This window comes from Streptomyces sp. NPDC001933 (assembly GCF_042890955.1).
GTDB lineage: Bacteria > Actinomycetota > Actinomycetes > Streptomycetales > Streptomycetaceae > Streptomyces.
In genome coordinates this window covers 107,501-220,482 of the sequence record NZ_JBIASS010000006.1, presented here as the reverse complement: position 1 = coordinate 220,482, position 112,982 = coordinate 107,501, and the positions used below count along the sequence as shown (strand labels likewise).

The 112,982-nt window shown below is 70.0% G+C and carries 104 protein-coding genes and 3 tRNA genes (2 of these 107 running past the window's edge); 58 read left to right on the top strand and 49 right to left on the bottom strand.

Features of this window, described 5'->3' with window-relative positions:
• The 4 genes from gyrA to ACFYY7_RS17425 form a co-directional block, all read left to right on the top strand.
• On the top strand, positions 1-1,789 hold the 3' portion of the coding sequence (gene gyrA, locus ACFYY7_RS17440) for a DNA gyrase subunit A (protein ID WP_388662361.1). 842 nt of this gene lie to the left of the window's left edge; only the last 1,789 of its 2,631 coding nucleotides appear in the window; its start codon lies off the left edge, out of view; it ends in the stop codon at positions 1,787-1,789.
• 93 nt (positions 1,790-1,882) lie between these two features.
• Positions 1,883-2,485 (top strand): DUF3566 domain-containing protein, encoded by a 603-nt coding sequence (locus ACFYY7_RS17435; protein WP_388662359.1) that lies wholly within the window; start codon positions 1,883-1,885, stop codon positions 2,483-2,485.
• Between the two features lie 71 nt (positions 2,486-2,556).
• A tRNA-Ile gene (locus ACFYY7_RS17430) sits at positions 2,557-2,630 on the top strand.
• Between the two features lie 120 nt (positions 2,631-2,750).
• Positions 2,751-3,020, top strand: coding sequence for a hypothetical protein (locus tag ACFYY7_RS17425; protein ID WP_388662357.1), 270 nt, complete (start codon positions 2,751-2,753; stop codon positions 3,018-3,020).
• A 37-nt stretch (positions 3,021-3,057) separates the two neighbouring features.
• On the opposite strand, the gene ACFYY7_RS17420 is transcribed toward ACFYY7_RS17425, so the two are convergent.
• The gene (locus ACFYY7_RS17420; RefSeq protein WP_388662355.1) at positions 3,058-3,429 is read right to left on the bottom strand and encodes a DUF6344 domain-containing protein; all 372 of its coding nucleotides are present in this window, start codon (positions 3,427-3,429) and stop codon (positions 3,058-3,060) included.
• A 345-nt stretch (positions 3,430-3,774) separates the two neighbouring features.
• Between ACFYY7_RS17420 and ACFYY7_RS17415 the strand changes: the two genes are divergently transcribed.
• The 3 genes from ACFYY7_RS17415 (at position 3,775) to ACFYY7_RS17405 (ending at position 7,346) form a co-directional block, all read left to right on the top strand.
• Positions 3,775-3,909 (top strand): DLW-39 family protein, encoded by a 135-nt coding sequence (locus tag ACFYY7_RS17415; protein ID WP_003958712.1) that lies wholly within the window; start codon positions 3,775-3,777, stop codon positions 3,907-3,909.
• Positions 3,910-4,101: 192 nt separating this feature from the next.
• Entirely contained in the window at positions 4,102-6,000 is a 1,899-nt protein-coding gene (locus ACFYY7_RS17410) for a VWA domain-containing protein (protein ID WP_388662674.1), read from the top strand.
• Positions 6,000-7,346: a hypothetical protein gene (locus tag ACFYY7_RS17405; RefSeq protein ID WP_388662353.1), complete on the top strand. Its 1,347-nt coding sequence runs from the start codon at positions 6,000-6,002 to the stop codon at positions 7,344-7,346. The genes ACFYY7_RS17410 and ACFYY7_RS17405 overlap by 1 nt, the downstream gene beginning before the upstream one ends.
• Positions 7,347-7,410: 64 nt before the next feature.
• Here ACFYY7_RS17405 and ACFYY7_RS17400 read toward each other — a convergent pair whose 3' ends face one another.
• Positions 7,411-8,754, bottom strand: coding sequence for a serine/threonine-protein kinase (locus ACFYY7_RS17400; RefSeq protein WP_388662351.1), 1,344 nt, complete (start codon positions 8,752-8,754; stop codon positions 7,411-7,413).
• A gap of 101 nt (positions 8,755-8,855) precedes the next feature.
• Complete coding sequence (locus ACFYY7_RS17395) at positions 8,856-9,404, bottom strand: helix-turn-helix domain-containing protein (RefSeq protein ID WP_388662349.1); 549 nt, start codon at positions 9,402-9,404, stop codon at positions 8,856-8,858.
• A gap of 170 nt (positions 9,405-9,574) precedes the next feature.
• Between ACFYY7_RS17395 and ACFYY7_RS17390 the strand changes: the two genes are divergently transcribed.
• Positions 9,575-9,647: transfer RNA gene (locus ACFYY7_RS17390), tRNA-Ala, on the top strand.
• 276 nt (positions 9,648-9,923) lie between these two features.
• Here the strand turns inward: ACFYY7_RS17390 and ACFYY7_RS17385 are convergent.
• Complete coding sequence (locus ACFYY7_RS17385) at positions 9,924-10,658, bottom strand: DUF5324 family protein (protein ID WP_388662347.1); 735 nt, start codon at positions 10,656-10,658, stop codon at positions 9,924-9,926.
• 55 nt (positions 10,659-10,713) lie between these two features.
• Positions 10,714-10,929, bottom strand: coding sequence for a hypothetical protein (locus ACFYY7_RS17380; protein ID WP_388662345.1), 216 nt, complete (start codon positions 10,927-10,929; stop codon positions 10,714-10,716).
• Positions 10,930-11,052: 123 nt separating this feature from the next.
• Between ACFYY7_RS17380 and ACFYY7_RS17375 the strand changes: the two genes are divergently transcribed.
• The gene (locus ACFYY7_RS17375; protein ID WP_376318083.1) at positions 11,053-11,580 is read left to right on the top strand and encodes a peptidylprolyl isomerase; all 528 of its coding nucleotides are present in this window, start codon (positions 11,053-11,055) and stop codon (positions 11,578-11,580) included.
• 156 nt (positions 11,581-11,736) lie between these two features.
• Positions 11,737-12,639, top strand: a complete 903-nt coding sequence (locus ACFYY7_RS17370; protein ID WP_388662672.1) for a rhomboid family intramembrane serine protease — start codon at positions 11,737-11,739, stop codon at positions 12,637-12,639.
• 313 nt (positions 12,640-12,952) lie between these two features.
• Here the strand turns inward: ACFYY7_RS17370 and crgA are convergent, their stop codons facing one another.
• Positions 12,953-13,207: a cell division protein CrgA gene (crgA, locus tag ACFYY7_RS17365; RefSeq protein WP_093548084.1), complete on the bottom strand. Its 255-nt coding sequence runs from the start codon at positions 13,205-13,207 to the stop codon at positions 12,953-12,955.
• 140 nt (positions 13,208-13,347) lie between these two features.
• On the opposite strand from crgA, the gene ACFYY7_RS17360 reads away from it, so the two are divergent.
• The 6 genes from ACFYY7_RS17360 to ACFYY7_RS17335 are packed head-to-tail and all read left to right on the top strand — an operon-like array spanning position 13,348 to position 17,973.
• Positions 13,348-14,115 (top strand): DUF881 domain-containing protein, encoded by a 768-nt coding sequence (locus ACFYY7_RS17360; RefSeq protein WP_266731364.1) that lies wholly within the window; start codon positions 13,348-13,350, stop codon positions 14,113-14,115.
• A 26-nt stretch (positions 14,116-14,141) separates the two neighbouring features.
• Positions 14,142-14,858, top strand: a complete 717-nt coding sequence (locus ACFYY7_RS17355) for a class E sortase (protein WP_388662342.1) — start codon at positions 14,142-14,144, stop codon at positions 14,856-14,858.
• A 56-nt stretch (positions 14,859-14,914) separates the two neighbouring features.
• Positions 14,915-15,097, top strand: coding sequence for a hypothetical protein (locus ACFYY7_RS17350; protein WP_266914546.1), 183 nt, complete (start codon positions 14,915-14,917; stop codon positions 15,095-15,097).
• Positions 15,094-15,732: an aminodeoxychorismate/anthranilate synthase component II gene (locus tag ACFYY7_RS17345; protein ID WP_358946848.1), complete on the top strand. Its 639-nt coding sequence runs from the start codon at positions 15,094-15,096 to the stop codon at positions 15,730-15,732. Before ACFYY7_RS17350 ends, ACFYY7_RS17345 begins: the two co-directional genes overlap by 4 nt.
• Positions 15,729-17,216, top strand: a complete 1,488-nt coding sequence (locus ACFYY7_RS17340) for a class E sortase (protein ID WP_388662339.1) — start codon at positions 15,729-15,731, stop codon at positions 17,214-17,216. Before ACFYY7_RS17345 ends, ACFYY7_RS17340 begins: the two co-directional genes overlap by 4 nt.
• Positions 17,217-17,244: 28 nt before the next feature.
• Positions 17,245-17,973 carry a class E sortase gene (locus ACFYY7_RS17335; protein ID WP_388662337.1) on the top strand — a complete coding sequence of 243 codons (729 nt, stop codon included), beginning with the start codon at positions 17,245-17,247 and terminating at the stop codon, positions 17,971-17,973.
• A gap of 8 nt (positions 17,974-17,981) precedes the next feature.
• Here ACFYY7_RS17335 and ACFYY7_RS17330 read toward each other — a convergent pair whose 3' ends face one another.
• The 8 genes from ACFYY7_RS17330 to ACFYY7_RS17295 form a co-directional block, all read right to left on the bottom strand.
• The gene (locus ACFYY7_RS17330; protein WP_388662335.1) at positions 17,982-18,266 is read right to left on the bottom strand and encodes a transposase; all 285 of its coding nucleotides are present in this window, start codon (positions 18,264-18,266) and stop codon (positions 17,982-17,984) included.
• Positions 18,267-18,417: 151 nt separating this feature from the next.
• Positions 18,418-18,738, bottom strand: a complete 321-nt coding sequence (locus ACFYY7_RS17325) for a transposase (RefSeq protein ID WP_388662333.1) — start codon at positions 18,736-18,738, stop codon at positions 18,418-18,420.
• 2,590 nt (positions 18,739-21,328) lie between these two features.
• Complete coding sequence (gene pknB / locus ACFYY7_RS17320; RefSeq protein WP_388662331.1) at positions 21,329-23,302, bottom strand: Stk1 family PASTA domain-containing Ser/Thr kinase; 1,974 nt, start codon at positions 23,300-23,302, stop codon at positions 21,329-21,331.
• 167 nt (positions 23,303-23,469) lie between these two features.
• Positions 23,470-24,927, bottom strand: a complete 1,458-nt coding sequence (locus ACFYY7_RS17315) for a penicillin-binding transpeptidase domain-containing protein (RefSeq protein WP_388662329.1) — start codon at positions 24,925-24,927, stop codon at positions 23,470-23,472.
• A complete protein-coding gene (locus tag ACFYY7_RS17310; protein WP_388662327.1) occupies positions 24,924-26,333 on the bottom strand; it encodes an FtsW/RodA/SpoVE family cell cycle protein in 1,410 nt (469 codons plus the stop codon). Before ACFYY7_RS17310 ends, ACFYY7_RS17315 begins: the two co-directional genes overlap by 4 nt.
• A gap of 22 nt (positions 26,334-26,355) precedes the next feature.
• Entirely contained in the window at positions 26,356-27,867 is a 1,512-nt protein-coding gene (locus tag ACFYY7_RS17305) for a Stp1/IreP family PP2C-type Ser/Thr phosphatase (protein WP_388662326.1), read from the bottom strand.
• A gap of 129 nt (positions 27,868-27,996) precedes the next feature.
• Positions 27,997-28,512 carry an FHA domain-containing protein gene (locus ACFYY7_RS17300; protein ID WP_072487556.1) on the bottom strand — a complete coding sequence of 172 codons (516 nt, stop codon included), beginning with the start codon at positions 28,510-28,512 and terminating at the stop codon, positions 27,997-27,999.
• A gap of 10 nt (positions 28,513-28,522) precedes the next feature.
• A complete protein-coding gene (locus ACFYY7_RS17295) occupies positions 28,523-29,392 on the bottom strand; it encodes an FhaA domain-containing protein (RefSeq protein WP_388662324.1) in 870 nt (289 codons plus the stop codon).
• Positions 29,393-29,707: 315 nt separating this feature from the next.
• On the opposite strand from ACFYY7_RS17295, the gene ACFYY7_RS17290 reads away from it, so the two are divergent.
• A tRNA-Leu gene (locus ACFYY7_RS17290) sits at positions 29,708-29,790 on the top strand.
• 251 nt (positions 29,791-30,041) lie between these two features.
• Here ACFYY7_RS17290 and ACFYY7_RS17285 read toward each other — a convergent pair.
• The gene (locus tag ACFYY7_RS17285; RefSeq protein ID WP_388662322.1) at positions 30,042-30,512 is read right to left on the bottom strand and encodes a MarR family winged helix-turn-helix transcriptional regulator; all 471 of its coding nucleotides are present in this window, start codon (positions 30,510-30,512) and stop codon (positions 30,042-30,044) included.
• A gap of 88 nt (positions 30,513-30,600) precedes the next feature.
• Between ACFYY7_RS17285 and ACFYY7_RS17280 the strand changes: the two genes are divergently transcribed.
• The 4 genes from ACFYY7_RS17280 (at position 30,601) to ACFYY7_RS17265 (ending at position 34,850) form a co-directional block, all read left to right on the top strand.
• Complete coding sequence (locus ACFYY7_RS17280; protein ID WP_388662320.1) at positions 30,601-31,761, top strand: hypothetical protein; 1,161 nt, start codon at positions 30,601-30,603, stop codon at positions 31,759-31,761.
• 156 nt (positions 31,762-31,917) lie between these two features.
• A complete protein-coding gene (locus tag ACFYY7_RS17275; RefSeq protein ID WP_388662318.1) occupies positions 31,918-33,369 on the top strand; it encodes a DUF2252 domain-containing protein in 1,452 nt (483 codons plus the stop codon).
• A gap of 58 nt (positions 33,370-33,427) precedes the next feature.
• Entirely contained in the window at positions 33,428-34,459 is a 1,032-nt protein-coding gene (locus ACFYY7_RS17270; protein ID WP_388662317.1) for a J domain-containing protein, read from the top strand.
• Positions 34,460-34,505: 46 nt separating this feature from the next.
• Positions 34,506-34,850 carry a rhodanese-like domain-containing protein gene (locus ACFYY7_RS17265; protein ID WP_388662315.1) on the top strand — a complete coding sequence of 115 codons (345 nt, stop codon included), beginning with the start codon at positions 34,506-34,508 and terminating at the stop codon, positions 34,848-34,850.
• A gap of 166 nt (positions 34,851-35,016) precedes the next feature.
• Here ACFYY7_RS17265 and ACFYY7_RS17260 read toward each other — a convergent pair whose 3' ends face one another.
• The 6 genes from ACFYY7_RS17260 to paaA form a co-directional block, all read right to left on the bottom strand.
• Positions 35,017-36,153, bottom strand: a complete 1,137-nt coding sequence (locus tag ACFYY7_RS17260; RefSeq protein ID WP_388662313.1) for an acyl-CoA dehydrogenase family protein — start codon at positions 36,151-36,153, stop codon at positions 35,017-35,019.
• A gap of 103 nt (positions 36,154-36,256) precedes the next feature.
• Positions 36,257-37,315 carry a 2Fe-2S iron-sulfur cluster-binding protein gene (locus ACFYY7_RS17255; protein ID WP_388662311.1) on the bottom strand — a complete coding sequence of 353 codons (1,059 nt, stop codon included), beginning with the start codon at positions 37,313-37,315 and terminating at the stop codon, positions 36,257-36,259.
• A complete protein-coding gene (gene paaD / locus ACFYY7_RS17250; protein ID WP_266731389.1) occupies positions 37,316-37,822 on the bottom strand; it encodes a 1,2-phenylacetyl-CoA epoxidase subunit PaaD in 507 nt (168 codons plus the stop codon).
• Complete coding sequence (paaC, locus tag ACFYY7_RS17245; protein WP_388662308.1) at positions 37,816-38,517, bottom strand: 1,2-phenylacetyl-CoA epoxidase subunit PaaC; 702 nt, start codon at positions 38,515-38,517, stop codon at positions 37,816-37,818. The genes paaD and paaC overlap by 7 nt, the downstream gene beginning before the upstream one ends.
• Entirely contained in the window at positions 38,514-38,804 is a 291-nt protein-coding gene (paaB, locus tag ACFYY7_RS17240; protein WP_266731391.1) for a 1,2-phenylacetyl-CoA epoxidase subunit PaaB, read from the bottom strand. The genes paaC and paaB overlap by 4 nt, the downstream gene beginning before the upstream one ends.
• Positions 38,801-39,817 (bottom strand): 1,2-phenylacetyl-CoA epoxidase subunit PaaA, encoded by a 1,017-nt coding sequence (paaA, locus tag ACFYY7_RS17235; RefSeq protein WP_376418513.1) that lies wholly within the window; start codon positions 39,815-39,817, stop codon positions 38,801-38,803. Before paaA ends, paaB begins: the two co-directional genes overlap by 4 nt.
• 115 nt (positions 39,818-39,932) lie before the next feature.
• Here paaA and ACFYY7_RS17230 point away from each other — a divergent pair, with 115 nt between their 5' ends.
• The 3 genes from ACFYY7_RS17230 to ACFYY7_RS17220 all read left to right on the top strand — a co-directional run bounded on the left by ACFYY7_RS17230 (position 39,933) and on the right by ACFYY7_RS17220 (position 42,738).
• Entirely contained in the window at positions 39,933-40,715 is a 783-nt protein-coding gene (locus tag ACFYY7_RS17230) for a DUF5819 family protein (RefSeq protein WP_388662306.1), read from the top strand.
• On the top strand, positions 40,712-41,965 hold the full coding sequence (locus ACFYY7_RS17225) for an HTTM domain-containing protein (protein WP_388662304.1): 1,254 nt from the start codon (positions 40,712-40,714) through the stop codon (positions 41,963-41,965). Before ACFYY7_RS17230 ends, ACFYY7_RS17225 begins: the two co-directional genes overlap by 4 nt.
• 128 nt (positions 41,966-42,093) lie before the next feature.
• Positions 42,094-42,738, top strand: a complete 645-nt coding sequence (locus tag ACFYY7_RS17220; protein WP_358947329.1) for a TrmH family RNA methyltransferase — start codon at positions 42,094-42,096, stop codon at positions 42,736-42,738.
• Between the two features lie 110 nt (positions 42,739-42,848).
• Here ACFYY7_RS17220 and paaN read toward each other — a convergent pair whose 3' ends face one another.
• Positions 42,849-44,549, bottom strand: a complete 1,701-nt coding sequence (gene paaN, locus ACFYY7_RS17215; RefSeq protein WP_388662302.1) for a phenylacetic acid degradation protein PaaN — start codon at positions 44,547-44,549, stop codon at positions 42,849-42,851.
• A 123-nt stretch (positions 44,550-44,672) separates the two neighbouring features.
• Here paaN and ACFYY7_RS17210 point away from each other — a divergent pair, with 123 nt between their 5' ends.
• Positions 44,673-45,266, top strand: coding sequence for a TetR/AcrR family transcriptional regulator (locus ACFYY7_RS17210; protein ID WP_344512695.1), 594 nt, complete (start codon positions 44,673-44,675; stop codon positions 45,264-45,266).
• Between the two features lie 108 nt (positions 45,267-45,374).
• Here ACFYY7_RS17210 and ACFYY7_RS17205 read toward each other — a convergent pair whose 3' ends face one another.
• Positions 45,375-45,881: an Lrp/AsnC family transcriptional regulator gene (locus ACFYY7_RS17205; protein WP_388662669.1), complete on the bottom strand. Its 507-nt coding sequence runs from the start codon at positions 45,879-45,881 to the stop codon at positions 45,375-45,377.
• A gap of 264 nt (positions 45,882-46,145) precedes the next feature.
• On the opposite strand from ACFYY7_RS17205, the gene pdhA (ACFYY7_RS17200) reads away from it, so the two are divergent.
• The 7 genes from pdhA (ACFYY7_RS17200) (at position 46,146) to ACFYY7_RS17170 (ending at position 54,867) form a co-directional block, all read left to right on the top strand.
• On the top strand, positions 46,146-47,300 hold the full coding sequence (pdhA, locus tag ACFYY7_RS17200; RefSeq protein WP_356081752.1) for a pyruvate dehydrogenase (acetyl-transferring) E1 component subunit alpha: 1,155 nt from the start codon (positions 46,146-46,148) through the stop codon (positions 47,298-47,300).
• A complete protein-coding gene (locus ACFYY7_RS17195) occupies positions 47,297-48,328 on the top strand; it encodes an alpha-ketoacid dehydrogenase subunit beta (protein WP_360930189.1) in 1,032 nt (343 codons plus the stop codon). Before pdhA (ACFYY7_RS17200) ends, ACFYY7_RS17195 begins: the two co-directional genes overlap by 4 nt.
• A complete protein-coding gene (locus ACFYY7_RS17190; RefSeq protein WP_388662300.1) occupies positions 48,328-49,770 on the top strand; it encodes a dihydrolipoamide acetyltransferase family protein in 1,443 nt (480 codons plus the stop codon). The genes ACFYY7_RS17195 and ACFYY7_RS17190 overlap by 1 nt, the downstream gene beginning before the upstream one ends.
• 110 nt (positions 49,771-49,880) lie before the next feature.
• Positions 49,881-50,735: an NTP transferase domain-containing protein gene (locus tag ACFYY7_RS17185; RefSeq protein ID WP_388662298.1), complete on the top strand. Its 855-nt coding sequence runs from the start codon at positions 49,881-49,883 to the stop codon at positions 50,733-50,735.
• The gene (locus ACFYY7_RS17180) at positions 50,732-52,552 is read left to right on the top strand and encodes a molybdopterin molybdotransferase MoeA (protein WP_388662296.1); all 1,821 of its coding nucleotides are present in this window, start codon (positions 50,732-50,734) and stop codon (positions 52,550-52,552) included. Before ACFYY7_RS17185 ends, ACFYY7_RS17180 begins: the two co-directional genes overlap by 4 nt.
• Positions 52,510-53,652, top strand: coding sequence for a potassium channel family protein (locus ACFYY7_RS17175; RefSeq protein WP_388662294.1), 1,143 nt, complete (start codon positions 52,510-52,512; stop codon positions 53,650-53,652). Before ACFYY7_RS17180 ends, ACFYY7_RS17175 begins: the two co-directional genes overlap by 43 nt.
• Before the next feature lie 228 nt (positions 53,653-53,880).
• Positions 53,881-54,867, top strand: a complete 987-nt coding sequence (locus ACFYY7_RS17170; protein ID WP_266731409.1) for an NAD(P)H-quinone oxidoreductase — start codon at positions 53,881-53,883, stop codon at positions 54,865-54,867.
• A 106-nt stretch (positions 54,868-54,973) separates the two neighbouring features.
• Here ACFYY7_RS17170 and ACFYY7_RS17165 read toward each other — a convergent pair whose 3' ends face one another.
• The 6 genes from ACFYY7_RS17165 to ACFYY7_RS17140 form a co-directional block, all read right to left on the bottom strand.
• Positions 54,974-55,522: a bacterial proteasome activator family protein gene (locus ACFYY7_RS17165; protein WP_323180131.1), complete on the bottom strand. Its 549-nt coding sequence runs from the start codon at positions 55,520-55,522 to the stop codon at positions 54,974-54,976.
• A gap of 176 nt (positions 55,523-55,698) precedes the next feature.
• The gene (locus tag ACFYY7_RS17160) at positions 55,699-58,545 is read right to left on the bottom strand and encodes an FtsX-like permease family protein (RefSeq protein WP_388662292.1); all 2,847 of its coding nucleotides are present in this window, start codon (positions 58,543-58,545) and stop codon (positions 55,699-55,701) included.
• Positions 58,542-59,321 (bottom strand): ABC transporter ATP-binding protein, encoded by a 780-nt coding sequence (locus tag ACFYY7_RS17155; protein ID WP_388662290.1) that lies wholly within the window; start codon positions 59,319-59,321, stop codon positions 58,542-58,544. The genes ACFYY7_RS17160 and ACFYY7_RS17155 overlap by 4 nt, the downstream gene beginning before the upstream one ends.
• A 137-nt stretch (positions 59,322-59,458) precedes the next feature.
• Positions 59,459-60,073, bottom strand: coding sequence for a PadR family transcriptional regulator (locus ACFYY7_RS17150; RefSeq protein WP_388662288.1), 615 nt, complete (start codon positions 60,071-60,073; stop codon positions 59,459-59,461).
• Positions 60,074-60,143: 70 nt separating this feature from the next.
• Positions 60,144-61,001: a hypothetical protein gene (locus ACFYY7_RS17145; RefSeq protein WP_388662286.1), complete on the bottom strand. Its 858-nt coding sequence runs from the start codon at positions 60,999-61,001 to the stop codon at positions 60,144-60,146.
• 133 nt (positions 61,002-61,134) lie between these two features.
• Positions 61,135-62,787, bottom strand: coding sequence for a protein kinase (locus ACFYY7_RS17140; RefSeq protein ID WP_388662284.1), 1,653 nt, complete (start codon positions 62,785-62,787; stop codon positions 61,135-61,137).
• Positions 62,788-63,078: 291 nt separating this feature from the next.
• Between ACFYY7_RS17140 and ACFYY7_RS17135 the strand changes: the two genes are divergently transcribed.
• Positions 63,079-64,704, top strand: coding sequence for a protein kinase (locus tag ACFYY7_RS17135; protein WP_388662282.1), 1,626 nt, complete (start codon positions 63,079-63,081; stop codon positions 64,702-64,704).
• Between the two features lie 64 nt (positions 64,705-64,768).
• Here ACFYY7_RS17135 and ACFYY7_RS17130 read toward each other — a convergent pair whose 3' ends face one another.
• The 3 genes from ACFYY7_RS17130 to ACFYY7_RS17120 form a co-directional block, all read right to left on the bottom strand.
• Positions 64,769-65,791, bottom strand: coding sequence for a phosphotransferase (locus ACFYY7_RS17130; protein ID WP_388662667.1), 1,023 nt, complete (start codon positions 65,789-65,791; stop codon positions 64,769-64,771).
• Positions 65,792-65,953: 162 nt separating this feature from the next.
• Positions 65,954-66,397, bottom strand: coding sequence for a pyridoxamine 5'-phosphate oxidase family protein (locus ACFYY7_RS17125; protein WP_388662280.1), 444 nt, complete (start codon positions 66,395-66,397; stop codon positions 65,954-65,956).
• A gap of 109 nt (positions 66,398-66,506) precedes the next feature.
• Positions 66,507-67,166: a response regulator transcription factor gene (locus ACFYY7_RS17120; protein WP_266733705.1), complete on the bottom strand. Its 660-nt coding sequence runs from the start codon at positions 67,164-67,166 to the stop codon at positions 66,507-66,509.
• A 340-nt stretch (positions 67,167-67,506) separates the two neighbouring features.
• On the opposite strand from ACFYY7_RS17120, the gene pdhA (ACFYY7_RS17115) reads away from it, so the two are divergent.
• The 3 genes from pdhA (ACFYY7_RS17115) to ACFYY7_RS17105 are packed head-to-tail and all read left to right on the top strand — an operon-like array spanning position 67,507 to position 71,103.
• Positions 67,507-68,688, top strand: a complete 1,182-nt coding sequence (pdhA, locus tag ACFYY7_RS17115) for a pyruvate dehydrogenase (acetyl-transferring) E1 component subunit alpha (RefSeq protein ID WP_266731421.1) — start codon at positions 67,507-67,509, stop codon at positions 68,686-68,688.
• 2 nt (positions 68,689-68,690) lie between these two features.
• Positions 68,691-69,671, top strand: coding sequence for an alpha-ketoacid dehydrogenase subunit beta (locus tag ACFYY7_RS17110; protein ID WP_388662278.1), 981 nt, complete (start codon positions 68,691-68,693; stop codon positions 69,669-69,671).
• A gap of 10 nt (positions 69,672-69,681) precedes the next feature.
• Complete coding sequence (locus ACFYY7_RS17105) at positions 69,682-71,103, top strand: dihydrolipoamide acetyltransferase family protein (protein ID WP_388662276.1); 1,422 nt, start codon at positions 69,682-69,684, stop codon at positions 71,101-71,103.
• Here ACFYY7_RS17105 and ACFYY7_RS17100 read toward each other — a convergent pair.
• Entirely contained in the window at positions 71,090-71,584 is a 495-nt protein-coding gene (locus ACFYY7_RS17100) for an ATP-binding protein (protein WP_388662274.1), read from the bottom strand. The genes ACFYY7_RS17105 and ACFYY7_RS17100 overlap by 14 nt on opposite strands.
• Positions 71,585-71,833: 249 nt before the next feature.
• Between ACFYY7_RS17100 and ACFYY7_RS17095 the strand changes: the two genes are divergently transcribed.
• From ACFYY7_RS17095 to ACFYY7_RS17085, 3 genes are read left to right on the top strand one after another with little or no spacing between them, the layout of a single operon-like run.
• On the top strand, positions 71,834-72,724 hold the full coding sequence (locus ACFYY7_RS17095) for a helix-turn-helix domain-containing protein (RefSeq protein ID WP_388662272.1): 891 nt from the start codon (positions 71,834-71,836) through the stop codon (positions 72,722-72,724).
• Positions 72,721-72,903, top strand: a complete 183-nt coding sequence (locus ACFYY7_RS17090; RefSeq protein ID WP_114245454.1) for a DUF397 domain-containing protein — start codon at positions 72,721-72,723, stop codon at positions 72,901-72,903. Before ACFYY7_RS17095 ends, ACFYY7_RS17090 begins: the two co-directional genes overlap by 4 nt.
• Positions 72,904-72,955: 52 nt before the next feature.
• Positions 72,956-73,324, top strand: a complete 369-nt coding sequence (locus ACFYY7_RS17085) for a DUF397 domain-containing protein (protein WP_388662270.1) — start codon at positions 72,956-72,958, stop codon at positions 73,322-73,324.
• Here the strand turns inward: ACFYY7_RS17085 and ACFYY7_RS17080 are convergent.
• The gene (locus ACFYY7_RS17080) at positions 73,217-73,609 is read right to left on the bottom strand and encodes an SgcJ/EcaC family oxidoreductase (RefSeq protein ID WP_388662269.1); all 393 of its coding nucleotides are present in this window, start codon (positions 73,607-73,609) and stop codon (positions 73,217-73,219) included. The two genes, ACFYY7_RS17085 and ACFYY7_RS17080, sit on opposite strands and share 108 nt — an antisense overlap.
• 170 nt (positions 73,610-73,779) lie before the next feature.
• Here ACFYY7_RS17080 and ACFYY7_RS17075 point away from each other — a divergent pair, with 170 nt between their 5' ends.
• Together ACFYY7_RS17075 and ACFYY7_RS17070 are read left to right on the top strand one after the other, a co-directional pair.
• Positions 73,780-74,376 carry a hypothetical protein gene (locus ACFYY7_RS17075; RefSeq protein WP_388662267.1) on the top strand — a complete coding sequence of 199 codons (597 nt, stop codon included), beginning with the start codon at positions 73,780-73,782 and terminating at the stop codon, positions 74,374-74,376.
• Between the two features lie 128 nt (positions 74,377-74,504).
• Positions 74,505-74,939: a VOC family protein gene (locus tag ACFYY7_RS17070; protein WP_388662265.1), complete on the top strand. Its 435-nt coding sequence runs from the start codon at positions 74,505-74,507 to the stop codon at positions 74,937-74,939.
• 69 nt (positions 74,940-75,008) lie between these two features.
• On the opposite strand, the gene ACFYY7_RS17065 is transcribed toward ACFYY7_RS17070, so the two are convergent.
• Entirely contained in the window at positions 75,009-75,908 is a 900-nt protein-coding gene (locus ACFYY7_RS17065) for a D-alanyl-D-alanine carboxypeptidase family protein (RefSeq protein WP_388662264.1), read from the bottom strand.
• 216 nt (positions 75,909-76,124) lie between these two features.
• Between ACFYY7_RS17065 and ACFYY7_RS17060 the strand changes: the two genes are divergently transcribed.
• Together ACFYY7_RS17060 and ACFYY7_RS17055 are read left to right on the top strand one after the other, a co-directional pair.
• Complete coding sequence (locus ACFYY7_RS17060) at positions 76,125-76,820, top strand: GntR family transcriptional regulator (protein ID WP_388662262.1); 696 nt, start codon at positions 76,125-76,127, stop codon at positions 76,818-76,820.
• Entirely contained in the window at positions 76,817-78,127 is a 1,311-nt protein-coding gene (locus tag ACFYY7_RS17055; RefSeq protein ID WP_388662261.1) for a nitrate/nitrite transporter, read from the top strand. The genes ACFYY7_RS17060 and ACFYY7_RS17055 overlap by 4 nt, the downstream gene beginning before the upstream one ends.
• Positions 78,128-78,201: 74 nt before the next feature.
• Here ACFYY7_RS17055 and ACFYY7_RS17050 read toward each other — a convergent pair whose 3' ends face one another.
• Entirely contained in the window at positions 78,202-79,026 is an 825-nt protein-coding gene (locus ACFYY7_RS17050; RefSeq protein ID WP_388662259.1) for a maleylpyruvate isomerase family mycothiol-dependent enzyme, read from the bottom strand.
• Between the two features lie 192 nt (positions 79,027-79,218).
• On the opposite strand from ACFYY7_RS17050, the gene ACFYY7_RS17045 reads away from it, so the two are divergent.
• On the top strand, positions 79,219-80,010 hold the full coding sequence (locus ACFYY7_RS17045; RefSeq protein ID WP_388662257.1) for a carbon-nitrogen family hydrolase: 792 nt from the start codon (positions 79,219-79,221) through the stop codon (positions 80,008-80,010).
• Between the two features lie 50 nt (positions 80,011-80,060).
• Here the strand turns inward: ACFYY7_RS17045 and ACFYY7_RS17040 are convergent, their stop codons facing one another.
• Positions 80,061-80,552 carry an LURP-one-related/scramblase family protein gene (locus ACFYY7_RS17040; protein WP_266731440.1) on the bottom strand — a complete coding sequence of 164 codons (492 nt, stop codon included), beginning with the start codon at positions 80,550-80,552 and terminating at the stop codon, positions 80,061-80,063.
• A gap of 64 nt (positions 80,553-80,616) precedes the next feature.
• Here ACFYY7_RS17040 and ACFYY7_RS17035 point away from each other — a divergent pair, with 64 nt between their 5' ends.
• Positions 80,617-82,467, top strand: a complete 1,851-nt coding sequence (locus tag ACFYY7_RS17035; protein WP_388662254.1) for an NHL domain-containing thioredoxin family protein — start codon at positions 80,617-80,619, stop codon at positions 82,465-82,467.
• A gap of 43 nt (positions 82,468-82,510) precedes the next feature.
• Here the strand turns inward: ACFYY7_RS17035 and ACFYY7_RS17030 are convergent, their stop codons facing one another.
• The 4 genes from ACFYY7_RS17030 to ACFYY7_RS17015 form a co-directional block, all read right to left on the bottom strand.
• Complete coding sequence (locus tag ACFYY7_RS17030) at positions 82,511-85,474, bottom strand: BTAD domain-containing putative transcriptional regulator (protein ID WP_388662253.1); 2,964 nt, start codon at positions 85,472-85,474, stop codon at positions 82,511-82,513.
• Positions 85,475-85,670: 196 nt separating this feature from the next.
• Positions 85,671-86,969, bottom strand: a complete 1,299-nt coding sequence (locus tag ACFYY7_RS17025) for a M18 family aminopeptidase (protein ID WP_266731444.1) — start codon at positions 86,967-86,969, stop codon at positions 85,671-85,673.
• Positions 86,970-87,029: 60 nt separating this feature from the next.
• Positions 87,030-87,701 (bottom strand): hypothetical protein, encoded by a 672-nt coding sequence (locus ACFYY7_RS17020; RefSeq protein ID WP_388662251.1) that lies wholly within the window; start codon positions 87,699-87,701, stop codon positions 87,030-87,032.
• A gap of 182 nt (positions 87,702-87,883) precedes the next feature.
• Positions 87,884-89,710, bottom strand: a complete 1,827-nt coding sequence (locus ACFYY7_RS17015; RefSeq protein ID WP_388662249.1) for an acyl-CoA dehydrogenase — start codon at positions 89,708-89,710, stop codon at positions 87,884-87,886.
• Between the two features lie 171 nt (positions 89,711-89,881).
• Between ACFYY7_RS17015 and ACFYY7_RS17010 the strand changes: the two genes are divergently transcribed.
• The 3 genes from ACFYY7_RS17010 to ACFYY7_RS17000 all read left to right on the top strand — a co-directional run bounded on the left by ACFYY7_RS17010 (position 89,882) and on the right by ACFYY7_RS17000 (position 92,597).
• Entirely contained in the window at positions 89,882-90,322 is a 441-nt protein-coding gene (locus ACFYY7_RS17010; protein WP_072487501.1) for an SseB family protein, read from the top strand.
• 142 nt (positions 90,323-90,464) lie between these two features.
• Entirely contained in the window at positions 90,465-91,421 is a 957-nt protein-coding gene (locus ACFYY7_RS17005) for a pirin family protein (protein ID WP_266731452.1), read from the top strand.
• A gap of 84 nt (positions 91,422-91,505) precedes the next feature.
• Entirely contained in the window at positions 91,506-92,597 is a 1,092-nt protein-coding gene (locus tag ACFYY7_RS17000) for an AI-2E family transporter (RefSeq protein WP_388662247.1), read from the top strand.
• A 47-nt stretch (positions 92,598-92,644) separates the two neighbouring features.
• Here ACFYY7_RS17000 and ACFYY7_RS16995 read toward each other — a convergent pair whose 3' ends face one another.
• A complete protein-coding gene (locus ACFYY7_RS16995; protein WP_388662245.1) occupies positions 92,645-94,735 on the bottom strand; it encodes a SpoIIE family protein phosphatase in 2,091 nt (696 codons plus the stop codon).
• Positions 94,736-94,908: 173 nt separating this feature from the next.
• On the opposite strand from ACFYY7_RS16995, the gene aspS reads away from it, so the two are divergent.
• A complete protein-coding gene (gene aspS, locus ACFYY7_RS16990) occupies positions 94,909-96,732 on the top strand; it encodes an aspartate--tRNA ligase (protein WP_388662243.1) in 1,824 nt (607 codons plus the stop codon).
• 187 nt (positions 96,733-96,919) lie between these two features.
• On the opposite strand, the gene ACFYY7_RS16985 is transcribed toward aspS, so the two are convergent.
• From ACFYY7_RS16985 to ACFYY7_RS16970, 4 genes are read right to left on the bottom strand one after another with little or no spacing between them, the layout of a single operon-like run.
• Positions 96,920-98,113, bottom strand: a complete 1,194-nt coding sequence (locus ACFYY7_RS16985; protein WP_388662242.1) for an ABC transporter permease — start codon at positions 98,111-98,113, stop codon at positions 96,920-96,922.
• Positions 98,110-98,850, bottom strand: coding sequence for an ABC transporter ATP-binding protein (locus ACFYY7_RS16980; protein WP_356081643.1), 741 nt, complete (start codon positions 98,848-98,850; stop codon positions 98,110-98,112). The genes ACFYY7_RS16985 and ACFYY7_RS16980 overlap by 4 nt, the downstream gene beginning before the upstream one ends.
• Positions 98,847-99,941, bottom strand: a complete 1,095-nt coding sequence (locus ACFYY7_RS16975) for a peptidoglycan-binding protein (protein ID WP_388662239.1) — start codon at positions 99,939-99,941, stop codon at positions 98,847-98,849. Before ACFYY7_RS16975 ends, ACFYY7_RS16980 begins: the two co-directional genes overlap by 4 nt.
• The gene (locus ACFYY7_RS16970; protein WP_388662238.1) at positions 99,938-100,591 is read right to left on the bottom strand and encodes a hypothetical protein; all 654 of its coding nucleotides are present in this window, start codon (positions 100,589-100,591) and stop codon (positions 99,938-99,940) included. Before ACFYY7_RS16970 ends, ACFYY7_RS16975 begins: the two co-directional genes overlap by 4 nt.
• 135 nt (positions 100,592-100,726) lie before the next feature.
• On the opposite strand from ACFYY7_RS16970, the gene ACFYY7_RS16965 reads away from it, so the two are divergent.
• The 5 genes from ACFYY7_RS16965 to ACFYY7_RS16945 all read left to right on the top strand — a co-directional run bounded on the left by ACFYY7_RS16965 (position 100,727) and on the right by ACFYY7_RS16945 (position 105,323).
• Positions 100,727-101,422, top strand: coding sequence for a response regulator (locus ACFYY7_RS16965; protein WP_388662236.1), 696 nt, complete (start codon positions 100,727-100,729; stop codon positions 101,420-101,422).
• A gap of 143 nt (positions 101,423-101,565) precedes the next feature.
• The gene (locus tag ACFYY7_RS16960; RefSeq protein WP_388662664.1) at positions 101,566-103,122 is read left to right on the top strand and encodes an ATP-binding protein; all 1,557 of its coding nucleotides are present in this window, start codon (positions 101,566-101,568) and stop codon (positions 103,120-103,122) included.
• A complete protein-coding gene (locus ACFYY7_RS16955) occupies positions 103,119-103,616 on the top strand; it encodes a hypothetical protein (protein WP_388662234.1) in 498 nt (165 codons plus the stop codon). The genes ACFYY7_RS16960 and ACFYY7_RS16955 overlap by 4 nt, the downstream gene beginning before the upstream one ends.
• 236 nt (positions 103,617-103,852) lie before the next feature.
• The gene (locus tag ACFYY7_RS16950) at positions 103,853-104,674 is read left to right on the top strand and encodes a L,D-transpeptidase family protein (protein WP_388662662.1); all 822 of its coding nucleotides are present in this window, start codon (positions 103,853-103,855) and stop codon (positions 104,672-104,674) included.
• Positions 104,675-104,741: 67 nt separating this feature from the next.
• Positions 104,742-105,323: a Uma2 family endonuclease gene (locus ACFYY7_RS16945; protein WP_388662232.1), complete on the top strand. Its 582-nt coding sequence runs from the start codon at positions 104,742-104,744 to the stop codon at positions 105,321-105,323.
• Positions 105,324-105,404: 81 nt separating this feature from the next.
• Here the strand turns inward: ACFYY7_RS16945 and metG are convergent, their stop codons facing one another.
• Entirely contained in the window at positions 105,405-107,018 is a 1,614-nt protein-coding gene (metG, locus tag ACFYY7_RS16940; protein WP_388662231.1) for a methionine--tRNA ligase, read from the bottom strand.
• Positions 107,019-107,177: 159 nt separating this feature from the next.
• Between metG and ACFYY7_RS16935 the strand changes: the two genes are divergently transcribed.
• Complete coding sequence (locus ACFYY7_RS16935; protein WP_388662660.1) at positions 107,178-107,831, top strand: response regulator transcription factor; 654 nt, start codon at positions 107,178-107,180, stop codon at positions 107,829-107,831.
• A complete protein-coding gene (locus ACFYY7_RS16930; RefSeq protein WP_388662229.1) occupies positions 107,828-109,039 on the top strand; it encodes a sensor histidine kinase in 1,212 nt (403 codons plus the stop codon). The genes ACFYY7_RS16935 and ACFYY7_RS16930 overlap by 4 nt, the downstream gene beginning before the upstream one ends.
• Here the strand turns inward: ACFYY7_RS16930 and ACFYY7_RS16925 are convergent.
• On the bottom strand, positions 108,973-110,391 hold the full coding sequence (locus ACFYY7_RS16925; protein ID WP_388662227.1) for a VWA domain-containing protein: 1,419 nt from the start codon (positions 110,389-110,391) through the stop codon (positions 108,973-108,975). The genes ACFYY7_RS16930 and ACFYY7_RS16925 overlap by 67 nt on opposite strands.
• A 370-nt stretch (positions 110,392-110,761) precedes the next feature.
• Between ACFYY7_RS16925 and ACFYY7_RS16920 the strand changes: the two genes are divergently transcribed.
• Positions 110,762-112,414, top strand: a complete 1,653-nt coding sequence (locus tag ACFYY7_RS16920; RefSeq protein ID WP_388662225.1) for a hypothetical protein — start codon at positions 110,762-110,764, stop codon at positions 112,412-112,414.
• 37 nt (positions 112,415-112,451) lie between these two features.
• The gene (locus ACFYY7_RS16915; protein WP_266731474.1) at positions 112,452-112,853 is read left to right on the top strand and encodes an RNA-binding S4 domain-containing protein; all 402 of its coding nucleotides are present in this window, start codon (positions 112,452-112,454) and stop codon (positions 112,851-112,853) included.
• Positions 112,854-112,945: 92 nt separating this feature from the next.
• On the opposite strand, the gene ACFYY7_RS16910 is transcribed toward ACFYY7_RS16915, so the two are convergent.
• A protein-coding gene (locus ACFYY7_RS16910) for an FUSC family protein (protein WP_388662223.1) crosses the window boundary here: on the bottom strand, positions 112,946-112,982 show its final stretch. 1,940 nt of this gene lie beyond the right edge of the window; the window shows 37 of its 1,977 coding nt (coding positions 1,941-1,977); its start codon lies beyond the right edge, outside the window; the stop codon is at positions 112,946-112,948.

Here is a 112,982-nt window from a genome sequence, read left to right as displayed (position 1 = left end):
GTACCAGACCAACCCCGACAACCTCGCGCAGAAGATCGCCGACCTGGTGAAGGACGGCAAGATCGGCGGGATCGCGGACGTCCGTGACGAGACCTCGTCGCGCACCGGTCAGCGCCTGGTCGTCGTGCTGAAGCGGGACGCGGTCGCCAAGGTCGTGCTGAACAACCTGTACAAGCACACCGACCTCCAGACCAACTTCGGCGCCAACATGCTGGCGCTGGTCGACGGGGTGCCGCGCACCCTCTCGATCGACGCGTTCATCCGGCACTGGGTGACGCACCAGATCGAGGTCATCGTCCGGCGTACGAAGTTCCGGCTGCGCAAGGCCGAGGAGCGGGCGCACATCCTGCGCGGCCTGCTCAAGGCGCTGGACGCGATCGACGAGGTCATCGCGCTCATCCGGCGCAGCCAGACGGTCGAGGTGGCGCGCGAGGGCCTGATGGGCCTGCTGGAGATCGACGAGATCCAGGCGAACGCGATCCTGGAGATGCAGCTGCGCCGGCTGGCCGCGCTGGAGCACCAGAAGATCACGGCCGAGCACGACGAGCTCCAGGCGAAGATCAACGAGTACAACGCGATCCTGGTGTCGCCGGAGCGGCAGCGGAAGATCGTCAGCGAGGAGCTGGCGGCGATCGTCGAGAAGTTCGGAGACGACCGGCGTTCCAAGCTGGTGCCCTTCGACGGTGACATGTCCATCGAGGACCTGATCGCCGAGGAGGACATCGTCGTCACGATCTCGCGCGGCGGCTATGTGAAGCGCACCAAGACGGACGACTACCGCTCGCAGAAGCGCGGCGGCAAGGGCGTGCGCGGCACGAAGCTCAAGGAAGACGACATCGTCGACCACTTCTTCGTGTCGACGACCCACCACTGGCTGCTGTTCTTCACGAACAAGGGCCGGGTGTACCGGGCGAAGGCGTACGAGCTCCCGGACGCCGGCCGCGACGCCCGCGGTCAGCACGTGGCCAACCTGCTGGCCTTCCAGCCGGACGAGCGGATCGCGCAGATCCTGGCGATCCGCGACTACGAGGCCGCGCCCTATCTGATCCTGGCCACGAAGGGCGGTCTGGTGAAGAAGACCGCGCTGAAGGACTACGACTCTCCGCGTTCCGGTGGTGTCATCGCGATCAACCTGCGCGAGATGGCGGATGGCGCCGAAGGCACCGCTGACGAGCTGATCGGTGCGGAGCTGGTCTCGGCCGAGGACGATCTGCTGCTCATCAGCAAGAAGGCCCAGTCGATCAGGTTCACCGCGACGGACGATGCGCTGCGCCCGATGGGCCGTGCGACCTCGGGCGTCAAGGGCATGAGCTTCCGCGAGGGCGACGAACTGCTCTCGATGAATGTTGTCCGGCCGGGTACGTTCGTGTTCACTGCCACCGACGGCGGGTACGCGAAGCGGACCCCCGTCGACGAGTACCGGGTTCAGGGCCGTGGCGGTCTGGGCATCAAGGCTGCCAAGATCGTCGAGGACCGGGGCTCGCTGGTCGGCGCGCTGGTGGTCGAGGAGACGGACGAGATCCTCGCCATCACGCTCGGCGGTGGTGTGATTCGCACGCGAGTCAATGAAGTCAGGGAGACGGGCCGTGACACCATGGGCGTCCAACTGATCAATCTGGGCAAGCGCGATGCCGTCGTCGGTATTGCCCGTAACGCCGAAGCCGGTCGTGAGGCCGAAGAGGTCGAGGGGTCCGAGGACTCCGAGGCCGCGACGGCGGAGGGTGCCGAGAGCACGGTCGAGGGCAATGTCGAAGGCACGTCGCCTTCGGCCGGGGAGCACGAGGAGTAGAGCGTGAGTGGAGCCACGGGCGCCGGTTCGGCCGCTTCCGGAGCAGGAGCGAACGGTGCCCGTGGCCCTGCCACGGACTCCCAAGGGGGCATTGTGACGGATACCCGGGGGCCTCAGCCCCAGTACGAGGGCTACGCGACCGGGCCGTTGCCGGGTGAGCGCGAGCCCGCGCCGGGGCAGGCGAGTGGGCCGTACCACCCGCCGCAGGCGTACCCCTCGCCCGAGGGCGGGACCCAGGGCGGCCGGCCGCACGGCACGCAGGGCGGTGCCCAGGGCGCCGCTCAGGCGGCCCGGCGGCCGCGGACGGGGGCGCGGACGACTCCGCGTACCCGCAAGGCGCGGCTGCGGGTGGCCAAGGCCGATCCGTGGTCGGTGATGAAGGTCAGCTTCCTGCTCTCCATCGCGCTCGGCATCTGCACGGTGGTGGCGTCCGCAGTGCTGTGGATGGTGATGGACGCGATGGGCGTCTTCTCCACCGTCGGCGGCACGATCAGCGAGGCCACCGGTTCGAACGAGGGCAACGGCTTCGATCTCCAGTCGTTCCTGTCGCTGCCGAGGGTTCTCATCTTCACCTCGGTCATCGCGGTGATCGACGTCGTCCTGGCGACCGCCCTGGCGACGCTGGGCTCCTTCATCTACAACTTGTCGGCGGGATTCGTGGGCGGTATCGAGCTCACGCTGGCCGAGGACGAGTAGAGCGCCGGGTATCGATTTTGGGACTGGCCCCGACGTGCGCTAATCTTCAGAAGTCAGCGCAGCAGCGCGGCGGGGCTATAGCTCAGTTGGTTAGAGCGCATCCCTGATAAGGATGAGGCCACAGGTTCAAATCCTGTTAGCCCCACAGTTACGAAGGCCCCTCACCGGAAACGGTGAGGGGCCTTCGGCGTTGCGGCTGAATTGCGGCGGCTGTGCGGCTGTGGTTGTGCGGCGTCTGTGGCTGACGGGCACGGCGGTCGTCGGGATGGGGATCCGTGAGACCGAGCGCAAGGCCGGGCACAAGGCCGAGCAGTCGAGCAGTTGCTGGCGTTGCTTCGAGCGGACCGTGATCGTGCATCTGATCCGCCGCCATGCGCCGCGGCCCGCCCCCGTGTTCGTCACCGGCCACCGGCCACCGGCCACCGGCCACCGGCCACCGGCCACCGGCCACCGGCCACCGGCCACCGGAGCCGGCTCCGGCTCCGGTGGCCGGGAAGGCCGCTGGAAGGCACGGAGAAGCCCCCGTCCGGTGTGAACCGGCCCGGGGGCTCTGTACGTCAGCGGAGCGGCTCTCAGGGCGGCAGCAGGGACGCTTCCTCCGCCGGGGCGCCGTGGGCGGTGCGGGCGACGTTCCTGGTCTCCGTGGCGCCGGTGGCGTCGACGGACATATGACGGGTGGCGGGCGAGGAGCCGTGTGCCTCGGCGCGGATGCGCTGCTTCATCGTCGGTGGCAGCGCCCGGTCACGCGGAAGGGTCCATCGCACCGACGGGGTGGTCGCGGTTGCCGCGGTCGCACCCGTGTGCTCCTGGTTCGTGGTGGTCGGCTCCGGGGCGCTCTGCTCCGTGGCCGTCGCCGGGGTGCTCATGAATCCCAGTGCGGCGAGCAGGGCGAAAAGGGCGGTGACGAAGGCGGTCCAGATGTTCTTGGGCTTGACGGTGCTCATGGCCCCTCGCTTTCGGGTGGTCCGGTTTGCTTACCTTTCTGATGATGTGGATCTGGCTCGCGATTTCATGGACCGACGCCACCGATGCGCCGATCTTCGGATGAACACCACTCGTATGGTTCAACCGGAGTTGACGGGCTTATGCGGGGGCTGCGGATCGGGCTGTGGACCGGGCTGCGGACCCGGTCGTGGAACAGGGTCGGATCCTCCGGACGGAGCGGCCCTCGGATGACCGCTCTTCCCCGGGCGCCAGTTGGGTTGCGGGCAGGTCACCGGTTGATATCGGCCGGTGTGTATAGTCGGGCGGCAGAAGTCCCCTACGTCAAGGAAAGACGAGGTCGCGCGGTGAAGAAGCTTCTCCTGGTCGCACTGGCCGCCATCGGCGGGCTCCTCGTGTACCGCCAGATCCAGGCGGATCGCGCCGAGCAGGATCTGTGGACGGAGGCGACTGACTCCGTGCCCGCAGGTTCGGGTGTGTGAGACAGAACAGTCTGATTGCGGGCCCCGGTCGCTGAGCGGCCGGGGCTTCGTGCTGTTGCGGGACCGTGACACCTGTGCTCTTGAGTTCACTCGAGCAAATCAATACGTTGCGTGAGCAAAACGATCGGGTGGGTCGAGGGGGCACGGGTGAAGGCACGGGGACAACGTCGTACCGCAGTCGCGGGGGCATGGATCGGCGGGGCGCTGCTCGCCCTGGTGGCGGGCGCGACGCCGGCCGTGGCGGCGCCCCCGGGCGGTGCGCCCGCCGGGCCCGAGCCGTCCGGAGCCGGCGGGAACGGCAGCCTGGTCATGGTCCTCGACTCGTCCGGCTCCATGGCCGACGACGACGGTACGGGGCGTTCCCGGATGGAGAGCGCCCGTACGGCCGTCGGGACCGTCGTCGACGGGCTTCCCGACGGGTATCCGACCGGACTGCGGGTGTACGGCGCCGACCGCCCCCGGGGCTGCACGGACACCAGGCTCGTGAAACCGGTGCGCGGGCTCGACCGGGCGGCCCTGAAACAGGCCGTGGCGGCCGTACGGCCCAGGGGTGACACCCCCATCGGTCTGTCGCTGCGGAAGGCCGTCGAGGACCTTCCGCGGCCCTCGGGCGGCGCCATCGGTACGCGCACGATCCTGCTGGTCTCCGACGGCGAGGACAACTGCGGTGCGCCACCGCCCTGCGAGGTCGCCGAGCGGCTCGGCAAGGAGGGCGTCGGGCTGCGGATCGACACCGTGGGCTTCCAGGTGAAGGGCGCGGCCCGCGAACAGCTCGAATGCATCGCAGCGGCGGGCAACGGCCGCTACTACGACGCACCGGACGCCGATTCGCTGGCCAGGCAGCTCCAGCGGGCGTCGCAACTCTCCGTGGACGGCTACCGGTTCCGGGGCGAGCGGGTCACGGGCACGGCGACGGGCGCAGGGGCGCCCGTGCTCGCGCCGGGGCAGTACCTCGACACCATCGGGCCGGGCGAGAAGCGGTACTACGCCGTCGACCTGGACGCCGCCTCGACGGCGGACTTCTCCGCGACGGCGGTGCCGCAGCCCGGGGCGGCCGTCGACACCTTCGACGCGATGCGTACCAGCATCGCGTACGGCACTGACAGTTCCTGCGGTTCGGAGACCGCGCACTTCTCCCAGAAGGAGGGTGCGACCCCGCTGACCTCGGCGATCGCCCGTATCCCCTCGGCGCGGGGCACGAGCCGCTGCGACCGGGCGGGACGGTACTGGCTGGTGGTCGAACGGGAGACCAAGAAGGGCTCCGACGCCGCGCGTTGGCCGCTCGAACTCGTATACGGAGTCGAGGAGCCCCTGGACAAGGACGTCACACCCGCGCAGTCGCAGCCGGAGTACGGCAAGGGCGGGGAGGACGCCGTGCTGCCGTCCGGGGACCCGCGCGACGTACGGGGCGGCACCGGCTTCAACGATGCCGAGGAGATCGGCCGGGGTGTGTGGCGCGACCGCATCCTTCCGGCGCAGACCCTCTGGTACAAGGTCCCGGCCGGCTGGGGCCAGCAGGTGCGCTACGACGTGGAGTTCGCGAACGAGCCCACGGTGGAGCGGAGCGGCTCCACCACCTACTCGTACGGGGCGACGCAGCTGTTCACACCCGCTCGGTTCCCGCTCACCGGAGGCGGCGAGTTCAACCCGACGACCCTGTACAGCGGCCGCCCGGCGGCGATCGGGATGGGCGGTGTGCCGGTCGCCTGGACCAACCGCTACGAGAACGGCGCCCAGGTCCGGCCGGTGCACGCCGGAGGCGACTTCTACATCTCGGTGACGCTGGGGGCGCGGGCCGCGGACATCGCGCGGAACCCGCAGGTCGGTGTGGTGCTGCGGGTGTCGGTCCTCGGCGACGAGCTGGCCGGCCCCCAGCACAACGCTCCCGTCGCAGCGAAGAAGACGGACAAGAAGGCGGACAAGAAGGGCAATCCGATCAGCGCCGGAGACAGCGGCGGTACGGGCGGGGCAGGATGGACCGGCATTGCGGCCGCTGCCGGGGCGGGCGCCGTGGTGGTGGTGATCGCAGGGCTCGTGTTCGTACGCGGGCGTCGCGGGCGGGCCGCACAGACGACGAGGGGAAGCGCGTGATGAGGCAGCGCAACAGGGGCCGGGTGGCGCTGGCCGCGGTCGCGGCGATGTGCGCGGCGGCGGCGCTGCCGGGGCAGGCGTACGCGGCCGGGGAGCCCGCCGCGTACACCTTCGATCCCGGGGCGGAGAAGGTCGACGGTGCGGAGGCCAGCACCGATGCGTCGGCGCTTACGCCGGGATCGGTCTACCGGAGCTCGATCAAGCCCGGTCAGAAGCTCTACTACCGCCTGAACCTCGACGCGAAGACGAACGGGTACGTCTCGGCGGTGGCCGTGCCCAGGGGCGACGGCCGGGTCGCCTACGGGGACGGGATCACGGTCAGCATCCGCGACAGCTCGGACCTGCAGTGCAGCTCGGAGGACGCGCGGTTCGAGTCTGCGGAGTTCCCGCGCCCGATCGCGGCGTACGCCTACCGGACCGTGGAGAAGGACGCCAGCATCTGCCAGGACGCCGGCACGTACAACGTCCTGATCGAGCGGGAGAGCAAGGAGACCTCCGCCCCCGACGAGTGGGACCTGGAGCTGCGCTACGAGTCGGAGCCGCAGCTGAAATCGGCCGGCTCGATGCCGACCGACGCGCCGGAGAACTGGCCGTCCGCCTCGCCCGTGCCGCCCACCACCGCCCCGCAGAAGCGGTCGGGCGGCACCAGCTACTACGACGCGACGGGCCTGGAGACCGGCGAGTGGAAGGAGGAGGGCGGCATCAAGCCGGGACAGACCCTCTTCTACCGGGTGCCGGTGGACTGGGGGCAGCAGGTCTTCGCCACCGCCACCCTGAGCAACGACAACGCCTCGGACGAGTACATCGGCAACGCGCTCGCGCTGTCCCTGGACAACCCGGCGCACGGCCATGTCGCCTCCGCGATGCCGCTCTCGTACTCCGGCAAGACCACGACCGTCTCGCTGGATCCGCTGCCCCCGGTGGCCTACGAGAACCGGTACGACTCCAACAGCAGCGTCAGCGCCATGCGGTTCGCCGGCTGGTACTACCTTTCGGTGACGCTCAGCCCGCAGATCGCGAAGTCGTACGGCAAGAACGGGATTCCGCTGACCCTCAGGGTCAAGGTCGAGGGAGAGGCCGGGAAGTCGCCGTACGCGGGCGATGCCGGGGACTTCTCGGTCACGCAGGACGACAGGGACGACGCGAGGGACGGCAAGAGCGGGCCGCAGGCGGCCGCCAAGAGCGACCGGATGACAATGGTCGCCGTGGCCGGGATCGGCGCGGGTTCGGTGCTGGTGCTCGGGCTCGGGGTGTGGACGCTGCTGGCCCGGCGCCGCGCTGTCACCGCCCCGGCAGCCCCGGCCGACGCCGGTCAGCCGTACGGGGGTCCGCCGCAGACCTGGTAGCCGCGACTGCCTGGCCCGACCCCCGTACGGCGGGGCTCGGGCCGCCGGGCTCGGGCCGCCGGGCTCAGCTCTGGGTCAGCGCCCAGATGCCCACCGCGAAACAGAGCAATGCCACCAGTAGTACCGGGACCGCCACCTTCGGGGACGGTCCCGGACGCCTTTGCGGGGTGTGCGCCGGAGCGGGCGCCGGCGGGTGCGCCTGCGCCACTGCCTGCGGCTGAGGCTGCGCCTGCGGCTGTCCGACGGTGTACGCACGGGTGAGCGCCGGTTCGTGCTGCACGGCGGCCGTGGGCGCCTGTGAGAGCTCCGGGGCGGGAGTGGCGTACAGGGGCGCCGCCTGCGCCGGGAGCGGGGTGTGCGGCGTGACCGGATGCGCCTGCTGCGGCGGCGGTGTGGGCTGCTGCGGAGGCGGCGGGAGGTGGAAGCTGCCCGTCTCCGACATCGGGACCGGCGGCTGGGCGTAGGGCTGCTGGGCGGCCTGCGCGTGCTGGGCCTGTTGGGCCTGCTGTTCCTGTCGGGCGGGAGCCGGGGCCGGTCCGTCGGGTCCGAAACCGGCGGGCAGGGGCCCGAGTTGGTCGAAGACCTCGACCGGTTCGTCCTCGGCCCCGGGTTCCGGCAGCATCTCGACCGCCGCCGTCAGCGCCTTGCGCGCACCCGTGGCCGTACGGAAGCGGGCCTGCGGATCCGGCTGCAACAGCCCCGCGAGGACCTGCCACAACGGCTCGGGAATCCCCTCCGGGGCGGAGGGCGTGCCGTACGAGGCGAAGTGCTCGACGAGCGCCTGCGCGTCGGGCTTCTTGCCCTGGAGCAGATAGAGCGCGACAAGACCGACCGCGAACAGGTCCGCGGGGAAATCGGGTTCCGCGCCCATCATTTGCTCGGGCGCGAAGTAACCCGGCGTACCCACCACATAGTTGGTCTCGGTGAGGCGCGGCTCTCCCTTGCGCATGGAGATGCCGAAGTCGGACAGCCGCAGATGCGGCCGTCCGGTACCGGTCGCCTCCATCAGGATGTTGGCCGGCTTGATGTCCCGGTGCACGACGCCCTCCGCATGCACCGTGGACAGCCCGGACAGCAGCTGGTCGAGGAGCGTGCAGACGAACCGGGGCGGCAGCGGCCCGTAGTCGCCTATGACATGCGCCAGCGAACCGCCGCTCACCAGATCCATGGTGAACAGGACCTTGTCGTCGTCCGCCGCCCAGCTGGCCGGGGCGAGCACATGCGGATGCTCGATCCGCAGCGCCTGCTCGCGGACGAAGCGCAGCAGCGTGTGCGCATCGCTCTGCTGGAGGACCTTGGCCGCCACATAGCGGCGGCGCCGGTGGTCCCAGGCCCGCCAGACGGCGCCGACCCCACCACGTCCGATCGGATCGATCAGTTCGTACCGACCGGCGAAGACCTCACCCATTGCGCTGTGCCCGCTCCCAGTTCCTGTTTCGGCCCATGGCCGGCTTCTCGGGGACAGTGCCCGGCCCTGATCGGCCGGGCAGGCCCTTGGCTCCGGTGCCCCTAGCTCTGGTGTCCCTCGTAGTGCGCCACCGCGTCAGCGGTGCGCCCGGCGCCGTACACCCTGAGGAACTCTGCCAGTTCCGGGTGGGTCGGGGCGAGGGAGTCGGCGGCATCGATGATGTCACCGGCGGCCGCGACCGACCGCATCAGCGACTGGATCTCGCGGACCACGCGCCGGACGGTGGGGGCACCGCCGGTCTGGGAGGTCTGGCCGGTGCTGGTCAGGACGGAGCCGCCCTGGGACTTCTTGATCTCTTCCATGCGGTCGGTGGCCTCGCCCGCGCTGACGCTGCCGTCCGCGACCTGACTGGCCAGCTCCTGGAGCGCCTGGACCCGCTGGACGACCGCGGGGTTGCCGATCTTCGCCCGCTGGCCGCTCATCAGCTGGGAGAGCATGGGGGCGGACAGCCCGAGGACGGCGGCGAGCCTGGCCTGGTTCAGGCCGAGATCATCGATCAGGCGGCGGAAGAGCGCACCGAGAGGCTCTCCGTACCAACTGCGCTGAAGCTCTCTGGCTCTGGCCGTTGCCTCTTGCTGCGCTGCGTCCATGGCGTCTCCCCTTCGCTGCGGCTTCGCTGCTGCGAACCTTGTCGAGCATCCTACGGAGAGTGGTCGCCGACCGGGAGCCCCCATATTTTTGCAGGTTTCCGGGGGGTACCCGGTACTGTTGTCCGCAGCGGTGGCCAAGACGCTGGAGCGTCCGGGGCTGCCCGTTGTTCGGGGCCTTAGCTCAGTTGGTAGAGCGCTGCCTTTGCAAGGCAGATGTCAGGAGTTCGAATCTCCTAGGCTCCACCTGATAAATGCCCTCCGATCTGCGAAAACGCAGCATCGGAGGGCATTTTCGCATCTGTCGGGGGTGTGCCGTGCCCTGCCCCGGCATGCCAGGCCCCGTCTCCCGCCGCTGAGCCGTTCTCGACCTGGCCCGCAGGGGCCTGCACCACGGAACCGGCCCAGCGGCACGGAAAGCCGAACCCGCGCCGGAGACCACGTGATCGGGGTCTTCCGGCGCGGGTTCGTCGTACGGGAGCCGGCCCAGGAACGGGCTCGGGAGCTGGTCCGGGTGCCGGCTCAGCGGCGGTCGTCCGGGTTGGTGCCGTCCGGGCCCTCCGAGCCGTCCGTACCGTCCGCCTCCGCATCGGCCTGCTTGGCCCGGACCTCGGGGTCGGGCGAGCTCGGGCCGCTGCCGTCGACCGAGGTCAGCGGTGCGCGGTCGGAGACCTCCGTGGCGGCGGGCGGTTCGACCAGCCAGTCGGGGTTGGCCTGCTTGTCCCACCATCGCCAGAGGGCATAGGCGCCGCCCGCTACGAGGCCGGCCACGACGAGCCCCTTGAACAGCCGGCCGGCCCGCGCCCGCCGTTCGTGCTTCCGGGCCAGCTGCCGGATCTCCTCGGCCGTGACCTGGCTGCGCAGTGCGGCCAGTGCGGCGGCGCTGCGGGCCGTGGCCTCCTCGGCCACCGGCTGGGCGACGGCCATCGCGTGTTCGACGCGCGGCACCGTGTAGTCCGCCGCGGTCCGGGCCGCCTGGCGGGTGCGGTGTGCGGCGCGCCGGCCGACCTCGTCGACCTTGGGCGGCACATGGGTCAGGGCGAGTTCGATACGTGGTGCCAGATGCGCGTCGTACTGGACGCGGGCCTGCTGGGCCGCCTTGGACACCTTCGGCGCGAGCCGCGTGCGGGCCTCGTGCGCGAGATGTGCGGCCTGGTCCTTGGCCGTGTCGGCGTAGGGCGCCACCACTTCCGCGGCGTGCTGCACGCTGTCCTTCGCCGAGTCGGTTGCGGCGCGCACGCTGTCGATGCGGGTCACGGGATCCTCCTCCTTGGTGGCGGGTAGACACTCCGCCTTTCCACCCATTTCGAGATCATGCCTGCCGGATTCCTGTCTGGCATGCGGGGCGGGCATCCGGGTCATTCAGGTCGTGAGTGACGCCTTGGGCGATGCGGTGCAAGGGGAGCTTGTCGATGAGAATGCCACGGTTCGTCCCGGAACGCTCCGCTTCGTAGCGCACTTGGCCGCATTTGTTGCGGCGTGCTGTGGGCTGCCGCATGCGGAAATGGGGCAGGTAGGTGAGCGTCACGCGCCCGCCGGTCGCGGCCGGGCGCCGGAACGTACGGTCCGTGCGAGGATCGGTGGACGTCACCGAAGACCCAACGTCACCGAAGAAGACTCAACGTCACCGAAGACTTACGGAAGGCAGATCGTGGCTGAGCAGCTTTACGCCACCTTGAAGACCAACCAGGGCGACATCGAAATCCGGCTCCTGCCGAACCACGCGCCCAAGACGGTCAAGAACTTCGTCGAGCTCGCCAAGGGTGAGCGCGAGTGGGTGCACCCCGAGACCGGTCAGAAGTCGACGGACAAGCTGTACGACGGCACCGTCTTCCACCGCGTCATCAGCGGCTTCATGATCCAGGGCGGCGACCCGCTCGGCAACGGCACCGGTGGCCCGGGGTACGAGTTCGCGGACGAGTTCCACCCCGACCTCGCCTTCAACAAGCCGTACCTGCTGGCCATGGCCAACGCCGGTCCGGGCACCAACGGCTCGCAGTTCTTCGTGACCGTTTCGCCGACCGCCTGGCTGACCGGCAAGCACACCATCTTCGGCGAGGTCACCAACGACGCCAGCAAGAAGGTCGTGGACGCCATCGCTGCCACCCCGACCAACGCCCGCACCGACCGCCCGGTGCAGGACGTCGTGATCGAGTCGGTCGTCATCGAGACCCGTTGATCACCTGTGGTCATCGGCTGATCACACGCTGATGGCTCGTTCGGGAACCAACCGCCCTGCCCGTCCGTACTGATACATAGCGGACGAGCAGGGCGGCGTCGTGCGTGCCGTGCCCGTCATGACCAGGACCGAAGGGACCGGGAAGCGATGGGACCGATGGACCAGCAGCCGCCGGGGGGCGGTGACCAGTCCGCCGCCGCGGCCGGCTCGCTCAGCTGCTACCGCCACCCCGGTCGCGAGGCGAACATCCGCTGCACCCGCTGCGAGCGCCCGATCTGCCCCGAGTGCATGATCGACGCCTCGGTCGGTTTCCAGTGCCCGGACTGCGTACGCCAGGGTTCGGGTACGGGGCACGGACCGGCCGCCGGAAGACCGCGTACCGTCGCGGGCGGCGGCATCGCGGCTGATCCCCGCCTCGTCACCAAGATCCTGCTCGCCATCAATGTCGCCGTGTACCTCGCGGTGCTGGCGAGGGGCACCACGCTGGTGAACGAGCTGATGCTGTTCGGCCGGGCCCCGACCCACTACGGCGGTCCGCTCGAAGGCGTCGCGGCGGGCGAGTGGTACCGACTGGTGACATCGATGTTCCTGCACCAGGAGGTGTGGCACATCGCGTTCAACATGCTGGGGCTGTGGTGGCTCGGCGGGCCGCTGGAAGCGGCTCTCGGCCGTGCCCGCTACCTCACGCTGTACATGGTCTCCGGCCTGGCCGGCAGCGCTCTCACCTACTGGCTCTCCGCGCCGGAGCAGGGTTCGCTCGGAGCCTCCGGGGCGATCTTCGGACTGCTGGGCGCCACCGCCGTGCTCATGCGCCGGCTCAACTACGACATGCGCCCGGTCCTCGCGCTGCTCGCGGTGAACCTGGTCATCACCTTCAACCCCTGGGGCGGGATCGCCTGGCAGGCGCATGTCGGTGGTCTGGTCGCGGGCACGCTGATGGCGATCGGCATGGTGCACGCACCCCGTGAGCGGCGTGCGCTGGTGCAGTACGGCACCTGCGCGCTGGTGCTGGCAGCCGTGATCCTCATCGTCGTCGCCAGAACGGCCGCGCTCACCTGAGCGCTCATCGTCCCCGGAGTGCTTGTCCACAGCCGTGGTTGTCCACAGCGGGTACCGGATCTTGTGCATTCTGTGGGAACAGCTGTGCCCCTTGTCGCTGAGCTGAGTTTTTCCAGCAGGGACAAGGGGCGTGCCGCTCCCCGATGAGGGAGACTGCAGTCACATCGGCGTCAACGGTCGGCAAGTTATCCACAGATCGTCTGACCTTTTCCCCTGCCTGTGGATAACGCTGTGGGTAACTCGGGGCAAGGGTTGCGGGACAGGGCCCCGCTGTGCAGCTACGAGCGCTGCGGCGCTGCTTCCGCTGCGGGGGCTACTTCCACTGAGTGGAGACGCCGAAGCCGCCGGCGATGAAGCCGAAGCCGACGACGATGTTCCAGTTCCCCAGGTCCTTGATCGGCAGATCGCCGTCGGTCACGTAGAAAACGACGATCCAGGCCAGACCAATCAGGAAGAGCGCCAGCATCACGGGCGCCACCCAGCTGCGGCTGGTCAGCTTTATGTTGGTTGCCTGCTTCGCCGGAGGGGGCGTGAAGTCGGCCTTCTTGCGGATACGTGACTTCGGCACGAGGAACTCTCCTGTCGATGCGCTGCGTGACCGCGCAGGGAACTGTGGCTGGCGCCGGGGCGGAGCCCGAGGGGAATACTGCCTCCCTCGGGCGTCCGTTAGCGTAGTGCTTCCCTGGCGTCGAAGGAGATAAGGGTACGTTGAGCAATTCTGCCGACTCCCCCCAAGGGCCGGTCCGGCGCACCTTCCGGAACCCGGCCCGCGTGCTCACCGCTGCCGTCTTCGCCCTCGCCGGACTGATCTTCGTCACCAGCGCCAACACGGCCAAGGGCACCAACATCCGCACCGATTCCTCGCTGCTGAAGCTCTCCGATCTCATCCAGCAGCGCAGCAACAAGAACGCCCAGCTGGACGAGACCACCGCGGCCGTGCGCGACGACATCGACGCCCTTGTCGGGCGGGACGACGGCAGCACCAAGGCGGAGGAAGCCCGGCTCAAGGAGCTGGAGCGGGCCGGGGGCACCACGAAGCTCACCGGCCGCTCGGTGTCCGTCACCCTCAACGACGCCCCGCCCAACGCCACAGCCAACCCCGGCTACCCCGACCCGCAACCCAATGACCTGGTCATCCACCAGCAGGACCTCCAGGCTGTCGTCAACGCTCTCTGGCAGGGCGGCGCCAGGGGCATCCAGGTCATGGACCAGCGGCTGATCTCCACCAGCGCGGTGCGCTGCGTCGGCAACACCCTGATCCTCCAGGGCCGGGTCTACTCCCCGCCGTACAAGATCACCGCGGTCGGGGACCCGGGCAAGCTCAAGCAGGCGCTCAACGACTCTCCGGCGATCAGCAACTACCTGCTGTACGTGAAGGCGTACGGGCTCGGCTGGAAAGTCGACGAGCACGAGGCGGTGACTCTTCCCGGCTACTCGGGCACAGTGGACCTCCACTATGCGGAGCCCGTGGAGTAGCGAGCGGCTGTGGGGAGGCCGGCCAGTTGTCGGTGCGACTGATCGTCAGGACGTTCAGCGAACTCTGCATCACCGTCGGAGCCCTGATCGTGCTCTTTGTGGTGTACGTGCTGTTCTGGACCGGGGTGAAGGCGGCCGACGCGACCGAGGGACAGATCGACGCCCTGCACAGCCGGTGGGCGCAGGAACCGGTCTCCTCACCCGCGCCGCAGCCCACCCCGGCGCCGGGGAAGCCGAAGGCACCGAAGGAGTCCCCCGCCCCTGCCGCGTACCGGGACGGCAAGCCGTTCGCGATGATGTACATACCCCGCTTCGGCAAGGGCTGGGAGTGGCCCGTCCTGGAGAACACCGAGGTCAGAACCTTGCAGAAGGGTCTCGGCCATTACTCGGGGACCGCCCGCCTCGGCGCGACGGGCAATTTCGCGGTGGCCGGACACCGCCGTACGTACGGGGACCCGTTCAAGGACTTTCCGAAGCTGCGTCCGGGCGACGCGGTGGTGCTGACCGACGGGACGACGTGGTTCACGTACCGCGTCGACAAACGGCCCTACCGGACCGTGCCGAGCGACATCGGGGTCATCGACCCGGTTCCCCGCAAGTCCGGCTTCGACGGGCCCGGCCGCTATCTGACGCTGACCACCTGCGAGCCCGAGTGGGGCAGCAGCCACCGGCTGATCGCCTGGGCCCACCTCGATGCCACCCGGCCCGTGTCCGAAGGCAAGCCGGCAGCTTTCCACAGCTGACCCACGCTTCTGCCCCAGCCCTTTAGTCTGGTCTCGTACCGAATGGAGGGGACAACATGTACGGCTGGATCTGGCGGCATCTGCCGGGCAACGCATGGGTGCGTGCGCTCATCTCGCTCGTGTTGGTACTGGCCGTTGTCTACGCGCTTTTCCAGTACGTCTTCCCCTGGGCGGAGCCGCTGCTTCCGTTCGGTGACGTGACGGTCGACGGCTCGACCGGGACGGAGGGCGGCCAGTGAGTGCCCGCATTCTCGTCGTGGACAACTACGACAGCTTTGTCTTCAACCTCGTCCAGTACCTCTACCAGCTCGGCGCCGAATGCGAGGTGCTGCGCAACGACGAGGTGACCACGGCACACGCCCAGGACGGCTTCGACGGCGTCCTGCTGTCGCCCGGTCCCGGCACCCCGGAGCAGGCTGGCGTCTGCGTCGAGATGGTGCGCCACTGCGCGGCGACGGGCGTCCCGGTCTTCGGGGTCTGCCTGGGGATGCAGTCGATGGCGGTGGCGTACGGCGGCGTGGTGGACCGCGCCCCGGAGCTGCTGCACGGCAAGACCTCGCAGGTGACCCATGAGGGCGTGGGGGTCTTCGCCGGCCTGCCGTCCCCCTTCACCGCGACCCGCTACCACTCGCTCGCCGCCGAACCGGACACCGTCCCGGCGGAGTTGGAGGTGACGGCGCGGACCGCCGACGGGATCATCATGGGGCTGCGCCACCGTGACCTGCCGGTGGAGGGCGTGCAGTTCCATCCGGAGTCGGTGCTGACCGAGCACGGGCATCTGATGCTGGCCAACTGGCTGGCGCAGTGCGGCGACACGGGAGCCGTCGCGAGGTCGGCGGGGCTCGCGCCGGTGGTGGGCAAGGCCGTCGCGTGACCGAGCTCCGCCCCGAGCACGACGCCGATCAGGACGGCCCGTACGAGCAAGGTGTGTACGGGGCCGCAGGCGCGTTCGAGGCGGCGGTCGACCGGCTGGCGGATCCGTTGAACGATCCGCTGCCGCACTCCTCACCGTGGTTCAGGGCGAGCAGTGGCCCGGACGGGTCGGCCGAGGCACCGGCGGCGGGGCGGGGACAGCACCGCGCCCCGGACTTGCCGGCACGGACGCAACCGGGGGCGGCCCACTCACAGGCGGCACACGGGGCGCAGGGGCACCAGGGTGCTCCGCAGGAGTGGTACGACCCCGAGGGGTTCGAACGGGACTGGTACGGGCAGCAGGCGGCCGTACCGACGCCCGCACCGGCACCCATACCGACGCCCATGTCGGCCCCCACACCGACACCTGTGCCAGGACCTGTTCCGGAGCAGCCTGTTCCGGAACAGTTGACGCAGCCTCTCGCCGCTCCCTTCCCGGTCCATGACGAGACGATCGGCCTGCGGACGGCCGACACCCGCCGCCCGGTCCCGGTCCCGGGTTCCGGCCTCGCGAGCGACGCGGAGAGCTTCGAAGACCCCGCGACGGACCCCGCGACAGACCTCTTGTCGGCCCCTTCTTCGGACGCTGCTCGGGACTCCGATGCCTCCGGTACGGAGCCGCGCACCGGAGGCCGCGCCGAGCGCCGCCGCGCCGCCAAGGGGCGGGGCCGCCGCCGTGCCGATCAGCGGCCGGAGGCCGTGGCGACGGCCGCCACACAGGCCGACAAGCCGATGTCGCGCGTGGAGGCACGGCGTGCGGCACGTGCGGCCAAGGACAGCCCGGCCGTGGTGGCCAGCCGCGTCACCGGCGAGCTGTTCATCACGCTCGGCGTGCTGATGCTGCTGTTCGTCACCTATCAGCTCTGGTGGACGAATGTGCGCGCCGACCAGTACGCCGGCAAGGAGACGCACAAGATCCAGGACGACTGGGCGAAGGGCGACCGCAATCCCGGCGTGTTCGAAGCGGGGCAGGGGTTCGCCATCATCCACATCCCCAAGCTGGATGTGGTCGCTCCGATCGCCGAGGGCATCAGCAAGGAGAAGGTCCTCGACCGGGGCATGGTCGGCCACTACAGCGAGGGCACGCTCCGCACCGCGATGCCCTCGGCCAAGCGAGGCAACTTCGCCCTCGCCGGTCACCGGAACACGCACGGCGAGCCGTTCCGCTACATCAACCGGCTGAGCCCCGGCGACCTGATCGTCGTCGAGACGCAGGACGCGTACTACACGTACGAGACGGCCAGGACGCTGCCGCAGACATCGCCGTCCAACGTCTCGGTGATCGATCCGGTGCCGCGCGGTTCCGGGTTCGACGGGCCGGGCCGGTACATCACTCTGACGACCTGTACGCCGGAATTCACGAGTACGTACCGTTTGATCGTCTGGGGCAAGATGGTCGACGAACGACCGCGCAGCGAGGGCAAGCCCGACGCGCTCGTGGGCTGAATCATCATCACGACAGGGGACGGGTGCGGTGACAGCGAGGACCGAGCACGAAGAGCGAACCGGTGAGTCCGCGCCCCCGCCCCGGCGCAGGGGCCGCCATCCCGTCGCGACCGCGGTCAGCCTCTTCGGCGAACTCCTGATCACCGCGGGCCTGGTGCTCGGACTCTTCGTCGTCTACTCCCTCTGGTGGACGAACGTGCTCGCCGACCGCGAGGCCACCAAGCAGGGCCACACCGTCCGCGACCGCTGGGCGGGCGGACCGGGCGCGCTGGACACGAAGGACGGCATCGGCTTCCTGCACGTCCCGTCGATGAAGAACGGCGAGGTGCTGGTCAAGAAGGGCACCGATACCGAGAACCTCAACAACGGCATCGCGGGCTACTACACGGACCCGGTGAAGTCGGCTCTCCCGTGGGACGAGAAGGGCAATTTCACCCTGGCCGCCCACCGCGACGGGCACGGCGCCAAGTTCCACAACATCGACAAGGTGAAGACCGGGGACGCGGTCGTCTTCGAGACCAGGGACACCTGGTACGTCTACAAGGTCTTCAAGGAGCTTCCCGAGACGTCGAAGTACAACGTCGACGTGTTGCAGGCGGTCCCGAAGGGCTCGGGCGCGAAGAAGCCCGGCCGCTACATCACGCTGACGACCTGCACGCCGGTCTACACGTCGAAGTACCGCTACATCGTGTGGGGCGAGCTGGTGCGTACGGAGAAGGTGGACAAGGACCGTACGAAGCCGGCGGAGCTGCGCTAGCTTGGCGTTTATGGTGCGTGCCTGTTCGCGTCGGCCTTCATTGTGTCGGCCAGCCCGTAGCGGGTGGTTTCGGTGGCCGTGGTGATCGCCGGGGCGGGCCAGGTGGTGACGTCCTCGAACTTGAATTCCGGTCCGCGTTTGGGCTTGCGCCCGCGCTTGCCATAGGGCTGGGGCGTTGGCGGGAAGTACAGAACGCGGTCCGAGCGCATCCGCCCCAACAGTTCGACGGGCGGGAACGCCCAGGCGGGTGACGCCGTAACCGGCCTCCACGACGACCAGGACGGGAAGGTCACCGTCTGTCCACTGCCCTGCCGCATATAACCGCTGGACCACCTCCCGGATCTGGGCCGCAGTGACGGCGATCTCATCGTCGTAGGGGCGGAGCCGGATCACATCCAGGATGGTGGTCCACGAGGTCCGCCCGGGCTCCAGGGCAGCTACGAATTAGGAGGGCCAGCCAGGGATCATCCAGGCCGAGCCCCTGCCCCGGCCATAGGTGTGGCAGAACAGCCTGTCCGGGCTGGTGTTCGCGTCCGGCCGCAGCCAGTTGCTGACATCGACGGCCAGGACGATCCGCCCGTCCGCAGCCAGGGGCAAAGCCAGTCCGGTCAAAGCCCTGCGCAGCCGCGCCACATCCAGCCGCCCGCAGTTCAACCCGCCATACAGAGCGCCATGACCACGCCGGTGTTCAAGAGCCAGTGACAACTCCACCAGCGTCTTCACCGGACCGTCGGTGCACAGCAGAGCGTCGACCAGCTCGAACAAACTCGTCGCCCCGCGCTTCCAAACACTCACAGAGGCCCCGTCGAAACCCGGACAACACACCAAGAGAGTCGACGCGGGCGACCTCGTCCAGCACACTTATTCACACGGTCGTTCTGAGATTCTTCGAAGCTCGACACTCCGTAGAATCACGGGCGGCCGTGTCTGTTGTCAGGCGAACAACGAGCCCCAACAAGCAATGATCTTGTCGCGATCACACGCCAAGCTTAGATGCTGACGAACTTCTGCATCCCATTGCTCACACAGAGCGGTCGGGCGAACTTCTTACACTGGAGGAGCAGTTGGGTCCCTCGGCAGCGTACACGGTGATGTCGGCTTCGCGATCGCCGCTCCCGACGAGTGGGCGCTGTTCCTGTGCAGGCTGGAGGCGCCACAGCTGGACCTCGTACTGAACGAGGCTGCTAGTGATCGCCCCGGGCGAGATCGATTGGGACGTATCGGTGGACTCGACAGCGGTGCGGGCCCGCGTGCCGTCTAAGAGTGGGATCTGATGCCTTGCTTGGCATCTATAGATAAGTCGTAGCGACTCGCCGGCGAAACCGATGCATCGCCACGACTTATCTACAGTAAGGGGAGGCTAGGCTTCCCCGGATTGCCAAACGTCGGCACAAGTGCTCACCTTCTTGGTGCTGTAGGTGCCATTGCATTCGACGACCAAGATTGGAGTTCCCTCAGTTATGTTATGCCCTACAGATGTAGGTCCGTTGTTCGCTCCGTTGTGATCCCATATGGCGAAGTCGTACCCCCAGCCACTGTGGAACGGCTTGGCATCAACAAGTAATACCGCTGCTCCGCCGTCTGCGCATGTGTCCTCTGAGGTGAATATGTCTCCTGTAGCGTAAAAGTCCCCCTTACCGCCATAAACGCACTTGGGGTATCCGATCTTTGGCGGAGCGAATGAAACGTTGGAATTCTGTTGAGCTTGGGCCGGTGCGCTGGAAAAGCAGGCGAACGTGAGTACCCCGACGATTGGGGTGATGAGTCGTACTCGCTTCATCTTTTGTGTTTGCGACATCGAAAGACCTTCTCGGTCGATTAATGGAAAATTAATTTTAGGTTAGCGACCGGGCGGGGGTATGTCAATTTTGTGGTTGATGTTTAATGGGAAATAGGGACTCTTCGAATGTTGTCAAATGGGATAAATTCCCTGAATTTGGCGCAAGCTTTCGGCCAGGTGATTATCTTGGGTTTTGGTGCCCTGGTGCCGTTTTGGGTGGGGTTATTTGCTACCGAACTGGGATCTGTTGAGTCGATTTCAAGTCGATCCTTTATTTGAAGCCAGGCTGGCTACTATCGGACAGCTGTTGGTGGGGTGGCCGGTTTCAGTTGTGTTCGTGGGTGAGTACCAAGACGAGGGTTCCGGCACCTACGAAGACACTGCATCAAGCACGGGACTTTGACTTCGAGCGATATGGTCGCTGCGGCGAGAGTGAACGGACCATGAAGCGGCTCAAGAACTCCCGTGCTGTTGCGACCCGCTACGAGCAATCGGGCCTAAATCTTCCACAGCACAGTCACCTCAGCAGTGACCCACTGATGGTTCCGTCCGTGATCCACCAGCCGTGCTCCAGCGTCACAGGGAAATATACCTAGTGCCCTGAGTCGGGATTTCGCTACGAAAGTAGTGGATGGCCCGCCATTCTGGGTGGATGACGAGGACGGGGTCGCGGAAGACCGAGAACGAGCATGAGGCGTTGGCGCGCTGGTCCAGGCGTCGAAGGTGCACACGGTCAGGTGGTGGTGGGTCCGGTTCGTTCGCGACCGACTGGAGACACGGCCGGGCGTCCCTCAGTTCCTGAGCTGCCGGGGACGCCTGAGCGCCGCAACCGTGACTGCGTGCGCGGCGGAGTGACCACGTTGTTTGCCGTGCTGAACACCGCGACCGGCGAGGTGATCCGCTCGCTCCACCAACGCCATGTGTGGGGTTCAAGAAATTTCCTGACCTGATTGGACAAGGAAATACCCGCAGACCTCGACTTCCATCTGATCTGCGACAACGCCTCTACGCGCATGAGCCGAAGATTCAGAAAGGACTACTTACACATCCCCGATTCCGCATGCGCTTCACCCCGACCAGTTCGTCCCGGCTCGGTGAGGTCGAACGATGGTTCGGACTTCTACCCGAGAAACAGTTACGGTGAAGCGTCTACAAAAACGTCCAGAGCCTGGAGAGGGACATCCGGACCTAGACCAAAGCCTGGAACGAAGACCCGCATCCCCTTGTCTGGACGAAGATTGCAGACGAGATCCTCGAACGCCTCACCAGGTATCTGAACCGAATTTCTGACTCAGGACACTAGGGCGCGATCGTTCCTCCAACGAGAAAGCCTATTGGCCAACTGTTCCAGTACTTCTCCCGGAGGTACCAATGATTTGGCCTGCGCCCCGGTCACCTTGACACCGGCGTTGCCGTCAACGGTCACCCGAGCCGAGCGCTCGGTTGAGAGACCTCAGCCAAGCGCTCGGCACAAACTGCTGGCTGACTGATCAGCCAACCACGTGTTGCAACAATTCCTGGAAACCGCCTTGCTGTGACGAAGACCCTTATATCATTCGCGTACACGATTCAGGGTCAGTCTCGTCTGCCGGACGGGCCGCCGAAGATGTTTCCGTCTCCGCCGCCCGGCATGGTCTGGACGTTGACCGCGCTGTTCTTGTCGACCTGCTGGCCCGAGCCGGGCTGGAAGCCGACGATCCTCGCCTTGTCGTCATTCGGCCCCTGCACCTGGCCGAGTTGCAGACCCGCCGCGGCGAGCAGGGCCTTCGCCTCCCCGAGCGTCTTGCCCTGGAGATCGGGAACCGAGGTCTGCTCCGGCTGCTGCGGGCCCTTCGAGACCGTCAGCACGATCTGGGCGGACAGCGGCTGCGCCGAGTCGGCGGGCGGCGTCTGGCTGATCACCTGGTTCGCAGGCTTCTCATTATCGACGTCGGTCCTGGAGATGTTGGTGAAGCCCAGGCCGTTGAGCTGGGCCACGGCGGCGTCGTAGTCCCGGTCGGCGACGTTCGGCACCTTCTGGGTGGCCTGCTTGGCGACCGTGATCGTGACTTCGGAGTTCTTCTCGGCCTTCGAGTTGCCCTCGGGATCCTGCTTGATGACCGTACCGGCGGTCTTCTCGGACTCGACCGCGGTGACGTTCACCGTGAAGCCCTTGGCTTCGAGGTCCTTGCGGGCCGTCGCCTCGGTCTTCTCCACGACGTCCGGGACATCGACCTTGCGTGCCCCGGTGGAGACGACGACCGTGATGGTGTCGTTCTTCGCCATCTGGTTGTCGGGGGTCGGGGTCTGGCTGCAGATCTTGCCCTTGGGCTGTTCCTCGCACGGTTCGCGCGAGCCGATCTTCAGGACGATCTCAGCGTTCGCCGCGAGTTTCTCCGCTTCCTTCACCGTCGAGCCGACCATGTTCGGGGCATCGAACTTGTCGCCGCCGCTGTTGCGGTCGCTGAACACCGCCTGGCCGATCAGGATCGCGCCGATCAGCACCAGGACACCCGCGACGATCAGCAGGATCGTCGAGGTGTTGCTCTTCTTCTGGCGGCGGCGGTCCGGGCGGTCGTCGTAGCCGTAGCCGCCGTCGTCCGGGTTGACCGGGGGCAGCATGGACGTGGGCGCGCCGTTCTGGTCCGCGGCGCGCAGCGCGGTGGTCGGCTGGTCGTTGCCGTATCCGCCGTAACCGGCCACCCCCATCGCCGCGGTGGCGGCGACCGGCTGCCCGTCGAGGCACGCCTCGATGTCGGCGCGCATTTCGTCGGCCGACTGATAGCGGTAGTCGGGGTCCTTGACCAGGGCCTTCAACACGATCGCGTCCATCTCGGGCGTGATCTCGGGGTCGAAGTTGCTGGGCTTCTGCGGCTCTTCCCGTACGTGCTGGTAGGCGACCGCGACCGGTGAGTCGCCGATGAAGGGCGGCCGTACCGTCAGCAGCTCGTAGAGCAGGCAGCCGGTCGAGTAGAGGTCGGAGCGCGCGTCGACCTGCTCGCCCTTGGCCTGCTCCGGGGAGAGGTACTGGGCGGTGCCGATGACGGCGGCGGTCTGGGTCATCGTCATTCCGGAGTCGCCCATGGCGCGGGCGATGCCGAAGTCCATGACCTTGACCTGGCCGGTGCGCGTCAGCATGACGTTCGCCGGCTTGATGTCGCGGTGGACGATGCCGGCGCGGTGCGAGTACTCCAGCGCCTGGAGGATGCCGACGGTCATTTCGAGGGTGCGCTCGGGCAGCAGCTTGCGGCCGGAGTGCAGGAGCTCTCTGAGCGTCGACCCGTCGACGTACTCCATCACGATGTACGGGATGGAGACCCCGTCGACGTAGTCCTCGCCGGTGTCGTAGACGGCGACGATCGCCGGGTGATTGAGCGAGGCGGCGGACTGGGCCTCACGGCGGAACCGGGCCTGGAAGGACGGATCGCGGGCCAGATCGGCCCGGAGCGTCTTCACGGCTACGGTGCGGCCGAGCCGGGTGTCGTGTGCGAGGTAGACCTCGGCCATGCCACCACGGCCGAGCACCGAGCCCAGCTCGTACCGGCCGCCGAGGCGACGCGGCTCTTCCATAACAGTTCCAGCCCTCTCCGTCAGTCCCGACCGCACCGGTGTGTGGTCCGGCGGTGTGCTGCTCGCGCATACGCTACCGGCCGCGCACTACCTGATCGGCCCGGAGTCCGGACCTGATACCTGACCGGTATCCCGATGTGCAGGTAGGGCACCCGATGTGATGGGCATCACTTCTTGCTGTCGATGACCGCCTTCATCACGTCCCGTGCGATCGGGGCGGCCAGGCCGCCACCGGAGATGTCGTCGCGGTTGGCCTGGCTGTCCTCGACGACCACGGCGACGGCGACCGGGGAGCCGCTGTCGGTCTTGGCGTACGAGATGAACCAGGCGTACGGGTTCTCGCTGTTGTTCAGGCCGTGCTGGGCGGTACCGGTCTTGCCGCCGACAGTGACGCCATCGATGAGGGCGTTGGTTCCCGTGCCGCTCTTGACGACGGTCTCCATCATCTGCTGGAGCTTCTGCGCGTTCTCACCCGAGAGGGGCTGGCTGAACTGCTCCTTCTCGTGGGTGTAGATCGTGTCCAGGTTGGGGGCCTGGCGCTCGGCGACCATGTACGGCTGCATCAGCTTGCCGTCGTTGGCCACGGCCGCGGCGACCATCGCCATCTGGAGCGGGGTCGCGCGGTTGGACGCCTGGCCGATGCCGGCCATGGCGTTCTGCGGACGGTTGTCCTTGGGGTAGACGCTGGCGTCTGCGCGGACCGGGGTGAAGATCTCCTTGTTGAAGCCGAACTTGCCGGCCTCGTCGATCATCTTCTGGTTGCCGAGATCGTCGCTGATCTTGCCGAAGACGGTGTTGCAGGACCACCGCAGCGCTTCCCGGAGTGTGGCGTTCTCGCAGGGGATGTTGCCCTCGTTCGCCAGGTTGCCGGTGGTCAGCGGGAGCCGCCAGGGCAGCGGGGACTTGGTGGGCTCGTCGATGCCGGTGTACAGCCCGTTCTCCAGGGCCGCGGCGGCGGTGACGACCTTGAAGGTCGAGCCGGGCGGGTAGGTCTCGCGCAATGCCCGGTTGAGCATCGGCTTGTCCTTGTCCTTCAGGAGCTGCTGCCGGGCCTTGCTGTCCTTGTCGGAGTTGCCCGCGAAGACCGACGGGTCGTACGACGGGGTGCTCACCAGGGCCAGGATGGCGCCGGTCTGCGGGTCGAGCGCGGCCACGGCGCCCTTCTTCTTGCCGAGCCCCTTGAACGCGGCCTTCTGCGCGGCGCCGTTCAGGGTGGTGACGACGTTGCCGCCCTGCTGCTTGTCGTTGGTGAACATCGAGAGGGTGCGGTCGAAGAAGAGCTGGTCGTCGTTGCCCGTGAGGATGCCGTCCTCCAGGCTCTCCAGCTGCGAGGCGTCGAAGGCCTGCGAGGAGTACCCGGTGACGGGCGCCCACATGGGGCCGTTCTTCCAGACCCGCTTGTACTTGAAGTCGCTGCCCTTGGTCTCGACGGACCCGGTGACGGGGTTGCCGTCGACGATGATGTTGCCGCGCTCGTGGGCGTAGCGCTCGATACGGACGCGACGGTTCTCGTCGCGGCTGTTCAGTTCGTCGGCGCGGACGTACTGGAGGTAGTTGGTCCGTACGAGCAGGGCGAGGATGAGGATTCCGCAGAAGATCGCGATCCGGCGCAGAGGCTTGTTCACGGTCGGACCACCTGGGTCATCTCGGCGTCGGGGGACGGTGCGGGCGCAGGCGCGGGACGGCGGGCGGTGTCGCTGATCCGGATCAGGATGGCGATCAGCGCCCAGTTGGCCAACACGGACGAACCGCCGTACGCGAGGAACGGCATGGTCATACCGCTGAGCGGGATGAGCCCCATGACACCGCCGGCGACCACGAAGATCTGGATCGCGAAGGCTCCGGACAGCCCGATGGCGAGCAGCTTGCCGAAGGGGTCACGGGCGGCGAGCGCGGTACGGATGCCCCGCTCGATGATCAGGCCGTAGATCATCAGGATGGCCATCATCCCTGCCAGGCCCAACTCCTCGCCGACGGTGGCGAGGATGAAGTCGGCGTTGGCCGCGAACATGATCAGGTCAGAGTGGCCCTGGCCCAGTCCGGTGCCAAGTGTGCCGCCGGAGCCGAAGGCCATCAGCGACTGGGCGATCTGGTCGCTCTGCGCCATCGTGGCCTGGGAGAACGGGTCGAGCCAGGCGTTCACACGCTGCTGTACGTGCGACTCGAAGGACGCCACGCCCACCGCGCCCGCCGCGGACATCAGCAGACCGAAGACGATCCAGCTGGTCCGCTCGGTGGCGACGTACAGCATCACGACGAAGAGACCGAAGAACAGCAGCGAGGTACCGAGGTCGGTCTCGAAGACCAGGATCAGGATCGACAGGGCCCAGATGGTGATGATCGGGCCGAGGTCGCGGCCGCGCGGCAGGTACATCCCCATGAAACGGCGGCTGGCCAGCGCCAGGGCGTCACGCTTCACCATGAGATAGCCGGAGAAGAACACCGCGATCAGGATCTTGGCGAACTCTCCCGGCTGGATGGAGAACGGGCCGAGGCTGATCCAGATCTTCGCGCCGTTCACCGCAGGGAAGAACATCGGCAGGATCAGCAGGACCAGCGCCACGGCCATCGAGATGTAGGTGTAGCGCTGGAGGATGCGGTGGTCCTTGAGCATCACCAGCACGGCGACGAAGAAGGCGACACCGATTGCTGAGTACAGCAGCTGCTTGGGGGCGTCGGGACTGTATTCCCCGTACGCGAGCTCCGCACGCTGGATCAGTCGCTGAGACTGGTCCAGTCGCCAGATCAGCACCAGCCCCAGGCCGTTGAGCAGGGTGGCGAGCGGGAGCAGCAGCGGGTCCGCGTACGGCGCGAACTTGCGGACCACGAAGTGGGCGACGCCGCCGAGCAGGATGAGTCCCGCGCCGTATCCGAACATGCCGGACGGGAGCTTGCCGTCGATGGCGAGCCCGACATTGGCGTAGGCGAATATCGAGATGGCGATGGCGAAGCCCATCATCATCAGCTCGGTGTTGCGACGGCTCGGTGCGTCGATCGCGCCGATCGTGGTCGTGTTGGTGACAACGCTCATGGTGCTGAAGGCCCCCTACGGCTTACTGCTTACCGCACTGCGGGACCAGCTTTTTCTCTTCCTCCGAGAGGCTGGGACCAGGAGTGGGAGTTTTGGTCGGCTTGGTCTTGGCGGCATCGGACGTCTTGGCGCCACTGGATGTCTTGGCGGCGTCCGTACCCGGTGCCTGGCCCTCGTCGGCGCTGGCCTTCTCGGCGGCACGTCGTTCGGCGTTCTTCTTGCAGGCGGACGCCTGGACGGAGAGTTCCTCGATCTTCGCGCGGGCGGCGTTGAGGTCGCCCTCGGGGATGGTCGCCTCGACCTTCTTGCGCTGGTAGACCGGGAGGTACTTGAGTTCGATCTCGGGGTGGTCCTTCTCGACCTTCGAGAGCGAGACCCAGGCCAGGTCCTGGTTTATGCCGCGGAACAGCGTGACGTGTTCGTTCTTCGCGCCGATGTAGAACTGGTTCTGGGTCCAGCGGTAGCCGCCGTAGAGGCCGCCGCCGACGACGGCGAGCGCCAGCACGGTGTACAGGGACCTCTTCAGCCACTTGCGGCCGCCGCCGGGCTTCACGAAGTCGTCGTCGGTGTACGAGTCGAAGGAACCGTCGGGCATCCCGCCGTAGCCGCCGCCGACAGCGTCGCCGCTTCCGGGCGGGCCGAAGCCCCCCGCGGGCGGCGGTACGGGGCGGCCGAGGCCGGCCGCCCGTCCGGCGGGGGTCTGCATGGCGGCCGTGCTCTCGGCGTCGCTCATCTGCGCCGCCTGGTTCTCGGCGACCGCGCCGACGATGACCGGGGTGTCGTTGAACTGTGCGGCCAGGGTGTCGTTGCTGTCGACGTCGAGGACGTCGGCGACGATGCAGGTGATGTTGTCGGGGCCGCCGCCGCGCAGGGCGAGCTGGATCAGCTCCTGGATGGTCTCCTGCGGACCCTGGTAGCTGGCGAGCGTCTCTTCCATCGTCTGGTGCGAGACGACGCCGGACAGGCCGTCGGAACAGATCAGATAGCGGTCGCCGACCCGGACCTCACGGATGGAGAGATCGGGTTCGACGTGGTCGCCACTGCCCAGTGCCCGCATCAGCAGGGCGCGCTGCGGGTGGGTGGTCGCCTCTTCCTCGGTGATCCGGCCCTCGTCGACGAGCCGCTGCACCCAGGTGTGGTCCTGGGTGATCTGGGTGAGCACGCCGTCGCGCAGCAGGTAAGCGCGGGAGTCGCCGACGTGGACGAGGCCGAGGCGCTGGCCGGTCCAGAGCAGGGCGGTGAGCGTGGTGCCCATGCCCTCCAGCTGGGGGTCCTCCTCGACCATCATGCGCAGTTGGTCGTTGGCCCGCTGGACCGCGGTACCGAGCGAGGTGAGGATGTCCGAGCCCGGGACGTCGTCGTCGAGCTGGACGAGCGTGGAGATCACCTCGGAGCTGGCGACCTCGCCGGCTGCCTGGCCACCCATGCCGTCGGCGATGGCGAGAAGGCGTGGTCCGGCGTAGCCGGAGTCCTCGTTGCCCTCCCGGATCATGCCCTTGTGCGATCCGGCGGCGAAGCGCAAGGAAAGACTCATGCGCACCTCGCCCGTCGGCTCGGGGTACAGCCGGTCTCGAGCCACACTGCCCACCCTCCGGTCGGGAGCCGGGCGGGGTCCGTTGCCCGGACTGCCGCGGCTCGCTCGCTCCGCTCGCTCATTGTCGTATTACTTCCGCAGCTCGATGACGGTCTTGCCGATCCGGATCGGCGCGCCCAGCGGAACGGGTGTCGGGGTGGTGAGTCGGGTCCGGTCGAGATACGTGCCGTTGGTGGACCCGAGATCCTCGACGATCCACTGGCCGTCACGGTCGGGGTAGATCCTGGCATGCCTGCTGGACGCGTAGTCGTCGTCCAGCACGATCGTTGAATCGTGCGCCCGGCCCAGGGTGATGGTCTGCCCCTGGAGCGCCACCGTGGTGCCGGTGAGGCTGCCCTCGGAGACGACCAGCTTTGTGGGTGCCCCCCGGCGCTGGCGGCCCGGCTGCTGGCGTTGCTGCGGCGGCGCCGCAGCATTCTGGCGTGCCTGTGGAGGCCGCGCGTCGTTCGCAGTGCGGCGTGAGCCGCGCTGCGTGACGCGCGTTCCGAACAGGTCACTGCGAATGACCTGGACGGCCACGATCACGAACAGCCACAGAACAGCCAGGAAACCTAGCCGCATGACCGTCAGGGTCAGCTCTGACATTGCCCCCGCTTCACCCTTCGGCTTGCCGGTAAACGATGGTGGTGCTGCCCACGACGATCCGCGAGCCGTCGCGGAGCGTAGCGCGGGTGGTGTGCTGCCCGTCTACCACGATGCCGTTGGTGGACCCGAGATCCTGGATCGTCGAGGGCGTTCCGGTCCGGATCTCACAGTGCCGGCGCGATACGCCGGGGTCGTCGATCCGCACGTCGGCGTCGGTGCTGCGTCCCAGCACCAGCGTCGGGCGGGAGATCTGATGGCGGGTGCCGTTGATCTCGATCCAGCGTCGCACCTGCGCGTTCGGCAGGGGGCTGGGCCCGGCCGGCGGGTGCCGGTCGGTGCTGGGGGCTCCGGCCCGGCCGGAGCCCGGCGGCGGGGCCGCGGGCATGGGCGGGGCGGGGCTGGGCGGGTATCCGTAGCCGCCGGTGGGCTGCGCGGACCGGCCCGGACCCGGGTAGGGAGGCTGGCCCTGCGGTCCCTGGCGGCCCTGGGGGTCCTGCTGTGACGAACTCGACGCCAGGGTGCGGCTGCGTACCCGGTAGAGCCCGGTGTCGAGATCGTCGGCCTTCTCCAGGTGGACCTTGATGGGGCCCATGAAGGTGTACCGCTGCTGCTTGGCGTAGTCGCGGACCAGCCCGGAGAGTTCGTCGCCCAGCTGGCCGGAGTACGGGCTGAGCCGCTCGTAGTCAGGGGTGCTGAGCTCGACGATGAAGTCGTTGGGGACGACGGTCCGCTCGCGGTTCCAGATCGTCGCGTTGTTGTCGCACTCGCGCTGGAGGGCTCCCGCGATCTCGACCGGCTGGACCTCGGACTTGAAGACCTTGGCGAAGGTGCCGTTGACCAGACCTTCGAGACGCTGCTCGAAACGCTTCATGACTCCCATGGGGCACCTCCTCCGTTGTAGTCGTCCCTGTACTGCTTACTGATCGTATCCACGCGTCGGGAAATCGGCTGGTTCCCCTTGTCTGCCCTGTGGATGAGTGTCACCTCTCACACGGATCGTAGAGGCGGCCTCCTCACAGTGTCCCGCACCCGGGGTGCACAAAGGAGGAGTGGGGCCGACTGCTCGGCGTTCCCGCTTCCCTCCAGTCGGCCGGTGAAACAACGGATGTGAATCCACCCTGTCCAGCGTGCTAATCTTCCGGATGTCGCCAGGCGCTCGCACCAAACGGTGAGAGAGTCTGGAAACACCACTCTTGCGCGAGTGGCGGAACGGCAGACGCGCTGGCTTCAGGTGCCAGTGTCCTTAGGGACGTGGGGGTTCAAATCCCCCCTCGCGCACAAGAAGGAAGCCCCACAGGCCAACGGCCTGTGGGGCTTCTTCGTTCCCGGGGTTGGTTCGGGGTCTGATTCGGGATCTGGTTCGGGTTTCATCGGATTCCGGTTCGGGTCGGCCGCGCGTTCTTTCTTGCGCTTCGCTTCCGTCGCGGATTCTGGTTTCACGTGAAACGTCTGGTTTGGGGCACTCTGCGGTCCAGCTCGGCTGCCGAGTTGCTGGGGTGTCGGGCTGCTGGGTTGTCCGGGCTGCCGGGTCAGGCTCGCGGTGTCTGTGGGGCGGGCGTGGGGGCGTTGCCGGCCGAGTTGTAGCGCAGCAGGTACTCCGCGAACCGGGCGAGATCTTCCTCGGTCCAGTCCGCGAGGCGCTCCCGGTAGGCCGTACGGCGGCTGGCCTGGGTGGAGGCGAGCGCCTGGGTTCCGGCAGCGGTGGGGTGCAGCACCTGGATCCGGTGGTCATCGGGGTCCGGGTGGCGCTCGACCAGTCCCATCTTCTCCAGGGTGGCGATCTGCCGACTGACCGTCGATTTGTCCAGCATGTAGTGCGAGGCCAGATCTGTCGCGCGGCAGCCGTGCCGGTCTTCGATGTGCGCCAGCAGCGTGTACGAGACCAGGGGGAGCTCCGGGTGAAGGCGGGCCGCTGCGGCTCGCGCGCGGCGCGCGAAGGCGGTCAGTTCTCGCTGGATGACGTCCAGCGACTCCTCGCGTTCTTCGGGGGTGCCTGGCACTGTTCCGCCTTCCGTCTCGCAGTTTCCGACTTTCAGTTGTATAGTACAACGAGTTAAGAGTTGTAAAAGCCAACTATTGGAGTTCCGCATGTCGACAGGCTCGAGTGCCGCCACCGGCTCGACCGCCGCCGCTCTCCGCCATGTGCTGGGCCATTTCGTCACGCCGCTGCTGATGTGCATCGGTATGGGGCTCGCCTACCTCGGGGCCTTCCACGCCCCGGAGCCGCACGATCTCCGGGTGGATGTGGTCGGTTCGGGGCCGAGCGCGCAGGTGCTCGCGCAGACGCTGCAGGACAAGAGCGACGGGGCGCTGAGCGTACGTACGGTTCCTGACCGTGCCACGGCGGTGGACCACCTGAAGACACAGGCGAGTTACGGCGCCTACCTGCCGGGAAAGCACCCCGAGCTGCTCGTGGCCAGCGCGTCCTCGGACACCAGTGCCACGGTGGTCGAGAAGGTGTTCACCAAGGTGGCCGCCGGACAGGGCGACCCGCTGAAGGTGACGGACACGGCGCCGACCGCGGACGGTGACCCGACCGGCCAGGGCATCTTCTTCCTGCTGGTCGCGGTGAGCATCGGTTCGTACGCATCGGTCGCCGTCATCGGCGGTGCGGGCGCCGTGCTGGCGCTGCGGATCAAGGCCGCGCTGGCCGTTGCCGCGTCGCTGGTGGTGAGCGTGATCGGCGTGGTGTTCGCGGGGCCGTTGTTCGGCCTCGTGGACCACGGGCTCGGCGGTCTGTGGGCGATGGCCTGGCTGTACTCCGCGGGCATCCTGCTGATCGGCGTCGGACTGCACACCTTCCTCAAGCGCTGGACGACGCTCGGCCTGATGGTGCTGTTCGTGATGCTCAACTTCACCAGCTCCGGCGGTATCTTCCGGCCCGAACTCCAGCCCGGCTTCTTCGCCTCGCTGCACTCCTTCTGGAACGGTGCGGGCTTCGTCGAGGGCGTACGCAGCCATGTGTACTTCGGCGGGCACGGGCTCGGCGGGCATGTGCTGGTGCTCGCGCTCTGGTTCGTGGTGGGCCTGGCCCTGATAGGTCTGGCGGGGCTGGCCGAGTCGAAGCGGCGGAAGGCCGCGGTGGAGGCGGCAGCAGTCGGCACCGGAACCGGTGCCATCGCCGGCTCCGTCGAGGCGGGCGGAGCGCACGGGCCCAAGCACGCTGCCAGGACCGGGGCCGAGATCCGGACCGAGGCGGGCGACGCGGAGGAGATCGAGGAAGAGATGGAAGAGGCCGTCGGTGTCTGACCAGGACGGATCGTTGTCCACAGGTCGCAAGGCGGGTTTTCCACAGGGGCAGACGGCTTTCGGTCGACGGCGGTACCTTCGTCGCAATTGATCTGCTGATCTGCGACAGGGCGTCGGGCCAGAAGCGCAGGGTGAGAGCGGGGGAGGCTGCGCGCCATGGGTGACATCGAAGCGGCAGTGCTGGTTCAGCGGGCTGCGACAGGTGATCCGCGGATTCCGGTCGTGCCCGGATTCGCGCGGCGGGCGTCCGCGGCGGGTGGGGGCGCGGCACAGTCGCCGAGGGCGGCGGGCAAGGCGCTGCGGGAGCGGGTGCCCAGGGCCTCGCACTCGCTCCTGGACCTTCCGGCCGGGCGGCCCGATGCGGTGCGGGCGGTCGAGGAGTCGAGCCGGGGCAGGGTGCCCGCGCTCGCCCCGATACGGGTGGGGCGGATGGCGGCCACACCCTTTGCCTTTCTGCGCGGTTCGGCCGGGCTGATGGCCCATGACCTCGTGGGTACATCGGTCAGCGGGGTGGGCGCCCAGCTCTGCGGCGATGCGCACGCGGCCAATTTCGGGCTGTACGGCGATGCGAGGGGCAGCCTGGTCATCGATCTCAACGACTTCGACGAGACCGTGTACGGCCCGTGGGAGTGGGACCTCAAGCGTCTGGCCACCTCGCTGGTGCTCGCGGGGCGCGAGGCCGGGGCGGACGAGGACACCTGCCGGCAGGGCGCGTACGACACGGTGGGCGCGTATCGGCGGACGATGCGGCTGCTGGCCAAGTTGCCCGCGCTCGACGCCTGGAACGCCATCGCGGACGAGGAGTTGGTCTCGCACACGGACGCGCGGGATCTTCTCGGAACCCTGGAGCGGGTCTCGGAGAAGGCCCGTAACAACACCAGCGCCCGCTTCGCGGCCAAGTCCACCGAGGATTCCGGGGACGGTGGACGCCGCTTCGTCGATGCGCCGCCGGTACTGCGGCGGGTGCCGGACGAGGAGGCCGCGGCGGTCGCTGCGGGGCTCGGTGACTATCTGGGCACGCTCTCGGAGGACCGGGTTCCGCTTCTGGCCCGGTATGCGATCCACGACGTGGCGTTCCGGGTGGTCGGCACCGGGAGCGTCGGCACCCGGTCGTACGTGGTGCTTCTGCTCGATCACCGCGGCGAGCCCCTGGTGCTCCAGGTGAAGGAGGCGCGGCCCTCTGTGCTGGCGCCGTACTTGCCGGCGGTCGGCTTCGATGTGCCGGAGGTGGCGCACGAGGGGCGCAGGGTGGTGCTCGGACAGAAGCGGATGCAGGTCGTCAGCGACATCCTGCTGGGCTGGGCGACGGTGGACGGGCGTGCGTTCCAGGTGCGGCAGTTCAGGAACCGCAAGGGCAGCGTGGATCCGGCGGCGCTGGCGGCCGATCAGGTCGACGACTACGGCCGGATGACCGGTGCGCTGTTGGCGCGGGCCCATGCGCACAGCGCGGATCCGCGGCTGATCGCGGGCTACTGCGGCAAGAACGAGGAACTGGACGAGGCGGTGGCGGCGTTCGCGGTGACCTACGCGGACCGTACGGAGGCGGACCACGCGGAGTTGGTGCGGGCCGTCGGGACGGGGCGAATAGCCGCCGAACTGGGCGTCTGAGGGGCATCGGGCCGACGGCGCGTCCTCGGGACGTGAGCGGTGGCCATACGCTGGACGGGTGACCCACGAAGCCGCCGGGGTGCCGACCACCCGGAACGACGATGACCGGCAGGACAACGACCGGCAGGACAACGACCGGTGTCGCGAGCAGCATGCCCGGAACGAGCCGCTTGAGCAGCACGGCCAGGGCGAGCCGCTTGAGCCGGTCGGCCGGTCGGCCGATGCCGGTCCGGAGACCGATGCCGACGGCGGCTCCGGCGCCGCTGCGGGAAGCGCCGGTGCCGACGGTGGCGGGGCGGGTGGTCGTGCCGGGGAGGAGCGGCCCGAGGCTCGGCTCGCGAGGGCGGTCCGGGTGGCTGAGCAGGCGCTGATCGAGTTCGAGATCGCGGTGGAGACCTTCCGGGTCGAGGTCGAGAACTTCTCCCGGCTGCATCACCAGAAGCTCGGGCCCATGTACGCCCGCCTCGACGAGCTCGATGCGCAGATCGCGGAGGCCCGGGCCGCCAGGACGGGCGACCCGGAGGACATCCGCAAGGCGCAGGAGGCCCGGTCGATCGTCATGCCGATGCCTGGTGTCGACGAGCTGTTCCACGACTGGATCGACTCCGACGGGCTGTCCCCCGAGGCCGCGGCGATGCTGACCGAGCAGCCGGTCCGGCCGCCCAAGCGGGTCCGGCCGACCGAGGAGGCGCGCAAGCTCTACCGCGACCTGGCACGCCAGGCCCACCCGGACCTGGCGCAGGACGAGACGGAGCGGGCCCGCCGGGACGAGTTCATCGCCCGGGTGAACGCCGCATACGGGCGGGGGGACGAGGCGCTCCTGATGGAGCTGGCGCAGGAATGGGCGGCAGGTCCGGTGGCCCCGGAGGCGGAGCTCAGCGAGAGCGAGGAGCTCTACGCCCGGCTGAACTGGCTGACTCAGCGCAAGGAGCTCCTGACGGTGCTCGCCCAGGAGCTGGAGGAGGGCGCGATCGGGGCCATGCTGCGGATGGCGCCGGACGATCCGGACCGGCTGCTCGACGAGATCGCCGAGCAGCTGCTGGGCGAGGTCGCGCAGCGCGAGGCGGAGCTGGCAGGCTTGGTGCAGTAGCGTTCCAGGTGACTCTGGCGCGTACGTACGAGAGAAGGCATGACCCATGAATTTCGCCCCGCTGCCCTCGGTGGACGTCGCGGCGGTTCCGTCGGACGGCTTCGTGCTGGACGTCCGGGAGGAGAACGAGTGGGCGGCCGGGCATGTCGAGGGCGCCCTGCACATCCCGATGAGTGACTTCGTGGCCCGCTTCGGGGAGCTGACCGAGGCCGCCGAGGACGGTCGGCGCGTGCACGTCATGTGCCGGGTCGGTGGCCGGTCGGCCCAGGTCACCCAGTACCTGGTGCAGCAGGGCATCGACGCCGTGAACATCGACGGCGGGATGCTCGCCTGGGACGGCGCCGGACGCCCGATGGTCACGGACAGCGGCACCCCGGCCTTCGTGCTCTGAGCCTGAGAGACGTTCCGGGCCGGAGAGCCGTTCTGGGCCGGGGAGCCCCAGGCGGAACGGCTCCCCTGGCCGGGGCGGCTCTGTTGTCGGTGGGCGGGCGGCGGTCGGCTGTCAGCCGGCGGGCGGCAGCTGGCTGACAGCCGGTCTGATCGTCGTCCGGCCGGTGTCAGCCGAGGAGGTGCGCGGCCAGCAGGCTGCCCAGTGCCTCCTCGTGTGCCGCCGCCGGGCCGAGGGACAGCTCGATCTGCTTGGCCCAGGCATGAAAGCGGTGCAGCGGGTAGTCCGTGTCCGCACCGAAACCGCCGTGCAGATGCTGTGCCGTCTGTACGACGCGGCGTACGCCGTCCGACGCCCAGATCTTCGCCACGGCGATGTCGCCCTCGGCAGGAAGCGCCCCGTCGGCCCCGGTGGAGATCCGCCAGGCCGCTTGCCAGAGCGTCACTTCCATGGCCCGTAGGTCGATGTACCGGTCCGCGGCCTGTACGGCGACGGACTGGAACGTCGCCACCGGGAAGCCGAACTGCTCGCGCTTGCCGGTGTATTGGCTCGTCATGGCGAGCACGGCCTCACCCAGGCCCAGTGCCAGCGCGCACGTTCCGGTGGTGAGGAGGGCGCGCAGCCACTCCCAGGCCCCGGCGCCGTCGATAAGCGCGCGGTCGTCGATCCGTACCGACTCCAGCCGGACCTCGGCGAACCGTTCACCGCTGGTGGAGACCTGCTCGGCCAGGGTGACACCGTCCTGGGCGGGCTGGACCACGGCGACGACCGCCCGGCCCTCGTCCGTGCGGGCCGGAATCGCGATCCAGTCCGCTGCCTGCGCCCACGGCACCGCCGACTGCATCCCGTCGAGCACCCAGCCGGCTGTCGCCTTCCGGCGTGCCTTGACGGCGAGTTCGGCCGGATCGTGGCCGGAGCGGCCGTTGGACCCGGCGGTGAGGACCAGTTCGCCCCGGCCGACCCGAGGCAGCAACTCGCCGGCCAGCCCCGGGTCTCCGTACCGCTGGAGCGCCATCGCGACCGCGCAGGTCTCCAGCAGCGGCACTCTCGCGAGCACCTTGGCGGACTCGCGCAACACCAGGCAGAGCGCGACGAGATCGAGTCCGGCCCCGCCGTGCTCCGGCAGAAGCGTCAGGCTCAGCAGGTCGCTCGACGCGAGCCCGGCCCACAGGGGGCGGTCGATGTCCTCGGCCACCGCGCCCGGCACGAGAGCGGGGCTGGGAACCCCGTCCGGTGCGACTCCCGAGAAGACCGCTCGCGCTGCCTCCGCGGCTGCCTGCTGTTCCTCGGTGAAGGTGAAGTCCACTGTCCTGGCCTCCCGTTGACCGATGACCGCCCGAATCTGACGGGTCGTCAAGATAGAACAGGTTCTACGAGAAGGGAACAGAGAAGGAGCGCGACGGGGTCGCTCAGCGGTCGAAGTCGAGCTCCACCTCCGGTGTGACCGGATGTGACTGGCAAGCCAGCACATAGCCCGCGCCCGTCTCCTCGGGCTCCAGCGCGAAGTTGCGGTCCATCCGCACCTCGCCCGAGACCAGGAACGCCCGGCAGGTCCCGCATACCCCGCCCTTGCAGGCGTACGGTGCGTCGGCACGGCTGCGCAGCACCGTCTCCAGCAGCGACTCGCCCTCCTCCACGGGCCAGGTGCCGGAGCGGCCGTCCAGGGTCGCGGTGAGACGGCTGTGAGCGGGCGATTCGATCCGGGGGCGGGCGGATGTGCTCGGGCCCTCGTCCACATGGAAGATCTCCTGGTGGATGCGGGTCCGGTCGACGCCCAGGCCGCGCAACGCCCGGTCCGCGGCCAGGACCAGCCCGAACGGCCCGCAGAGGTACCAGCCATCCACCTCGGCCATCGGAAGCAGCGCGGGCAGCAGCTCGGTGAGACGGTCCTGGTCCAGCCGTCCGGAGGGAAGGCCGGCCTGCTGCTCCTCTCGGGAGAGCACCGTGACCAGCTGGAACCGGTCCGGGTAGCGGTCCTTGAGGTCGGCGACCTCGTCCAGGAACATCGTCGAGAGCGCTGTCCGGTCACTGCGGATCAGGCAGAAATGGGCGTCGGGTTCCCTCGCCAGCAGCGTGGCCGCGATCGACAGCACCGGTGTGATTCCGCTGCCCCCGACGATCGCCGCGAAGTGCCCGGCGCGGGGCGCCAGCACGAAGCGGCCCATCGGGGACATCGCCTCGACCACGTCACCGACGGCGAGTTCCTTCAGGGCGTACGTGGAGAACGCGCCGCCGTCGACGAGCCGGATGCCCACCCGCAACACCGGCTCGTGCGGCTCCTCGACGGCCGGGGAGCAGATCGAGTAAGAGCGGCGGATCTCCTCGCCGTCGACCGTGTACCGCACGTTGAGATGCTGGCCGGGCTTGTGGCGGAAGGTCTCGCGCAACTCGGACGGCACGGCGAGGGTGACGGCCACCGAATCGTCTGTGAGCCGTTCGATGGCACGGACCCGGAGCGGATGGAACATCTACAACTCCTTGAAGTGGTCGAACGGTTCGCGACACGTCACGCAGCGGCGCAGCGCCTTGCACGCGGTCGAGGAGAACCGGCTCAGCAGCTCCGTATCGGTGGAGCCGCAGTGCGGGCAGCGCACAGAGAGCGTGAGCGGGACCGGGCCGCCGGCGGGGGCCGTGACATCGTGCGGGCGCGGGGGCGCTATGCCGAACTCCGCCAGCTTGCGCCGCCCTTCCGCGCTGATGTCGTCCGTTGACCAGGCCGGCGAGAGCACGGTGACCACGGAGACCTCCGGTATGCCGTGGTCGTGCAGAACCCGCTCGATGTCCGCGGACATGGCCTCGATCGCGGGGCAGCCAGTGTAGGTCGGGGTGAGACGCACGGTGACCTTGCCGGGGGCGAGGACGTCCACGCCCCGGAGCACCCCCAGCTCGTCCAGGGTGAGCACGGGCAGCTCGGGGTCGGGCACGGAGCCTGCGAGGCGGTGCAGCTCCTCCTCCAGGAGTGTCTCGGTCACCATGACGCCCCCGGGTGGCTGCGATGCAGGTGCTGCATCTCGGCGATCATGCGGCCGAAGGGTTCCGTGTGGATGCCCTGGCGTCCCGCGCCCGCCGTCCACGCCCCGGACTGCGGACCGGCCGGCAGCGTCAGAGTGGCCTGGTCCAGCACCGCGGAGACGGACTCCAGCCAGCCGCCGCGCAGCGACTGCCAGTCGATCTCCACGCCCTCGACGGGCTCGAACAACTCGCCGGTGAACCGCCAGAGGGCGTCCACCGCGCGCTGCATCCGGTCATGGCTCTCGTCCGTGCCGTCGCCGAGCCGCAGCGTCCAGTGCTCCGCGTGGTCCTGGTGGTACGCGACCTCCTTGACGGCCTTCGCCGCCAGACCGGCGAACGCGCTCCCGCCCGAGGCCAGCTGCTCGTACAGCAGCCGCTGATAGGTGGAGAAGTAGAGCTGGCGGGCGATGGTGTGGGCGAAGTCGCCGTTCGGCTGCTCGACCAGCTGGACGTTGCGGAAGGCGCGCTCCTCGCGCAGGTACGCCAGCTCGTCCTCGTCGCCGGCCATGGTGAGGAGCACCCGGGCCTGGCCCAGCAGGTCCAGGGCGATGTTGGCCAGGGCCACTTCTTCTTCCAGTACGGGCGCATGGCCCGCCCACTCCCCCAGCCGGTGCGAGAGCACCAGCGCGTCGTCGCCCAGGGCGAGGGCCGCGGTCACAGGTGCTTCACCCCTTCCGGGATCTCGTAGAACGTCGGGTGCCGGTACGGCTTGTCAGCGGCCGGCTCGAAGAAGGAGTCCTTCTCGTCCGGGGACGAGGCCGTGACCTGTGCGGACGGGACCACCCAGATCGAGACGCCCTCGGAACGGCGGGTGTACAGATCGCGCGCGTTGCGCAGGGCCATCTCCGCGTCCGGGGCGTGCAGGCTGCCCGCGTGGGTGTGGGAAAGGCCGCGGCGGGAGCGCACGAACACCTCCCACAGTGGCCATTCGGTCGAGCTGCTCATGCTGTCGCCTCCCCGTTCCTCGCTGCTGTGTGCGTCGATGTGTGCTTCTCGGCGTAGGCAACCGCCGCGTCCCGGACCCAGGCGCCCTCCTCGTGCGCCCGGCGGCGCTGGGTGAGGCGCTGCTCGTTGCACGGGCCGTTGCCCTTGAGGACCTCCTGGAACTCCTTCCAGTCGATCGCCCCGAAGTCGTGCTGTCCGCGCTCCTCGTTCCACCGGAGGTCCGGGTCCGGGAGGGTGAGCCCCAGCGCCTCGGCCTGCGGGACGCAGATGTCCACGAAGCGCTGCCGCAGCTCGTCGTTGGAGTGGCGCTTGATCTTCCAGGTCATCGACTGCGCCGAGTGGGCCGAGGCGTCGTCCGGTGGGCCGAACATCATCAGGGACGGCCACCACCAGCGGTTCACCGCGTCCTGCGCCATCTCGTGCTGCGCCGGGGTGCCGCCGCTGAGGGTGAGCAGCAGCTCGTACCCCTGGCGCTGGTGGAAGGACTCCTCCTTGCAGATGCGGACCATCGCCCGGGCGTACGGGCCGTAGGAGCAGCGGCACAGCGGCACCTGGTTGGTGATCGCGGCGCCGTCCACGAGCCAGCCGATCGCGCCGACGTCCGCCCAGGTCAGCGTCGGGTAGTTGAAGATCGATGAATACCTCTGGCGGCCCGCGTGGAGCTTGTCGAGCAGCTCCTCGCGGCCGGTGCCGAGGGTCTCCGCCGCGCTGTACAGATAGAGGCCGTGGCCCGCTTCGTCCTGCACCTTGGCCATGAGGATCGCCTTGCGGCGCAGCGAAGGCGCGCGCGAGATCCAATTGGCCTCCGGCTGCATGCCGATGATTTCGGAGTGGGCATGCTGGGCCATTTGCCTGACCAGCGAGGCGCGGTACGCATCGGGCATCCAGTCGCGTGGCTCGATGCGCTCGTCCGCCGCCACTGCGGCGTCGAATGCCGCCTCCAGGGCCTCGTCCGCCCCTTCGGGCCTGTCCGCTCCCGCCTGCGCTGTCTGGTCCGCAGTCACTGCCGCCATCCCGGACTCCCTACCGACCGATCGTTCGGTTCAATGTCTTCAATGGTGAGTCGGCGGCCCGTAGGGTGTCAACCCTGTGGATAACTGACCGGGGATCGACGGGGATCGGGGCGGGATGGATTCGTACGACGACAGGGGTTCCGAGAGCGGGAACGGGAGTGCCGAGGGCGGGAGCTGGAGGGCCGAGCCGGGGCCGGATCAGCGGGCGGACGAGCCTTCCGGTGCTGGTCAGGCCCTGGAGGCAGCTCCTCGTGAGGGGATGGCTGCGCTGTCTCTTCCCTACCAGATCGTTGCCGCGATAGCACTGTCGGTCATCGGCCTGGTCGCCTGTGGACAACTGGTCATGGTGTTTCTGCACGTCGCACCTTCCAACACCCTGACCAAGCAGCACGGCGAAGCGGTCGACGAGTGGGTCTATCCCGAGTTCGAGCAGAACTGGAAGCTCTTCGCCCCGAATCCGCTCCAGCAGAACATCGCCGTTCACGTACGAGCCGAGATAGCCGGCCCCGACGGGCGCCGCACCACGCCCTGGATGAGCCTTTCCGGCGAGGACGGCAAGGCGATACGCGGCAATCTCCTCCCCAGCCACGTCCAGCAGAACGAACTCCGCCGCGGCTGGGACTTCTACCTCAGTTCCCACGACAACCAGAACCGTGCCAACGGGCTTCGCGGCCAGCTCTCCGAGCGCTACATCCGCCGCATCGTGATGCTGCGCCTCGGCGAACACGACTACGGCGGCACCGTCGAGCGCATCCAGGTCCGTTCCGAGGTGCGGTCCGTCGCGGCGCCCGCGTGGAGCGAGGAGAAGATCAGCACGCGGCCGTCCTACCGGGTACTGCCGTGGTGGACGGTAACTCCCGAGGATCTTCCCAAGGGCGCCGAGGGGGCGGACAAGTGAGTACGGCCATTCTCGACCGCAAGGCCGACAACAAGCTCGCCCGCGGTATCCAGCGCGTCACCTCCACGGCCCTCGGCCAGTATCAGAGTGCCGTCATCCGGATCGGCTTCTCGGCCACCTATCTGTTCTTCCTGCTGCGCGAGCTGCCGCACCGCCACGAGATGTACGGCCCCGACGCCCCGTGGCGCTGGGACATGGCGCAGCAGCTCATATCCGGCAACCAGTCGTTCACCGCGCTCATGTGGTCGGACAGCACCGTCTGGTTCGAGGTCGTGTACGCGGTCGCGTTGATCTCCGCGGCGCTGCTGATGGTCGGCTGGCACACCCGGGCCACGTCGGTGCTCTTCATGGCCGGGGTGCTCTCCCTGCAGAACCGCAGCATCTTCATGGGCGACGGCGGCGACAACGTCATCCACCTCATGGCGATCTATCTGGTGCTCACGCGCTGCGGGCGGGTCTGGTCGCTGGACGCCCGGCGGGCGGCGCGGCAGGCGCGCGCGGAAGCGGACGGGGCGCGGAGCCCGGTGCTCGGCAATCTGGCCGGTCCGGTGCTCTGGGTGGTGCTCGGCCTCGTGCTGATCGTGGCCAGTGTGACGGACGGGCTCGGCGGTACCTGGTGGCTGCCGACTCTGCTCTGGTTCCTGTGGGTCGGTGAAGGCGCTTGGTGGGCCGTGAACCGTTACGCACCGCAGAGCCAGTCGCGCACGCTGCTCGATGTCGTCGCCAATCTCGCCCACAACGCGACCCTCGTCGTGATCATGGCCGAGGTCTGTCTGATCTACGCCACCGCGGGGTGGTACAAGATCCAGGGCTCGCGGTGGCAGGACGGCACGGCGCTGTACTACCCGCTCAAGCTCGACTACTTCACGCCCTGGCCCGGACTGTCGGACATCCTCGCCTCCAACTCCGTGATGGTGATGGTGCTCACCTACGGCACGGTCATCGTCCAGGTCGCGTTTCCCTTCACCCTCTTCAACCGGCGGGTCAAGAACGTCCTGCTCGTCGCCATGATGCTTGAGCACGCCGGCATCGCCCTGCTGCTCGGGCTGCCCTTCTTCTCCATGGCGATGATCGCCGCCGACTCCGTCTTCCTGCCGACCGTCTTCCTGGTCTGGCTCGGCGGCCGGGTGACGCTGGCCCGCGAGCGACTGTTCCCGGTCAGGACCAGGATTCCCGGTCAGCGGCGTGGCGGCGACGACGTGGAGGCCCCGCAGCACAGCGGCGACGGGGGCCATACGCTCGTCGGGTGAGTAGTGAGAGCGGCAGTACGGGCAGCGCAGGCAGCAGCGGCGGGGAATCGTCGACCGAGGAGACCGCCGGGCCCGATGCGTCCGTCGCGTCCGCGGCGTCGGCGGAGCCCGGCGCGTCCGCGGAACCGATGCAGTACGACGACGGGTTCGGGACGGAGATCGGCGTCGGGCCGCACCCGCTGCCCTGGCCCGTGGACGAGCGGTACGACCCCGAGCTGCTCGCCCACGGCGACCGGCGCAATGTGGGCGACGGCTACCGGTACTGGACCCGGGAGGCGATCGTCGCCGATCTGGATCTGCGGCGGCACGACTTCCACGTCGCGGTCGAGAACTGGGGCCACGACTTCAATATCGGTTCCGTGGTGCGCACCGCGAACGCGTTTCTCGCCAAGGAGATCCATATCGTGGGGCGGCGGCGCTGGAACCGGCGCGGTGCGATGGTCACCGACCGGTACCAGCATGTGCGGCACCACCCCGATACGGAGTCGCTGACCGCGTGGGCGCAGGCCGAGGGCCTGCCGATCATCGGGATCGACAATCTGCCGGGGGCGGTGCCGCTGGAGCGGACCGAGTTGCCCCGGCGCTGCGTACTGCTCTTCGGGCAGGAAGGGCCCGGGCTCACCGAGGAGGCCCGTAAGCACGCGGCGATGGTGTGCTCCATCGCGCAGTTCGGGTCGACGAGGTCGATCAACGCGGGGGCCGCGGCCGCCATTGCCATGCATGCCTGGGTGCAGCGCTACGCGGAGATCCCTGAGGCAGGAGAACACGGCTAGGGCCTGCGGGCCTGGGGCCGGTCCGGCGGATCATGATCGGTCGGGGCCCCGGGCCCCTGCTCCCCGGGCGCCGGAGGGGCTGAGGGGAGCGGGGGCGACGGGGGCCGCGGTCATGCCTGGCGGCGGACCTCCACCATGCGGAAGCGGTTGGAGACGAAGGCTCCGTCGCACAGCGCCGCGTTCGCTGCCGGGTTGCCGCCCGAGCCGTGGAAGTCGGAGAAGGCCGCGGTCTGGTTGACGTACACCCCGCCGGTCAGGTTCAGCGACAGCTGGGCCGACTCGTCCAGGCAGACGTCTTCCACCGCGCGTTCCACATCCGGTGAGGTGGTGTACGCGCCGACCGTCATCGCGCCCTTGTCGCGGACCGTGCGGCGGAGCAGCTCCACGGCGTCGGCCGTCGAGTCGACCGCTACCGCGAAGGCCACCGGGCCGAAGCACTCCGACAGGTAGTGCTGCTCGTCGTCCGGCTTGGTGGCGTCCAGCTTGACGACGACGGGGGTGCGGACCACGGCATCGGGGAACTCCGGGTTGGCCACCTCGCGGGAGGGCAGGGCGACTTCGCCGAGATCCGCGGCCGCCTCCAGGCGGGCCTTCACATCGGGGTTGACCAGGGCACCGAGCAGGGCGTTCGCCCGGGCGTCGTCGCCCAGCAGGCCGGTGACCGCGGCGGCGATGTCGGCGACCACTTCGTCGTACGTCTTGTCGCCGGCGTCGGTGGTGATGCCGTCCCGGGGGATCAGCAGGTTCTGCGGGGTCGTGCACATCTGGCCGCTGTAGAGGGAGAGGGAGAACGCCAGGTTGGACAGCATGCCGCGGTAATCGTCCGTGGAGTCGAGGACGATCGTGTTGACCCCGGCCTTCTCCGTGTACACCTGGGCCTGGCGGGCGTTGGTCTCCAGCCAGTCGCCGAAGGCGGTCGACCCGGTGTAGTCGATGATCTTGATCTCGGGGCGGAGGGCCAGGGTCTTCGCGATGCCTTCGCCCGGCCGTTCGGCGGCAAGGGCGACCAGGTCGGGATCGAAGCCCGCCTCGGCGAGCACCTCGCGGGCCAGCTGCACCGTGAGCGCGAGCGGGAGCACGGCGCGGGGGTGCGGCTTGACCAGGACGGGATTGCCGGTGGCCAGGGAGGCGAAGAGGCCGGGATAGCCGTTCCACGTGGGGAAGGTGTTGCAGCCGATCAGGAGCGAGATGCCGCGCGGTGCCGCGGTGAAGGACTTCTGCAGCTGGAGCGGGTCGCGCTTGCCCTGCGGTTTGGACCAGTCGGCGCTTGCGGGGGTGCGGATCTGCTCCTCGTACGCGTACGCCACAGCTTCCAGGCCGCGGTCCTGGGCGTGCGGGCCACCGGCCTGGAACGCCATCATGAAGGCCTGGCCGCTGGTGTGCATCACGGCGTGGGCGAATTCGTGGGTCCTGGCGCTGATCCGGGCGAGGATCTCCAGACAGACCAGGGCCCTGGTCTCGGGACCGGCCGCACGCCAGGCGGGCATGGCCGCACGCATCGCCGGAAGCAGGACGTCCAGGTCGGCGTGCGGGTATTCGACACCGAGCTCCGGCCCGTACGGAGAGGTCTCTCCGCCCGTCCAGCCGTCGGTGCCGGGCTGGCCGAGGTCGAGCCGGGTGTTCAGCACGGAGTCGAAAGCGGCCTTGCCCTCGGCGGCGCTCAGGCTGCCGGGGGCGCCGCCCTCGCCGTATGCCTTCGGATGCTCGGGGTGCGGGGACCAGTAGGCGCGCGTACGGATCGCGTCGAGGGCCTGGTCGAGCGTGGGGCGGTGCTTCTCGGAGAGCAGGTGCGGGGAGAGCTCGGCGGCCATGACGGACCAACTCCTCATCGAGCTGGGCAGGGACGGGCGGACAGAGTTAGAGTAACCGAACGATCGGTCGGGACAAGGGGGCCCGCCAAACCTGTGGACAACTCGTAGGGGAGGATCGCGGACATGACCACGGCCAAGCGGGACACGTACACCCCGGAGACTCTGCTCACCGTTGCCGTCCGTGTCTTCAACGAGCGCGGCTACGACGGCACGTCCATGGAGCACCTCTCCAAGGCGGCGGGCATCTCCAAGTCCTCCATCTACCACCACGTCGCGGGCAAGGAGGAGCTCCTGCGCCGCGCGGTCAGCCGTGCGCTTGACGGACTCTTCGGAATTCTCGACGAGCCGGGAGCGACGCAGGGGCGTGCGATCGAGCGGGTCGAGTACGTCACCCGTCGCACCGTCGATGTGCTGATAGCCGAACTGCCCTACGTCACGCTGCTGCTGCGGGTGCGGGGCAACACGAAGACGGAGCGCTGGGCCATGGAGCGGCGGCGCGAGTTCGACCAGCGGGTGACCGATCTGCTCAAGGCCGCGGTGGCGGACGGCGACCTCCGCTCGGACGTGGACATACGACTGGTGACCCGGCTGCTCTTCGGAATGGTCAACTCCCTGGTGGAGTGGTACCGGCCGCTGCCCGACGGCGGGGCCGACGGGGAGCGGCTGGCGGACACGCTCGTCCGTGTGGCCTTCGAGGGGATGCGGTCCAGCCGTTGAGCGGTTGGGCCGTTGAGTTGTCGAGCCGCTGAGGTTTTGAGGCGTTGAGGTTTTGAGCTGTTGAATCGTTGATCCGTTGACGGCTGCTGGGCGTCCGGCAGGCCGCGGTCAGGTGAGCTCGGGGGGTCTGTCCGTGCCCGGGGTCAGGTCCGTCTCCTCGAACACCAGGAGTGTGCGGGTGGAGAGCACCTCCGGGATGGCCTGGATCTTTGTCAGGACCAGTTCGCGCAATGACCTGTTGTCCTGGGTGTGGACCAGCAGCAGGACGTCGAAGTCGCCGCTGACCAGTGCGATATGAGTCGCCCCCGGCAGTGCCTGGAGCTCCTCGCGCACTGTGCGCCAGGAATTCTGGACGATCTTGAGCGTGATGTACGCGGAGGCGCCCTGCCCCGCCCGCTCGTGGTCCACGCGTGCGGTGAAGCCCCGGATCACGCCGTCGTCGATGAGCCGGCTGATCCGGGCGTAGGCGTTGGCCCGGGACACGTGGACGCGATCGGCCACCGACCGTATCGAGGCGCGGCCGTCCGTCTGGAGCAGTCGCAGGATGCCGCGGTCGATGGCATCGAGCGGCCGCGCGGGCGGAATCTGGCCGACGCCCTCGCCCCCGTCGGCCATTTGTTCAGCTGACATGTGCCCCCACCTCTCCGTCCTGGACGACCTGTCTCTATCCCAGGCTGTGGAGAACCGTTTGTCCACAGGCTGAAGGTGCCTGTAGCCAAAATGCGCTCGCGACCGAACAATCGGTAGGTGAGGCGCCCCACATCCGTGCCTCGGACAGCGCTCGACATTTCGATGCATTTCGACACCCCTCGGTATCGGACGATCCCCTGATGCCGACAGACGCCGCTCGAAAACCCTCGATGCCAGGAGGTGCTTGTCATGACGGTCCAAGAGCTGCCCGGCGCGGCTGCTTACCGGCCCACGCCGCCCCCGGCCTGGAAGCCGCTCACCGATCCCGCGCCGCTGCTCCCGGACCCCGAGCCGTATCGCGTGCTCGGTACGGATGCCGTGGCCGATGCCGATCCCGAGCTGCTGCTGCGGCTCTACGCGGAGCTGGTCCGAGGCCGGAGGTACAACGCGCAGGCCACCGCCCTCACCAAGCAGGGCCGGCTCGCCGTCTACCCGTCGAGCACGGGGCAGGAGGCCTGCGAGATAGCGGCCGCGCTGGTGCTGGAGGAGCGGGACTGGCTCTTTCCCAGCTACCGGGACACCCTTGCGGCAGTGGCCCGCGGCCTGGACCCGGTCGAGGCCCTGACACTGCTGCGCGGCGACCGCCACACCGGATACGACCCGCGTGAGCACCGCATCGCACCGCTCTGCACCCCCCTCGCCACCCAGCTGCCGCACGCGGTCGGGCTGGCGCACGCGGCGCGCCTCAAGGGCGACGACGTGGTGGCGCTCGCCATGGTCGGCGACGGCGGGACGAGTGAGGGCGATTTCCACGAGGCGCTGAATTTCGCGGCTGTCTGGCGGGCGCCGGTCGTTTTTCTCGTGCAGAACAACGGCTTCGCGATTTCCGTACCGCTGGCGAAGCAGACCGCTGCCCCGTCCCTGGCGCACAAGGCCGTGGGGTACGGGATGCCGGGCCGGCTGGTGGACGGGAACGACGCGGCCGCGGTGCACCAGGTCCTCGGTGAGGCGGTGGCGCGGGCCCGGAGCGGCGGCGGGCCGACGCTCGTCGAGGCGGTGACGTACCGCATGGACGCCCATACGAATGCCGACGACGCCACCCGCTACCGCGTCGACAGCGAGGTGGAGGCCTGGCGCGCGCATGACCCGATCCAGATTCTGGAGCGGGAGCTGACCGGGCGGGGGCTGCTCGGTGACGAGGGGATCGAGGAGGCGCGCGCGGCCGCGGAGCGTATGGCGGCCGCTCTGCGCGAGCGGATGAACGCCGATCCGGTGCTGGACCCGATGGATCTGTTCGCCCATGTCTACGCGGAACAGACCGCACAACTGCGGGAGCAGGCGGCCCGGCTGCGCGTCGAGCTGGACGCCGAGCACGACCAGGACGACATGGAGGAAGGGCGATGACCACCGCAGCGGCGACGGCCGGAGAGCGGACGGCGAAGGCCAAGCCCGCCACGATGGCGCAGGCACTCGGGCGGGCACTGCGCGACGCGATGGCGCAGGACCCGGCCGTGCATGTACTCGGTGAGGACGTCGGCACGCTCGGCGGGGTCTTCCGGATCACCGACGGTCTGGCGAAGGAGTTCGGCGACGACCGTTGCACGGACACCCCGCTGGCCGAGGCGGGAATCCTCGGGGCGGCCGTGGGCATGGCGATGTACGGGCTGCGGCCCGTGGTGGAGATGCAGTTCGACGCCTTCGCCTATCCGGCGTTCGAGCAGCTCATCAGCCATGTCGCGAAGATGCGGAACCGGACGGCCGGCGCCATGCCGCTGCCGATAACGGTCCGGGTGCCGTACGGCGGCGGGATCGGCGGGGTCGAGCACCACAGCGACTCCTCGGAGGCGTACTACATGGCGACGCCCGGCCTCCAGGTCGTCACGCCCGCCACGGTCGAGGACGCGTACGGGCTACTGAGGGCTTCGATCGCCTCGGACGATCCGGTGGTGTTCCTGGAGCCGAAGCGGCTCTACTGGTCGAAGGCGGACTGGTCGCCGGAGGCGCCGGTGGCGGTGGAGCCGATCGGCCGGGCCGTGGTCCGCCGGCCGGGCCGCAGCGCGACGCTGATCACGTACGGGCCGTCGCTGCCCGTCTGCATGGAGGCGGCGGAAGCGGCCGTCGAGGAGGGCTGGGACCTGGAGGTCGTGGACCTGCGCTCGCTGGTGCCGTTCGACGACGAGACCGTCGCCGCTTCGGTCCGGCGTACGGGGCGTGCGGTCGTCGTCCACGAGTCCTCCGGATTCGGCGGTCCGGGCGGTGAGATCGCGGCTCGGGTGACCGAGCGCTGCTTCCACCACCTGGAGGCGCCGGTGCTGCGGGTCGCCGGGTTCGACATTCCGTATCCGCCGCCGATGCAGGAGAAGCACCACCTCCCGGGCGTGGACCGGGTGCTGGACGCGGTCGCCCGCTTGCAGTGGGAGGCGGAGAGCTGATGCCGCAGGTACTCGAATTCAAGCTGCCGGACCTCGGCGAGGGGCTCACCGAGGCGGAGATCGTGCGCTGGCTGGTGGAGGTCGGCGATGTCGTTGCCATCGACCAGCCGGTCGTCGAGGTCGAGACGGCCAAGGCGATGGTGGAGGTGCCGTGCCCGTACGGGGGCGTGGTGACCGCGCGGTTCGGCGAGGAGGGCTCGGAACTGCCGGTCGGGGCCCCTCTGCTGACGGTGGCGGTCTCGGTGGGGGCGGATGAGGAGGGAGCGGGGTCCGGTCCAGGCTCGGGCTCGGGGGATGGTTCCGGGGCCGGTTCAGGCTCGGGCTCCGGGGATGGTTCCGGGGCCGCGGTGGAGTCGTCCGGCAATGTGCTGGTCGGGTACGGGACGGGTGCACCGGTGGCGCGCCGTCGTCGGGTCCGTCCCGCTGCCGTGGCTGCGGCTGTTCCGGCTGCGGCTGTTCCGGCGCGGGTGCCGGTGGCTCCGGTGTCGGCTCCCGATCCCCTGCCAGTTCCGGTGCCGGGTCCGGTGGCGGTTGTCTCTCCGCTGGTACGGAAGCTGGCGCGGCAGAATGATCTTGACCTGCGGCAGCTGGTGGGATCCGGTCCGGACGGGCTGATCCTGCGGGCCGACGTCGAATCGGCGATCAGGGCGCTGGCGGAGGGGACGGCGGCTCCCCGGCCGGCCTCAGTGCCGACGCCGGAGGTGGTGGCGGAGTCGGTTTCCGGTGCGGTGGCGGGCCCGGCCGCGCAGCGGATTCCGTTGCGCGGTGTACGAGGTGCGGTCGCCGACAAGTTGTCGCGCAGCCGGCGGGAGATCCCCGATGCCACGTGCTGGGTCGATGCCGACGCCACCGAGCTGATGGTGGCCCGAGCCGCGATGAACAGCGCCGCCGGTCCGGCTGCCGGGCCCAAGGTGTCGGTGCTGGCGCTGCTGGCGCGGATCTGCACCGCGGCGCTGGCCCGGTTCCCCGAGCTCAATTCCATGGTGGACCTGGAAGCGCGGGAGATCGTGCGCCTGTCGGAGGTCCATCTCGGGTTCGCGGCTCAGACCGAGCGGGGCCTGGTCGTTCCCGTGGTGCGGGATGCGCAGGCCAGGAATGCCGAGTCGATCGGGGCCGAGATCGCCCGGCTGACCGAGGCGGCGCGGGCCGGGCGGCTGACCCCGGCCGAGCTGACCGGCGGCACGTTCACGCTGAACAACTACGGGGTGTTCGGGGTCGACGGATCGACCCCGATCATCAACCACCCCGAGGCGGCGATGCTGGGCGTCGGCCGGATAGTGCCCAAGCCCTGGGTGCACCAGGGCGAGCTGGCCGTACGACAGGTGGTCCAGCTCTCGCTGACCTTCGACCACCGGGTCTGCGACGGCGGCACGGCGGGCGGCTTCCTGCGCTACATAGCCGACTGCGTGGAACAACCGGCGGTGCTGCTGCGCACGTTGTAGACGAGAACAGCCGCAGGCTTCCGTTTCCTCCCCCTCGCTCGGTCCGGCTGATCGGCTCGATCGCCGACCGGGCGGATCGGCGGAAGCCTGCGGCACGCATACTCGGATGCATGACCGCGTATGACGCCATCGTTCTTGCCGGAGGGGCCGCCAAGCGGCTCGGCGGCGCCGACAAGCCCGGGATCCGGGTCGGGGGCCGTGCGCTGCTCGACCGGGTGCTCGCGGCCTGCGCCGACGCGTCGACGACGGTGGTGGTGGGCGGGCGCCGGTCCACCGTGCGGCCGGTGGTCTGGACGTGCGAAGTGCCCTCGGGGGGAGGCCCGTTGGCCGCTCTCGACGCGGGGGTCCGGCAGACCACGGCGGAGCGGGTTCTCGTGCTCTCCGCCGACCTGCCGTTCCTCGGAGCGGGGACGGTCGGAGCGCTCCTGGCCGCTGCTGGAGAAGGGCAGCGGGACGGGGCTCTGTGCACTGATGAGGAGGGGCGCGACCAGCCTCTCGTCGCCGTCTACCGTGCCGAGCCGCTGCGCCGTGAACTCGCGCTGCTCGCCACCGAGCACGGCAGTCTGTCCGGGCTTCCCCTGCGTCTGCTGACGCCTGAGCTCGACCTTGCCCGGGTGGAGGCCGATCCCCTCGCTTCCTTCGACTGCGACACCTGGGAGGACATCGCATCGGCGCGGGCCCGCATCAGAGAGCATGGGGCCGTGCTGGACGAATGGATCACCGCAGTCAAGAACGAACTCGGCATCGAACTGGACGTCGACACCGACGTCCTGCTCGATCTGGCCCGTGACGCCGCCCACGGCGTCGCCCGGCCCGCCGCACCGCTGACGACCTTCCTCGTCGGGTACGCGGCGGCCATGGCGAGCAGCGAAGCCGACGGCGACGGCGCCACGGCGGTGGCCGAGGCAGCCCGGAAGGCTGCCGCGCTCGCCCTTCGCTGGGCGGACGAGAACGGGACGCAATGACCACCGGAAACGGCGGGTCCGACCGGCCTCCGGCTGCGGGCGTTCCGTCGGCGGGCGGCGGGCCCGTGGTGAGCAGCGGACTTGCGGCGCGGGCGGCCGAGGAGGAACGGGCCGTCGAGCAGGCCCTCGCCCTGGTCGGTAGCCGGTCGTCAAGTGAGCCCCGCCCAACGGGTCGGCATCATGCCGCGGATCGGCCCGGCGCTGCGGGTCGGCCCGACACCGCGGGTCGGCCGCGGTCGTTGGAACCCGAACCCGAACCCGAACCCGAACCCGAACCCGAACCCGAACCCGGTTCCCCGGTGCGGTCGCGCTGCTCTGCGGAGCCGCCCCACTTCGCTGACGAAACCGAGGCAGCGCCCCGTTCACCGGCCCTGGACCCGAGCACCGACGCTGCCCCCGGGCAGGACCGTAACCGGCACGGCCGGAGGCACGGGCACGGGCCCACGACCTCCTGGCGGGAGGCGCGTGCACTGGCTGCCCGATCTGGGAGGTCCGGGAGGTCCGGGAGGTCCGGGCGGGCCGGGGAGTCCGGGCGGGCCGGCGCGTTCCGAGTCGGCCGGCTTCCCCTGGGCCAGGCGCTCGGACACGTACTCGCCGAGCCGCTCGTCGCGCTCACCGATCTGCCGCCCTTCGACACCTCGGCCATGGACGGCTGGGTCGTCTCCGGACCGGGGCCCTGGAGCGTCCGCAAGGCTGCCGGGGCCGACGCCGGATCGAACCGGGATCTGGGCATCCTCGCCGGGCGGAGCGCCCCCGCCGCGCTTCCCGACGGGGACGCCGTACGGATCGCCACCGGCGCCCGCATCCCGGCGGATGCCAACGCCGTGATCCGCAGCGAACACGCTCGCGTGGACGAGGCCACGGGGCTGCTTCACGCGAAACATCAGGTGCTCCCCGGACAGGACATCAGGCCCCGTGGCCAGGAATGCCGTGCCGGCGATCAGCTCATGCCCGCCGGAGCGCTGGTGACGCCCGCCGTTCTCGGCCTGGCCGCCGCTGCCGGGTACGACGCGCTCGTCGTGGTGCCCCGGCCCCGCGTGGACGTGCTCGTTCTCGGCGACGAACTACTGACCGCCGGTCTGCCGCACGACGGGCTGATCCGTGACGCGCTCGGCCCGATGATCGGCCCCTGGCTGCGCGCGCTGGGTGCTGAGGTCTCGGCCCCGCAGCGGCTCGGCGACGACGCGGCAGCCCTGCGGCGCGCCCTCACCACGTCCGACGCGGATCTGGTCATCACCACTGGCGGTACGGCCGCGGGCCCCGTCGACCACGTCCACCCGGTCCTTGCCGAGATCGGGGCCGAGCTGCTGGTCGACGGGGTCGCCGTCCGCCCCGGCCATCCGATGCTGCTGGCCCGCCTCAAGAAGGGCGAGGAACTCAAGAAGAACGACGGTCCGTATCTCGTTGGGTTGCCGGGCAATCCCCTGGCCGCCGTCTCCGGGCTTCTCACCCTCGCCGAGCCCCTCCTCCGTGGGCTGGCGGGACGGGAGGCGGAGGCGCCGTACCGGGTCGTCGTGCGTGACGAGGTGCAGGGGCACCCGCATGACACCCGCCTGGTGCCCGTCGTGCACCGAGCAGGCAGCGCCGCCGACGGGCGGTCGGGCGGCGGGTACGACAGCGGCGGCGCGGGAACCGGGAGCGGTGCCGAGTACGTCGTACCGCTGCACTACAGCGGTCCGGCGATGCTTCGTGGGATCGCTGCCGCCGACGGGCTGGCCGTCGTACCGCCGGGCGGGGTACGGTCCGGCACCGAGGTGGAGATCCTCGATCTACCGTGGGCCTCGGCGATGCCGTGGACGGAAGGGTGTTTCACGTGAAACTTCCCGGCCACGATGCGATGGCCAGGCGCGCTGACGAGCATGCCGTACCCACACGGGTGCTGTTGCCGCGCAGGGTTGTCGACGGACCGGCGAGGCAGGTCGCCAAGCGGCTGATGATGGCGCTGCTGGTGCTTGCCGCAACGGTGTTGATCGTCTGGCTGGACCGTGGCGGATATCACGACGCAGCTGACGGCAAAGTCGATCTGCTGGACGCGGTGTACTACGCGACGGTCACCCTCTCCACCACCGGCTACGGCGACATCACTCCGTACGGGGACGGCGCCAGGCTCACCAATGTGGTGCTCGTGACGCCACTGCGGGTGCTCTTCCTGATCATTCTGGTCGGCACCACTCTTGAGGTCCTCACGGAGCGGACCCGGGAGGACTTTCGGCTGAAGCGTTGGAGAACCAACTTGCGTGATCACACCGTTGTCGTCGGCTTCGGGACGAAGGGCCGTTCGGCCATCCAGACCCTGTGTGCCACCGGCCTGAAGAAGGAACAGATCGTCATCGTCGACCCGGCGACCAAGGTGATCGAGATCGCCAACGCCGAAGGGTTCGTCGGGGTGGTCGGCGACGCGACGCGCAGCGAGGTGCTGTTGCGGGCCGAGCTCCAGAAGGCGCGTCAGATCATCATCGCCACCCAGCGCGACGACACGGCGGTGCTGGTGGCGCTGACGGCCCGGCAGCTCAACCGTGGCGCGAAGATCGTCGCGGCGGTGCGCGAGGAGGAGAACGCCCCGTTGCTCCGGCAGTCCGGTGCCGACGCGGTGATCACCAGTGCCAGTGCGGCGGGCCGGCTGCTGGGTCTTTCCGTCCTCAGCCCCAGCGCGGGCACGGTGATGGAGGACCTGATCCAGCAGGGCAGCGGACTCGATCTCGTCGAGCGGCCGGTGATAAAGGCCGAGGTGGGCAAGAGCGTCCGGGAGACCGAGGACCTCGTGGTCAGCGTGTTGCGGGGGCATCGGCTGCTGGGTTACGACGATCCGGCGGCCAGCCCTCTGCAGTTGACGGACCGCCTGATCACCATCGTGCGTGCCTCGAACGAGTCGCCGTCGGACGGCACGCCCACCGGACTGCCGCGCCCACGCGACTGACCAGCCCGGCCCCCTGCGTACGGCGGGACCGGACTCTGCGTACGGCGGGCACGGCCCCTGTGTACGGCGGGCCCGGACCCCTGTGTACGGCTGGTTTCGCCCGGTGCGTGCGGCCGGTCCCACCTCCCCTGCGTGTGGCCGGCTTCGCTCCCGTCTGCGGATGACCGGACCCTGCCCCGTGCGGCGTCCTTCGTGGTCCTTCATCTGCGACGGAGTAGCCTCGCCGCCATGTATGCGATCACGATCCCTGAACCGGGCGGCCCCGAGGCACTCGTCTGGGCCGAGGTGCCCGATCCGGTTGCCGGCGAGGGCGAGGTCCTCGTCGATGTCGTGTCCAGCGCGGTCAATCGCGCCGATGTGTTGCAGCGGCAGGGGTTCTACAACCCGCCGCCCGGTGCGTCCCCGTATCCCGGCCTGGAGTGTTCGGGCCGCATCTCGGCGATCGGGCCCGGCGTGACGGGCTGGTCGGTCGGCGACGAGGTGTGCGCGCTGCTCTCGGGCGGCGGATACGCGGAGAAGGTCGCGGTGCCCGCCGGGCAGCTGCTGCCCGTGCCGGACGGTGTCGAACCGGCTCTGGCCGCGGCGCTGCCCGAGGTGACGGCCACGGTCTGGTCCAACGTCTTCATGGTGGCCCATCTGCGCCCCGGCGAGACCCTGCTGGTGCACGGCGGCTCCAGCGGCATCGGCACGATGGCGATCCAGCTCGCCAAGGCCGTGGGCGCACGGGTCGCGGTCACCGCCGGAGGGCCGGAGAAGCTGGCGCGCTGCGCGGAGCTCGGGGCCGACATCCTGATCGACTACCGGGAGCAGGACTTCGTGGAGGAGCTGCACAAGGCGACCGACGGGGCCGGTGCGGACGTCATCCTCGACATCGTCGGTGCGAAGTACCTGGACCGGAACGTGCAGGCGCTCGCCGTCAACGGCAGGCTGGCCATCATCGGTCTCCAGGGCGGCATCAAGGGCGAGCTGAATCTCGGCGCCCTGCTGAACAAGCGGGCCGCCGTCACCGCGACCTCGCTGCGCGGCCGCCCGCTCGCGGAGAAGGCCGCCATCGTCGCCGCCGTGCGTGAGCACGTCTGGCCGCTGATCGCGGACGGGGTCGTACGGCCGGTCGTGGACCGCATCGTGCCGATGCCGGACGCCGCCGAGGCCCACCGGGTGCTGGAGTCCAGCGCGCACATCGGGAAGGTGCTGCTGCAGGCCCCGACGGCCTGAAACCGGCCCGGCGCACAGGTCGTGGACCATGTGCGCCGGGCCTCGGTGTCGCCCACTGCTGGCGGGCTTGTCAGAAATCAGGGATATCGGAGGTGGGGGCCGAGGGCTACAGGTACGGGCCCGACCGGATCGCCCCGTGCGGGTCCCCGCTGCCGTCCTCGTCCTCGTGCGCGCTGCCCGGCGGAAGTGCGCGGCGCATCTGCTCCAACTGGGCCCGAGCCGCCATCTGCTGAGCGAACAGAGCCGTCTGGATGCCGTGGAACAGGCCCTCCAGCCAGCCCACCAACTGTGCCTGGGCAATCCGGAGTTCCGCCTCGGAGGGCACCGACTCCTCGGTGAACGGCAGGGAGAGCCGCTCCAGCTCCTCCACCAGCTCCGGAGCGAGGCCGTCCTCCAGCTCCTTCACGGAGCTGGCGTGGATCTCCTTGAGCCTGACCCGGCTCGCCTCGTCGAGAGGAGCTGCCCTGACCTCCTCCAGGAGCTGCTTGATCATGCTTCCGATGCGCATGACTTTCGCGGGCTGCTCGACCATCTCCGTCACCGGGACCTCACGCGACTCGTCGTCAGTGCCACCGCCGCCGATCGCCATGCCGTCCTGCCCCACCACGAGGACTTGGGGGTGCTCCTGCGACCGTTCATTCCTCGGCATCTCCATGGCGCCATTGTCTCGCACACCTGCTGTACGACACTGTGGTGCCCCCGTAAACGGTTGATCCACCGTCCACGGGGGCACCGAGTCAGCCGGTCAGCCCACCAGCCGCGCCATCGGCCGCGCCATCGGCCGCACCACCGGCCGCACCACCGGCCGCACCATCACCGCGGCCTCCGGCATCACCCGGCCCTCCGCGCCAGCGCGAGGCGGGAGCGGGTGAGCGCCGAGGCGAGCAGACCGGCCAGCAGCGGCACGCCCACGACGAGCAGGCCGAGGGTGGTCCAGGGCAGCACGATCGGCGTGTAGGCGGATTCCGTGGGCTCCATCCGCATTATCTGCAGCGCCTGGCGCAGATCGACCATCCGCAGCGCCACCGCCGGCACCAGTCCGGCCAGCGTGCCGAGCACCACACCCGTGAGCGCCACCACCACGCACTGGAAGCCGGACAGTTTCCGCCGCACGCCGGGGGGCGCGCCGACCGCGCTGAGCGTGTTGAGATCGGCTTCCGCGTCCGCCTTGGCGAGGCCCGTCGTGATCGCGGCGGCGCCCAGTGTCACCATTCCGGCGAACAGGGTCAGGATCAGCAGCATGGAGTTGTCGATCCGGCCGCCGGAGCCGGACTCGGACTGTGTCCAGATGCCGCCGCCGGCCTGCTCGATCGCGCCGTAGGTCCGCTGCTCCTCGGCGTCCGTGGGCGCGTGGGTGACCGCGTACACGCTTCCGCTCGCCTGGGTGTGCAGACCGAGCCGTTCCGCGGTCCGCCGCGGCAGGATCATGCTGATCCCGGGGGTGGCGGCGTACTTTTCGGGTGCCACGTACACCTTCAGCCTGTCCGTGGTGGTACGGGCCTTGCCCGGGTGCAGCTTCCGGCCCTGCTTGTCCTTGTCGCTGTAGGCGTGGACGGCCTTGATGGTGACTTCGCCGTTCTTCGCGAACACCGGGTTGAGCAGTACCGGTGTGCCGGCCGCCAGCGCCTTGGCGGCAGCGGGGTCGTCGAGCTTCACATAGGTGCTGAGCATGGCCTCGTCCGCCACGACGATGCCGTGCTCACTGGCGTTGAAGACGCCCGACGCCATGATGCCGACGAGACAGGCGGGGGAACGCATCAGTTTCTTGTGCTCGTCGGCGGTGAGCCGCGCGGCGAGTTCCTTGGCGCCCTTGCCGGTGAGCGGGCAGGAGGCGGCCTTCCCGGCGGGCTTCACCAGCTCGACCGAGCCGCATTCGTTCTCCGCGTCGCCGTAGACGTTGCAGTCGCTGCCCGCCCACGCGTGCCGGAAGTCGGCGTGCCCGCCGGTGACGGCCATGTTCCGTTCGACGGCGGCCCGTGCCTGCGGGAGCCGGGCGGCAGCCTTGTCGTCGAAGGCGGAGATGACGACGGTGCCCTCGTTCAGCGAGGGAACGTAGTTGTACTCCGCCTCGGCCATGGCGCTGGACATGTACGTGGCGATGGCGACCGAACCGGCGACGGCCGCCATCACGGCCGCGACCGCGGGAGCGGTACGGCCGCGGTTGCGGGCGGCGTCGCGCAGCGCCAGCCGGGGCGAGAGCGGCAGCCTGCTGCCGAGCCGCCCGAGGAAGCCGACGATCACCGGGATGCAGGCGAGCAGCCCGAGCTCGGCGGTCACCGAGCCGGCGGCGACCAGCGTCGAGTTCCCGTCGGTACCGCCGTACACGGCGACGGCGCATCCGATGGCCAGTACACAGGCGCCCAGAACGGGCAGCACCCGGGAGGAGCGGCGGACGCCGCGGCGTCCGGTGAGCGACTCCAGCACGGACTGCCGGCTCGCCACGATCGCCGGGGCGAACGCCGCCAGCAGGCCCGTGATCAGGCCGATCACCGCGATGATCAGCAGTTCCATGGGATTGAGGGAGATCGAGACGAAGCGGTTCCCGGTCCATTCCTCGATCATGGGGCGGAACACCGCGGTGGCTGCCAGCCCGACCCCCACACCGGCCACGGCCCCGACGCCGCCGAGCACCAGGCCCCCGCCGAGCACCACGGCCCGGACATGACGCCGGTCCCCGCCGCAGGTGCCGAGGAGGCCGAGCTGGCGGCGGGAGCGGCGCGCACCGACGGCGAAGGCCGGTCCGGCGAGCAGCACGATCTCCAGGACCGCCATGGCGACCACGGTGACCAGCGCCGCGCTCACCTCGGAGCTCTCCGGGTACGCCTCGACACCCTTCTCGGCCAGCGGGACCTCGGAGTCCGGCGGCGGGTCCAGGACGACCTGACGGGACTTGACGAGGACGCCCGACTTATTGGCCGCCACGACGTCCGGCCAAGTCACCCCCACCCCTTCGGGACCCTTGACCAGCCACGTCTTGGAGCCGACGTTCGGCGGCAGCACCTTCTTGTCATGGTCGGCCCTGGCCTGCCACGGGGCGATGACCGCTCCCGGATCGGCGTACAGCGCCTCGGCGCTCAGCTGGTCAGGCTGCTCGACCACGCCGGTGATCGTGTACTTCTTGCCGAAGTTGCGCACGGTGGTGGTCGAACCGACGTGCAGGCCGGTCGACTTCAGGAACGGCTCGGTGGCCGCCACCTGGTCCTTGCCGTGCGGGAACGCACCGCGTACGAGGTCGATCTTGCCGCGGGCCAGCTGGTCCGAGGTCCGGAACTCGTAGATCTCGGTGGTGGCGATGCCGTAGCCGGTGGTGATGCCGGCCGGGACGGACTGGATGCTGATCGCCCGTGAGCCCTTGGGGAACGTGGTGGTGACGTCGATCGACGGGCCGTCCTCGTCAACCGGCGCGTTCTCGTCGACCTGCTCGTACCTCTCCGCGTCGGGCAGCTGCAGGATGGGGCCGATGCCCTCGTCGCTGAAGAGCGCGTCGGCGGAGCCCATCGAGGCCGTCAGCTGCTCGGCCGTGGTCGGTGTCACGCTGCGGTACGTCACGTCGAGGGCGGTGACGCCGAGGACGGGTACGGCGATCATCGCGACCACCAGTGCGCTGCGGCCCTTGGACCGCACCGCGTCGCGCCGGGCTATCCGCAGGGCGGCGCGCCAGCCGGTGAAGACGCTCACTTGGCGGCCTCGGAGGCGAGGAGCGAGTCGGCGTCGGCGGTGAGCGTCTGGTCGACGACCGAACCGTCCCGGAGGAACACGACCCGGTCCGCCCAGGCCGCGTACCGCGGCTCGTGCGTCACCATCACGCCGGCCGCGCCCTGGTCACAGCGGTTGCGCAGCAGCGCGAGGACCTGCTCGCCGGTCTCGGAGTCGAGCGCTCCGGTCGGCTCGTCGGCGAGCACCAGGCGCCGGTCCCCCACCAGCGCACGGGCGATCGCGACCCGCTGCTGCTGGCCGCCGGACATCTCGTCCGGGAACCGGTCGGCGATCTCCAGCAGCTTCATCTCCTCCAGCGCCGCACGGGCCTCCTTGCGGGCCTTGCGGACGGAGACGCCGTCGAGCTCGCGCGGCAGGGCGATGTTCTCGGCGGCGGTGAGCGCGGGGATCAGGTTGTAGTCCTGGAAGACGTAGCCGACGCTGCGGCGGCGCAGGGCGGCGATGCCCTTGCGGCCGAGCCCGGCGATGTCCTGGCCCTCGATGACGACCTGGCCGCTGGTCGCGGTGTCGAGACCGCCCGCGATGGTCAGCAGGGTCGACTTGCCGGAGCCGGACGGGCCCATCACGGCGACGAGTTCACCGGCGTACACGGAGAGGTCGATGCCGCGCAGGGCGTGCACCTCGGCGACGCCGGAGCCGTGGGTGCGGGTGAGCGCCCGGAGTTCGAGCACCGGTGCGCCGGAAGGTATCGGTGCGTCGGCCGGTGGCACGGGTCGGGGCGGGACGTGCGAGGACATGATGAGTGGTTCCCCCCTCGGAACGGGTGTGGATGACGAGGTCCCGCGGTTCGCGGTCCGGTCTGCGGGCCGTGGTCTGCGGCTCGCGGTTCGTGGTGTTCGGCGTGCGGGCTGCCGTGCGCGGCACGCGGTGCGCGTCAGCGTCGGCTGCGCGGGAGGGCGGCACGCGGCGCGGTGCGGCCGGTCGTACGGATCTCCGGTTCCGGCTCCGTGGCGGCGGCCTCGGCGAGGCGGACGAGCCGGGTCTCGCAGTGGTCCAGCCAGCGCGCCTCGGCCTCCGCCTGGAAGATCAGCTGATCCAGTACGAGCAGCCAGGCGACCTCGTCGCGGTTGGCCGGGACGTCACTGAGCGACTGCGCCTTGAGGCGGGTGTAGTCCTGCATCGCCTTCAGGGTGTGGTGGCGCTGGGACTGGATGACGGCGCGGATGTCGACCCCGGGCGCGCCGACCGCCATGGCGAGCTTGATGGCCAGCTCGTCGCGGGGCGGGTTGCTGCGGTCGACGGGCGTCTCGAACCAGTTCCGCAGCTCGGTGCGTCCGTCGTCGGTGATCGCGTAGAGGGCGTGGCCCTGGTCGTCCTCGTCGTCCTGGACGACCAGGCCGTCGCGCTCCAGCCGGCTGAGCGTCGTGTACACCTGGCCGACGTTGAGCGGCCAGGTGGAGCCGGTGCGCGACTCGAATTCGGTACGGAGCTGGGAGCCGTATCGGGGCCCCCGTTCCAGCAGGGCCAGCAGCCCGTGGCGGATCGACATACTCAGTATGTATACCGAGTATGTCGATGGAGGCAAATCTCTGCTGGGGTGGCCTGGGGCCGGTCAGGCCCTAGTCCGCGCGGCGCATGCGGTACGCCAGGAAGCCCAGCCCCAACCCGACCAGCGCGATTCCCGCGCCCAGCGACAACTGCTTCACCTGCCGCACGGCCGGTGAGTCCAGGGCCTGCCGCGAGAGCTGGTCGGCCCCGTCGGACGTACTCGCCCCGGGCGTCGGTGTCGGCCCCGGATCGGTGGCCGCCGGAGGCGCGTAGGGGTTCTGGAGCGGACCGTCCGGGTGCGCGAACTCCCACGCCGAGAGCTGCCGCCCGGGCCGCAGTCGCCCCTCCCCGGCCTCACGCCCGGCCAGCGGCGACTGCGCGTCGTCGGCCGGCGGCTCCCCGTCGGAGGAGGCGGAGTCGGAGGCGGAGCTGGAGCTGGAACCCGAGCCGGGATCGGAGCTGGAGTCGGAGCCGGAGCTGGAGCCGGAGCCGGAGGCGGGATCGGGATCGGGATCGGAACCGGAGGCGGAGTCGTCGGTGGACGAGGACGAGGGCGAGGGCGAGGTGGACGCGGTGGCCGTCGCGGAGCCGGCGGGGGAGCCGGAAGCCGGGGCGGGCGGCGGCGGAGGGCCCGGAGGTGCGGGGGCGGCCGGTCCACCGTCCGGGTGAACGGCCGTCGGCGCGGGTGCGGGGGTGGCCGGTTCCTCGGCCGACGGACCTGTACCGGGGACGCCGGAAGGCCGGGCGGGGGTTCCGGCCGAGGTGTGTGTGGACGGCGCCGCCGGGGAGCTGCGCGGCCCCGTCGGCCGGCCGGATGAACCCTGGCCCGCCGGTGCCTCTCCCGCCGTGGCCCCCAGCGCCGCACCCGCCGTCAGTACGAGGCAGGCAACGCACCTCGTGGGCCGTGAGGGGAGAAGTCCTGAAGCCATGGGCTCAGCGTCACATGTGACGGTATGTCCGGCATCTCGGCTCTGTGGTGCCCAGCGCGCGGCACCCAGCGCGCGGCACGCGGCACCCTGGCAAGCGACCGCGCGAGCCCCCTCGGGCCCGGAGCGGTCAGGATCAGGCCGGGTCGCCCGTCGCGATGCGCAGCTCGAAGTGGGCGCCGGTCTTCGGGACGGCGGCGCCCGACGTCGGGAACTGGTCGATGACCTGGTCCTCCGCGTAGGCGTTCCCCGGCACCTTGATTATCTTGACGGTCCAGCCCGCCGCGTCCGTGCAGGCCCGTGCGGAGAGGATGTCCTTGTACAGGAAGCTGGGGGCGTCGACCTTGTTCGGGTCGTCGCTGTCCTCCAGCGCGTCCGTGCAGTCCTCGGTGTCCATCGTCCGGTTCCGCTCCGGATCCTTGTGCTCGCCCGCGGCCGGCGACTCGTTCGCGGTCGTGCCGCCCTTGTCGTCGTCCTTCAGGGCGACGACCGTGATCAGCCCGCCTATCGCGATCAGGGCGACCACGATCGAGCCCACGATCACCGGCATGTTCCGCCTGGAGCCGCTCCCGCCCGAGCCGGAGTGCGACTGCGTCTGTGTCTGCGGCGAGGTCGAGTACGGCGGCGGGGTCTGCTGCGGCACCGGGGCCTGGCTCTGGTACTGCTGGGCCGACTGCGGGTAGCCGTACGACGGTGCCGGCGTGGGGGCCGGGGTCGCCGGACCGTACGGGCCCGACTGGTACGGGCCCGACTGGTACGGACCCGGCTGGTACGGGGTCTGGACGCTCTGGGGCGTCGCGCCGGACTGGTCGACCGGCGGGAAGACCGCCGAGCCGACGCCCGAGCCGCTGTTCGCCGGGGCGCCGCCGCCCGCGACGATCACCGGCGCGCCCGTGGGGCCGCTCGCGGCCAGCACCCGGGCGATCTCGTCCTGCATCGCCGCCGCGCTCGGGAAGCGCTCGTTCGGGTTCTTCTTCAGCGCGCGGGCGACCAGCGCGTCCATCGCCGGGGTGACCGCGCGGTTGATCGTGGAGGGCGCGACCGGCTCCTCCTGTACGTGCGCGTACGCGATGGCCAGCGGGGAGTCCGCGTCGAACGGGATCCGCCCGGTCAGCAGCTGGAACAGCATGATGCCGACCGAGTACAGGTCGGAGCGGGCGTCCACGCCGCGGCCGAGGGCCTGCTCGGGGGAGAGGTACTGCGGGGTGCCGACGACCATGCCGGTCTGCGTCATCGACGTGACGCCCGACTGCATGGCGCGGGCGATGCCGAAGTCCATGACCTTCACGATGCCGCGCTTGGTCACCATCACGTTGCCGGGCTTGATGTCGCGGTGGACCAGGCCCATCTCGTGGCTGGTGTCCAGCGCGGCCAGCACGTCGGCCGTCACCTTCAGCGCCCGGTCGGCCGGCATCGCGCCGTGGTTCTGGATGTCCGCCTGGAGCACGGAGCCGAGCGGCTGCCCCTCCACGTACTCCATGACGATGTACGGCATCAGCGCGCCGCCGAGCTCGTCCTCACCGGTGTCGAAGACCGAGACGATGTTGGTGTGCTGCAGTTTGGCGACGGCCTGCGCCTCGCGCCGGAACCGCTCGCGGAAGGACTGCTCGCGGCCGAGTTCCGTGTGGAGTGTCTTGATCGCGACCTGGCGGTCCAGCGCGGTGTCGTACGCCAGGTATACGGACGCCATGCCGCCCTCGCCGAGCAGGTCGCGAAGCTGGTACCGGCCGCCGGCGACCGAACCGCCCGCATAGCGACCCTGAGCGCCGTGTGCGCCGTCCTGGCTCATGACTTGCTCCCCCTCGGCGCGCGACTCACGCGATCATCCATTACGCGCCAAGTCTGCCCGAGGGGTACGACACGTCAAGCCGGGTGCCCGTTCCGTGACCCTACGCACAAGAAGCGTCTCGGAAGCGTTACAGGAACCGCATGAAATTTGCGTGGACGGCACGCCGGGCGGTTGGATAACCGGTCCCTCTCGGAAACGGTGTGTCCGGAAGAGGCTGTAGCGTGACGTGGCAATGCAGCTAGACACCGTGAGAACCCGCGGACGCGCGGACAGATACGACGGCGAGGACTGATGGCACCCGATTCCGAAGCAAACGGCGGCGGAGTATCGGATGGCACCGACGCCTGGGGCATCGGCGGTGTCGTCGGTGACGGACGTTACCGGATGACCCACCGCCTCGGCCGGGGCGGTATGGCGGAGGTGTTCGCGGCCGAGGACGTCAGGCTCGGGCGGACGGTCGCGGTGAAACTGCTGCGCTCCGATCTCGCCGAGGACCCGGTCTCCAAGGCCCGGTTCACGCGCGAGGCGCAGTCGGTCGCCGGGCTCAACCACCACGCGATCGTCGCCGTGTACGACTCCGGCGAGGATGTCGTGGGCGGGGCGACCGTCCCCTACATCGTGATGGAGCTGGTCGAGGGGCGGACCATCCGCGACCTGCTGATCAGCGCCGAGGCGCCGCCGCCCGAGCAGGCCCTGATCATCGTCTCGGGCGTACTGGAAGCGCTCGCGTACTCGCACCAGCACGGCATCGTGCACCGCGACATCAAGCCGGCCAACGTGATCATCACGAACTCCGGTGCGGTCAAGGTGATGGACTTCGGCATCGCCCGTGCGCTGCACGGCGCGCAGTCGACGATGACGCAGACCGGCATGGTCATGGGCACGCCGCAGTACCTCTCCCCGGAGCAGGCGCTCGGCAAGGCCGTCGACCACCGCTCCGACCTCTACGCCACCGGCTGCCTGCTGTACGAACTCCTGGCCATGCGGCCCCCGTTCACGGGCGAGACGCCGCTCTCCGTCGTGTACCAGCACGTCCAGGACATCCCGGTCCCGCCGTCCGAGGTCCTGGGCTCGGTGCCGCCGGAGCTGGACGGACTGGTCATGCGTTCCCTGGCGAAGGACCCGGACGACCGGTTCCAGAGCGCCGAGGAGATGCGCGGCCTGGTCCAGTACAGCCTCCAGATGCTTCAGGTGCAGGGCGGCCACACGAATACGTGGAACACCGGCCCGGTCGCGATGCACGAGGGCGGGCACACCCCGGCCATGGGCATGGCCGGGGGCACGATGGCGATGGGCCACCCGCCGCACGGGGACACCTCGCAGGGTCCGATCCTGCCGCCGATGAACCCCGACGACGGCGGTTACGAGGGCGGGCACAACGGCGGTGGCGGCGGTCGCGGCAAGCTGTGGCTGTTCGTCGTGCTCGCGCTGATCGCGATCGGGGCGGGCGTCGCCATCGCGGTCAACGCCGCGCAGGACACCGGCACGAAGCGCGAGAAGCAGCCCGACAAGGTCTCCAGTTCGCCGTCCCCGAAGAAGAGTTCGTCCGGGCCGACCGACGAGCAGAGCGAGCAGACCGAGGTGCCGGAGAACTCCACCGGCAACCAGCAGGACACGCCCCCGCCGCGGACCTACTCCCCGTCGACCACTCCGAGCCAGCCGTCCGAGCCGCCGACGACCCAACCGTCCACCCCGTCCACCGGAGGCCCGGCCGACGGCGGTACGGGTACGGCTGACGGTGGTACCGGTACGGCCGACGGCGGTACGGGTACGGCCGACGGTGGCACGGGTACGGCCGACGGTGGCACGGGTACGGCCGACGGTGGCACGGGTACGGCCGACGGCGGTACCGGTACGGCCGACGGCGGTGCCGCCACCGGTACGTCCGCGGCGGCCGGTTCGGGCACCACCCAGTGATCACCACCCAGTGATCACCACCCCGTGAACACCCGCTGACCCGGCCGGCCGTTCACGGGAGGAATCAGCCCGTGAACGCCTCGCGCACCGTCTCGTACTCGCGCGTCCACCAGACCGCCAGGGCCGACACCGCAGGGAACTGCGGGTCGGCCCTCCGGTCGTCCAGGCAGTACCGCCAGCGCAGTATCCAGAAGTCGTTGAGCCGCTCCCACCACACCCGGTGCACCGCGGCGGCCAGTTCCGCCGCCCCCGCCCCGGCCGCCCGCCGGTAGGCCCGCGCGTACGCCCGTACCTTCTTCAGCTCCAGCTCCCCGGCCGGCAGTACGAAGAAGATCGCCGCGGCCCGCACCGCCTCCTCCGCCCTCGGCTGGACCCCCAGCCGGTCCCAGTCGAGGATCGCGACCGGGTCCGCGCCCCGGTACAGGACGTTCAGCGGGTGGAAATCGCCGTGCACCCAGCCGGTGGCCGGGGCGCCGGGCGTCGGGGGCCTGCGGTCGGCGTGACGTTCCAGCAGGGTGCGCCGCTCCAGCAGGCGGTGCTCGGCCAGCTCGTCGAAGCAGTCCCGCCGGTGGCGTCCGCGCGCGGCCGTCAGCAGGTCGTCGATGAGCGCGAAGGTGTCGCCGGGATCGGCGCTCCGGTACCCGCAGGACCGGCGCGCGAGCCCGGTGCCCGAGCCCATGGCCTGTTCGGGCACGGTGCCGGAGCCCATGACCTGTTCGAGCCCGGTGTGCACCGCCCCGAGCAGCGCCCCGAGCCGTTCCGACTGCGCGGTGGTGAGCTGGTCGCCCGCCCGGTGCAGCCCGTCCACCCAGGGGTGCAGGGCGTAGCACCGTCCGCCGATCTCCGTGACCGTTTCGCCCTCGGTGTCCTGCACGGGCGGGGCGACGGGCACGCCCAGTGACTGGAGCCGCTGGGTGGCGCGGTGCTGGCGGACGATCGTGGCGCGGTCGCCGGTGGAGTCGTCGAGGTGGTGCTTGAGGAAGTAGGAGCCGCGGGTGGTGGAGACGCGGTAGCCGTGGTTGAGCAGGCCCTTGGTGATGGGCTTGCAGCTCAGGGGTTCACCGGCGTCCGGGTAGCGGCGCAGCACCTCGTTCACCGGAGGCACCGGCGGCCGCCGTGGCACGGACGGGAGGAGAGCCCGGTCCACCGGGGACACGGGCGCAGGAGGTGCGGACGGGAACCGGACCTCGCCGTCCGGCGGAGCGGACGGAAGGGTGACAAATGAGCGCGGCACTCACCAGATGTTAGATCACGCTGTGTTGCCGATCGGCTGACTTGCGTCGAAGCCCAGAGTGTGCACAGAGGCGAAGTGCGGTTCGAGCCTGAGGTACGCCGGGGCGAAGGGCTCGCCGTTCACCAGGGCGGGACCGTCGCCGAACAGCTCGCGCTGGCCGGGTGTCGGGTGCACGATCTCGGCGGTGCCGGTGAACTGCACGGCCCACAGATCACCCCCGCCTCCCGAACCACCGCCTACCGGGCAAGCGGCGCTGAAGTTGTCCGCGCCGTACGCCACGACCGTGCCGTCGCACGCGTTGTGGTACCCGAAACCGCTGTGCATCCGCAGGACCACGCGACCGTCGATCACGACGTGGCGGGCCACCGACAGAAAGGGAAGGGCCCGCATGCTCGTCGCCAGCCGGCCGTACCGGACGCGGCCGAGCAGTTCGATCGCCTGGAGTTCCTCGAAGGACATGACCTCCACTCTCCGCCACCGCGGAAGCCGCAGAAAGAGGCTGCGGCCCCGGTTGATCAGGGACCAAAGTCCCGAAGGTCAACCGCCTCCCGGCACCCCCTGGCGCTCCTCAGCGCTTCTCCGCCTGGATCCTGGCCACGTACGCGGCGGCCTGCGAGCGCCGTTCCATGCCCAGCTTGGAGAGCAGGCTGGAGACATAGTTCTTGATCGTCTTCTCGGCGAGGTGCAGCCGCTCGCCGATCACCCGGTTCGTCAGCCCCTCGCCGATCAGGTCGAGGATCTTGCGTTCCTGTTCGGTGAGGCCGGCGAGCTTGTCCTCGCCCCGGCCCTTCTTGCCGTCGCGCAGCCGCTCCAGCACCCGCGCTGTCGCCACCGGGTCCAGCAGCGACTTCCCGGCGGCCACTTCACGTACCGCGTTCAGCAGTTCGCTGCCCCGGATCGCCTTCAGTACATATCCGGACGCACCCGCCATGATCGCGTCGAACAGTGCCTCGTCGTCGGCGTACGAGGTGAGCATCAGGCACTTGATGTCCGCGTCCTGGGAGCGGACCTCCCGGCAGACCTCCACCCCGCTGCCGTCCGGCAGCCGTACGTCGAGCACCGCCACATCGGGCCGGGTCGCGGGGATGCGGACCAGAGCGTCCGCCGCGGTGCCGGCCTCGCCTACGACCTCGATGTCGTCCTCGGACGAGAGCAACTCGTGGACTCCGCGTCGCACGACTTCATGGTCGTCCAACAGAAAAACGGTGATTTTTCCTTGTTCGCGCACAAAACGCAGTCTCACACACTCACCCCTTCCCTGCCGCCGAACGGCGGGATAACGTGCCGTTGTTCCGGCGGCCTGCGAGGCTGTTACCAGTGCTGTGACCAGCGAGAGTTCCCGACTTTTTCGATTTACTTGGAAATCCAAGCAAAATCGCAGGTCAGATAGGGTTTCGCAGTTATGCGGCGTACTGGGTAACGTGCTTTCGGCAGGGCGCTCGCCGGGGCACCTGTCACGCCTGTTCCCGGACCGAGCGGCACCCACCCCGTGCACGGGTACGGACACAGGCGAGCCGCACTGGCTTCCCGGCAGACCCCGGGGGCCGGACCGACGGAGGAGCACGCACGTGACCGTGGAGAGCACTGCCGCGCGCAAACCGCGACGCAGCAGCAAGCGGACCAGCGCCGTGAAAACGACCGCGAAGACGTCCGCGAAGACGCCACAGAGTTCCGAGCCCGAGCTCGTACAGCTGCTGACGCCCGAGGGCGAGCGGCTCGAGCACCCGGACTATTCGATCGACCTGACCGCAGAAGAGCTGCGCGGCCTGTACCGGGACATGGTCCTGACCCGCCGCTTCGACGCCGAGGCCACCGCCCTCCAGCGCCAGGGCGAGCTGGGCCTGTGGGCCTCGCTGCTCGGCCAGGAGGCCGCCCAGATCGGCTCCGGCCGGGCCCTGCGCGACGACGACTACGTCTTCCCGACCTACCGGGAGCACGGCGTCGCCTGGTGCCGGGGGGTCGACCCGACCAATCTGCTCGGAATGTTCCGCGGTGTGAACCACGGCGGCTGGGACCCGAACACCAACAACTTCCACCTGTACACGATCGTCATCGGCTCGCAGACCCTGCACGCCACCGGCTACGCCATGGGCGTCGCCAAGGACGGCGCGGACTCGGCCGTGATCGCGTACTTCGGTGACGGCGCCTCCAGCCAGGGGGACGTCGCCGAGTCCTTCACCTTCTCCGCGGTCTACAACGCCCCGGTCGTCTTCTTCTGCCAGAACAACCAGTGGGCGATCTCCGAGCCGACCGAGAAGCAGACCCGCGTCCCGCTCTACCAGCGCGCGCAGGGCTTCGGCTTCCCCGGCGTCCGGGTCGACGGCAACGACGTACTCGCCTGCCTGGCCGTGACCAGGTCGGCGCTGGAGCGGGCCCGCCGGGGTGAAGGGCCGACCCTCGTCGAGGCGTTCACCTACCGGATGGGCGCGCACACCACCTCCGACGACCCGACGAAGTACCGGGCCGACGAGGAGCGGGCCGCCTGGGAGGCCAAGGACCCGATCCTGCGGCTGCGCACGTACCTGGAGAAGGAGGGCGCCGCAGACGAGGCGTTCTTCACCGCGCTGGACGAGGAGAGCGAGGCCCTCGGCAAGCGGGTCCGTGAGGCGGTACGGGCGATGCCCGACCCCGACCCGATCGCAATCTTCGACAACGTCTACGCGGACGGGAACCCCCTCGTCGACGAGGAGCGCGCCCAGTTCGCTGCCTACCAGGCATCGTTCGCAGACACCGCCGAGGAGGGCAAGTAGCCATGGCCATGGAAAAGATGTCCATTGCGAAGGCTCTCAACGAGTCGCTGCGCAAGGCTCTCGACACCGACCCCAAGGTCCTCATCATGGGTGAGGACGTCGGCAAGCTCGGCGGCGTCTTCCGGATCACCGACGGACTCCAGAAGGACTTCGGCGAGGACCGGGTGATCGACACCCCGCTCGCCGAGTCCGGCATCGTCGGCACGGCGATCGGCCTTGCCCTGCGCGGCTACCGGCCCGTCGTGGAGATCCAGTTCGACGGCTTCGTCTTCCCCGCGTACGACCAGATCGTCACCCAGCTCGCCAAGATGCACGCCCGCGCGCTCGGCAAGATCAAGCTGCCGGTCGTCATCCGTATCCCGTACGGCGGCGGCATCGGCGCGGTCGAGCACCACAGCGAGTCGCCCGAGGCCCTGTTCGCGCACGTCGCGGGGTTGAAGGTGGTCTCGCCGTCGAACGCGAGCGACGCCTACTGGATGATGCAGCAGGCCGTCCAGAGCGACGACCCGATCATCTTCTTCGAGCCCAAGCGCCGCTACTGGGACAAGGGTGAGGTCGAGACCGACACCATCCCGGGCCCGCTGCACAAGGCCTCGGTGGCCCGCACCGGCACCGACCTCACGCTCGTCGCGTACGGCCCGATGGTGAAGGTCTGCCTGGAGGCGGCCGCGGCCGCCCAGGAGGAGGGCAAGTCGATCGAGGTCCTGGACCTGCGCTCGATGTCCCCGATCGACTTCGACGCCATCCAGACCTCGGTCGAGAAGACCGGCCGGCTCGTCGTGGTCCACGAGGCGCCGGTGTTCTACGGCTCCGGGGCCGAGATCGCCGCCCGGATCACCGAGCGTTGCTTCTACCACCTGGAAGCACCGGTGCTGCGGGTCGGCGGCTACCACGCCCCGTACCCGCCGGCGCGGCTGGAGGACGAGTACCTGCCGGGTCTCGACCGCGTGCTCGACGCCGTCGACCGCTCGCTGGCGTACTGAGGACTGGGACGTGACAACGATGACCGACACTTCCAACGCTGCTCGCTTCCGTGAGTTCAAGATGCCCGACGTGGGCGAGGGACTGACCGAGGCCGAGATCCTCAAGTGGTACGTCCAGCCCGGCGACACCGTCACCGACGGCCAGGTCGTGTGCGAGGTCGAGACGGCGAAGGCGGCCGTGGAGCTGCCGATCCCGTTCGACGGCGTGGTGCACGAGCTGCGCTTCCCCGAGGGCACGACGGTCGACGTCGGCCAGGTGATCATCGCGGTGGACGTGGCCCCGGGCAGCGGTGACGCGGCCCCGGCCCCGGCGGCCGAACCCGCACCGGTTGCTCAGCCCGAACCGGAGCCCGAGGCTCCGAAGGGCCGCCAGCCGGTCCTGGTCGGCTACGGCGTCTCCGAGAGCTCGACCAAGCGACGGGCCCGCAAGGGCACGGCCGCTGCCGCGTCGGCTGCCGCGACGGCGATCCAGAGCGAGATGAACGGCCACGCCGCCGTCGTTCCGGAGAGCCGGCCGCTGGCCAAGCCGCCGGTCCGCAAGCTGGCCAAGGACCTGGGCATCGACCTGGCGACGGTCGTCCCGACCGGCGAGGGCGGCATCATCACCCGCGAGGACGTGCACGCGGCGGCCAAGCCCGTACCGGCACAGGCCCCCGCGCCCGTCGCCGCGCAGGCCGCCCCCGCTCCCGAGGCGCTGGCCCCGGCTCCGGCCGTGGTCACCACGGTGGGCGCCCGCGAGACCCGCATCCCGGTCAAGGGCGTACGCAAGGCCATCGCCCAGGCGATGGTGGGCAGCGCGTTCACGGCTCCGCACGTCACCGAGTTCGTCACCGTCGACGTGACGCGCACGATGAAGCTGGTGGCGGAGCTCAAGGAGGACAAGGACATGGCGGGGGTGCGGGTCAACCCGCTCCTGATCATCGCCAAGGCCCTCCTGGTCGCGATCAAGCGGAACCCGGAGGTCAACGCCGCCTGGGACGAGGCGAACCAGGAGATCGTGCAGAAGCACTACGTCAACCTGGGCATCGCCGCCGCCACCCCGCGCGGACTGATCGTCCCGAACATCAAGGACGCGCACGAGCAGACGCTCCCGCAACTGGCCGCGTCCCTGGGCGAGCTGGTCTCCACGGCCCGCGAGGGCAAGACCTCCCCCGCCGCGATGGCGGGCGGCACGGTGACCATCACCAACGTCGGCGTCTTCGGCGTGGACACGGGCACGCCCATTCTGAACCCGGGCGAGTCCGCGATCCTCGCGGTCGGTGCGATCAAGCTCCAGCCGTGGGTCCACAAGGGCAAGGTGAAGCCCCGTCAGGTCACCACGCTGGCCCTGTCGTTCGACCACCGCCTGGTCGACGGCGAGCTCGGCTCCAAGGTCCTGGCGGACGTCGCCGCGATCCTGGAACAGCCGAAGCGCCTGATCACCTGGGCGTAGTTGTACGAGATGGGCCCGCGCGAACGGCTTCGCGCGGGCCCATCGGCATGTCCGGCTTCTGCCGCAGGGCGAGTTCGGCGAACACGGTCTTCCCGACGGTGCGCGGCTCGACGCCCCAGCGGTCCGCGATCCGCGCGACGATGACGAGACCCCGCCCGTAGCACTCGTCGTCCCCGGCCTCGCGCAGACCGGGCAGCCGCTCACCGCGCGGGTCACTCACCGCGATACGCAGCGTGGCCGCGCTGAGCGTGAGGTGCACGCGGAAGAGCCGCCCCCGGATGGCGCCGTGCAGTAACGCGTTGGTCGCCAACTCACTGACCAGCAAGGCCGCGTCGCCGGCCAGCCCCGGATACCCCCACTCCCGGACGAGCCGCGCGGTGCGGCGCCGGGAGAAGGAGACGCTGCGGGAGGTGGGCGTGAAGTCGAGCCGGTCCTCGCGGAGGACGGGGTCGGGGACGGAGATCTGTTCGGCTGCGGTCATGGGCGCGTGCCTCCGTGGGTGCGGGCGGTGGCGATGCCGTACCTGCGGGGCGCCGGTTTCGGCGCGGGGCAGGGCGGTGCACTTCCGCCGGTTTCGGCTCCGCTGTGCGAGCGGTGGAGTGCCGAACGTAGCGCCGCATATATCCAGGACTCAAGTTTCTGGGAGATATATTCCCCGTACGAGCTATTGGCCTCACGATTGCGGGGCATGCTGCGACACTTGTGGGGTTCACAGGGACGGGAGGTCCGCATGCAGGCAATGGGCAAGAGGGCGAACGGCAACCGAGTCTCCACCGTTCTCGGTCGGCGCCTCGGCGGGGAGCTTCAAAGCCTGCGGGTCGCGGCGGGCAAGACTCAGCGCCAGGCGGCTGAAGCGCTCAGTGCGACTCCGACGAAGGTCGTGAAGATGGAGAGCGGGTGGGTTCCGATGCGGGACCCGGACATCGCGGCGCTCTGCACCTTCTACGGAGTCAGCGAGCCGAGGATTCTCGCCCACTTGCTGGAGTTGGCGAAGACTGATCGCGAGAGACGCAAGGTCAAGGGGTGGTGGAACGAGACCCCGACGCTTGCGACGCAGGTGGAGTACATCGCGATGGAGGATGCTGCCGTCAAGGTGCGGCAGTGGCAGATGGCTCTCATCCCCGGCCTGTTCCAGACTGCTGAGTACACGCGAGCCATGGGCGTGGCTGACATGTCATGGGACGATATCGACAGGATCGAGGACGTTGTCGCGGGCAGAACGAAGCGCCAGGCCAGGTTGTACGGCGACGCACCCCTGCGGATTCATGCTGTCATCTGGGAAGCTGCGTTCCGTCAACTGATGGGCGGACCTGCGGTGATGGCACGCCAGCTTGAGCACCTGTGCGGCTTGGCCGAACTTCCGAATGTGCACATTCAGGTGCTGCCGTTCCGTGCCGGTGGCCATCCCTGCATCGGCGGCCCCTTCAACGTTCTGTCATTCGGCGAGGATGAGGCGGTGGATGTCGTGCACATGGATACCCCACGGTCCACCATCTGGGTCGAGGACGCGGACGAGAGCCAGGTATTTGTCAGCCTCTTCAACCAGGCTTCCCGGATGAGCCTGTCGCCCTACGACTCGATCCAGTTCATCGACAGCATCGCGAAGGAAATGAGTAAGTGACTGCGTTCCGTTTCTACAAGTCCAGCTACAGCGCGACATCCAGCGAGTGCGTCGAGGTCGCCCGTAACGTCTCCTCCGCGGTGGCCGTCCGCGACTCCAAACGCCCTGGCGGACCCATCGTTACCATCGCTCCCGCCGCATGGGGCGCCTTCCAGGCTGAGCTGCGTCGACAGCCATAGCACGGCGGAGTTCGCCATCGATCGAGTTGCGCGCCGTGGTTGGGATGAACGAGTGACCGAGTTCCGCTTCAGGAAGTCCAGTTACAGCGAGCCGAATGGCGAGTGCGTCGAAGTTGCCCGCAACCTCCCCCACGCCGTCGCCGTCCGCGACTCCAAGCGTCCCGACGGCCGCTTCTCGTCCTCGCTCCCGCCGCGTGGGACAGCTTCACGGCGGGCCTGCGCCGGCAACCGTAGGCGCGGCGGTGGAACGGCGAGGGCGAGGAGGGCGCCTGCAATATCCCCCGCGCCGTCGCCGTTCGTGGCTTCGAGATGTCTACTCGACCCACACTGCCGTGTTCTGGCAGGCATGCAGCAGCCACCTTCCGTCATCCTGCTTCGTCATGACGTAGAGCGGAGCGCCTTCCGTTTCGCCCTCCGGTGAGTGGTAGACCTGCCGGACCTTGACGGCCGCCACGTCGGGCCGCAGGAATTGCGTGTGCACTGCCTCGTAGGTGATCTCACCCTCCCAGTCGGCCGCGGGCAGCACGGTGCGGGTGAACTCGGCGATCGCGTCGAAGCCGATCAGGACCTTGCCGTGGCCGGTCGTCCAGAGGGCGTCGGGGTGGAAGAGTGCGAGGAAGCCCTCGACGTCCTTGGCGCGCTGAGCGCGCTGGACAGTGGCGACGACCTGTTCGATGGCTTTGATGTCTGCGGTTTCGGTGTTCATGCAGATCACTCTGGGATCTCAAGCGGACTTGAGGTCAAGGCCGGCCGCAGGAGCGCCCCAGAAACTCATCAGTGCGGCACGACGGACCCTCTCGCCCTGGGGTCGGCCCCTTGTCAGACACCGTTGTTACGTTGAAGCGAGGATCTCGCTTCGACCTCTGGAGAGGGCGCATGTACGACGAACGGCTCGCCGGGTTTTCCCGGGAGCGGCTGGACGGCCGTCCGATACCCGGCGATCTGCGCGTGCTGCTGGTGGCGCAGTGGGAAGGCCGAACCGACTTCACCCACCTTCTCGACCTCGAATTCTTCGAGGCGGGAGAGGTCCACCCGCTCCTGGACACCAGCTATCTGAGCGAAAAGGAAATCGCGGACCCGGAGATGCAGGCCGTCAACGCCGCAGCCGCGGAGATGGCCAAGTACGCCAAACTCGTGGCGAAGGGCGGAAAGGGGTGGATCGGCTACTGGCTGCACCCCGACGAACCCGCGGATCGTGCCTGGCACCTCATGGAGCTGGACACCGAGTTCTCCTTCTGGAGCCTGGTCGGTCTCACTCTGACCGAGGGGGTCGCCGCCGAGCGGGCCGGCTACCGGGACGAGCCCGACGAGCGAATCGCGTTCACACAACTGGCCGCCGAACTCGCCGAGCTGGGACTGCCGCTGAGCACCCAGGACTACGACGCCCTCGATGACACCGAGTACACGGTGAACCCGGAGAAACTCATGGAGGAGCTGATCGAAGCCGAACGCGAGAAGCGCGGTCTTCGCTGAGCGGGGGAGACGTCGGCGCCCCGGGTGGGCGAGCGTCGAGGTGCCGTAGGTCTCCAGAAAGGCGCTCGGAATCCGGGGCTCGAAAAAAGGGGAACTGGTGTGCGGAGGCCCGCTGTTAGGGTGGCCGAATGGCATCGGTGAGGAAGATCCAGATCACTTTCGACTGCGCTGACCCCGAGCGCGTCGCCCGTTTCTGGTGCGAGGTGCTGGGGTACGTCGCACCTCCGCCGCCGGAGGGGTTCGACTCCTGGGACGCCTACAACGACTCACTGCCGCCCGAGGAGCGGGGTGCGTGGTTCGCGTGCTCCGATCCCACGGGCGAGGGCCCGCGCCTGTACTTCCAGCGCGTTCCCGAAGGGAAGGTCGCCAAGAACCGGGTGCACGTCGATGTGCGGGCCGGCACCGGGCTCGTGGGTGCGGAGCGGCTGGCCGTGCTGGAGGCCGAACGCGATCGGCTGGTGGCGCTCGGAGCGGTGTGCACGCAGGTGCTGTATGCCGACGAGGACAACGAGTCGTGCATCAACATGCAGGACGTCGAGGGCAACGAGTTCTGTCTCGACTGAGCATCCTCCGGTACGGCGAGAGGGGGCCCGCGTGGTGCGGGCCCCCTCTCTGCGTGCTTGCCGGGCGGGCTACTTCTTGAAGGAGTAGTCCATGATCTTCTTCATGTCCGCCGAGCGGTTGGTCGCGTTGGTGGAGGCGAGCACCGTACCGACGACCGTCTTGCTGCCACGGGTCGCGGCGAAGACCAGGCAGTACTTGGCCGTCGGGCCGGAGCCGGTCTTGATGCCGATGGCGCCGCTGTAGCTGCTGAGCATGGTGTTGGTGTTGGACCACGACATGTAGCGGTAACCGCCGGACTTCGTGGTGACCTTCTGCTTGGTCGACTTGGTCTTGACGACCGTGCGGAAGGTGGAGCTCTTCATGGCGCTGCTGGCGAGCTTGGTCAGGTCGCGCGGCGTCGAGTAGTTGGAGCCGTTCCCTATGCCGTCGAACGAGTCGAAGTGGGTGTTCTTCAACCCGAGGGTCTTGGCCTGGGCGTTCATCTTGCCGATGAACGACTTCACGCGGGCCGCGCGGGTGGTCCCGGAGCCGAACTTGTCGGCCAGCGCGTAGGCGGCGTCGCAGCCGGACGGCAGCATCAGGCCGTACAGCAGCTGGCGGACGGTGACCTTGTCGCCCACGATGAGGCGGGCCGAGGAGGCGCCCTTGGAGACGATGTAGTCGCTGTACGCCTTCTGGATCGTGACCTTGGAATCCAGGTTCAGGTTCTTCTGCGACAGCACCACCTTGGCCGTCATGATCTTGGTGGTGGAGCCGGTCGAACGGCGCGTGTCAGCGGCCTTGGCGAACAGGGACTTCGCCGTGCCGTTGTTCATCGTGTAACCGCCCGCGGCGGTGATCTTGGGGTTGGGCAGCGTGGCGGCCTGCGCGGTGGAGGCGAACACGCTGCCCGCGATGACGGCGCCTGCGGTCAGCGCCACGGTGGCAGTGGCGGTGGCGCGGCTTATGCCCTTAATGCCGATTTTCAACGTGAATGCTCCAAATGCCCCTGGAATGCGGCCACATGAAGGTGCCGCTCGGTGGTGAGACTCATGAGGGCGAGGGATGGATGTACCGATTCCTGGGGCAATTTCGGGGCTACGGGTGATTCCCGCCAGGGGGCGGTGGCGGGGTGGTGCCGGTGAACGTTCGTCCGTATCGCGGACTCGTTTCCCATGCACGCATCTTGTATCTATGCTGCGTACATGCCTGCCGCACCCCCAGCCGTGAAGCCTGTCGCGAAGTCGTCCGTGAAGTCCGCTGTGAAGCAGCCGCCCGCCGCCGAGCGCGTGTACGCCCACATCAAGGAGGCGGTCCTGGACCGCCGTTACGAGGGCGGCACGCTCCTGACCGAAGGCGATCTCGCGGAGGCCGTCGGGGTCTCCCGTACGCCCGTGCGCGAGGCGCTGCTGCGGCTGGAGGTCGAGGGGCTGATCAAGCTGTACCCGAAGAAGGGCGCCCTCGTGCTCGCCGTCTCCGCGCAGGAGATCGCCGATGTGGTGGAGACCCGGCTGCTGGTCGAGGAGTTCGCGGCCCGCAAGGCCGTGCCCGCCTCCGCGCAGCTGATCGGCCGGCTCGAAGAACTCCTGGAGGAGCAGCGGCAGCTGGCCGAGGCCGGGGACCTGGCGGCGGTGTCCGTGAAGGACCGCTGCTTCCACGCCGAGATCGTGCGCAACGCGGGCAACGACATCCTCTCGCGCCTCTACGACCAGCTGCGCGACCGGCAGTTGCGGATGGGCGTCGCCGTGATGGAGGCGCACCCGGGGAGGATCGCCGCCAACATCACCGAGCACGGTGAGCTGCTGGACGCGATCAGGGCCGGGGACGCGGACGGTGCCGCGCAGGTCGTGCGGCGCCATGTCGGCCGGGTCAAGGTGCTGGTCAGGGGTGAGGACCGGTGAGTTCTGCCGCCGCTCCCACCCTGTCCCTGCCCGGCGATCCACCCGGCGGCCGGCGTGCCGCGTGGGTCTGGGGCATCGGCGTCGCCGTCTACTTCGTCGCCATCATCTTCCGTACCAGCCTGGGCGTCGCCGGGCTCGACGCCGCCGACCGGTTCGACGTCAACGCCTCCGCGCTCTCCACGTTCTCCATCCTCCAGCTGCTCGTCTACGCGGGCATGCAGATACCCGTCGGCCTGATGGTCGACCGGCTCGGCACCAAGAAGGTCCTCGCCCTCGGGGCCGTCCTGTTCACCCTCGGACAGCTCGGCTTCGCGCTCTCCCCCTCGTACGGCATGGCGCTGGCGTCCCGGGCGCTGCTCGGCTGCGGCGACGCGATGACGTTCATCAGCGTGCTCCGGCTCGGCGCCCGCTGGTTCCCGGCCCGGCGCGGTCCGCTGATCGGTCAGGTCGCCGCGCTCTTCGGGATGGCGGGCAACCTCGTCTCGACGCTCTTCATCGCGCGGGCCCTGCACGGATTCGGCTGGACGACCACGTTCGCCGGCAGCTCCGTCGCCGGGGTCGTCGTCCTCGTCCTGCTGCTGCTGTTCCTGAAGGACCACCCCGAGGGCCATGAGCCGCCGCCCGTGGAGCACGCGGGTGCCGCCTATGTGCGCAAGCAGATCGCCGCCTCCTGGCGGGAGCCCGGCACCCGGCTCGGTATGTGGGTGCACTTCACCACGCAGTTCCCGGCCATGGTGTTCCTGCTGCTGTGGGGGCTGCCGTTCCTGGTGGAGGCGCAGGGGCTCAGCCGGTCCACCGCCGGTGAGCTGCTCACCCTGGTGGTGCTCTCCAACATGGCGTTCGGGATGGTCTACGGGCAGATCATCGCCCGCCACCACGCGGCCCGCGCCCCGCTGGCCCTCGGCACGGTCGCGATGACGGCGCTGCTCTGGGCGTCGGTCATCTTCTACCCGGGCGACCATGCGCCGATGTGGCTGCTGATCGTGCTGTGCGTGGTGCTCGGCGCGTGCGGTCCGGCCTCGATGATCGGCTTCGACTTCGCCCGCCCGGCCAACCCGCCGGAGCGCCAGGGCACCGCCTCGGGCATCGTCAACATGGGCGGCTTCATCGCCTCGATGACCACGCTGTTCGCCGTCGGTGTGCTGCTGGACGCCACCGGCGGCAACTACCGGATCGCGTTCGCCTCGGTCTTCGTGCTGGAGGCGGTCGGCGTCGTACAGATCCTGCGGCTGCACTCCAGGGCCACGCACCGCGAGCGGGACCACCACGTGGTCAGCCGGGTGGAGGCCGTGCACGTCCCGGTCTGACTGCTGACCGCGCCGGACCGGCGGCGCGCCCGCCCTCACCTGCGACGGGCGCCGCCGGTCATGGCGTCACGCGGTCACGGCGTCACGGCGAAGTTCTGCAGGATCGCCGTCGCCAGCTCCTGATCGCCCTCGACCTTGATCTGCTCGGCGACCGCGGCCGCGCGCACCCGCCCGCAGGCGAGGCGGTAGTACGTCTCCCAGTCCATCGCCAGCGTCACGGCGGGCCCGAGCGACGGCGAACCGTCCACCGAACCGCGGCCCTCCGCGTCGACCCTGACGGTGCGCAGGAACTCCAGCGGCCCGTGCACATCGAGCACGACCGCCGAACTGGCCGGCGCTCCCGCGTCCTTCGCGACCACCTTCGGCAGCGCCTCCAGCAGGGTGTCGCGGACGACCGTCGCGCCGGGGGAGTCCAGATTGCCGGGCCGGCCCAGCGTCGCGCGCAGGTCCTGCTCGTGCACCCAGACGTCGAAGACGCGCATCCGCAGCGCCAGTTCGAGGGTCTGCTCGGCGCCGAGCGGCGCGCGGACCATGGTCTCGGGGTCACGTGTCTCGTTGCGGAGCTGACGCGCCCGGCGGATGATCGTGTACTCCAGCTCGGAGGTCATCTCCGGCGCGGTGTGGTGCCGCCGCACATCGACCTGCATCTCCATGTAGCGGGCGAAGTCGCTCTGTACGTGGTAGAGGTCGCGGGGCAGGGAGTGGATCGGGCGCGGGTCGCCGAGCTGCTCGCACTCCATGCCGATCACGTGCGAGACGATGTCACGCACCGACCAGGCGGGGCACGGCGTACGGCGGTTCCACTCTCCCTCGGCGAGCGGCTTCACCAGCTCGGCTATCGACTCGATGGAGTGGGTCCAGGCATCGGCGTAGTTCTGGAGGCTGGGATGGACGGTCACGGGACCCCTCGTGCGGTTCTGCGGTGCATGGGCTGGAGAAGCTGGGCGGCGGGCGCGGGCGGCGGTCTGCGGGCGGCGGTCTGCGTGGGAGGTTCGATCGCTAAGTTACGCTGCGAGCAGGCACCCCGGCAGTGCTTTCGTGTGACGATCGTAGGCCCGTGTTGACGGCTCGAATGCCAGGACGGTGGTAGTGTGCGCGCCTCCCTCATCCAGATCGCAGTAGACCCGGACGAATCCGTCAAGGCCCGCAGGCAGCGCGCGGCTTCGCTGATCGCTGGCCGGCGCGGCGCGGACCTGGTGGTCCTTCCCGAGCTCTGGCCGGTCGGCGCCTTCGCGTACACCGCCTTCGAGGACGAGGCCGAACCGCTGCAGGGGCCCACCCACGACATCATGGCGAAGGCCGCCGCCGACGCCGGGGTCTGGCTGCACGCGGGCTCCTTCGTCGAGCGCGCCGCCGACGGCACCCTCTACAACACCTCGCTCGTCTTCACGCCCGAGGGCGAGCGGGCCGCCGCGTACCGCAAGATCCACCGCTTCGGCTTCGACAAGGGCGAGGCGGTCATGATGGGCGCCGGCGAGGAACTGGTCACGGTCACCCTGCCGCAGACCACCCTCGGCCTCGCCACCTGTTACGACCTGCGCTTCCCGGAGATGTTCCGCGGCCTGGTCGACGCGGGCGCCGAGACACTGATCGTCGCGGCGGGCTGGCCCGAGCGGCGCCGCGCCCACTGGACGCTGCTGGCCCAGGCCCGCGCGGTCGAGAACCAGTCGTACGTCCTGGCCGTCGCCACCGCGGGTACCCATGCCGGGGTCGAGCAGGCCGGGCACAGCATCGTCGTCGACCCGTGGGGCGAGGTGCTCGCGGAGGCGGGTGCGGCCGAGGAGGTGCTCGACGTGGAGTTCGACCCGGCGAGGGTGGCGGCGACCCGTGAGCAGTTCCCGGCCCTCAAAGACCGTCGCTTGGGGCTGAACCCGCCCTCCTGAGCCGTGTCGAGTGCTGTTTCACGTGAAACGGCGCTCGGCCTCGTGGGTCCTCAGCCCTCGTGCTCCTTCTCCGCGAGCACGATGACGCAGACCGATACGGCGATGAGCAGCGCCGCGTCGGCGTCCTCCCGTACGACGTCGATGCCGTAGGTGTCCCGGACGGTCAGCCAACGCCGGGAGATCTGGGCCAGCAGCTCCCCGTCGTAGTCGATGGCGAACTCGCGGTCCAGGATCTTGCCGCTGACGTCGAGTTCGGTGCCGTCGACCAGCGTGACCCGGTAGTGGTTGCGCAGCAGCGACAGCCGCTTGCGCTTGATCCTGGCGAGCTGCTCGCCGTCCCGCTCGATGAGCATCGTGTCGCGCAGGCTGAGCAGCTTCTGCCGGATCTCGACCAGGATCCGGCCCTGCGCGTCCTTCAGCTCGAAGGTGTCCCGCACCCGCATGGCCTTGCCGTCGACGAGGAACACCTTGCGGCCGTCCGCGTCCTCGATCCAGTAGTCGTCACCGACGGCGAAGAGCCGTTCACGCACCAGGAATCTCATGGCTCACAGGTTCCCCGAGGTACCTGAGGAATGTGTGGACGCCACGGTGATGTTGACTGTTCACATGGCAACACGTGCGCGCGTCAGGGCCCCCGAGCTGGTCGGCAAGGGCGGCTGGCTCAATACAGGCGACCAGCAGTACACCCTCGCTGACCTGCGAGGACGCATTGTGATCCTGGATTTCTGGACCTTCTGCTGTGTGAACTGTCTGCATGTCCTCGATGAGCTGCGCGAGCTGGAGGAGAAGCACCGCGACACCCTGGTCGTCATCGGGGTGCACTCGCCGAAGTTCGTCCACGAGGCCGAGCACCAGGCGGTCGTCGACGCCGTCGAGCGGTACGAGGTCCACCACCCGGTCCTCGACGATCCGGAACTGGCGACCTGGAAGCAGTACGCCGTACGGGCCTGGCCCACGCTGGTCGTCATCGACCCCGAGGGCTATGTCGTCGCCCAGCACGCCGGTGAGGGCCATGCGCACGCCATCGCGAAGCTGGTCGAGGAGCTGGAGGCCGAGCACGGGGCGAAGGGCACGCTGCGCCGCGGCGACGGCCCCTACGTCGCGCCCGAACCGGTCGCCACGCATCTGCGCTTCCCCGGCAAGGCGCTGCTCCTGCCCGACGGCGGCTTCCTCGTCTCCGACACCACCCGCCACCGCCTGGTCGAGATCGAACGTGACAGTGAAACGGTTCGCCGTCACGTCGGTACAGGGGGTAGGGGGTTCCTCGACGGAGGGCCGGACGAGGCCCGGTTCTCCGAACCGCAGGGGCTCGCCGTGCTGCCCGACGGCCGGATCGCCGTCGCCGACACGGTCAACCACGCCATCCGCGCCCTCGACCTCGCCACCGGGGAGACGACGACGCTCGCCGGCACCGGCCGCCAGTGGTGGCAGGGCTCGCCGACCTCGGGACCGGCCCGCGAGGTCGACCTCTCCTCCCCCTGGGACGTCGCCTGGTTCGCGGACCGGCTGTGGATCGCCATGGCGGGCGTGCACCAGCTGTGGACGTACGACCCCGCGACGCGGACCGTCCAGGTCGCGGCGGGCACCACCAACGAGGGCCTGGTCGACGGACCGGCCGACGAGGCCTGGTTCGCCCAGCCGTCCGGGCTGGCCGCCTCCGCCGACGGCGAGCGGCTCTGGGTCGCCGACTCGGAGACGTCCGCCCTGCGGTACGTCGAGCGCGACGGGGACGGCTTCGCCGTCCGTACGGCCGTCGGCACCGGGCTCTTCGACTTCGGGCACCGCGACGGCGCCGCCGGGCAGGCCCTGCTCCAGCACCCGCTGGGGGTGACCGCGCTGCCCGACGGGTCCGTCGCCGTCTGCGACACGTACAACCACGCGCTGCGGCGCTACGATCCCGCGAGCGGCGAGGTCACCACCCTGGCCACGGATCTGCGCGAGCCCAGCGACGCCGTGCTGGTCGACGGCGACCTCGTGGTCGTCGAGTCCGCCCGGCACCGGCTGACCCGGCTGCGGCTGCCCGAGGAGGCCGTGCGCGTCGCCGACCAGGCGCACCGCACGCAGCGGGCGGCCACCGACATCGCCCCGGGCACGCTCCGGCTCGATGTGGTCTTCCAGGCGCCCGCCGGGCAGAAGCTGGACACCCGGTACGGTCCCTCGACCCGGCTGCTGGTCTCCGCGACCCCGCCCGAGCTGCTGGCACAGGGCGCGGGGCCGGGCACGGACCTGTTCCGTGACCTGGTACTGGCCGACGACGTCACCGAGGGCGTCCTGCACGTGTCGGCGATGGCGGCGTCCTGCGACGACACTGCATCCGACAGCGGCTCTGCCGCGGGCGCGAACGAGTACCCGGCCTGCCACGTCCACCAGCAGGACTGGGGTGTCCCCGTCCGGGTGAGCGCGGAGGGAACGGCCCGGCTGCCGCTGGTGCTGGCGGGAATGGACGAGCAGGGCTGAGAGAGGCCGTCGGGCCCGGCCGCGAAACCGGGCCCGGAGCAGCTCACTCGTCGTCGGTGAGCCGTCGCACCGCCTGCTCGTACCGCTTGCGGTACTCCGGCTCCGCCGTCACCCGCAGCAGTGCCTGCAGGGCCCGCGCCGCGCCCTCGTCGTAGCCGGCGTGTTCCGCCTCGCCGGCCGCCAGGTCCAGCAGCCGGATCCCTTCGCCCTCCTCGCCGAGCGCCAGCCGGGCCTCGCCGCTGGTGGTCAGCAGCAGCACCCTGCGGGCGACCTCCTCGTGCTCGGGCCCCAGGTCGAGCGCGGTCCGGACGGATTCGAGGGCCTCGTGCGGCCGGTTCGCGGCGAGCTGCATCCGCGCGAGGTGCTGGAGCGCCAGCATCTCGGTGTGCGCGTCCCCTTCCTCACGGGCCAGCTCGACGGCCCGCCCGCAGTCCTCCAGCGCCGTGTCGAGCTCCCCCTGCTCGGCCTGGACGACGGCGAGATTGATCAGCGCGGTCGCCTCGCCGAGCCGGTCGCCGGACTGCCGGGCCAGCACCGGCGAGCGCTCCAGCAGGGCGACGGCCTCGGCGGTCCGGCCCTCCTCGGTCAGCACCCAGCCCAGCAGGTTGAGCACCCGCGACTCGGCGTACGCGTCGTCGTGGGCTCGGGCGGAGTCCAGCGCCAGTTCCAGCAGCGGGGACCAGCTGTCCCGCACCCGCCACACCACCTGGGGCCACTGGAGCAGGATGATCCGCCACGCCCGGTCATGGAACCCGGCGGTCCTGGCGGCGACGGCGGCCAGCGCCAGATCGTCGCGCTCGGCCGCCAGCCAGTGCATCGCCGCCGCCCGGTCGACGAAGTCCCGTACGGCGACGGGGCGGTGGTAGTCCTCCGGCAGGACGAAGCAGGGCTCGCCGCCGGGCTCGGCCGTGTCGGCGGCGGCCAGCGCGGTGGCGATGTAGTGGTCGAGGACCCCGATGAGCGCCTCGGACCCGCCCTCGGGGTCCATGCCGCGGGCGTAGAGGCGTATCAGGTCGTGCAGCACCCAGCGTCCGGGCGCCGTCTCGGTGACGAGATGGGCGGCGGCGAGCCGTTCCAGCGCCGCCGTGGCGACGACCGGGTCGGTGCCGGCCAGCGCGGCCGCCGTGTGCGGGTCGAAGTGGCTGCCGGGGTGGTGGCCGAGCCGGGCGAGCTGGTGCACGGCGTCCTGCGGCAGCTGCTGCACGGTCAGCCGCAGCGCGGCCGAGACACCGGTGTCGTCCACGTCGAGGAACGTCAGCCGGCTGCGCTCGTCGGCCAGTTCGTCGGCGAGACCGGCCAGCGTCCACGACGGACGCCCGGCCAGCCGGGCCGCGGTGACCCGCAGCGCGAGCGGCAGCCCGCCGCAGAGTTCGGCGAGCCGACGGGCCGCGACCGGCTCCGCGAGCACCCGGTCCTCACCGAGCACACCGGCCAGCAGCGCCGTGCCGTCCGGCGGTTCGAGCACGTCGAGCGGTACGGGGCGGGCCGCGTCCGAGGCGATGAGGCCCTCCAGCCGGTGGCGGCTGGTGACCAGCGTGACGCAGTCGGTGCCGCCCGGCAGCAGCGGCCGGACGGTGGCGGAGTGACGGGCGTTGTCGAGTACGACGAGCAGCCGGCGCCGGTCGGTCAGCGAACGGAAGAGCGCGGCGGCGGCCGCGACGGACTCGGGGACGCGGCGCGGCGCCACGCCGAGCGCCAGCAGGAACTCGCGCAGCACTTCGATGAGCGCGGGCTCACCGGTGTCGCTGAACCCGCGCAGATCGGCGAAGAGCCGCCCGTCCGGGAAGGCGGCCGGGTTGCGGTGCGCCCACTGCAGGGCCAGCGCGGTCTTGCCCACCCCGGCCGGTCCGGTGACCAGGCAGACGGGCGCCTCGCCCGCCGCGGCCCGGGTCAGCGCGGCCAGTTCGGCGGTCCGCCCCTGGAAGCCGCGGGGTGCGCGGGGCAGCAGATCGGTGGGGTGCGGCCCGCCCGCGAGGGACGGCACGGGGAGCGGCCGGGGCGGCACGGGGCTGGGGGCGCCGCCCGTTCCGCCGTTCGTAGCGCCGTTCGTACTACCGCGCGACTCGTCCGACCGGGCGGCCGGTTCGGCCGCGGCCCCGCCGTCCGGTCCGGTCCGCCGGTCCGCCGCCGGACGGGCCGCGGGCATGGGGCCGGGCCCGTTGCCGGGGCCGCCGTCACCGCTGCCGCCCGCCCGGACCGGACTGCGTGCCGCCGTCCCCTGCCGGTCGGGCGCGTTCCGTCCGCCCTCGCGGCCGGCGTCCGGCCCGGGGTCGCCGCGCAGGATCAGCGCGTACGCGTCGGCGAGTTCGTGTCCCGGATCGATCCCCAGCTCGTCGGCGAGCAGCCGCCGCGTGCGGTGGAACCAGTCCAGCGCCTCCGACTGACGCCCCGCCCGGTACAGCGCCGTCATCAGGGCCGCCGCCAGCGACTCCCGCATCGGGTGCGCGACGGCCTCCGCCCGGAGCACCGCCGCTGCCCGGTTGTGCTCCCCCAGCGCCGCGTAGGAGTGCGCCAGTTGCTCGACCGTCGCCAGCCGGGACTCCTCCAGCGAGTGCGCGGCGGCCTGGAGCGGCCGCCCGGCGAACGCGCCGCTGAGCGCCGGGCCCTGCCACAGGGACAGCGCCTCCTTGAGCATCAGCACCGTGTCGGCGGGGCTGCGCTGACCCCGCGCCAGCGTCAGCAGTTCCTCGAACCGCTGCGAGTCCAGCAGTGTCTCCGGCAGCCGCAGCACATAGGCGTCGCCGAGGGTGACCAGCTCCACCCCGTACGCCTCCGCGTCCGCACCCACCAGCAGGGCGCGCAGCCGGGACACATGTCCCTGGATGACGCTGCGGGCGTGCAGCGGAGGTGTGTCGTCCCACAGGGAGTCCGTCAGCCGCGCGATGGAGACGGGGGTGTTGGCGGACAGCAGCAGAGCGGCGAGCAGGCTGCGGCGCTTGGCGGGACCGAGTGGCAGCGGCCCGGTGAACGTGTCGACGGAGACGGTGCCGAGCAGCCGGAACTCCACTGGGGGCTTCCCTTCCGGGCAGGATGCGCCCGGGGTCGGGCACGGAAAAGTCCCAGGGTATCGGGGGTGCTCAGGAGCCGACGACGGGTCGTGCCCGATCGGCGGGGTGCGCCCACGACGGGCGCCGCGCGACGGCGGGCCGGCGGGCCGGAGCGTCCTGCGCACCGGCCCGTCGACGGGCTCGCGGCGGCCGGGCTCAGCCCGCCAGGAACGACGTCAGCGCGTTGGCCAGCAGGTACGGGTCGTCCGCCCCGCACAGCTCACGGGCGCTGTGCATCGACAGGATCGCGACGCCGATGTCCACGGTCTGGATGCCGTGCCGGGCGGCGGTGATCGGGCCGATCGTGGTGCCGCACGGCATCGAGTTGTTGGAGACGAACGTCTGCCACGGCACGTCCGCCTTCCGGCACGCCTCCGCGAACACGGCCCGGCCGCTGCCGTCGGTCGCGTACCGCATGTTGACGTTGACCTTGAGGATCGGTCCGCCGTTGACCACCGGGTGGTGGGTCGGGTCGTGGCGCTCGGCGTAGTTGGGGTGGATCGCGTGACCGGTGTCGGAGGAGAGGCAGACGGTCCCGGCGAAGGCACGGGCGCGGTCCTCGTACGTACCGCCGCGCGCGAAGACCGAACGCTCCAGGACCGTGCCGAGCAGCGGCCCGTCGGCGCCGGTGTCGGACTGCGAGCCGTTCTCCTCGTGGTCGAAGGCGGCCATGACCGGGATGTACGCGAGCTCCTCGTCCGGCTGCCCGGCGACGGCGCCGAGCGCGGCGGTCGCCGCGTGCACGGAGAGCAGGTTGTCCATCCTGGGCCCGGCCAGCAGCTCGCGGTCCCGGCCCAGGTAGGCGGGCGGCTCGACGGCGTGCGGCATCAGGTCCCAGCCGGTCACGTCCTCGGCGTCGACGCCCGCCTCCTCGGCGACGAACCGGATCAGGTCGCCCTCCTCGACGTCCCCGAGTCCCCAGATCGGCTGCATGTGCTTCTGCCGGTCGAGCTTGAGACCGTCGGGGTTGGCCGACCGGTCCAGGTGCACGGCCAGCTGCGGTACGCGCAGCAGCGGCCGGTCGATGTTCACCAGCCGGTGCGTGCCGTCGCGCAGCGAGATCCGGCCCGCGAGGCCGAGGTCCCGGTCGAGCCAGGTGTTCAGGAGCGTCCCGCCGTAGACCTCCACGGCGACCTGCCGCCAGCCGTACGCCCCGGTGTCGGGCCGCGGCTTGACCCGCAGGTTCGGCGAGTCGGTGTGCGCCCCGACGATCCGGAACGGGGTGTGCGCCGAGGCGCCCTCCGGCACGTACCAGGCCACGATCGCGCCGCCGCGCAGGACGTACTTCCCCCCGCTGGTCCCGTCCCAGGCCGCGGTCTCCTCGACCTGCCGGAACCCGGCCTTCTCCAGCCGGCCGGCCGCGGTGGCCACGGCGTGGTACTGGGAGGGGGAGGCCATCAGGAAGGCCATCAGGTCGTCGGTGTGCCCGCGGTCGAAGCGGAGGGAGGAACTCATGTTCCTCACTGTAACGAGAGCGGGCCGGACGGCCTCACCCCCGTCGCGCGGGGCATCCGCTCAGCTGCCCGGGACCGCCGCCGAGGGCTTCTCGCCGTTCTGGGCCTGCTGCGCCCGCTCGGCGAACATGGCCGCGAACGCCTTGACCTCCTTGTCGGGAACCACCGCCTTGCCCGTGGTGCCGGTGCTGATGCCGAGGACGGTCGTGCCCACCCGGATCTGCGTGATCGTGGCCGGTCCGGCCATGGTGCCGACCGCCGCCCGGTTGGCCACGTGCTCGGCGCCCGGATCGCCGATCTCCACCTGCTCGGCGTTCTGGCCGACCCGGTCCCCGCCGTACCACTCGGCCAGGACGTCGTACGCGGCGTCCGCGGTCTTCTCGTCCTTGTAGGCGAGGACCCAGAAATTGAGCGCGGTCTTGTCCGCCTTGCGGGAGAAGGCCGAGGCGCCCCAGAACGTGACCGGGTCGCAGGCGGTCTTCCGCTGCTCCTTCGTCCTGGCCACACAGACCGACGGCGGGTAATCGGGGACCGGCTCCTGGGCGTCCGGCTTCATGTACATCCGCCAGCCCGGCACGGCCTTCGCGTCCGGCAGCACCGAGGTGGCCTGCTTCTTGCCGAGCGCGGCCGCCTCGGCGTCACCGCCCGCGCACCCCGCGAGCAGCAGCGCCGCCGCCCCGACCGCCAGGAGCCCCCGACCCCGTCGCATACCCACGAAACCCTTGCCGCCCATGATGAACCCGCCCCTCCGGCTGCCTGACGTCCGATCTTAGAGAGGGCCGGTGCGGTGGGGTCGGGCCAGGTCCACAGACGGTCGACGGCGGTCAGGCCGATGTCGCAGCCGATACGACAGCACCGCCACCCGAAAGCGTGTCCGGGTGACGGTGCGTGTCGGCGATCTCGAAACAGGAGGGGCTAGAACGCGGCCTCGTCCAGCTCCATCAGCGAGTTGTCGACGGACTCCGCGAGCGCGCGCTCGGCCGAGACGCCCGGCAGGACGTTCGCGGCGAAGAACTTCGCGGCGGCGATCTTGCCCTGGTAGAAGGCGACGTCCTTCGCGGTGGCGGTCGGCAGCTTCTCCGCCGCGACGGCCGCGCCCTTGAGGAGCAGGTAGCCGACGACGACGTCGCCGGAGGCCATCAGCAGGCGGGTGGTGTTGAGGCCCACCTTGTAGATGTTCTTGACGTCCTCGCCGGTCGCGGTGAGGTCGGTGATCATCGTGCCGACGATCGCCTCCAGGTCCACGGCCGCCTTGGCGAGGGAGTCCAGCGCACCGGACAGCTCCTCGTTGCCCTGGGCGCCGGCGAGGAACTTCTTGATCTCCTCGGAGAGGGCGTTCAGCGAGGCACCCTGGTCGCGGACGATCTTCCGGAAGAAGAAGTCCTGGCCCTGGATCGCCGTGGTGCCCTCGTACAGCGTGTCGATCTTGGCGTCACGGATGTACTGCTCGATCGGGTACTCCTGGAGGTACCCGGAGCCGCCGAAGGTCTGGAGCGACTGCGCCAGCTGCTCGTAGGACTTCTCGGAGCCGTAGCCCTTCACGATCGGGAGCAGCAGGTCGTTGAGGCCGTGCAGCGCCTTGGCGTCCTCGCCCGCGGCCTCCTTCTCCTGGATCGAGTCCTGGACGGCGGCGGTGTACAGCACCAGGGAGCGCATGCCCTCCGCGTACGCCTTCTGCGTCATGAGGGAGCGGCGCACGTCGGGGTGGTGCGTGATGGTGACCTTGGGGGCGGTCTTGTCCATGAACTGCGACAGGTCCGTGCCCTGGACGCGCTCCTTGGCGTACTCCAGCGCGTTCAGGTAGCCGGTCGACAGGGTGGCGATGGCCTTCGTGCCGACCATCATGCGGGCGAACTCGATGATGCGGAACATCTGGCGGATGCCGTCGTGCTTGTCGCCGATCAGCCAGCCCTTGGCGGGGTGCTGGTCGCCGAAGGTCATCTCGCAGGTGTTGGACGCCTTGAGGCCCATCTTGTGCTCGACGTTGGTCGCGTACACGCCGTTGCGCTCGCCCAGCTCGCCGGTGGTCCAGTCGAAGTGGAACTTCGGGACCATGAAGAGCGAGAGGCCCTTCGTGCCGGGGCCGGCGCCCTCGGGGCGGGCCAGCACGTAGTGGATGATGTTCTCGGACATGTCGTGCTCGCCCGAGGTGATGAAACGCTTCACACCCTCGATGTGCCAGGAGCCGTCCTCCTGCTCGACGGCCTTCGTGCGGCCCGCGCCGACGTCGGAGCCCGCGTCCGGCTCGGTCAGCACCATCGTCGAGCCCCACTGCTTCTCGACGGCGATCCCGGCGATCTTCTTCTGCGCCTCGTTGCCCTCCTCGAAGAGGATGCCGGCGAACGCCGGGCCGGAGCAGTACATCCACACGGCCGGGTTCGAGCCGAGCAGCAGCTCCGCGTAGCTCCAGATCAGGGAGCGCGGCGAGGTGGTGCCGCCGATCTCCTCGGGCAGGCCCAGGCGCCAGTACTCGGAGTCCATGAACGCCTGGTACGACTTCTTGAAGGCCGCCGGGACCGGCGCGGTGTTGGTCTCCGGGTCGAAGACCGGCGGGTTGCGGTCGGCGTCGGCGAAGGAGTCGGCCAGCTCGTTCTCCGCGAGGCGGTTGACCTCGTCGAGGATGCTCTTCGCCGTCTCGACGTCCATCTCGGCGAACGGGCCGGTGCCGTACGTCTTGTCGCGCCCGAGCACCTCGAAGAGGTTGAACTCGATGTCGCGGAGATTCGACTTGTAGTGCCCCATGGAAGGCTCCGTAATCAATAGCAGTGGCGCGCAATGCCCCGGGACGGGGTGTCGGCCGGGCGGGCGACGAGGTGGCGGTGCGTATATCAGCTGACCTCTACGATGATGCTACCCGTCAGTAATAAGACGCAACCCCTCAAGGCCCCGATGTGTCCGATTACTCTTTGCGGCATGTACGGCTACGACCAGAACCCGGGTGCACAGCAGCAGATGGGCGGCGGCTACGGCGAGCAGCCGCTGTATCCCGAGCCCTCGCCGCCGTCCCTGGGTGACGCGGTACGGGCCTTCACCACCGGCTCGCTGTCCGCCGAGGACTTCCAGCAGATCTTCGCGACGTCGAAGGTCTACTGCCCGCGCGGCGACAACCCCGGCTTCCTGGCGCTGCACAACACCCAGCAGCCAGTGATCCCGATGTTCACCACGCTCAAGGAACTGCGGCTGTACGCGGGCAAGGAGTCCAAGTACTTCGTGATCACCGGCGCCGAGGTGATCGACCTGCTGCCGACCGGCTACGGCTTCGTCCTCGACATGGAGGGTGAGCACCGCATGGTCTTCGACGCGAAGGCCGTGGAGCAGATGGTCGACTTCGCGATGCGCCGCATGTACGGCTGAGACCGCATCCCTCGCAAGGGGCCCGCACCGCTCGGTGCGGGCCCCTTGCGTTGCTCCGGACGGCTGAGGGAATGAAGTGCGCCTTGCGAGATGTTCACCATTCAACTAAATTGAAGGCACGACGATCCCGGAGGTGGCTCCCATGCCCGCAGTGACTGTTGAAAACCCGCTGGCCCTGCCCAAGGTCGCCGCTTCCGGCGATGCGACGCCCCGTCCCGTGCTCGCCGTCACCACGGCACCGAGCGGATTCGAGGGCGAGGGCTTCCCGGTTCGCCGCGCGTTCGCCGGGATCAACTACAAGCACCTCGACCCGTTCATCATGATGGACCAGATGGGCGAGGTGGAGTACGCGGCCGGCGAGCCGAAGGGCACCCCCTGGCACCCGCACCGCGGCTTCGAGACCGTCACGTACCTGATCGACGGAACCTTCGTCCACCAGGACTCCAACGGTGGCGGCGGCACCATCCAGAACGGCGACACCCAGTGGATGACCGCCGGCTCCGGGCTGCTGCACATCGAGGCCCCGCCGGAGTCCCTGGTGATGTCGGGCGGCCTCTTCCACGGCCTCCAGCTCTGGGTGAACCTGCCCAAGGCCGACAAGATGATGAACCCCCGCTACCAGGACATCCGCGGCGGCCAGGTCCAGCTCCTCGCCTCCCCGGACGGCGGCGCGCTGCTCCGCGTCATCGCCGGTGAGCTCGACGGGCACGAGGGCCCCGGCATCACGCACACCCCGATCACGATGATCCACGCCACCGTGCGCCCCGGCGCCGAGGTGACCCTGCCGTGGCGCGAGGACTTCAACGGACTCGCCTACGTGCTGGCCGGCCGCGGCACCGTCGGCGCGGAGCGCCGCCCCGTCCACATGGGGCAGACCGCGGTCTTCGGCACCGGTTCCTCGCTGACCGTCCGCGCGGACGAGAAGCAGGACGGCAACGCCCCGGACCTGGAGGTCGTGCTGCTCGGCGGCCGTCCGATCCGTGAGCCGATGGCGCACTACGGGCCGTTCGTGATGAACAGCCAGGCCGAACTGAAGCAGGCCTTCGAGGACTTCCAGGCCGGTCGCCTCGGCACCGTGCCCGCAGTCCACGGAATGTGACACTTCCAGCCAGAGTGTGACAGTCCGTCATTCATAAGGCCCCACAAGCGGGACATCACACCCGGGCCGTGATTGGGTGGGAGGGTGCAGAACCAGAAGCCCCTCCTGCCCGATGCCGCGCGGCGCACAGCGGCGTGGTGCGGCGTGCTCCTCCTCGTCACCGGGGTCGCCGCAGTCGCCATCTGGCTGTGCATCATCTTCAAGACCGCGGTCACTCCCGTGCTGCTCGCGCTGCTCGGTACGGCGCTGCTCGGGCCGGTGCACCGCTGGCTGACGGAGCGCGGGCTGAAGCGCTCGCTCGCCGCGGGGCTCACCTGTGTGCTGCTCGTCGCGGTGGTCGGCGGCGCCGGGTACATCGTCGTCACCGCGCTCGTCGACACCGGTGACCAGATCATCCGGTCGCTGAAGGACACCACGCAGTGGGTCGTCGACCACTTCGGGATCGGCAAGAACACCAGCGTGGACGACCTGGTGGCCAACGCCCGGAAGCTCGTCGAGAAGTTCGGCGCGAGCGCCGCGGGCGGGCTGCTCTCCGGGCTCAGCCTGATCGGCTCGCTCATCGCCACCAGCGTCCTGGCCCTGCTGCTGACCTTCTTCTTCCTCCGCGACTCCGACCGGGCCGCGCAGCTCGCCCACTCGATCGCGCCGCGCGGCACCGGGGAGCTGGTGGAGGCGATGGGGCGGCGGGCCTTCGAGGCCGTGGAGGGCTTCATGCGCGGCACCACGTTCATCGCGCTGATCGACGCCTTCTGCATCACCATCGGCCTGCTGATCCTGCGCGTTCCCGGCGCGGTGGGGCTCGGGGCGCTGGTCTTCGTCGGGGCCTACATCCCCTACCTCGGGGCGTTCCTCTCGGGCGCCGTCGCGGTCCTGGTCGCGCTCGCCGACCGGGGGTTCGTGATCGCGCTCTGGGCGCTGGGCGTCGTGCTCGCCGTGCAGGTGCTGGAGGGACACGTCCTGCAGCCGGTGATCCAGAGCCGTACGGTGCAGATGCACCCCGCCATGATCATGATCGCGCTCACCGCGGGCGCAAGCGTGGCGGGTCTGCTGGGCATGCTGCTCGCGGTGCCGGTCTGCGCGGCGGCCTTCGGCGTCCTCGGCGAACTGCGCAGGGACCGCACGGGCCCGCCGTCCGGCCAGGGTCCGCAGCCCGGCCCGGCCCCGGAAGGCGCCTGACCCGGACCGGCCGGCGATCGGGGGCGTCCCGGTTCACCGACCCCGGTTCAGTTCGCCGGCCCCGACTCGTACAGCTCGAACCAGATCGACTTCCCCGCGCCCTGCGGGTCCACCCCCCAGGCGTCGGCGAGCATCTCCATCAGCACCAGCCCGCGGCCGCTGGAGGCCATCTCCCCGGGGCGCCGCTTGTGCGGCAGCTCGTCGCTGCCGTCGGACACCTCCACCCGCAGCCGCCGCTCGCCGTGCTCCCCCGTCGCCTGCGCGAGCATCAGCGCGTCCCCGTCCGTGTGGACGAGGACGTTGGTGGCCATCTCGGAGATCATCAGCACCGCCGCGTCGACCTGCTCCGGATCCGCCCAGTCGTGCAGCAGGTCCCGCATCTGCTGCCGGGCCGCCGCGATCCGCTCCGGCTCTGCCTGAGCGATGGTCAGCGCGGTGCGCCGGGGCACCGGCTGCCGCCGCGCCCCTCCGTCGTACTGGAGCAGCAGCAGCGCGATGTCGTCCTCCCGGCGGTCCGCCAGCGGGCCCGTCGTGTAGTGCGACGTCGGCCCGTGCACGGCCTGCACGAGGGCGTCGGCGAGCTTCTCCAGGTCGGCGGTCTGCTGCTCCAGGACCGGCCGCAGCCGGTCCCAGCCGGAGAACATGTCATGGCCGCCGGTCTCGATCAGCCCGTCCGTGCAGAACATGACCGTTTCTCCGGGCCCCAGGGTGAGCCGGCTCGTCGGATAGTCGGCGTCCGTGTCGATGCCGAGCGGCATTCCGCCCTCGGTCTGGTGGATCATCGCCGTTCCGTCGGCGGTGATCACCACGGGGTCGGGGTGGCCGGCCCGTGCGATGTCGAGCGTGCCGGTCTTCGGGTCGGTCTCCGCGTACAGGCAGGTGGCGAAGCGCGGCCCGGTCTCCTCCCCGTCCTCGTACGCGTCCGTGAGCCCGGCGAGGAAGCGCGACGCCCGCGAGAGCACCGCGTCCGGACGGTGCCCCTCGGAGGCGTACGCGCGCAGGGCGATCCGCAGCTGCCCCATCAGCCCGGCGGCCCGCACGTCGTGGCCCTGGACGTCGCCGATGACCAGGGCGATGCGGCCGTTGGGGAGCGGGATCATGTCGTACCAGTCGCCGCCGACCTGGAGGCCGCCGCCGGTCGGGATGTAGCGGGCGGAGACCGTCATCCCCGGGATGTCGGGGCCGAGCGTCGGCATCATCGAGCGCTGGAGCCCCAGCGACAGCTCCCGCTCGGTCTCGGCGACCCCGGCCCGGGTCAGCGCCTGCGCCAGCATCCGGGCCACGGTCGTCAGTACGGACCGCTCGTCCGGCGAGAACGACACCGGGTGCTTGAACCCCGCCATCCAGGCGCCCATGGTGTGCCCCGCGACGATCAGCGGCAGGAAGGCCCACGACCGGCGCTCGAAGCGGCGGGCGAGCGGCCAGGTGACCGGGTAGCGGCGGCGGTACTCCTCGGGCGACGGCAGATAGATCGCCCGCCCCGTCCGTACCACCTCGGCGGCCGGGTAGTCGGTCTCCAGCGGCATGTCGGTGAACGGGTCCTCGTCGCCCACGCTGTGCCCGTGGTGCCCGGTGATCGTCAGCCGGTCGCCCGCGACGCCGAAGACCGCCAGGCCGTCCGGCGAGAAGCCCGGCATGGAGAGCGAGGCGGCGACCCGCAGCACCTCCGCGGTCGACCTGGCCTCGGCCAGCGCCCGGCCCGCGTCCAGCAGGAAGGCCTCGCGGGAGCGGCGCCAGTCCCCGGTGATGGGGGTGTGCGCCCCGGTGGTGCCGGGCTGCGGCTCGGCGACCTCCTGGAGGGTGCCGACCAGTACGTAGTCGGTGCCGCCGGGCGTCCCGGGCGGGAGCGGCTTGGAGCGGCTGCGGACGATGCGCAGCACCCGGCCGCTCTCGTCCACGATCCGCAGCCGGGCCTCGGCGAGGGTGCCCTCGGCGCGGGCGAGGCTCACCACTCCGTAGATCTCGTTCCAGTCGACGGGGTGGAATCGGGAGCGCACCGCGGACTCGCGGAAGACACCGGCCGCGGCCGGCAGCTCCAGGAGCCGGGCCGCCTCCGCATCGAGCGTGACGGTCCCGGCTGCGTTGTCCCAGCGCCACAGACCGGTCGCGGTCGCGGCCAGGACGTCCTCGGTGCGCATTGCCCTACTTTAAGAAGATCTGCCCGGTGGACGCCACCGAAGGGTGGCCTCCACCGGGCCTCGGCGAGCCCCGGATGATCTTGGAATTTCAATGTCAATGATTCGGTGCGGGTGCGGGCGGTAGCCTGGGGTGGCTGAATCCACCCCGAACCGCGAAGACTGGATGAACGACGATGCATCGGTACAGGTCCCACACCTGCGGCGAGCTCCGCGCCTCTGACGTCGGCACCGACGTCCGACTGAGCGGCTGGCTGCACAATCGCCGAGACCTGGGTGGCATCCTCTTCATCGATCTGCGCGACCACTACGGTCTGGTGCAGCTGGTCGCCCGCCCCGGCACCCCGGGCAACGAGGCGCTGGCGAAGCTCACCAAGGAGACCGTCGTACGGATCGACGGCAAGGTCTCCGCGCGCGGCGCCGACAACGTCAACCCGGAGCTCCCGACCGGCGAGATCGAGATCGAGGTCACCGAGGTCGAGGTGCTGGGCGAGGCCGCCCCGCTGCCCTTCACGATCAACACCGAGGACGGGGTCAACGAGGAGCGGCGCCTGGAGTACCGCTTCCTCGACCTGCGCCGCGAGCGCATGCACCGCAACATCATGCTGCGCTCGGCGGTCATCGCCTCGATCCGCGCCAAGATGGTGGCCCTCGGCTTCAACGAGATGGCGACCCCGATCCTCACCGCGACCTCCCCCGAGGGCGCCCGTGACTTCGTCGTCCCGTCCCGTCTGAACCCGGGCAAGTTCTACGCCCTGCCGCAGGCCCCGCAGCAGTTCAAGCAGCTGCTGATGATCTCCGGCTTCGACCGCTACTTCCAGATCGCGCCGTGCTTCCGCGACGAGGACGCCCGCGCGGACCGTTCGCCCGGCGAGTTCTACCAGCTCGACGTCGAGATGTCGTTCGTCGAGCAGGAGGACGTCTTCCGGCCGATCGAGAAGCTGATGACCGAGCTCTTCGAGGAGTTCGGCAACGGCCGCCACGTCACCTCGCCGTTCCCGCGCATCCCGTTCCGCGAGTCGATGCTGAAGTACGGCAACGACAAGCCCGACCTGCGCGCCAAGCTGGAACTGGTCGACATCTCCGACGTCTTCGCCGACTCGGAGTTCAAGGCGTTTGCCGGCAAGCACGTCCGCGCCCTCCCGGTCCCGGACACCGCCGGTCAGTCCCGGAAGTTCTTCGACGGCCTCGGCGACTACGCCGTCCAGCACGGTGCCAAGGGCCTGGCCTGGGTCCGCGTCGGCGAGGACGGCACCCTGGCGGGACCGATCGCCAAGTTCCTCACCGAGACCGACGTGAAGACGCTCACCGAGCGTCTCTCCCTCGTCCCCGGCCACGCGGTCTTCTTCGGCGCGGGCGAGTTCGACGAGGTCTCCAAGATCATGTCCGTCGTCCGCGTCGAGGCCGCCAAGCGCGCCGGCCACTTCGAGGAGGGCGTCTTCCGGTTCTGCTGGATCGTCGACTTCCCGATGTACGAGAAGGACGAGGACACCGGGAAGATCGACTTCTCCCACAACCCCTTCTCGATGCCCCAGGGCGGCCTGAAGGACCTGGAGGAGAAGGACCCGCTGGACATCCTCGCCTGGCAGTACGACATCGTCTGCAACGGCATCGAGCTGTCCTCCGGCGCCATCCGTAACCACGAGCCCGAGCTGATGCTCAAGGCCTTCGAGATCGCCGGCTACGACCGCGAGACCGTCGAGCACGAGTTCGCGGGCATGCTCCGCGCCTTCCGCCTCGGCGCCCCGCCGCACGGTGGCATCGCCCCGGGCGTCGACCGCATCGTGATGCTGCTGGCCGACGAGCCCAACATCCGCGAGACGATCGCCTTCCCGCTCAACGGCAACGCCCAGGACCTGATGATGGGCGCCCCGACGGAGCTGGACGAGACCCGGCTGCGCGAGCTGAACATCCAGCTCCGCAAGCCGGTGGCGACGGCGGCGGCGAAGGAGAAGGCAGACCCCAAGGACTCCGTGGCGAGGGACACCGGCGCGAAGTAGGCGCCGGCGGTTCCGCTCCGGTCCGATCCGGCTCCGCTCCGGTCCGATCCGGCTCCGCTCCGGTCCGATCCGGCTCCGGTCCGATCCGGCTCCGCACCGGTTCCGCTCGCGTTCTGATCCGGTTCCACGTGAAACATCCCCCGGCCGACCCCGGCCGGGGGATGTTTCATGTTTCCGGTGGTCTGTCTCACGTCGCGTTCAGGGCCACCGTCGGGTGGAGCCGGGAGGCGCGGATCGCCGGGTAGAGGCCCGCGACCACACCGATCAGGAGGGTGGCGGCCAGACCGCCCGCCAGGGACCACGGCGGGACCACCGCCGTCCACCCCTGGACCCGCGCGAAACCGTACGTCGCCGCCGCGCCCAGCAGCGCGCCCGTCGCTCCGCCCAGCGCCGACAGCAGCAGCGACTCGGTCAGGAACTGGAGCCGGATCGCGCTCCGGGTCGCGCCCAGCGAGCGCCGCAGGCCGATCTCCTGACGGCGCTCCAGGACGGAGATGACCATGGTGTTGGCGACGCCCACCCCGCCGACCAGCAGGGCCACCGCGCCCAGGCCGAGCATCAGGTTCGTCAGGCCCTCGTCGGTGGCGGCCTTGGCGGCCAGCGCGTCAGAGGGACGGGAGACCTTGATGCCCGCCTCGCTGCCGGGGCTGATGGTGCGGGCCAGGACCGCCCGTACGTCCTCGACCGAGGCGTCGGTGGAGCGCTCGAAGACGGTGGTCGGGTGGCCGTCGAAGCCGAAGTGGCGCTCGGCGGCGGGGAATCCGACCATGGCCACCCGGTCCAGATTGGGGACCAGTTCGAGCGGTTCGAGGATGCCGACGACGGCCACGCGGATGTCGTTCATCATGATCGTCTCGCCGGTGCGGGTGATGCCAAGCCGCTCCGCAGCCACCGCGCCTAGCACCGTCGTCGGGAGGCGTTCACCGGCCGGGGTCAGCCAGGTGCCCTCGCCGACCTCACCGCCGAGCGCGGAGAGCAGGTCGGCGCGGACCGCCTGGGCGGTGACGCCCGCGGTGCGCTCCTCGGGGACCACGTCGCTGCGGCGGATGCGGGCGTCGATGTCGGCGGTGGCCGTGGCGTGCCGCACCGGGCCGATGCGCTCCACCATCGCGACCGCGTTCTTCGGCAGCCGGACCGGCTGACCCATGGCGTCGCGGCCTGCCTCGGCGGTGAGGAGGTTGGTGCCGAGGCGGTCGAGCCGGGCCATCAGGTCCGCGCGGCTCGACTCGGACAGGCCGACGACCGCGACCACGGTCGCGATGCCGATGGCGATGCCGAGCGCCGAGAGCACCACGCGTGCGCGACGGGCGCGGAGACCGACCGCGCCGACGCGCAGGACGTCGCGCGGGGAGAGGCGGGCGGGCCTGAGACCGTTCTTCATGAACCGGCCTTCCGTGTACGTGGGCCGAGAAGCGCGGTACGTGGGCCGAGGAGTGTGCCGGAGCGCGTGTCCGAGACGATCTCGCCGTCCCGGAAGCGGACCCGGCGCGGCAGCGAGTCCGCGATCCCGTTGTCGTGGGTGATCACGCAGACGGTGGTGCCGGACGCGTTCAGCTCGTGCAGCAGTTCCATGACGATCTCGCCGGACGCGGTGTCCAGCGCCCCGGTCGGCTCGTCGGCCAGCAGCAGCCGGGGGCTGCCCACCAGGGCACGGGCGATGGCCACCCGCTGCTTCTCGCCGCCGGACAGCTCGTTCGGGGTGTGCGAGCCGCGGTGGTCCAGCCGCACCCTGGCGAGCGCCTCCCGGGCACGCCTGCGCCGTTCCTTCGGCGCGACGCCCGCGTACAGCAGTCCGTCGGCGACGTTGTCCACCGCGTCGCGCCCGGCCGCCAGGTGGAAGTGCTGGAAGACGAAGCCGATGTGGCGGGCGCGCAGTGCGGAGAGCCGGGAGTCGGAGAGCTCGGACACGTCGTATCCGGCGACCTCGACGGTGCCGGTGGTGGGCCTGTCGAGGGTGCCCATGATGTTGAGCATCGTGGACTTGCCGGAGCCGGACGGGCCGACGACGGCGAGCAGTTCGCCCGCCTCGACGGTGAGGTTCACTCCGCGCAGGGCGTGGACGCCGCCGGGGTACGACTTGGTGGCGTCGCGCAGTGCGATCACCGGGGCCGGTGTCATGACGCGGCCGCTCCGACCTTCAGGCCCTCGCGCACGTCGGGGCCGCTGACCTCGATCCGCCCGTCGGCGGTCATGCCCGTCTCCACCCGGATCATCTTCGAGGTGGCTCCCCGGACGACCTGGAGGCCGTAGCCGCCGTTCTCGCCGCGCAGGGCGACGACCGCCTCGACGGGGACCGCGAGGACCCCCTCGCGTGCCTCGCTGACGAACTTCACGCTCACCGGTTTCCCGGCGTCCTCGCCGGACGCGGCGCCCGCCCCGCCGTCCAGGACGACCTCGACGGTGATGCCGTCCCCGGCGCCCGCGTCGCCGCCGGAGGCCTGCTCCTCGGGGCGCACCGTACCGGCGACGTGGCCGGCCACGGTCTTCCCGCTCGGCAGGGTGACCTCGACCTTGGTTCCCTTCGAGGTGAGCGCGCCGTCGGTCTGCTCCAGTTCCGCCCGTACGACGGGCCGGGTGGAGGCGATCGTCAGGACCGGCTCGTCCGGGCCGACCTGGTCGGCGAGCGCCGCGTCGGCGGAGACCACCTTGACCGGGCCGGGCTGGAAGACGACATCGCCCTTGCCGACCCTGCCGGTGGGCTCGCGGTTGAGGGACTTCTGCCACTGCTCGACGGCGGCCGCGGTGTCCTCGTCGTACCGGACGTCGACGTAGAGCCGCGACCCGTACCCCAGGTCACGCAGACCGCGCTCCAGCTGGAGCACGTCGCTGCCCCGGTCACCGGGCTTCATCTCGTGGAACATCGGGACCGGCCCGTAGAGGAGGGTGACGGGCTTGTCGTTCAGCTCGTACAGCGCCTGCCCCATGGTCAGCGTCCGCCCTTCGGGGGCGGCGACCGTGACGGTTCCCTCGACGGCGGCCTTGACGGCGCGGCGCTGAGAGAAGTCGAGCCTGCCGTCGACCGTCGTGGACCGCACGAGGTCGGTGCGTACGACCGTCGCGGTGGCGGGCGGCGGGCCGCCGCCCCGCGCGGCGGCGCCCGCGTCGCCGCCGTCGCGGAGGAAGCCGCCGTCGCCGAGGAACAGGGTGCCCCCGGTGACGGCGGCGAGGGCCGCCGCACCGAGCGCGAGGAGGGTGGCACGGCGCCTCACTGCATGCCGTCCAGACCGTCGAGCAGCTTCGGCTCGCACGCCTCGCGGGCCTTCTTGTACGCCGGTGAGCCGGTGTCGATGGACGGGGACGCCGGGTTGGGGTCGCCGCCCGGCTGGGCGTTTCCGCCGCTCATGGTCGGGTTGGTGAACCGGGAGACGCCGTTGTCCCGCATGCATTTGGCGTGCGCGAGCATCGACTCGTAGGACTTCTGCTGGTCGCGCTCGGGCTCGGCGTCCATGGCGGCCTGCAGTTCGGCGACGCAGGCCCCGTCCTTGCCGCCCTTGATGCCCTCGTTGCGGCCCGGCTGGGAGCCGATCTCGTTGACCTTGTCCCAGTCGAGGTAGCCGCTGAGCTTCGGGTCGGGGAAGTCCTTGTAGCCGCCCTTGACGCGCATGCACCGGACGTACTTCAACTGGGCGTCGTAGAAGGCGCTCTTGGCAGTGGGCGCGGCGCTCGGTCCGGTCCCGTCCTTCGTGGCGCTCGTGTCCGGCGTGTCCGGTACGTCGGCGATCACATCGCTCTTCTTCGTACCGCCGGCGTCACCGTCTCCGCCTCCGCAGGCGACGGAGAGGGCGAGCACGGGCAGGGCCACGAGCGCGGTCATGCGAAGCCGGGCGGTGGCGCGGGGGTTCGTCCTGGGGAAGGTCATGCGCTGTACGTTCGCCGCCCAGGATGATGGCCCCTCCATGGCGACATGATGGGAACGTAACAATGCCCCCGGCCTGCGCCTCCACCCCTGTCCGGGGCAGACGCGGGCGGTCCGGGCATGCCCATAATCGGATCCATGCCGCATGTGTTGCTCATCGAGGACGACGCGTCCGTACGGGACGGAATGGAGCTCGTGCTGCGCCGGCACGGGTACGGCGTGGAGACCGCCGCCACCGGCGAGCAGGCCCTCGCCCTGCTGGACGGGGAACGGGGCGCACGGGTGGAACTGGCCGTCCTGGACCTGATGCTGCCCGGCATGGACGGCTTCGAGGTGTGCCGCCGCATCCGCGCCCGCTCGGCGGTCCTGCCCGTCATCATGCTGACCGCACGCGGCGACGACCAGGACATCGTGACCGGCCTGGAGGCGGGCGCCGACGACTATGTCGTCAAGCCGGTCACCGCGCCCGTCCTGGAGGCCCGTATCCGGGCCGCGCTGCGGCGGGCGGAGCCGTCCGGGCCGGTGCGCGGGGCCGGTGCCGACCTCGCCGGGCTGGTGATCGACCGCGCCGGGCTGACCGTCACCAAGCACGGCACACCGGTTCCGCTGCCGCCCACCGAACTGCGGCTGCTGCTGGAGCTGTCGGCCGCCCCGGGCCGGGTGCTCAGCCGCGAGCAGCTCCTCGAATCCGTCTGGGACCACACCTTCCTGGGCGACTCCCGGCTGGTGGACGCGGCGGTCGGGCGGCTGCGGGCCAAGCTGGAGGACGTGCCGGCCAAGCCTCGGTACGTCCAGACGGTGCGGGGCTTCGGCTACCGCTTCGGTCCGCTGTGAACCGTACGGACGCCGTTGCGAACGGTACGGACGCCGTTGTGAACCGCACGGGCGTCGTTGCGAACGGTACGGACGTCGTTGCGAACCGCACGGACGCCGTTGTGAACCGCACGGACGTCGTTGTGAACCGCACGGACGTCGTTGTGAACCGCACGGGCAAGGGCAGGCGCGGCGCCGCCCCGACGCGGCGCTCGCGACGCCTCGTCGGCGGGCTGCGCGTCCGGCTGGTCGTCACCTTCGTCGTCGTCGCGCTCGTCAGCGCGGTGACCGCGACCGCCCTCGCCTACCGGGACGCCCGCACCGCCGTCCTCCAGCGCACCCAGAACGCCGCCGTGGACGACCTCCGGGAGCGGGTCACCGCGGTCGCCGCCGACTTCGACGTACCGCCCGACCAGCAGTCGCTGTCCCGGTTCGCGGCGAAGGTGTCGGAGGGACTCGGCGGGAACATCGTCGTCGCCCGCTACCAGGACCTGTCCGCCGTCTCCGACTCGCTCGCCGACACCACGTCCAGGATCACCACCGAGCTGCGCATCGCCGTCACGACCGGCGACCAGGCCCGGTTCCAGCGGGTGCGGTGGCGGGGCGATCCCTATCTGGTCGTCGGTACGCCCGTCCGGTTCGACGACGGGGACCGCCGCACCTCCGGCCTGGAGGTCTACGCGATCACCGATCTGCGGGCCGAGCGCGACGACACCGCCGCCCTGCTGGACTCCGTACGGGCCGGCATGGTGCCGGTGATGCTGCTGGCCGCCGTCCTGGCACTGCTGGCCGCGGGCACGGTGCTGCGGCCGGTGCGGAAGCTGGGCCGGGCCACCCGTGAGCTGGCGGCCGGCGACCTCGGCACCCGGGTCGCCGTCTCCGGGCACGACGAACTCGCCGACCTGGCCCGGACGTTCAACGAGACCGCCGACGCGCTCCAGTCCTCCGACACGGAGCTGCGCGACCAGGAGGCGAAGGCGCGCCGCTTCGTGGCGGACGTGTCGCACGAGCTGCGCACGCCCCTCGCGGCGATGACGATGGTGGCGACCGTCCTCGAGGAGGACGCCGACCAGCTGCCGCCGGACGCGGCGCGGGCGGCCCGTACCGTCGGCGCGGAGACGGCACGGCTGTCCCGGCTGGTCGAGGACCTGATGGAGATCTCCCGCTTCGACGCGAAGGCGGTACGGCTGAACGCGGCCGAGGCGGATCTCGCCGACACCGTACGGGCCTCGCTGGCGCTGCGCGGCTGGACGGACCGGGTGCGGACCGACCTCCCCGAGGGGCTGCGGGCGGTGGTCGACCGGCGCCGGATCGACGTGATTGTCGCGAACCTGGTGGGCAACGCGTTGCGGCACGGCGCCCCGCCGGTCACCGTGACGCTCGCAACGGCCGATGCGGCGGACGGCGAGTGGGTGGTCCTGTCCGTCGCCGACCACGGACCGGGGCTGCCGCCGGAGGCACGGGAGCGGGTCTTCGACCGGTTCTACAAGGCGGACGCGGCCCGCACACGCGGCGCCGCCGACGACAGCGGACAGGGCAGCGGCCTCGGCACGGCGATCGCGCTGGAGAACGCCCGGCTGCACGGCGGCACGATCGAGGTGGCGGACGCGACCGACGCGACCGACGCGGCGGACATGGCGGACACGGCGGACGGACCGGCGCGCGGCGCGGTGTTCACGCTGCGGCTGCCCCTGCGGCGTACCGGAGAGGACACGGAGTGAGGATCCGGAAGGGCATCGCGATCACGGTCGCCGCGCTGGGGTCCGCCCTCGTGGGCTGCGGCGTGCAGCCGACCGGGGTGATAGGCGCGGGCGAGCCCGCGTCCGGTCCGACGCGCGGGATGCGGCTGTACTACGCCTCCGCCGCCGGGCTGCGCGCGGTGCCGCTGATCGACAAGGAGGTCGAGGACCTCAACGGCGTGCTGAAGCTGCTCGGCTCGATGGCGCCGCCCGCCGACCAGGGCGGACTCACCTCCCTCGTCCACCTCGGCGGCTACTCGGCGACCGGCTCGGGCACCCGGGTCACGGTGCGGCTGGAGGGCTTCTACGGGGAGTCAGGACGCGACCAGGCCACCGGCCAGCTGGTGTGCACGCTGGCGCGCGCCCAGTCCGTACTCGAACCGAAGGTCAGGACCGACGACGTCGAGGTCACCCTGCGACCGTCCGAGGGCGAAGCGCTGGGCCCGTACCGGTGCCCGGAGTTCCTCAACGGCTGACTGACCGGCAATCAGACCTCCCCGCCACCACCGGACGGAAGGTCCCGGAACCTACACGCACGGAACGGTTCCGGGGCCCTTCGACGCGCGTGTCCGGCGGGGGATACAGCCGTATGGCCCCCGTACGGATTCGCCCTCGCGCGACGCGGCGTTAACTGGGGGCGGCGGTAGGAGACGTGACGGGGAGCCCGTCTGTGCCGCCGTCACCCCACGAATGCTGAGGAGTTCCCGTGTCCGTGTTCCGTCCGTCGGCCTTCCGGCGTCCCCCGTACGCCGTACCTGCCGGTGCCTGTGCCGCCGCGCTGCTGCTGCTCACCGCATGCGGCAACACCTCCGATACCGCCGCTCCCGAGTCCCTCTCCGTCCGGACGGGCGCCACGGCCTCCACCGGTGTCGCGGGCCCCCAGGCCGACGGGCCACGAAAACGGGCCGCCCCCGGGCCGCACGCGCCGGTCGTCCGGCCGCGCGAGATCCCCGCGCTGGGGCCGAAGACGCGGGCCGCGATCCCGGCGTCCTCCAAACAGGTCCTCGTCGTCACCGGCGACGACTACGACTCCAGCCTGTCCACCGCGGTCCTCTACGCCCGCGACAACCCGGCCCTCGGCTGGCTGCCCGTCACGACCCGCTGGCCGGCCCACAACGCGCTGAACGGCTGGACCGACGAGCACTGGGAGGGCGACCTGCGCTCCCCGGTCGGCGTCTACGGTCTGACATACGCGGGCGGCCTGTTCGACCCTCCCGACACGGCGTTCCCCTACGACCGGAACCCGGCGTTCGTGGTGAGCGGCGAGGGCTTCGAGGGGGATCAGCTCGAAGGGTCCTTCGACTACGTCGTAGCCATCGACTACAACCGCACCCCCGGCGTCACCCCGCTGGACCCGGAACGCCCCCTCGGCCAGGAGCGCGGCGGCGGCATCTGGATCCACGTCGACCACGGAGGCCCGACCCAGGGCTGCATCTCGCTCCCGCTGGACCGGATGCGGGAACTCCTGAGCACCCTCGATCCGGCGAAGAAGCCGGTCGTCGTGATGGGTGACGCGGAGGCACTGGAGGAGTGAACGGGGGACGGGCCGGGAGGGGGGCCCGTACGCTGGAGGAAGCCCGTTTCCTTGCCAGGAGGCAGTGATGACCGTGTCTGACGAGGGTGTGCTGACACAGGAGGTCTTCGAGGACCTTGCCCGTCACGCCATACGCGCGGAAGAAGCGCTGCGTCTGGAGTTCGTGAACGGGAAAATGGGGGTCAAGGCTGTGCCGGACGGGGATCACGGGCGGATCATCGCCTGGCTCACACAGATCTGCATGCAGTCGGGACCGGGCAATTGGCTCTTCGCCGAACAAGGTCTGCGAGTCGAGACATACCGCAAGGGCAATGCCCGCCCGGACGCTGTGCTCGCCCCGCTGGAGAACTTCGTCGGCCAGGGCGAATGGGCCGACCCCAGCGGCGTCCTGATGGTCGTCGAGGTCACCTCGTACGACGAGGACACCGACCGCCGCGACCGGGTCGAGAAGCCGCGCGCCTACGCCGAGACCGGGATTCCCGTCTACCTGCTCATCGACCGCGAAACCTGTGAGGTCAAGGTGCACTCGCAGCCCGACGGAGTGCGGTACGAGCAGGTCGTGACGGTTCCGTACGGGAAGACCGTCGAACTGCCCGACCCGGTGGGCATCGAACTGGACACCGAGCCGCTGAAGAACTGGGTCCGCTGACCCGGGCGGAGCACCCGCGGCAGTACGGCGAAGGGCGGGACCGTTACTACCGGTCCCGCCCTTCGCCGTGCACGTACTCCGTTACGCCGGCTTCTCCTCCAGGCGCGGGAACAGCACCGCGCCCTTCGTCACCGTGGCTCCCGCGGGGAGCCGGCCCCAGGTGCCCGCGTCCTGCACGCGCTGGTCGGCCAGCGCGCCCAGGGACTCCTCGGCGCCCAGCGACTCCCACAGCTTCTGCGAGGTCTCCGGCATCACGGCGTTCAGCAGCACCGCGACACCGCGCAGCGACTCGGCGGCCGTGTAGAGGATCGTCGCGAGGCGGGCCTGGCCCTCGGGGGAGTCGTCCTTGGCGACCTTCCAGGGCTCCTGCTCCGTGATGTAGCCGTTGACCTGCTTCACGAAGTCGAAGATCGCCAGGATGCCGGCCTGGAAGTCCAGCTCCTCGCCGATCTTCTCGTCGGCCGTGGCGACGGCCTTGGCCAGGCCCTCCTGGACCGCCTTCTCGGCGTCACCCGAGGCGGTGGCCTCCGGGAGCGCGCCGCCGAAGTACTTGCCGACCATGGCCGCGACGCGCGAGGCGAGGTTGCCGTAGTCGTTGGCGAGCTCGGAGGTGTAGCGGGCGGAGAAGTCCTCCCAGGAGAACGAGCCGTCGCTGCCGAACGCGATCGCCCGCAGGAAGTACCAGCGGTACGCGTCCACGCCGAAGTGCGAGGTCAGGTCCTGCGGCTTGATGCCCGTCAGGTTCGACTTCGACATCTTCTCGCCGCCGACCATCAGCCAGCCGTTGGCCGCGACCTTTCCGGGCAGCGGCAGACCCTGCGCCATCAGCATCGCGGGCCAGATCACCGCGTGGAAGCGCAGGATGTCCTTGCCGACCAGGTGGACATTGGCGGGGAACGTCCCGTCGAACTTCTCCTGGTTGGCGCCGTAGCCGACCGCCGTGGCGTAGTTCAGCAGGGCGTCGACCCACACGTAGATGACGTGCTTCTCGTCCCACGGCACCGGGACGCCCCAGTCGAAGGTCGAGCGGGAGATGGAGAGGTCCTGGAGGCCCTGCTTGACGAAGTTCACGACCTCGTTGCGGGCGGACTCGGGCTGGATGAAGCCCGGGTTGTTCGCGTAGAACTCCATCAGCTTCGGGCCGTAGGCGCTCAGCTTGAAGAAGTAGTTCTCCTCCTTGAGGATCTCCACCGGCTTCTTGTGGATCGGGCACAGCTTGACGCCGGCCTCGTCCTCGATGAGGTCGCCGGGGAGCTTGTACTCCTCGCAGCCCACGCAGTAGGGGCCCTCGTAGCCGCCCTTGTAGATCTCACCCTTGTCGTACAGGTCCTGGACGAACTCCTGCACCCGGTCGGTGTGGCGCTTCTCCGTCGTACGGATGAAGTCGTCGTTCGCGATGTTCAGGTGCTCCCAGAGGGGCTTCCACGCCTCCTCCACGAGCTTGTCGCACCACTCCTGCGGGGTGACGCCGTTCGCCTCGGCAGTGCGCATGATCTTCTGACCGTGCTCGTCCGTGCCGGTGAGGTACCACACCTTCTCGCCGCGCTGGCGGTGCCAGCGGGTGAGCACGTCGCCTGCGACGGTCGTATAGGCGTGGCCCAGGTGAGGAGCGTCGTTGACGTAGTAGATGGGGGTCGATACGTAGAAATTCTTCACGCCGTCGCCCCCTTGCTTCTCGGATCCAGTGGCCGCCATGGTCGAAATCCTAACGGCCCGCGGGCGACCGACTCACACCGATTACGGCCGGTCACCCCCGGACCGGGGGCGTGGAGACCCTTGCGAAACATCCCTTCCGGTAGCAAAGCGCATCCTGGGAGGGAGTTGACACGCGTGTACGAGGCAGGAGACATCACGATGCGGATACTGGTCGCGGAGGACGAGGAGATCCTGGCGGAGCTGGTCGCCACGGGGCTGCGGCGGGCCGGCTTCGCCGTCGACACGGTGTACAGCGGTGACGCCGCCCTCGCCTACCTGGGGCTGCACGACTACGACGTCGTCGTCCTGGACCGCGACCTGCCCCGGGTGCACGGCGACGACGTGGCGCGCGGCCTCGTCGCCTCCGGCTCCCGGACCAGGATCCTGATGCTCACCGCCGCCGGTTCCATGGAGGACCGGGTCGCCGGGCTCGACCTCGGCGCCGACGACTACCTGGGCAAGCCGTTCGAGTTCCCCGAGCTGGTGTCACGGGTCCGGGCACTGCGCCGCCGCAGCGCCCGCCCCGTGCCGCCGCAGCTGGAACGGCACGGTATCCGGCTCGACACCGTGCGGCGCACCGCCTCGCGGGACGGCCGGGGGCTGGACCTCTCGCCGAAGGAGTTCTCGGTGCTCCAGCTGCTGCTGGAGGCGGACGGCGGGACCGTCAGCGCGGAGGAGCTGCTGGAGCGGGCCTGGGACGCCAACGCCGATCCCTTCACCGGTGCCGTCCGCGTCTGCATGAGCAAGCTGCGCGGGAAGCTCGGGGAACCGACGCTGATCCGTACGGTGCAGGGCGTGGGGTACGCCCTGTGAGGCGGCTGTCCGGTGTGCCGCACTCCAGGATCCGGGCCCGGATCGCACTCGTGTACGGCGGGGTGTTCCTGGTCCTCGGTACGGCGCTGCTCGCCACCGTCAACCTCGCCTCCCGCGCCGGTACGGACTCCCAGGCGCGCGACATCGCCCGCACGGCGGCCGTCGTGCAGCCCGGCTACGCGGTGAACGGTCCGCTCATCACCCGGCGGAGCCTCGGGCCGCCCACCGTCTACGACCTCACCGACAACGTCAGTGACGCGGCCGGCCATCAGCTGCTGATCTGGTCCGTGGCCGCGCTGCTCGTCATGACGGCCTGCGCGGTCGGTGTCGGCTGGTGGACCGCGGGGCGGGTGCTGCGACCGGTCCACGCCATGACGGAGAAGGCGCGCCGGCTCTCCGAGCACAATCTGCACGAGCGGATCGCGTCCAGCGGCCCCGACGACGAGCTCAAGGAACTCGGCGACACGCTCGACGCGCTGCTGGCCCGGCTGGAGAAGGCCTTCGACAGCCAGCGGCGGTTCATCGCCAACGCATCCCACGAGCTGCGGACCCCGCTCGCCACCCAGCGGGCCGCGATCCAGATCGGCCTGGACGACCCGACTCCGGAGGATCTCGTACGGACCAGGCAGACGCTCCTGGACAACAACCGGCGCAGCGAGCGGCTCATAGAGGGGCTGCTGGTCCTGGCGCGCAGCGAGCGCGGGCTCGCCGAGGGCGAGCGGGAGCCGGTGGATCTCGCGCAGGTGGTGACGGAGGAGACGGCCCGGCACCCCGGCGTGCGGGCCGATACCCACTTCTGCACGGTGCGGGGGAACCGCATGCTGCTCGCGCAGCTGGTGGCGAATCTGCTGGCCAACGCCGTCACGTACAACGTGCCGGACGGGACGGTGGACGTGTCACTGGTGACGGCCGGCGGCGGGGCGCGGCTGGAGGTCCGCAACACCGGGCCGGTGGTGGACGCGGCGGACATCCCCGGGCTGTTCGAGCCGTTCCGGCGGGGCGAGGGCAAGGACCGGATGGGGCGCGGGTCGGGCCTCGGCCTGTCGATCGTGCGCTCCATAGCGGTGGCGCACGGCGGTACGGTCACGGCGGTGCCGGGGCCCGGGGGCGGGCTCGCCGTGACCGTACGGCTGCCGGTGGATCAGTCGGCGGTCACCGTCTCGCGGGCCGCGATCCAGGCGGGGAGCGCGGCGAGGACCTCGCGGTAGAACGTGGTGTCCGCGACCTCCCGGGGCGCGGGGCCCGCGTGGAAGAACCCGGCGTTCGGGGCGTCCAGCTTGCGCAGGAAGTCGAAGCCCTTGGCGTCTTCCTCGCCGAACGCGACGAACTGGAAGAACAGCGGCAGCCGCGCCGCGTCGGCCAGCGCCTGCTTGGCGGCCTGCTTGGCGTCCGGCGGGCCGTCCGTCTGGAAGATCACCAGGGCGGGGCCGGTCGCCTCCGACTTCTCGTAGTGCGCGACGACCTCTTCGACGGCGCTCTGGTAGTTCGTACGGCCGAGGCGGCCGAGGCCCGCGTTCAGCTCGTCGATCCGGCCCTCGTGGTCGGCGAGGCCGACCGTTCCGGTGCCGTCGATCTCCGTCGAGAAGAAGACGACGGGGACGGTCGCGTTCTCGTCCAGGTGCGCGGCGAGCGCGACGGTGCGGTCGCCCAGGTGCTGGGCGCTGCCGTCCTTGTAGAACGGCCGCATGGAGCCGGAGCGGTCGAGAACCAGGTAGACGGTGGCGCGCAGCCCCGTCAGCCCGTGCGCCTTCAGCCCGGCCTGGGCCGCCTTGTACGGGTCGACGAGCCCGGGGGCCCGCGACTTGACCTTGGCGAGGGTGAGCGCGGGCTTGGGGGCGGGGGTGGGGCTCGGGGTGGTTGCGGGGGCCGTCTCGGCTGCGGGGACTGCCTCGGTCACGGGGGCGGGCTCGGCCACCGGGGCGGGGGCCTCGGCCTCGGCCTCGGCCTTGACCTCGGGCTCCGCCTCGGCCTGCGCCTCGGGCTCGGCGGTGAGCTCGGGCTCCGCCTCCACCTTCGGCTCCGTCTCGACCTCCGGCTCGGCCTTGACCTCGATGGCGGGCTCGGCCTCGACCTCGGCCTCGACGGTGGGCTCCGCCTCCGGCTCGACCTCCGGCTCGATGGCGACCTCGGCCTTGACCGGCTCCGGCTCCTCCACCTTCGCCTCGGCCTCGACCACCTCCGGCTCCGCCTCCGCCTCCGCCTCCACCTCCGGCTTCGTCGACTCCGACTTCGGGGCCGGGCTCTGCGCCGGGACCGTGGGGACGGACGCCTTGTCGAAGGCGGCGGCCACCAGGTCCGAGGCCAGACCGCTCTCCTCGCCGGCGGACCGGCGAGAGGCGGGCGCCGGTACCGAAGCCTTGGTGGGCGGGGTGGTTTCGAGGACCGGGGCCGACTCCGCGACCCGCTCGTCCGCCGTGGTGGACGCGGTCTCCGTCGGCGTGGCCGGCTCCGACTCCGTGGGTGCGGTGCGCTCGGTCTGGGGCGGGACCGTGGCCGTCGGCGCGTCCTGCTCCGCGCGGTCGCGGCCGAACACCTTGCGCAGCAAGCTCCGAATGCCCATGGGCGAGGCCTTTCGCGTGAGTTGGGTGCGAGAAATGTCCGACCTGTGGGAATTGATCCCTGGCCAGGACGGATACGTAAGGTTAGCGGCCGGATCCGGCCCTTCGGTGGTGCGGCCCGCCCGTGTGGGAACTGAGCTGCAACCGAGCCCCGAACGAGTCCTGTGCCGATGCCGTGCGGGCCTCATGTACGTCGTTCAAATGTGCGTAACCGGTCCCAAGTTGCCTTGTTAACGTGAACGGACGGTGCGCCTGACGCAGAGTCAGGCGCACCGTTGTCCGTTGTTCGAAAGCGTTACCAAGAAGGGCTCCCACATGGGGAAACCAATCCGTAGAACACGTTCTGCCGCCTGTGCCGTTGCGGCGGGTGCGATGCTTTCCGGCCTCGTCCCGGCGGTCGGTGCCGCCGCTGCTCCGGCGTCCGCCCCGCCCTCCTCGGTGCGGGCCGCCGACGACCCGCCGCCGGGCAACGAGGGAATGCCGGACGACGGGTTCGACAACGAATCCGAGGGTGAGCAGGACGACTTCGCCGGAACCGGAACCGGATCCGCAGCGGCCTCGGATTCGTCCTCGGATTCGGCCTCGGCCGCCCCGGGCGTCTCCGCTCTCGCCACCCCCGTCCCCGGCCGGGCCGCCGACTTCAAGCTGGTGAAGAGCACCGATATCTCCGGTCTCGTCACGAAATTGGACGCCGCGCTGCCCAAGCAGGGCCTCACCGAACTGATGGAGCAGGCCAATCGGCCCTCCAAGTGGGAAGGTGCCTGCGGAACCGCCGGAATCTACGGCTCCGATCTGGCGGTCAACCACCGGGTCTGCTGGCAGAGTGACGACGCCACCTCCTCGGAGTGGGTGCCGCAGGCCATCACCGGTGTCTCGGACGCGCAGGAGGACGAGGACTGGGGCACGTCCAACGCCGAGCCGATCGCCGTGGCCGGTTACGACGCGGAGAACCCGGGCCGCAGCAACTACGCCAAGGACCGCGACAACTGCCTCCAGGACTCCGCGTCGGACGCCTGCAACGAGAAGGGCATCCGGGTCAGCTTCTTCAACCAGGCGACCCAGATGTACCGCCATGTGCTGCTGGTCTGGCCGTACACGAACTCCAAGGACCACATCTCCTTCGACGCGCTGCACGCGAGCGAGGGCAAGTGCACCACCGAGGTGACGTCCTCCTGCGCCGCGCAGAACGGCATCCACGCCGGTGGCATGGTCTGGTACGGCAATTACCTGTACGTCGCCGACACCGCCAACGGCATGCGGGTCTTCGACCTGCGCAAGATCATGGACCTCAACCCGGACAACAAGGCCGACGTCGACGACCCGACGCCTGACGGGCTGGTCAGCAACGTCGTGGACAAGAAGCGGATCGGCCGCCAGAGCAACGTCTGGTACGGCTACGGCTACCGCTACGTCATGCCGCAGGTCGCCACGCTGAAGTTCACCACGGCGAAGAACGGCGGGACCACCAGCGGCAACCAGTGCTACACCACCGGCCGCCCGAAGGCCTCGTACATCTCGCTGGACCGTACCGACACCGACCACATGGTCCTCGGTGAGTACTGCAACACCAACAACGGCGGCACGAGCCCCGGCCGCGTCGGCACGTACTCGATGACCGAGCTGACCGCCGCCGTCGAGGGCGCCACCGGCACGACCGCCTCCGCCGACCTGGCGTACGGCCTGCCGACCGGTGCCACGTTCAACAACGAGGCGCTGTGGCACAAGATCCAGGGCGTCACGCGGTACGAGGGCAAGTGGTACTTCCACCGCAGCAACGGCTACGACAACGGCCGGCTGCTCCAGGCCACGCCGGGCACCGTCGACGGGGCGTCCCAGCTCGTCGGCAACGCGAAGACGCTGGAGTCGGCGTTCGGGCCCGAGGACCTCTACCTCGCGCACGGGCGCGGCGACGGCTTCGCACCGCAGCTGTGGTCGCTGAGCGAGCACGCGCCGAGCAAGTGCGGGGCGTGCAAGCGCGAGCTGTACAGCTACAACATGGGTGAAGTGATCAGCGACTTCGGCTGATCCCCACGACCCCACGACAGGCCCTACAGTCGGAGACATGGTTTCCGGTGAGGCGCCGCAGGCGGAGGGCAGCGTTCGGGTCGACGTCTGGATCTGGTCGGTCCGGCTGACGAAGACCCGTTCGCAGGCCGCTGCCGCCTGCCGCGCGGGTCATGTGAAGGTCGCCGGCGAGCGCGCCAAGCCCGCCCAGGCGCTGCGGGTTGGCGACGAGGTACGGCTCCGGCACGCCGGACGCGACCGGATCGTGGTCGTGTCGAAGATCGTCAAGAAGCGGGTCGGCCCTCCGGTGGCGGCGGAGTGCTTCATCGACAACAGCCCGCCCCCGCCGCCGCGCGAGGCGGCGATCCAGGTTCCGGTACGGGACCGGGGCGCGGGCCGGCCGACGAAGCGGGACCGGCGCGAGATGGAACGGCTGCGGGGCGCCGGCCCCACAGGCTGACCGGCCCCACCACCGGGCGACCGCCCCACCGGGCTGACCGCCCCCCCACCGGGCCGACCCCACCGGCTGACCGCCCCACCGTGGAGCAGCCCCTACGGCTGGGGCGAGGCGATCGCCCGTGCCGCCGCC

Bases quoted from the DNA above. Each gene is read 5' to 3' on its own strand.
- pknB (WP_388662331.1), bottom strand. From the start codon at position 23,302: ATGGAAGAGCCGCGTCGCCTCGGCGGCCGGTACGAGCTGGGCTCGGTG.
- ACFYY7_RS16965 (WP_388662236.1), top strand. From the start codon at position 100,727: ATGCCGCATGTGTTGCTCATCGAGGACGACGCGTCCGTACGGGACGGA.
- ACFYY7_RS17170 (WP_266731409.1), top strand. From the start codon at position 53,881: ATGTATGCGATCACGATCCCTGAACCGGGCGGCCCCGAGGCACTCGTC.
- ACFYY7_RS16985 (WP_388662242.1), bottom strand. From the start codon at position 98,113: ATGAAGAACGGTCTCAGGCCCGCCCGCCTCTCCCCGCGCGACGTCCTG.
- ACFYY7_RS17265 (WP_388662315.1), top strand. From the start codon at position 34,506: ATGAATTTCGCCCCGCTGCCCTCGGTGGACGTCGCGGCGGTTCCGTCG.
- ACFYY7_RS17110 (WP_388662278.1), top strand. From the start codon at position 68,691: ATGGCCATGGAAAAGATGTCCATTGCGAAGGCTCTCAACGAGTCGCTG.
- ACFYY7_RS17370 (WP_388662672.1), top strand. From the start codon at position 11,737: ATGGACCAGCAGCCGCCGGGGGGCGGTGACCAGTCCGCCGCCGCGGCC.
- ACFYY7_RS17300 (WP_072487556.1), bottom strand. From the start codon at position 28,512: ATGTCAGAGCTGACCCTGACGGTCATGCGGCTAGGTTTCCTGGCTGTT.
- ACFYY7_RS17420 (WP_388662355.1), bottom strand. From the start codon at position 3,429: ATGAGCACCGTCAAGCCCAAGAACATCTGGACCGCCTTCGTCACCGCC.
- ACFYY7_RS16925 (WP_388662227.1), bottom strand. From the start codon at position 110,391: ATGGGCATTCGGAGCTTGCTGCGCAAGGTGTTCGGCCGCGACCGCGCG.
- ACFYY7_RS16920 (WP_388662225.1), top strand. From the start codon at position 110,762: ATGCTTTCCGGCCTCGTCCCGGCGGTCGGTGCCGCCGCTGCTCCGGCG.
- ACFYY7_RS17015 (WP_388662249.1), bottom strand. From the start codon at position 89,710: ATGGGGCACTACAAGTCGAATCTCCGCGACATCGAGTTCAACCTCTTC.
- ACFYY7_RS17035 (WP_388662254.1), top strand. From the start codon at position 80,617: ATGGCAACACGTGCGCGCGTCAGGGCCCCCGAGCTGGTCGGCAAGGGC.
- aspS (WP_388662243.1), top strand. From the start codon at position 94,909: ATGCATCGGTACAGGTCCCACACCTGCGGCGAGCTCCGCGCCTCTGAC.
- ACFYY7_RS17295 (WP_388662324.1), bottom strand. From the start codon at position 29,392: ATGGGAGTCATGAAGCGTTTCGAGCAGCGTCTCGAAGGTCTGGTCAAC.
- ACFYY7_RS17350 (WP_266914546.1), top strand. From the start codon at position 14,915: ATGTACGGCTGGATCTGGCGGCATCTGCCGGGCAACGCATGGGTGCGT.
- ACFYY7_RS17210 (WP_344512695.1), top strand. From the start codon at position 44,673: ATGACCACGGCCAAGCGGGACACGTACACCCCGGAGACTCTGCTCACC.
- ACFYY7_RS17010 (WP_072487501.1), top strand. From the start codon at position 89,882: ATGTACGGCTACGACCAGAACCCGGGTGCACAGCAGCAGATGGGCGGC.
- ACFYY7_RS17025 (WP_266731444.1), bottom strand. From the start codon at position 86,969: ATGAGTTCCTCCCTCCGCTTCGACCGCGGGCACACCGACGACCTGATG.
- ACFYY7_RS17040 (WP_266731440.1), bottom strand. From the start codon at position 80,552: ATGAGATTCCTGGTGCGTGAACGGCTCTTCGCCGTCGGTGACGACTAC.
- paaN (WP_388662302.1), bottom strand. From the start codon at position 44,549: ATGGCCGCCGAGCTCTCCCCGCACCTGCTCTCCGAGAAGCACCGCCCC.
- ACFYY7_RS17100 (WP_388662274.1), bottom strand. From the start codon at position 71,584: ATGACCGCAGCCGAACAGATCTCCGTCCCCGACCCCGTCCTCCGCGAG.
- ACFYY7_RS17220 (WP_358947329.1), top strand. From the start codon at position 42,094: ATGCAGTACGACGACGGGTTCGGGACGGAGATCGGCGTCGGGCCGCAC.
- ACFYY7_RS17135 (WP_388662282.1), top strand. From the start codon at position 63,079: ATGGCACCCGATTCCGAAGCAAACGGCGGCGGAGTATCGGATGGCACC.
- ACFYY7_RS17020 (WP_388662251.1), bottom strand. From the start codon at position 87,701: ATGGGCGGCAAGGGTTTCGTGGGTATGCGACGGGGTCGGGGGCTCCTG.
- ACFYY7_RS17180 (WP_388662296.1), top strand. From the start codon at position 50,732: ATGACCACCGGAAACGGCGGGTCCGACCGGCCTCCGGCTGCGGGCGTT.
- ACFYY7_RS17185 (WP_388662298.1), top strand. From the start codon at position 49,881: ATGACCGCGTATGACGCCATCGTTCTTGCCGGAGGGGCCGCCAAGCGG.
- ACFYY7_RS17230 (WP_388662306.1), top strand. From the start codon at position 39,933: ATGGATTCGTACGACGACAGGGGTTCCGAGAGCGGGAACGGGAGTGCC.
- ACFYY7_RS17280 (WP_388662320.1), top strand. From the start codon at position 30,601: ATGTCGACAGGCTCGAGTGCCGCCACCGGCTCGACCGCCGCCGCTCTC.
- ACFYY7_RS16995 (WP_388662245.1), bottom strand. From the start codon at position 94,735: ATGCGCACCGAGGACGTCCTGGCCGCGACCGCGACCGGTCTGTGGCGC.
- ACFYY7_RS17255 (WP_388662311.1), bottom strand. From the start codon at position 37,315: ATGTTCCATCCGCTCCGGGTCCGTGCCATCGAACGGCTCACAGACGAT.
- ACFYY7_RS17070 (WP_388662265.1), top strand. From the start codon at position 74,505: ATGGCATCGGTGAGGAAGATCCAGATCACTTTCGACTGCGCTGACCCC.
- ACFYY7_RS17095 (WP_388662272.1), top strand. From the start codon at position 71,834: ATGCAGGCAATGGGCAAGAGGGCGAACGGCAACCGAGTCTCCACCGTT.
- pdhA (WP_356081752.1), top strand. From the start codon at position 46,146: ATGACGGTCCAAGAGCTGCCCGGCGCGGCTGCTTACCGGCCCACGCCG.
- ACFYY7_RS17165 (WP_323180131.1), bottom strand. From the start codon at position 55,522: ATGGAGATGCCGAGGAATGAACGGTCGCAGGAGCACCCCCAAGTCCTC.
- ACFYY7_RS16915 (WP_266731474.1), top strand. From the start codon at position 112,452: ATGGTTTCCGGTGAGGCGCCGCAGGCGGAGGGCAGCGTTCGGGTCGAC.
- ACFYY7_RS16945 (WP_388662232.1), top strand. From the start codon at position 104,742: ATGACCGTGTCTGACGAGGGTGTGCTGACACAGGAGGTCTTCGAGGAC.
- ACFYY7_RS17125 (WP_388662280.1), bottom strand. From the start codon at position 66,397: ATGTCCTTCGAGGAACTCCAGGCGATCGAACTGCTCGGCCGCGTCCGG.
- ACFYY7_RS17405 (WP_388662353.1), top strand. From the start codon at position 6,000: ATGAGGCAGCGCAACAGGGGCCGGGTGGCGCTGGCCGCGGTCGCGGCG.
- ACFYY7_RS17275 (WP_388662318.1), top strand. From the start codon at position 31,918: ATGGGTGACATCGAAGCGGCAGTGCTGGTTCAGCGGGCTGCGACAGGT.
- ACFYY7_RS17395 (WP_388662349.1), bottom strand. From the start codon at position 9,404: ATGGACGCAGCGCAGCAAGAGGCAACGGCCAGAGCCAGAGAGCTTCAG.
- paaA (WP_376418513.1), bottom strand. From the start codon at position 39,817: ATGGCGGCAGTGACTGCGGACCAGACAGCGCAGGCGGGAGCGGACAGG.
- ACFYY7_RS17195 (WP_360930189.1), top strand. From the start codon at position 47,297: ATGACCACCGCAGCGGCGACGGCCGGAGAGCGGACGGCGAAGGCCAAG.
- ACFYY7_RS17080 (WP_388662269.1), bottom strand. From the start codon at position 73,609: ATGAACACCGAAACCGCAGACATCAAAGCCATCGAACAGGTCGTCGCC.
- ACFYY7_RS17205 (WP_388662669.1), bottom strand. From the start codon at position 45,881: ATGGCCGACGGGGGCGAGGGCGTCGGCCAGATTCCGCCCGCGCGGCCG.
- ACFYY7_RS17425 (WP_388662357.1), top strand. From the start codon at position 2,751: ATGGGGATCCGTGAGACCGAGCGCAAGGCCGGGCACAAGGCCGAGCAG.
- ACFYY7_RS17060 (WP_388662262.1), top strand. From the start codon at position 76,125: ATGCCTGCCGCACCCCCAGCCGTGAAGCCTGTCGCGAAGTCGTCCGTG.
- ACFYY7_RS17145 (WP_388662286.1), bottom strand. From the start codon at position 61,001: ATGGCTTCAGGACTTCTCCCCTCACGGCCCACGAGGTGCGTTGCCTGC.
- paaB (WP_266731391.1), bottom strand. From the start codon at position 38,804: ATGAGCAGCTCGACCGAATGGCCACTGTGGGAGGTGTTCGTGCGCTCC.
- ACFYY7_RS17305 (WP_388662326.1), bottom strand. From the start codon at position 27,867: ATGAGTCTTTCCTTGCGCTTCGCCGCCGGATCGCACAAGGGCATGATC.
- ACFYY7_RS17155 (WP_388662290.1), bottom strand. From the start codon at position 59,321: ATGTCCTCGCACGTCCCGCCCCGACCCGTGCCACCGGCCGACGCACCG.
- ACFYY7_RS17310 (WP_388662327.1), bottom strand. From the start codon at position 26,333: ATGAGCGTTGTCACCAACACGACCACGATCGGCGCGATCGACGCACCG.
- metG (WP_388662231.1), bottom strand. From the start codon at position 107,018: ATGGCGGCCACTGGATCCGAGAAGCAAGGGGGCGACGGCGTGAAGAAT.
- ACFYY7_RS17140 (WP_388662284.1), bottom strand. From the start codon at position 62,787: ATGAGCCAGGACGGCGCACACGGCGCTCAGGGTCGCTATGCGGGCGGT.
- ACFYY7_RS17005 (WP_266731452.1), top strand. From the start codon at position 90,465: ATGCCCGCAGTGACTGTTGAAAACCCGCTGGCCCTGCCCAAGGTCGCC.
- ACFYY7_RS17075 (WP_388662267.1), top strand. From the start codon at position 73,780: ATGTACGACGAACGGCTCGCCGGGTTTTCCCGGGAGCGGCTGGACGGC.
- ACFYY7_RS16935 (WP_388662660.1), top strand. From the start codon at position 107,178: ATGCGGATACTGGTCGCGGAGGACGAGGAGATCCTGGCGGAGCTGGTC.
- paaD (WP_266731389.1), bottom strand. From the start codon at position 37,822: ATGGTGACCGAGACACTCCTGGAGGAGGAGCTGCACCGCCTCGCAGGC.
- ACFYY7_RS16980 (WP_356081643.1), bottom strand. From the start codon at position 98,850: ATGACACCGGCCCCGGTGATCGCACTGCGCGACGCCACCAAGTCGTAC.
- ACFYY7_RS17150 (WP_388662288.1), bottom strand. From the start codon at position 60,073: ATGTCGATCCGCCACGGGCTGCTGGCCCTGCTGGAACGGGGGCCCCGA.
- ACFYY7_RS16970 (WP_388662238.1), bottom strand. From the start codon at position 100,591: ATGACCTTCCCCAGGACGAACCCCCGCGCCACCGCCCGGCTTCGCATG.
- ACFYY7_RS17400 (WP_388662351.1), bottom strand. From the start codon at position 8,754: ATGGGTGAGGTCTTCGCCGGTCGGTACGAACTGATCGATCCGATCGGA.
- ACFYY7_RS17190 (WP_388662300.1), top strand. From the start codon at position 48,328: ATGCCGCAGGTACTCGAATTCAAGCTGCCGGACCTCGGCGAGGGGCTC.